The 114,819-nt window shown below is 64.9% G+C and carries 113 protein-coding genes (2 of these 113 only partly in view); 42 read left to right on the top strand and 71 right to left on the bottom strand.

All coding sequences use genetic code 11. The features are described 5' to 3' along the window. The 4 genes from CH281_RS03030 to CH281_RS26735 all read right to left on the bottom strand — a co-directional run. Positions 1-724, bottom strand: the 5' portion of a protein-coding gene (locus CH281_RS03030) for a TIGR00730 family Rossman fold protein (RefSeq protein WP_051365252.1). Its footprint begins 47 nt before the window's first position; only the first 724 of its 771 coding nucleotides appear in the window; its start codon is at positions 722-724; the stop codon falls past the left edge of the window. Between the two features lie 10 nt (positions 725-734). Further along, entirely contained in the window at positions 735-1,820 is a 1,086-nt protein-coding gene (gene dapE, locus CH281_RS03025) for a succinyl-diaminopimelate desuccinylase (RefSeq protein WP_094692827.1), read from the bottom strand. Positions 1,821-1,830: 10 nt separating this feature from the next. Next, the gene (locus tag CH281_RS03020) at positions 1,831-2,751 is read right to left on the bottom strand and encodes an SMP-30/gluconolactonase/LRE family protein (RefSeq protein WP_256983327.1); all 921 of its coding nucleotides are present in this window, start codon (positions 2,749-2,751) and stop codon (positions 1,831-1,833) included. A 69-nt stretch (positions 2,752-2,820) separates the two neighbouring features. Then, positions 2,821-2,964 carry a hypothetical protein gene (locus tag CH281_RS26735; RefSeq protein ID WP_179274088.1) on the bottom strand — a complete coding sequence of 48 codons (144 nt, stop codon included), beginning with the start codon at positions 2,962-2,964 and terminating at the stop codon, positions 2,821-2,823. Positions 2,965-3,168: 204 nt separating this feature from the next. Between CH281_RS26735 and dapD the strand changes: the two genes are divergently transcribed. After that, complete coding sequence (dapD, locus tag CH281_RS03010) at positions 3,169-4,122, top strand: 2,3,4,5-tetrahydropyridine-2,6-dicarboxylate N-succinyltransferase (RefSeq protein WP_032383853.1); 954 nt, start codon at positions 3,169-3,171, stop codon at positions 4,120-4,122. 90 nt (positions 4,123-4,212) lie between these two features. Here the strand turns inward: dapD and CH281_RS03005 are convergent, their stop codons facing one another. From CH281_RS03005 to CH281_RS02985, 5 genes are all read right to left on the bottom strand, one after another. Further along, positions 4,213-5,580, bottom strand: coding sequence for an HNH endonuclease signature motif containing protein (locus CH281_RS03005; protein ID WP_094692821.1), 1,368 nt, complete (start codon positions 5,578-5,580; stop codon positions 4,213-4,215). A gap of 117 nt (positions 5,581-5,697) precedes the next feature. Next, on the bottom strand, positions 5,698-6,066 hold the full coding sequence (locus CH281_RS03000) for a nuclear transport factor 2 family protein (protein ID WP_237606342.1): 369 nt from the start codon (positions 6,064-6,066) through the stop codon (positions 5,698-5,700). 28 nt (positions 6,067-6,094) lie between these two features. Then, on the bottom strand, positions 6,095-6,550 hold the full coding sequence (locus tag CH281_RS02995) for a 6,7-dimethyl-8-ribityllumazine synthase (protein ID WP_032383855.1): 456 nt from the start codon (positions 6,548-6,550) through the stop codon (positions 6,095-6,097). A 10-nt stretch (positions 6,551-6,560) separates the two neighbouring features. Next, on the bottom strand, positions 6,561-6,992 hold the full coding sequence (locus tag CH281_RS02990) for a DUF1810 domain-containing protein (RefSeq protein WP_032369640.1): 432 nt from the start codon (positions 6,990-6,992) through the stop codon (positions 6,561-6,563). Between the two features lie 79 nt (positions 6,993-7,071). Beyond that, positions 7,072-7,656, bottom strand: coding sequence for a TetR/AcrR family transcriptional regulator (locus CH281_RS02985; protein ID WP_032365369.1), 585 nt, complete (start codon positions 7,654-7,656; stop codon positions 7,072-7,074). A 61-nt stretch (positions 7,657-7,717) separates the two neighbouring features. Between CH281_RS02985 and CH281_RS02980 the strand changes: the two genes are divergently transcribed. Then, positions 7,718-8,479 carry an SDR family NAD(P)-dependent oxidoreductase gene (locus CH281_RS02980; RefSeq protein ID WP_256983326.1) on the top strand — a complete coding sequence of 254 codons (762 nt, stop codon included), beginning with the start codon at positions 7,718-7,720 and terminating at the stop codon, positions 8,477-8,479. A gap of 3 nt (positions 8,480-8,482) precedes the next feature. Here CH281_RS02980 and CH281_RS02975 read toward each other — a convergent pair whose 3' ends face one another. The 5 genes from CH281_RS02975 to CH281_RS02950 form a co-directional block, all read right to left on the bottom strand. Continuing rightward, positions 8,483-8,968, bottom strand: coding sequence for a CoA-binding protein (locus tag CH281_RS02975; protein WP_027498072.1), 486 nt, complete (start codon positions 8,966-8,968; stop codon positions 8,483-8,485). After that, positions 8,965-10,263 carry an O-acetylhomoserine aminocarboxypropyltransferase/cysteine synthase family protein gene (locus CH281_RS02970; protein WP_027498073.1) on the bottom strand — a complete coding sequence of 433 codons (1,299 nt, stop codon included), beginning with the start codon at positions 10,261-10,263 and terminating at the stop codon, positions 8,965-8,967. Before CH281_RS02970 ends, CH281_RS02975 begins: the two co-directional genes overlap by 4 nt. 4 nt (positions 10,264-10,267) lie before the next feature. Then, on the bottom strand, positions 10,268-10,780 hold the full coding sequence (locus CH281_RS02965) for an OsmC family protein (RefSeq protein WP_032365366.1): 513 nt from the start codon (positions 10,778-10,780) through the stop codon (positions 10,268-10,270). 190 nt (positions 10,781-10,970) lie between these two features. Continuing rightward, the gene (locus tag CH281_RS02955; RefSeq protein WP_094692817.1) at positions 10,971-11,630 is read right to left on the bottom strand and encodes an SDR family NAD(P)-dependent oxidoreductase; all 660 of its coding nucleotides are present in this window, start codon (positions 11,628-11,630) and stop codon (positions 10,971-10,973) included. A 47-nt stretch (positions 11,631-11,677) separates the two neighbouring features. After that, complete coding sequence (locus tag CH281_RS02950) at positions 11,678-13,078, bottom strand: acyl-CoA synthetase (protein WP_179274087.1); 1,401 nt, start codon at positions 13,076-13,078, stop codon at positions 11,678-11,680. Between the two features lie 17 nt (positions 13,079-13,095). Between CH281_RS02950 and CH281_RS02945 the strand changes: the two genes are divergently transcribed. Then, positions 13,096-13,518, top strand: coding sequence for a hypothetical protein (locus tag CH281_RS02945; RefSeq protein ID WP_032375457.1), 423 nt, complete (start codon positions 13,096-13,098; stop codon positions 13,516-13,518). Between the two features lie 13 nt (positions 13,519-13,531). On the opposite strand, the gene CH281_RS02940 is transcribed toward CH281_RS02945, so the two are convergent. The 5 genes from CH281_RS02940 to CH281_RS02920 form a co-directional block, all read right to left on the bottom strand. Further along, positions 13,532-14,149 (bottom strand): LysE family translocator, encoded by a 618-nt coding sequence (locus CH281_RS02940; protein WP_032390332.1) that lies wholly within the window; start codon positions 14,147-14,149, stop codon positions 13,532-13,534. A 250-nt stretch (positions 14,150-14,399) separates the two neighbouring features. Next, entirely contained in the window at positions 14,400-15,503 is a 1,104-nt protein-coding gene (gene dapC / locus CH281_RS02935; RefSeq protein ID WP_094692815.1) for a succinyldiaminopimelate transaminase, read from the bottom strand. 4 nt (positions 15,504-15,507) lie between these two features. Next, positions 15,508-15,831 (bottom strand): ferredoxin, encoded by a 324-nt coding sequence (fdxA, locus tag CH281_RS02930; protein WP_027498080.1) that lies wholly within the window; start codon positions 15,829-15,831, stop codon positions 15,508-15,510. 114 nt (positions 15,832-15,945) lie between these two features. Beyond that, positions 15,946-16,701, bottom strand: a complete 756-nt coding sequence (locus CH281_RS02925) for a hypothetical protein (protein WP_094692813.1) — start codon at positions 16,699-16,701, stop codon at positions 15,946-15,948. 36 nt (positions 16,702-16,737) lie between these two features. Next, positions 16,738-19,278 (bottom strand): bifunctional FO biosynthesis protein CofGH, encoded by a 2,541-nt coding sequence (locus CH281_RS02920; protein WP_256983324.1) that lies wholly within the window; start codon positions 19,276-19,278, stop codon positions 16,738-16,740. 134 nt (positions 19,279-19,412) lie between these two features. Between CH281_RS02920 and CH281_RS02915 the strand changes: the two genes are divergently transcribed. From CH281_RS02915 to CH281_RS02905, 3 genes are read left to right on the top strand one after another with little or no spacing between them, the layout of a single operon-like run. Then, positions 19,413-19,892 carry a PH domain-containing protein gene (locus CH281_RS02915; protein ID WP_032369653.1) on the top strand — a complete coding sequence of 160 codons (480 nt, stop codon included), beginning with the start codon at positions 19,413-19,415 and terminating at the stop codon, positions 19,890-19,892. Then, positions 19,889-21,406 (top strand): PH domain-containing protein, encoded by a 1,518-nt coding sequence (locus CH281_RS02910; RefSeq protein WP_094692809.1) that lies wholly within the window; start codon positions 19,889-19,891, stop codon positions 21,404-21,406. The genes CH281_RS02915 and CH281_RS02910 overlap by 4 nt, the downstream gene beginning before the upstream one ends. A 26-nt stretch (positions 21,407-21,432) precedes the next feature. Continuing rightward, positions 21,433-22,134 carry a uracil-DNA glycosylase gene (locus CH281_RS02905; RefSeq protein WP_094692807.1) on the top strand — a complete coding sequence of 234 codons (702 nt, stop codon included), beginning with the start codon at positions 21,433-21,435 and terminating at the stop codon, positions 22,132-22,134. Here CH281_RS02905 and CH281_RS02900 read toward each other — a convergent pair. From CH281_RS02900 to typA, 6 genes are all read right to left on the bottom strand, one after another. Continuing rightward, the gene (locus tag CH281_RS02900; RefSeq protein ID WP_027498086.1) at positions 22,061-22,513 is read right to left on the bottom strand and encodes a hypothetical protein; all 453 of its coding nucleotides are present in this window, start codon (positions 22,511-22,513) and stop codon (positions 22,061-22,063) included. The two genes, CH281_RS02905 and CH281_RS02900, sit on opposite strands and share 74 nt — an antisense overlap. Positions 22,514-22,599: 86 nt before the next feature. Continuing rightward, the gene (locus CH281_RS26730) at positions 22,600-22,758 is read right to left on the bottom strand and encodes a hypothetical protein (protein WP_008714214.1); all 159 of its coding nucleotides are present in this window, start codon (positions 22,756-22,758) and stop codon (positions 22,600-22,602) included. 27 nt (positions 22,759-22,785) lie between these two features. After that, positions 22,786-23,679 carry an N-acetyl-1-D-myo-inositol-2-amino-2-deoxy-alpha-D-glucopyranoside deacetylase gene (gene mshB, locus CH281_RS02895; RefSeq protein WP_094692928.1) on the bottom strand — a complete coding sequence of 298 codons (894 nt, stop codon included), beginning with the start codon at positions 23,677-23,679 and terminating at the stop codon, positions 22,786-22,788. Positions 23,680-23,785: 106 nt separating this feature from the next. Then, positions 23,786-24,469: a haloacid dehalogenase type II gene (locus CH281_RS02890; protein ID WP_256983323.1), complete on the bottom strand. Its 684-nt coding sequence runs from the start codon at positions 24,467-24,469 to the stop codon at positions 23,786-23,788. Further along, positions 24,466-26,247 (bottom strand): ABC transporter family substrate-binding protein, encoded by a 1,782-nt coding sequence (locus tag CH281_RS02885; RefSeq protein ID WP_094692805.1) that lies wholly within the window; start codon positions 26,245-26,247, stop codon positions 24,466-24,468. Before CH281_RS02885 ends, CH281_RS02890 begins: the two co-directional genes overlap by 4 nt. Before the next feature lie 103 nt (positions 26,248-26,350). Beyond that, on the bottom strand, positions 26,351-28,288 hold the full coding sequence (typA, locus tag CH281_RS02880; RefSeq protein WP_032365354.1) for a translational GTPase TypA: 1,938 nt from the start codon (positions 28,286-28,288) through the stop codon (positions 26,351-26,353). A 175-nt stretch (positions 28,289-28,463) separates the two neighbouring features. Between typA and CH281_RS26725 the strand changes: the two genes are divergently transcribed. Continuing rightward, positions 28,464-28,640 (top strand): hypothetical protein, encoded by a 177-nt coding sequence (locus CH281_RS26725; protein ID WP_094609726.1) that lies wholly within the window; start codon positions 28,464-28,466, stop codon positions 28,638-28,640. On the opposite strand, the gene CH281_RS02870 is transcribed toward CH281_RS26725, so the two are convergent. Next, positions 28,606-29,031: a (deoxy)nucleoside triphosphate pyrophosphohydrolase gene (locus tag CH281_RS02870; protein WP_032365353.1), complete on the bottom strand. Its 426-nt coding sequence runs from the start codon at positions 29,029-29,031 to the stop codon at positions 28,606-28,608. The genes CH281_RS26725 and CH281_RS02870 overlap by 35 nt on opposite strands. Positions 29,032-29,045: 14 nt before the next feature. Here CH281_RS02870 and CH281_RS02865 point away from each other — a divergent pair, with 14 nt between their 5' ends. Beyond that, positions 29,046-29,327 carry a 4a-hydroxytetrahydrobiopterin dehydratase gene (locus tag CH281_RS02865; protein ID WP_032365352.1) on the top strand — a complete coding sequence of 94 codons (282 nt, stop codon included), beginning with the start codon at positions 29,046-29,048 and terminating at the stop codon, positions 29,325-29,327. Here the strand turns inward: CH281_RS02865 and CH281_RS02860 are convergent. Continuing rightward, the gene (locus tag CH281_RS02860) at positions 29,272-30,489 is read right to left on the bottom strand and encodes a mannosyltransferase (RefSeq protein ID WP_256983322.1); all 1,218 of its coding nucleotides are present in this window, start codon (positions 30,487-30,489) and stop codon (positions 29,272-29,274) included. The genes CH281_RS02865 and CH281_RS02860 overlap by 56 nt on opposite strands. Positions 30,490-30,791: 302 nt before the next feature. Here CH281_RS02860 and CH281_RS02855 point away from each other — a divergent pair, with 302 nt between their 5' ends. Next, positions 30,792-31,652, top strand: coding sequence for an Rv1157c family protein (locus CH281_RS02855; RefSeq protein WP_052060737.1), 861 nt, complete (start codon positions 30,792-30,794; stop codon positions 31,650-31,652). A 105-nt stretch (positions 31,653-31,757) separates the two neighbouring features. Here CH281_RS02855 and CH281_RS02850 read toward each other — a convergent pair whose 3' ends face one another. Beyond that, the gene (locus CH281_RS02850; RefSeq protein WP_094692803.1) at positions 31,758-32,507 is read right to left on the bottom strand and encodes a DUF1906 domain-containing protein; all 750 of its coding nucleotides are present in this window, start codon (positions 32,505-32,507) and stop codon (positions 31,758-31,760) included. A gap of 225 nt (positions 32,508-32,732) precedes the next feature. Here CH281_RS02850 and CH281_RS02845 point away from each other — a divergent pair, with 225 nt between their 5' ends. Next, positions 32,733-33,311 (top strand): TerD family protein, encoded by a 579-nt coding sequence (locus CH281_RS02845; protein WP_032365486.1) that lies wholly within the window; start codon positions 32,733-32,735, stop codon positions 33,309-33,311. A 123-nt stretch (positions 33,312-33,434) separates the two neighbouring features. Then, the gene (locus tag CH281_RS02840) at positions 33,435-34,256 is read left to right on the top strand and encodes a hypothetical protein (RefSeq protein WP_057472829.1); all 822 of its coding nucleotides are present in this window, start codon (positions 33,435-33,437) and stop codon (positions 34,254-34,256) included. A gap of 62 nt (positions 34,257-34,318) precedes the next feature. Here the strand turns inward: CH281_RS02840 and CH281_RS02835 are convergent, their stop codons facing one another. Continuing rightward, positions 34,319-35,689 (bottom strand): sialidase family protein, encoded by a 1,371-nt coding sequence (locus CH281_RS02835; protein WP_094692801.1) that lies wholly within the window; start codon positions 35,687-35,689, stop codon positions 34,319-34,321. Positions 35,690-35,882: 193 nt separating this feature from the next. Here CH281_RS02835 and CH281_RS02830 point away from each other — a divergent pair, with 193 nt between their 5' ends. Further along, positions 35,883-37,262: a WS/DGAT domain-containing protein gene (locus tag CH281_RS02830; RefSeq protein ID WP_057472827.1), complete on the top strand. Its 1,380-nt coding sequence runs from the start codon at positions 35,883-35,885 to the stop codon at positions 37,260-37,262. 73 nt (positions 37,263-37,335) lie between these two features. Continuing rightward, entirely contained in the window at positions 37,336-38,208 is an 873-nt protein-coding gene (locus CH281_RS02825; RefSeq protein ID WP_057472826.1) for a PE-PPE domain-containing protein, read from the top strand. A gap of 6 nt (positions 38,209-38,214) precedes the next feature. On the opposite strand, the gene CH281_RS02820 is transcribed toward CH281_RS02825, so the two are convergent. The 3 genes from CH281_RS02820 to CH281_RS02810 all read right to left on the bottom strand — a co-directional run bounded on the left by CH281_RS02820 (position 38,215) and on the right by CH281_RS02810 (position 41,571). Continuing rightward, a complete protein-coding gene (locus CH281_RS02820) occupies positions 38,215-38,574 on the bottom strand; it encodes a VOC family protein (RefSeq protein ID WP_032365346.1) in 360 nt (119 codons plus the stop codon). Between the two features lie 54 nt (positions 38,575-38,628). After that, complete coding sequence (locus CH281_RS02815) at positions 38,629-39,582, bottom strand: alpha/beta hydrolase (protein WP_032390343.1); 954 nt, start codon at positions 39,580-39,582, stop codon at positions 38,629-38,631. 75 nt (positions 39,583-39,657) lie between these two features. Next, positions 39,658-41,571 (bottom strand): alpha-amylase family protein, encoded by a 1,914-nt coding sequence (locus CH281_RS02810; protein WP_094692799.1) that lies wholly within the window; start codon positions 41,569-41,571, stop codon positions 39,658-39,660. 71 nt (positions 41,572-41,642) lie between these two features. Between CH281_RS02810 and CH281_RS02805 the strand changes: the two genes are divergently transcribed. Next, a complete protein-coding gene (locus CH281_RS02805; protein WP_094692797.1) occupies positions 41,643-42,602 on the top strand; it encodes an SDR family NAD(P)-dependent oxidoreductase in 960 nt (319 codons plus the stop codon). Between the two features lie 6 nt (positions 42,603-42,608). Here the strand turns inward: CH281_RS02805 and CH281_RS02800 are convergent, their stop codons facing one another. Both CH281_RS02800 and CH281_RS02795 read right to left on the bottom strand, forming a co-directional pair. Beyond that, positions 42,609-43,148: a hypothetical protein gene (locus CH281_RS02800; RefSeq protein ID WP_094692795.1), complete on the bottom strand. Its 540-nt coding sequence runs from the start codon at positions 43,146-43,148 to the stop codon at positions 42,609-42,611. 37 nt (positions 43,149-43,185) lie between these two features. Then, positions 43,186-44,925 carry a helix-turn-helix domain-containing protein gene (locus CH281_RS02795; RefSeq protein WP_094692920.1) on the bottom strand — a complete coding sequence of 580 codons (1,740 nt, stop codon included), beginning with the start codon at positions 44,923-44,925 and terminating at the stop codon, positions 43,186-43,188. A 71-nt stretch (positions 44,926-44,996) separates the two neighbouring features. On the opposite strand from CH281_RS02795, the gene CH281_RS02790 reads away from it, so the two are divergent. Then, entirely contained in the window at positions 44,997-46,379 is a 1,383-nt protein-coding gene (locus tag CH281_RS02790) for an FAD-binding oxidoreductase (protein ID WP_094692793.1), read from the top strand. A 4-nt stretch (positions 46,380-46,383) separates the two neighbouring features. Here the strand turns inward: CH281_RS02790 and CH281_RS02785 are convergent, their stop codons facing one another. From CH281_RS02785 to CH281_RS02775, 3 genes are all read right to left on the bottom strand, one after another. After that, positions 46,384-46,707 (bottom strand): hypothetical protein, encoded by a 324-nt coding sequence (locus CH281_RS02785; protein ID WP_032386699.1) that lies wholly within the window; start codon positions 46,705-46,707, stop codon positions 46,384-46,386. A 138-nt stretch (positions 46,708-46,845) separates the two neighbouring features. Then, positions 46,846-47,388 (bottom strand): hypothetical protein, encoded by a 543-nt coding sequence (locus CH281_RS02780; RefSeq protein ID WP_032386283.1) that lies wholly within the window; start codon positions 47,386-47,388, stop codon positions 46,846-46,848. A gap of 143 nt (positions 47,389-47,531) precedes the next feature. Continuing rightward, positions 47,532-48,878, bottom strand: coding sequence for an MFS transporter (locus tag CH281_RS02775; protein WP_094692791.1), 1,347 nt, complete (start codon positions 48,876-48,878; stop codon positions 47,532-47,534). A 170-nt stretch (positions 48,879-49,048) separates the two neighbouring features. On the opposite strand from CH281_RS02775, the gene CH281_RS02770 reads away from it, so the two are divergent. From CH281_RS02770 to CH281_RS02755, 4 genes are all read left to right on the top strand, one after another. Next, positions 49,049-49,816 carry a metallophosphoesterase family protein gene (locus CH281_RS02770; RefSeq protein WP_094692789.1) on the top strand — a complete coding sequence of 256 codons (768 nt, stop codon included), beginning with the start codon at positions 49,049-49,051 and terminating at the stop codon, positions 49,814-49,816. Between the two features lie 4 nt (positions 49,817-49,820). Beyond that, a complete protein-coding gene (locus tag CH281_RS02765) occupies positions 49,821-50,990 on the top strand; it encodes a winged helix DNA-binding domain-containing protein (protein WP_094692787.1) in 1,170 nt (389 codons plus the stop codon). A 137-nt stretch (positions 50,991-51,127) separates the two neighbouring features. Further along, positions 51,128-52,030: a glycosyltransferase family 2 protein gene (locus CH281_RS02760; RefSeq protein WP_094692785.1), complete on the top strand. Its 903-nt coding sequence runs from the start codon at positions 51,128-51,130 to the stop codon at positions 52,028-52,030. After that, complete coding sequence (locus tag CH281_RS02755) at positions 52,027-53,034, top strand: polysaccharide pyruvyl transferase family protein (protein WP_057472816.1); 1,008 nt, start codon at positions 52,027-52,029, stop codon at positions 53,032-53,034. Before CH281_RS02760 ends, CH281_RS02755 begins: the two co-directional genes overlap by 4 nt. Positions 53,035-53,059: 25 nt before the next feature. On the opposite strand, the gene CH281_RS02750 is transcribed toward CH281_RS02755, so the two are convergent. Then, entirely contained in the window at positions 53,060-53,677 is a 618-nt protein-coding gene (locus CH281_RS02750; RefSeq protein WP_027498114.1) for an O-methyltransferase, read from the bottom strand. 315 nt (positions 53,678-53,992) lie between these two features. Between CH281_RS02750 and CH281_RS02745 the strand changes: the two genes are divergently transcribed. Beyond that, positions 53,993-54,283, top strand: coding sequence for a hypothetical protein (locus tag CH281_RS02745; RefSeq protein WP_052073673.1), 291 nt, complete (start codon positions 53,993-53,995; stop codon positions 54,281-54,283). Between the two features lie 22 nt (positions 54,284-54,305). On the opposite strand, the gene ychF is transcribed toward CH281_RS02745, so the two are convergent. From ychF to CH281_RS02730, 3 genes are read right to left on the bottom strand one after another with little or no spacing between them, the layout of a single operon-like run. Further along, on the bottom strand, positions 54,306-55,385 hold the full coding sequence (gene ychF / locus CH281_RS02740; RefSeq protein WP_027498119.1) for a redox-regulated ATPase YchF: 1,080 nt from the start codon (positions 55,383-55,385) through the stop codon (positions 54,306-54,308). Between the two features lie 12 nt (positions 55,386-55,397). Next, positions 55,398-56,192: a TIGR03620 family F420-dependent LLM class oxidoreductase gene (locus tag CH281_RS02735; protein WP_032365336.1), complete on the bottom strand. Its 795-nt coding sequence runs from the start codon at positions 56,190-56,192 to the stop codon at positions 55,398-55,400. A 34-nt stretch (positions 56,193-56,226) separates the two neighbouring features. After that, positions 56,227-57,063 (bottom strand): helix-turn-helix transcriptional regulator, encoded by an 837-nt coding sequence (locus CH281_RS02730; RefSeq protein ID WP_032365480.1) that lies wholly within the window; start codon positions 57,061-57,063, stop codon positions 56,227-56,229. A 102-nt stretch (positions 57,064-57,165) separates the two neighbouring features. Here CH281_RS02730 and CH281_RS02725 point away from each other — a divergent pair, with 102 nt between their 5' ends. Then, a complete protein-coding gene (locus tag CH281_RS02725) occupies positions 57,166-57,936 on the top strand; it encodes an SDR family NAD(P)-dependent oxidoreductase (protein WP_094692783.1) in 771 nt (256 codons plus the stop codon). Positions 57,937-57,955: 19 nt separating this feature from the next. Here CH281_RS02725 and CH281_RS02720 read toward each other — a convergent pair whose 3' ends face one another. After that, positions 57,956-58,258, bottom strand: a complete 303-nt coding sequence (locus CH281_RS02720; protein ID WP_158514267.1) for a CD225/dispanin family protein — start codon at positions 58,256-58,258, stop codon at positions 57,956-57,958. A 194-nt stretch (positions 58,259-58,452) separates the two neighbouring features. On the opposite strand from CH281_RS02720, the gene CH281_RS02715 reads away from it, so the two are divergent. The 5 genes from CH281_RS02715 to CH281_RS02695 all read left to right on the top strand — a co-directional run bounded on the left by CH281_RS02715 (position 58,453) and on the right by CH281_RS02695 (position 64,267). Then, a complete protein-coding gene (locus CH281_RS02715; protein ID WP_094622906.1) occupies positions 58,453-60,726 on the top strand; it encodes a carbon starvation CstA family protein in 2,274 nt (757 codons plus the stop codon). Then, the gene (locus tag CH281_RS02710; protein WP_072692145.1) at positions 60,727-60,897 is read left to right on the top strand and encodes a YbdD/YjiX family protein; all 171 of its coding nucleotides are present in this window, start codon (positions 60,727-60,729) and stop codon (positions 60,895-60,897) included. A 112-nt stretch (positions 60,898-61,009) separates the two neighbouring features. Beyond that, positions 61,010-62,476 carry an AlkA N-terminal domain-containing protein gene (locus CH281_RS02705; RefSeq protein ID WP_027498124.1) on the top strand — a complete coding sequence of 489 codons (1,467 nt, stop codon included), beginning with the start codon at positions 61,010-61,012 and terminating at the stop codon, positions 62,474-62,476. Next, entirely contained in the window at positions 62,476-62,970 is a 495-nt protein-coding gene (locus CH281_RS02700) for a methylated-DNA--[protein]-cysteine S-methyltransferase (RefSeq protein WP_174557298.1), read from the top strand. Before CH281_RS02705 ends, CH281_RS02700 begins: the two co-directional genes overlap by 1 nt. 70 nt (positions 62,971-63,040) lie before the next feature. Next, positions 63,041-64,267: an AI-2E family transporter gene (locus CH281_RS02695; protein ID WP_027498126.1), complete on the top strand. Its 1,227-nt coding sequence runs from the start codon at positions 63,041-63,043 to the stop codon at positions 64,265-64,267. A 6-nt stretch (positions 64,268-64,273) separates the two neighbouring features. Here CH281_RS02695 and CH281_RS02690 read toward each other — a convergent pair whose 3' ends face one another. Together CH281_RS02690 and CH281_RS02685 are read right to left on the bottom strand one after the other, a co-directional pair. Then, positions 64,274-67,294, bottom strand: a complete 3,021-nt coding sequence (locus CH281_RS02690; RefSeq protein WP_094692781.1) for an AAA family ATPase — start codon at positions 67,292-67,294, stop codon at positions 64,274-64,276. Next, complete coding sequence (locus CH281_RS02685; protein WP_094692918.1) at positions 67,291-68,481, bottom strand: exonuclease SbcCD subunit D; 1,191 nt, start codon at positions 68,479-68,481, stop codon at positions 67,291-67,293. Before CH281_RS02685 ends, CH281_RS02690 begins: the two co-directional genes overlap by 4 nt. A 123-nt stretch (positions 68,482-68,604) precedes the next feature. Here CH281_RS02685 and CH281_RS02680 point away from each other — a divergent pair, with 123 nt between their 5' ends. Both CH281_RS02680 and CH281_RS02675 read left to right on the top strand, forming a co-directional pair. Continuing rightward, positions 68,605-69,771: a DNA recombination protein RmuC gene (locus CH281_RS02680; protein WP_094692916.1), complete on the top strand. Its 1,167-nt coding sequence runs from the start codon at positions 68,605-68,607 to the stop codon at positions 69,769-69,771. A gap of 20 nt (positions 69,772-69,791) precedes the next feature. After that, positions 69,792-70,898: a DUF6542 domain-containing protein gene (locus CH281_RS02675; protein WP_179274086.1), complete on the top strand. Its 1,107-nt coding sequence runs from the start codon at positions 69,792-69,794 to the stop codon at positions 70,896-70,898. Positions 70,899-70,928: 30 nt separating this feature from the next. Here the strand turns inward: CH281_RS02675 and CH281_RS02670 are convergent, their stop codons facing one another. Next, complete coding sequence (locus CH281_RS02670; RefSeq protein WP_032375426.1) at positions 70,929-71,936, bottom strand: 4-hydroxy-3-methylbut-2-enyl diphosphate reductase; 1,008 nt, start codon at positions 71,934-71,936, stop codon at positions 70,929-70,931. A 96-nt stretch (positions 71,937-72,032) separates the two neighbouring features. On the opposite strand from CH281_RS02670, the gene CH281_RS02665 reads away from it, so the two are divergent. The 3 genes from CH281_RS02665 to CH281_RS02655 are packed head-to-tail and all read left to right on the top strand — an operon-like array spanning position 72,033 to position 74,148. Further along, positions 72,033-72,650 carry a lipid droplet-associated protein gene (locus tag CH281_RS02665; protein WP_094692779.1) on the top strand — a complete coding sequence of 206 codons (618 nt, stop codon included), beginning with the start codon at positions 72,033-72,035 and terminating at the stop codon, positions 72,648-72,650. After that, positions 72,647-73,909, top strand: a complete 1,263-nt coding sequence (gene xseA / locus CH281_RS02660; RefSeq protein WP_094692777.1) for an exodeoxyribonuclease VII large subunit — start codon at positions 72,647-72,649, stop codon at positions 73,907-73,909. Before CH281_RS02665 ends, xseA begins: the two co-directional genes overlap by 4 nt. A 14-nt stretch (positions 73,910-73,923) precedes the next feature. Continuing rightward, on the top strand, positions 73,924-74,148 hold the full coding sequence (locus CH281_RS02655) for an exodeoxyribonuclease VII small subunit (RefSeq protein WP_027498133.1): 225 nt from the start codon (positions 73,924-73,926) through the stop codon (positions 74,146-74,148). Here the strand turns inward: CH281_RS02655 and CH281_RS02650 are convergent. After that, the gene (locus tag CH281_RS02650; protein ID WP_094692775.1) at positions 74,145-74,714 is read right to left on the bottom strand and encodes a DUF4245 domain-containing protein; all 570 of its coding nucleotides are present in this window, start codon (positions 74,712-74,714) and stop codon (positions 74,145-74,147) included. The two genes, CH281_RS02655 and CH281_RS02650, sit on opposite strands and share 4 nt — an antisense overlap. A gap of 135 nt (positions 74,715-74,849) precedes the next feature. Between CH281_RS02650 and glpX the strand changes: the two genes are divergently transcribed. Together glpX and CH281_RS02640 are read left to right on the top strand one after the other, a co-directional pair. Continuing rightward, positions 74,850-75,890 (top strand): class II fructose-bisphosphatase, encoded by a 1,041-nt coding sequence (gene glpX / locus CH281_RS02645; protein WP_027498135.1) that lies wholly within the window; start codon positions 74,850-74,852, stop codon positions 75,888-75,890. A gap of 32 nt (positions 75,891-75,922) precedes the next feature. Further along, the gene (locus CH281_RS02640) at positions 75,923-77,326 is read left to right on the top strand and encodes a class II fumarate hydratase (protein ID WP_027498136.1); all 1,404 of its coding nucleotides are present in this window, start codon (positions 75,923-75,925) and stop codon (positions 77,324-77,326) included. 169 nt (positions 77,327-77,495) lie between these two features. Here CH281_RS02640 and CH281_RS02635 read toward each other — a convergent pair whose 3' ends face one another. After that, positions 77,496-78,353 carry an acyl-ACP desaturase gene (locus CH281_RS02635; protein ID WP_032381336.1) on the bottom strand — a complete coding sequence of 286 codons (858 nt, stop codon included), beginning with the start codon at positions 78,351-78,353 and terminating at the stop codon, positions 77,496-77,498. A gap of 129 nt (positions 78,354-78,482) precedes the next feature. Here CH281_RS02635 and CH281_RS02630 point away from each other — a divergent pair, with 129 nt between their 5' ends. Both CH281_RS02630 and CH281_RS02625 read left to right on the top strand, forming a co-directional pair. Beyond that, a complete protein-coding gene (locus tag CH281_RS02630) occupies positions 78,483-80,075 on the top strand; it encodes a serine hydrolase (RefSeq protein WP_094692912.1) in 1,593 nt (530 codons plus the stop codon). After that, positions 80,072-80,479 (top strand): limonene-1,2-epoxide hydrolase family protein, encoded by a 408-nt coding sequence (locus tag CH281_RS02625; protein ID WP_032390546.1) that lies wholly within the window; start codon positions 80,072-80,074, stop codon positions 80,477-80,479. The genes CH281_RS02630 and CH281_RS02625 overlap by 4 nt, the downstream gene beginning before the upstream one ends. Positions 80,480-80,532: 53 nt before the next feature. On the opposite strand, the gene CH281_RS02620 is transcribed toward CH281_RS02625, so the two are convergent. The 3 genes from CH281_RS02620 to CH281_RS02610 all read right to left on the bottom strand — a co-directional run bounded on the left by CH281_RS02620 (position 80,533) and on the right by CH281_RS02610 (position 84,831). Further along, positions 80,533-81,858, bottom strand: coding sequence for a PhoH family protein (locus CH281_RS02620; protein ID WP_027498140.1), 1,326 nt, complete (start codon positions 81,856-81,858; stop codon positions 80,533-80,535). Positions 81,859-82,287: 429 nt separating this feature from the next. Next, on the bottom strand, positions 82,288-83,571 hold the full coding sequence (gene glyA / locus CH281_RS02615; RefSeq protein WP_094692773.1) for a serine hydroxymethyltransferase: 1,284 nt from the start codon (positions 83,569-83,571) through the stop codon (positions 82,288-82,290). Positions 83,572-83,634: 63 nt separating this feature from the next. Next, positions 83,635-84,831 carry a hypothetical protein gene (locus CH281_RS02610; RefSeq protein ID WP_057472807.1) on the bottom strand — a complete coding sequence of 399 codons (1,197 nt, stop codon included), beginning with the start codon at positions 84,829-84,831 and terminating at the stop codon, positions 83,635-83,637. Positions 84,832-84,957: 126 nt separating this feature from the next. On the opposite strand from CH281_RS02610, the gene coaA reads away from it, so the two are divergent. Continuing rightward, positions 84,958-85,890, top strand: a complete 933-nt coding sequence (gene coaA, locus CH281_RS02605) for a type I pantothenate kinase (protein ID WP_027498143.1) — start codon at positions 84,958-84,960, stop codon at positions 85,888-85,890. Between the two features lie 83 nt (positions 85,891-85,973). Here coaA and CH281_RS02600 read toward each other — a convergent pair whose 3' ends face one another. Next, entirely contained in the window at positions 85,974-86,756 is a 783-nt protein-coding gene (locus CH281_RS02600) for an isoprenyl transferase (RefSeq protein ID WP_027498144.1), read from the bottom strand. A gap of 133 nt (positions 86,757-86,889) precedes the next feature. On the opposite strand from CH281_RS02600, the gene trhA reads away from it, so the two are divergent. Next, positions 86,890-87,555, top strand: coding sequence for a PAQR family membrane homeostasis protein TrhA (gene trhA / locus CH281_RS02595; RefSeq protein ID WP_032365322.1), 666 nt, complete (start codon positions 86,890-86,892; stop codon positions 87,553-87,555). A gap of 38 nt (positions 87,556-87,593) precedes the next feature. Here the strand turns inward: trhA and CH281_RS02590 are convergent, their stop codons facing one another. The 3 genes from CH281_RS02590 to mca are packed head-to-tail and all read right to left on the bottom strand — an operon-like array spanning position 87,594 to position 90,783. Beyond that, the gene (locus CH281_RS02590) at positions 87,594-89,603 is read right to left on the bottom strand and encodes a thioredoxin domain-containing protein (protein WP_032365321.1); all 2,010 of its coding nucleotides are present in this window, start codon (positions 89,601-89,603) and stop codon (positions 87,594-87,596) included. Continuing rightward, positions 89,603-89,911 carry a hypothetical protein gene (locus CH281_RS02585; protein WP_052057007.1) on the bottom strand — a complete coding sequence of 103 codons (309 nt, stop codon included), beginning with the start codon at positions 89,909-89,911 and terminating at the stop codon, positions 89,603-89,605. Before CH281_RS02585 ends, CH281_RS02590 begins: the two co-directional genes overlap by 1 nt. Then, the gene (gene mca / locus CH281_RS02580) at positions 89,908-90,783 is read right to left on the bottom strand and encodes a mycothiol conjugate amidase Mca (RefSeq protein ID WP_027498148.1); all 876 of its coding nucleotides are present in this window, start codon (positions 90,781-90,783) and stop codon (positions 89,908-89,910) included. The genes CH281_RS02585 and mca overlap by 4 nt, the downstream gene beginning before the upstream one ends. Positions 90,784-90,886: 103 nt before the next feature. Between mca and CH281_RS02575 the strand changes: the two genes are divergently transcribed. Both CH281_RS02575 and greA read left to right on the top strand, forming a co-directional pair. Beyond that, the gene (locus CH281_RS02575; protein ID WP_032365320.1) at positions 90,887-91,327 is read left to right on the top strand and encodes a DUF4307 domain-containing protein; all 441 of its coding nucleotides are present in this window, start codon (positions 90,887-90,889) and stop codon (positions 91,325-91,327) included. A 223-nt stretch (positions 91,328-91,550) separates the two neighbouring features. Then, on the top strand, positions 91,551-92,045 hold the full coding sequence (gene greA / locus CH281_RS02570; RefSeq protein WP_027498150.1) for a transcription elongation factor GreA: 495 nt from the start codon (positions 91,551-91,553) through the stop codon (positions 92,043-92,045). 67 nt (positions 92,046-92,112) lie between these two features. Here greA and CH281_RS02565 read toward each other — a convergent pair whose 3' ends face one another. The 4 genes from CH281_RS02565 to ilvA form a co-directional block, all read right to left on the bottom strand. After that, entirely contained in the window at positions 92,113-92,907 is a 795-nt protein-coding gene (locus tag CH281_RS02565; RefSeq protein ID WP_032365319.1) for an ABC transporter permease, read from the bottom strand. Beyond that, positions 92,904-93,872, bottom strand: coding sequence for a daunorubicin resistance protein DrrA family ABC transporter ATP-binding protein (locus CH281_RS02560; protein ID WP_027498152.1), 969 nt, complete (start codon positions 93,870-93,872; stop codon positions 92,904-92,906). Before CH281_RS02560 ends, CH281_RS02565 begins: the two co-directional genes overlap by 4 nt. Before the next feature lie 55 nt (positions 93,873-93,927). Further along, positions 93,928-97,059 carry an arabinosyltransferase domain-containing protein gene (locus CH281_RS02555; protein ID WP_032365318.1) on the bottom strand — a complete coding sequence of 1,044 codons (3,132 nt, stop codon included), beginning with the start codon at positions 97,057-97,059 and terminating at the stop codon, positions 93,928-93,930. Positions 97,060-97,133: 74 nt separating this feature from the next. Next, the gene (gene ilvA / locus CH281_RS02550) at positions 97,134-98,297 is read right to left on the bottom strand and encodes a threonine ammonia-lyase (RefSeq protein ID WP_218017706.1); all 1,164 of its coding nucleotides are present in this window, start codon (positions 98,295-98,297) and stop codon (positions 97,134-97,136) included. 136 nt (positions 98,298-98,433) lie between these two features. On the opposite strand from ilvA, the gene CH281_RS02545 reads away from it, so the two are divergent. The 3 genes from CH281_RS02545 to CH281_RS02535 are packed head-to-tail and all read left to right on the top strand — an operon-like array spanning position 98,434 to position 100,327. Next, complete coding sequence (locus CH281_RS02545; protein WP_179274085.1) at positions 98,434-99,366, top strand: DUF6286 domain-containing Asp23/Gls24 family envelope stress response protein; 933 nt, start codon at positions 98,434-98,436, stop codon at positions 99,364-99,366. Continuing rightward, complete coding sequence (locus CH281_RS02540; protein WP_094692769.1) at positions 99,366-99,917, top strand: hypothetical protein; 552 nt, start codon at positions 99,366-99,368, stop codon at positions 99,915-99,917. Before CH281_RS02545 ends, CH281_RS02540 begins: the two co-directional genes overlap by 1 nt. A 20-nt stretch (positions 99,918-99,937) precedes the next feature. After that, positions 99,938-100,327, top strand: coding sequence for a hypothetical protein (locus CH281_RS02535; RefSeq protein WP_032390551.1), 390 nt, complete (start codon positions 99,938-99,940; stop codon positions 100,325-100,327). A gap of 70 nt (positions 100,328-100,397) precedes the next feature. On the opposite strand, the gene CH281_RS02530 is transcribed toward CH281_RS02535, so the two are convergent. The 13 genes from CH281_RS02530 to CH281_RS02470 all read right to left on the bottom strand — a co-directional run. After that, entirely contained in the window at positions 100,398-102,923 is a 2,526-nt protein-coding gene (locus CH281_RS02530; protein WP_094692767.1) for a polynucleotide kinase-phosphatase, read from the bottom strand. Further along, a complete protein-coding gene (locus tag CH281_RS02525) occupies positions 102,920-104,215 on the bottom strand; it encodes a 3' terminal RNA ribose 2'-O-methyltransferase Hen1 (protein ID WP_256983319.1) in 1,296 nt (431 codons plus the stop codon). The genes CH281_RS02530 and CH281_RS02525 overlap by 4 nt, the downstream gene beginning before the upstream one ends. Before the next feature lie 262 nt (positions 104,216-104,477). Continuing rightward, positions 104,478-105,668 carry an elongation factor Tu gene (gene tuf, locus CH281_RS02520; protein WP_032365471.1) on the bottom strand — a complete coding sequence of 397 codons (1,191 nt, stop codon included), beginning with the start codon at positions 105,666-105,668 and terminating at the stop codon, positions 104,478-104,480. 102 nt (positions 105,669-105,770) lie between these two features. Then, positions 105,771-107,873: an elongation factor G gene (gene fusA, locus CH281_RS02515; RefSeq protein ID WP_027498159.1), complete on the bottom strand. Its 2,103-nt coding sequence runs from the start codon at positions 107,871-107,873 to the stop codon at positions 105,771-105,773. A gap of 95 nt (positions 107,874-107,968) precedes the next feature. Further along, a complete protein-coding gene (rpsG, locus tag CH281_RS02510) occupies positions 107,969-108,439 on the bottom strand; it encodes a 30S ribosomal protein S7 (protein ID WP_003941856.1) in 471 nt (156 codons plus the stop codon). A 1-nt stretch (position 108,440) separates the two neighbouring features. Beyond that, the gene (gene rpsL / locus CH281_RS02505) at positions 108,441-108,815 is read right to left on the bottom strand and encodes a 30S ribosomal protein S12 (protein ID WP_027498160.1); all 375 of its coding nucleotides are present in this window, start codon (positions 108,813-108,815) and stop codon (positions 108,441-108,443) included. Positions 108,816-109,091: 276 nt separating this feature from the next. Further along, complete coding sequence (locus CH281_RS02500; protein WP_032365312.1) at positions 109,092-109,634, bottom strand: DUF3558 domain-containing protein; 543 nt, start codon at positions 109,632-109,634, stop codon at positions 109,092-109,094. Continuing rightward, on the bottom strand, positions 109,631-110,149 hold the full coding sequence (locus CH281_RS02495) for a DUF3558 domain-containing protein (RefSeq protein WP_048316077.1): 519 nt from the start codon (positions 110,147-110,149) through the stop codon (positions 109,631-109,633). Before CH281_RS02495 ends, CH281_RS02500 begins: the two co-directional genes overlap by 4 nt. Before the next feature lie 71 nt (positions 110,150-110,220). Further along, a complete protein-coding gene (locus CH281_RS02490; protein WP_094692763.1) occupies positions 110,221-111,636 on the bottom strand; it encodes a guanine deaminase in 1,416 nt (471 codons plus the stop codon). A 46-nt stretch (positions 111,637-111,682) separates the two neighbouring features. Beyond that, positions 111,683-112,306 (bottom strand): TetR/AcrR family transcriptional regulator, encoded by a 624-nt coding sequence (locus CH281_RS02485; protein WP_027498164.1) that lies wholly within the window; start codon positions 112,304-112,306, stop codon positions 111,683-111,685. 25 nt (positions 112,307-112,331) lie between these two features. Beyond that, positions 112,332-113,084: an enoyl-CoA hydratase family protein gene (locus tag CH281_RS02480; RefSeq protein WP_027498165.1), complete on the bottom strand. Its 753-nt coding sequence runs from the start codon at positions 113,082-113,084 to the stop codon at positions 112,332-112,334. Beyond that, positions 113,084-114,244: an acyl-CoA dehydrogenase family protein gene (locus tag CH281_RS02475; protein WP_027498166.1), complete on the bottom strand. Its 1,161-nt coding sequence runs from the start codon at positions 114,242-114,244 to the stop codon at positions 113,084-113,086. The genes CH281_RS02480 and CH281_RS02475 overlap by 1 nt, the downstream gene beginning before the upstream one ends. Further along, on the bottom strand, positions 114,241-114,819 hold the end of the coding sequence (locus CH281_RS02470; protein ID WP_094692762.1) for an acetyl/propionyl/methylcrotonyl-CoA carboxylase subunit alpha. It continues 1,398 nt past the right edge of the window; the window shows 579 of its 1,977 coding nt (coding positions 1,399-1,977); the start codon falls outside the window, past its right edge — the gene reads right to left on this strand; the stop codon is at positions 114,241-114,243. The genes CH281_RS02475 and CH281_RS02470 overlap by 4 nt, the downstream gene beginning before the upstream one ends.

The raw sequence follows: 114,819 nt of genomic DNA, 5'->3' as shown, positions 1-114,819 counted from the left end.
CGGTGCAATGGATGAGGTCGAGGTCCTTCTCGGACACCTTGCCTTCTTTCACGAGAGTGGTCTTGATCCAGTCGAGCAATCCCGACCAGAAGTCCTTGCCCAGCAACACGATCGGGAATCGTGTGACCTTCGCGGTCTGCACGAGTGTGAGCGCCTCGAAGAGTTCGTCGAGAGTACCGAAGCCTCCGGGCAGGCACACGAACGCTTGGGAGTACTTGACGAACATGGTCTTGCGTACGAAGAAGTATCGAAAATTGACACCGAGATCGACCCAGTCGTTGAGGCCCTGCTCGAACGGCAGCTCGATGCCCAGTCCGATGGAGTACCCGTCGGCCTCGCTCGCGCCGCGGTTCGCGCCCTCCATCACACCGGGACCGCCGCCGGTGATCACGGCGAAGCCTTCACGCGCCAGAGCAGCTCCGAGTTCACGCGCCCGCTCGTATTCGGGATGGTCGACGGGTGTGCGCGCCGAACCGAACACCGTCACCGCTCGCGGCACCTCGGCCAGAGCACCGAAACCTTCGACGAATTCGCTCTGAATGCGCAGCACGCGCCAGGTGTCCGAGTGGATCCAATTGCCGGATCCGCGTTCGTCGAGCAATCGTTGGTCCGACGTGGACGTCTCGGTGTTTCGACCGCGGCGAAGTACGACGGATCCCTTGTGTTTGGCAGGCTTTTCGCTGCCGATCTGTTCGAAACCACTAGGACCCTCGACGCTGTTCATGGCGTTCAGGCTATCCGGCGGAGAGGTAGCTCCGTAGAACCTGTGTGACGTGGGTGATCTGTTCGACCGGGACGCGCTCGTCGCGCTTGTGGGCGAGGTTGGGATCGCCCGGTCCGTAGTTGACCGCGGGTATGCCGAGGGCCGAGAACCGGGAGACGTCGGTCCAGCCGTACTTGGCCCGGAACTGCCCTCCCGCTGCCTCGATGAGCGCAGCGGCAGCAGGCTGGTTCAGACCGGGCAGCGCACCCGGTGACGAGTCGGTCACCTCGAACCCGAGATCGAGTCCGTCGACCACCTCACGAACATGCTCGACGGCCTCGTCGACACTGCGGTCCGGTGCGAAACGGAAATTGACGTCGAGCTCGGCGGCATCGGGGACCACATTGCCCGCCACCCCGCCGGCGATCCGAACTGCTTGCAGCCCTTCGCGATATACACATCCATCGATATCGACGCTGCGAGCGTGGTAGGCCGCCAGCCGATTGAGCACCGCACCGAACTTGTGAATGGCGTTGTCGCCCAGCCAGGATCGGGCACTGTGCGCTCGGGTTCCCGACGCCGTCAGCCGAACACGCAGTGTGCCTTGGCAACCGGCTTCGATGAACCCGCCGGACGGTTCGCCCAGAATCGCGACGTCGGCGTTCAGCCATTCGGGTAGCTCACGTTCGATGCGACCGAGACCGTTGCGTGAGGCAGCAATCTCCTCGCAGTCGTAGAACACCAGAGTCAGGTCGTGTGCCGGGTTGTCGATCGTTGCGGCGAGGTGAAGAAACACCGCATTGCCCGACTTCATGTCGACGGTCCCGCAGCCGTGCAGGATGTCCCCCTCGGCGCTCTCGTGCTCGCGCCTCGACGGGACGTTGTCGGCTATCGGCACGGTGTCGAGATGACCGGCGAGCATCACCCGTGAACCCAGCCCGCGGTTGGTTCTGGCCAGGACGGCGTTGCCGCTCCGAATTATCTCGAAGCCCGTGGTCTGCTCGCGAAGTGCCTGCTCCACCTCGTCGGCGATACGCGCCTCGTCCTCACTGACACTGGGGATGTCCACCAGCGCTGCGGTGAGGTCTATCGGGTCGGCATGCAAATCGAGCGTCACGGCGACAACCCTAGGCTTTGGGCCCCGGAATCTCGCGGACCACGCCGTCGAAGCCTGCGCCGAACAATCTTCCGCTCGAAAACCCCTGCTCGGAGCGACCGTAGGAGACGACACTGGTCAACCGAGTGCCGGTACCGATCACGCAGGTGACCCCCGGAGCATCGATGCGGACGACGGAACCGCCTGCATTGAGCGGTACCACCGGACGGCCGGCGGCGTCGAGAGTGAGACCGTCCGGGGCAGCCAACGAGTCGAGCCCCTTCAGATCGAGCAGGTCTTCCGGTGCCGACGGATTTGCAATCGGAATTCGACTGACGCCCGCGTTCACGAAAGTCCGAGAGACGTAGAGATATTTCCCAGCGGCATCGAGCACCGCGCCGTTGGCGCTCAGCAAGCGCGCCCAGCTCGGGTCGACAGAACCGTCGGGGCTGATTCGGCCGATGAGCGAACCGAAGTCGTTGGTGGCGTAGACGGTTCCGTCCGCAGCAACGGCGAGTCCATTGGCAGCACTGAGTCCCTTCGCAAAGGGAGTGGCGGCAAGGGTGTCGATGTCGAGTCGAACGATGCCGGCGGCCTTGACGACGTCTCCGACGAATACACGGGGATCGGCACCGTAGCCGACCAGGAGCGTCCCGTCGGGCATCCACGCCAGAGCTCCGCCGCCGCCGCTGGGAACCTTCGCAATGGGATACGCGGGCTGTCCAGGTGCGTCGATGCGGTACACCCGGCCCGAGACGATATCGGTGACATACGCGCGGCCCGACCCATCGACGGCAAGGCCCTCCAGCGCAGCCCCAGGAATTTTCGCGACCTCTGCCGACTTCCCGCCGACGCCGGCGCAGTTGGGTGCGGCGGCTGCGGTACCGGAACCGGCTACCACGCCGGTCACCGCGAGGAGTGATGCAGCGACCACCGAGTTTATCGAACGCATAGCTATTGACCTGCTCGATCTCATGGAATCCCCCGCCTACGGCGACCCCCTGTCAGCCGATGGGCATTTCTACCACGCCTCGGCGACAACCAAGCCGAAAGCGACTCCGAGAATGATGGTCGAAGCGAAGGTTGCCACCAACCCGGTGAACGACATCCCGTCGGCCATCATCGACACTGCTCCTCTTCCGAGCGAACTCCTGCGGGTGGTCATTGTCGTCACTCTGTCAGCCCACGGGCCCCGGGCCGGTCTCCGCGAATCCCGATGTGGTCACGCTCGTCAGCCGAACGGATAACGAACCGCCGTCGTGACCGAACCGGCGACTACCGCCGGTCGGTGTGCCCGGAAATCACCTGGGAACCTGCGGCGCCCAGTCACCGAACCACGCACGACGCACCACCGCGTATTCTTCGAGCCGTGAGTGCACAGGGAGCAACAGCAGTAGGTATTGCCAACATCACGACATCGGGCGTAGTTCTCGACACCTGGTTTCCGAGCCCGGAGCTCGGGTCCGATCTCGAGGCCGGCACGACTCGGCTCGAAGGATCCGACATCCCCGCGGAGCTGGCCGCGCTGGTCGGTGCGGACGAGGCGCGCGGCGTCGAGGTCGTCGCAGTGCGCACCAACATCGCATCTCTGGACGATGCTCCGATCGACGCCCACGACGCGTACCTACGACTGCATCTGCTGTCGCATCGCCTGGTCGAGCCGCACGGTCAGAATCTCGACGGACTGTTCGGACTGCTCGCCAACGTCGTCTGGACCAACTTCGGACCCGCAGCGGTCGAGGGCTTCGAGACTGTGCGTGCGAAGCTACGTGCCCGCGGCCAGGTAACCGTCTACGGCGTGGACAAGTTCCCGCGCCTGGTCGATTACGTCGTTCCCACCGGCGTCCGCATCGCCGACGCCGACCGTGTGCGCCTCGGTGCTCATCTGGCCAGTGGAACGACGGTCATGCACGAGGGCTTCGTCAACTTCAATGCAGGCACGCTCGGTAACTCGATGGTCGAGGGACGCATCTCCGCGGGCGTCGTGGTGGGTGACGGTTCCGACGTGGGCGGCGGTGCGTCGATCATGGGCACGCTGTCCGGTGGCGGCAAGAACGTCATCTCCGTCGGCAAGAGCTGCCTGCTCGGTGCCAACTCCGGACTCGGCATTTCACTCGGTGACGACTGCGTCGTCGAGGCGGGGCTGTACATCACCGCCGGAACGAAGGTCAGTGGACCAGATGGAACCGTGGTGAAGGCGGCGACGCTGAGCGGCAAGTCCAACCTCCTGTTCCGTCGTAACTCGCTCTCGGGTGCGGTCGAGGTTGTGCCGTGGAAGGGCACCGGCGTCGAGCTGAACGCTGCGCTGCACGCCAACGACTGAGAGCCTGATCGACTCCAATCGATCAGACGGACAATCTCTTCCGGCCCCGCACCGTGTTCTCGGTGCGGGGCTGGTGTGCGTTCGAGGGGCCTATGCGATGTGGGGGCCTGCTCGGGCGTGGGATTGTCTCGGTTGTCGGTAGGGGTCGACGGATGCCGGCGGTACGAACCAGGGGTGCTGATCGGTGCCGATGAACACTTCCCAATCGGAGTGGTGGATGAGTCGGTGGTGGAATCCGCAGAGGAGGACGAGGTTGTTCATGTCGGTGGGGCCGCCGTCGGTCCAGTGCCAGATGTGGTGGCCTTCGGTCCAGGCTGCGGGTTTGCCGCAGCCGGGGAATGCGCAGCCGTGATCGCGGGCAGTCAATGCGCGTTTCTGTTTCGCGGTGACGGTGCGGGCGGTGCGGGCGAGGTTGAGTGGGTTGCCGTTCTCGTCCATGACGATGGCGGTGAGAAGGCAATCGCAGGCGACTTGGCGAGAGGTGTTGCGGGAGAGCGGGCCCATCCACGGCAGCCAGCCGACGGTGGTGCCGTCGCCGAACAGGTCCCGATATGCGCCACGATCCGCAGTCACTGAACCGGCCTCGTTGTTGGTTTCTGCTGTGGTGTCGATGTCGACCGGGTCGACCAGGTCTGAGTCGAATTCTGTTGCAGCGCGGGTGGTTTCGTCATCGGTGATGTCGTCGGTGTTCTGACCGCTCAGGCTGTGGAGGTCCTGCAACCGGATGTGGAGGTTGATGTGGGGTCTCTCTCCGCCTTCGGTGGGGCGATCCTTCGAGGCGAGGTAGTGGTCGAGGATGTGTCCGAAGGCGTCGGCGCGTCGCCTCGCAGGACTGCGTTCGTCGGGGGTGCCGTCGGCTGCGGGCCGAGGTTCGGTCAGCGGTGAGAGTGCGGTGAAGAGCTTTTCTGCGGTGACGGCATCGAAGTCGGCCTTGAGGCACAGGCGTTGGTTGAGCATCTTCGATGCGAACAGTTCGTTGCGGTCGGTGTCCTCAGGGGGCGGCTTGTCGCTGCCGTAGGTGTCTTCGAGTTTGGTGATCGCTTCACGGATCTTGTCGGTGCGTGCCCCAGGCCCGGTGGCGGCGGTGATCATCGCGGTGCGGGCGATATCGCGACCCTCTTGCGGGAGGTTCTTCGGTGGTGTTTCAGCGAAGGTGAGGATCAGGGCGGCGTGGTCGACGGACATGACGCCGGTGTTCACAGCGTCGGCGATGTCGGGGAAGTTCTTCAGTCCGCGGGCGAGGGCAACGATCTTGTTCGCTTTGCTGGGGGTGAGGAGGGTGGTGGAGGTGAGCCATCCTGCGGGTCCGGGGAAGCCGAGCTTCTCCCGGCTCACGCGGGTGTCGATGTCGGCGACGAGGGCGATCCGCCGGGCCTCCAACAACTGGATCTTGTGGGAGACATCAGCAGCGTCGGCGAGGAGTTCGCTTTCGCTCAGTTGCCAGATCTCCGTGGTCATGGAGATAAGTGTATCGAACGGGTGTTCGATAAACAATGATGGTGCAATCGAAAACTATTGCTGTGCATAAGGATTCGTGAATCGCAACCTGTCGGTGGCCCATGGTAAGAGAAATGCCTAGAGCACAACGGTCCCTTGGTGATACAGGATTGTCCACTCCCCCGCGCGTCGCTGCCAGAGCGTCGCTCGCCGCGTAAGTCTGTCGACCTGCAGCAAGGTGTACGTCAGCAAGTACGTGTCCGGGGCAACCTCACGGACCTCGAAATCGCTGGTTTCCCAGTCGACGTCGTGGTCTCCTGACGGGTCCTGTCGATAGCGCTTCCCGAGAACGGCCCACACCTCGTCACGGTCGTATCGGGTACCGGACGCACCGACCTCCCAGAAATCGACATCGGTCAGACGATCGAAATCTTCACGCGTGATGCCGTACTCACGGCGGTGGAAAATGGGTTCACGCCGTTCGAGCTCCGCGAGCACGGATCGCACGTCGACCACCGGTCTGCCTGCGGCAGCGTCAGCCGATGGTTCCGAGCGAAGCCAGTGTCTTGACCACGGCGCGCGCGGCCTCAGCGCCCTTGGTTTCGAGGTGCGCGGTGAAGAAGGCGTTGTGATCGGCGTGTTCGTGGAAGTGATGTGGAGTCAGGACCACCGAGAACACGGGGACGTCGGTGTCGAGCTGCACCCGCATCAGCCCGTCGATCACCGCCGTTTCGACGAAGTCGTGTCGGTAGATTCCGCCGTCCACGACGAGCGCTGCAGCGACGATCGCCGCATACTTTCCGGTTCTGGCGAGACGCTGCGCGTGCAGCGGGATCTCGAATGCTCCGGGCACCTCGAAGACGTCGACCGCGGTGTCGGCATGGCCCAACTGCTCGAGTTCGGCGGAGAAACCCACCCGCGCACGATCGACGATGTCCAGGTGCCAGGTGGCATGGACGAAGGCAATGGATCCGGCGAGTGGAGTGGTCATGGATGCGATGCTAGCGGTATCGCTCGTCGAGCAAGTCGAGTGTTGCGCCATCGAATTCGCCGGAGAAATACTTCTGCAACACTTCGACGAAAACGGACTGCCCCTTGGTAGCTTCGGCGAAAAGCGTCATGGACGAGTGCAGCTTCAGATTGTCCGGGTAACCGAAGATCTCGTCGACCGTGCTGCCCTCGACCGCAAGAGTGAGCTGCGCGGCTTTCTTCAGGCGTGGCCCGAGAACTTCGTGGGACAGGTACAGCTCGGCCTCGGTCAGGTCTGCGATGCCGAAGTGCTGAGCGGTGGCACTGCGGCCCAGGCCGGCCAACTGCGGAAACACGAACCACATCCAGTGAGTCTGTTTCCGGCCTGCCTTCAACTCCTTGACCACGACGTTCCAGACGGGATCCTGGGCGTCGACGAAGCGTTGCAGGTCGTATTCGGTCATACCGACAACTTAGCGACACAGGAGTGGAGCCCGCGGAATGACCCGGACGGGCGGGAGTGGAGCCTGCGGAACGACCCGGTCAGGTGAATCCGCGGAGCAGGGTGTCGACCGTGGCGTCGAGCAGGTCATCGGCAGGGATGCCGTCGAGGAGGTCGCCGGCGGCGAGCACGGCGAGTCCGTGGACGCTCGCGAACGCGACGCGGGCGAGGACGGCAGGCGATGCTTCGGTGATGACTCCCGCGTCCATCGCAGCGCGCAACAAGGATTCCGTCGCCGCCATGCTTTCGTGCGCAACGTCTTTGAGTTGTTCGCTGGCCTCGGGGTGATGCTTGGTGCTGTACATGACGTCCAAGAGCTGCGGGTGTTCGACGGCAAAACCCAGGTAGGCGCGGGCGACACCACGAAACTTGGCCAGCAGCTCTCCCGGACCGGTGGCCGCGTCGACCATTCGCCGATTCATTTCCTGAAAGCCGTGCAGCGCCAACGCATCCAGCAGTGCTTGCTTGTCGCGGAAGTGGCGCGCAGGGGCTGCGTGACTGACACCCACGTCTCGGGCCAACTGCCGCAGCGACAGCGCATCTACGCCGTCGCGGGCGATGCTCTGCTCGGCCTCCTCCAGGAGCACCGCGCGCAGATCACCGTGGTGGTAGCGCTCCGTTGCCATGGACTCACCCTAGGCGATGTTGGCGTTGACAACAATGATGACAGTGCCTACATTTGCGCGCATGACATCCACAGCACTCATCACCGGGGCGAGCTCCGGCCTCGGCGAGGAATTCGCACATCGCTTTGCCGCACGCGGCGAGAACGTCGTCCTCGTGGCACGCCGGGCGGACCGACTCGAGACACTTGCCCGCCGCATCGAAGCAGACCATGGCATCACCGCGACCGCCGTCGCCATGGACCTGGGCGTACCGGGCATCGGCGAGTCACTACGAAAGAACCTGGCCGACAAAGGGATAACACCCACGACGCTGATCAACAATGCAGGATTCGGGACCCACGGGCGCTTTCGCGACGAGGATCCGGCGCGGGTGGCGTCGGAAATCGCATTGAACGTCAGCGCGCTGGTGGATCTGACACATGCGTTTCTGCCGAATCTGACCGGCGCGTTGATCAACATCGCGAGTACCGCTGCGTACCAGCCCACTCCGAACATGGCGGTCTACGGGGCGACGAAGGCCTTCGTACTGAACTTCACCGAGGCGCTCGCCTACGAGTACCGCACGTCACCGCTGAAGATCCTCGCTCTCTCCCCCGGCCCGACGCGCACCGAGTTCTTCGACGTCGTCGGATCCGAGGATGCCGCAGTGGGCAACTTCCAGACCTCCGAGCAGGTGGTCTCGACGGCCATGCGCGCCTTGGACTCTCGCCGTACCCCTGCCAGCGTCGTGTCCGGTCTTTCCAACAAGATCAGCGCCGGCAGTGTGCGTCTCGCGCCACGATCGTTGGCCGCGATAATCAGCGGTCGCCTACTGAAGGCCTGACCCCTAACCCCGCGGTCGACGCGAATCGATCACTCCCGTGTCGAATCCGGCCAAGTGCAGCCCGCCGTGGAAGCGGGCGTGTTCGATCTTGAGGCACCGGTCCATGACGACGTTCAGTCCCGCCGCCTCGGCGTCGTGGGCAACCTGCTCGTGCCACAACCCGAGCTGCAACCAGATCGTCTTCGCCTGCGCAGCAATGGTTTCGCTCAACACATCCGGGAGATCGTCGTACTTGCGAAAGACGTCGACCAGGTCCGGACTTTTCGGTAGATCCGCGAGAGTCGGATAGACGGTCGTTCCTTCGATGTCCGAGACCGTCGGATTGACGAGAAATATTTCGTAGTTGCTTGTCGAGGACAGATACCGATTGACGAAATAGCTTGCTCGCGACGGGTTCTTGGACGCACCGACGATCGCGACGGTTTTCGTCTCACGCAGGATCCGCTGACGGTCCTGAGCGGAGGGTCCCTGCCAGGTTCGTTCGCTCATGACCGCGCCTTCCCGGTTGCCAGCGTCAAGGCCTGATCGAGATCCCACAGCAGGTCCTCGCCGTCTTCGAGGCCGACACTGATCCGAATGAGTTCGGGCCCCACCCCCGCGCCGGCCAGTTGATCATCGCTGAGCTGTCGGTGGGTGGTGCTGGCCGGGTGGATGACCAGGGTGCGTACGTCGCCGATGTTCGCGACGTGACTGGCCACCTGGACGCTCTCGACAAACGTTCGGCCGGCGTCGCGACCACCTTCGATGCCGAATGCGAACACCGCGCCCGGACCCGAGGGCAGATATTTCGCGGCGCGGTCGTGGTGCGAATGACTCTGCAATCCAGCCCATCTCACGTACTCGATGCGTGGGTCCGACTCGAGCCACTCGGCGACGACGCGCGCATTGGCCACGTGCGCGTCCATGCGCTGCGGCAACGTCTCGACGCCCTGGATCAGCGTGAAGGCAGAGTGCGGAGCCAGTGCTGCACCGATGTCGCGCAGTTGCTCACTGCGCAATTTGGTGAGAAATCCGTACTCCCCGAAGTTGCCCCACCACGACAGGCCCCCGTACGAGGCCACCGGCTCGGTCATCTGCGGGAACTTGCCTCGGCCCCAATCGAATCGACCGGACTCCACCACGACGCCGCCGAGCGTGGAGCCGTGACCGCCGAGAAACTTCGTTGCCGAGTGAATGACGATGTCGGCTCCGAACTCGATCGGCCGGCTCAACCACGGTGTCGCCATCGTCGCGTCGACCACCAGCGGGATCCCATGATCGTGCGCGACCGCGGCGAGACCCTCGAGATCGGCGATCTCACCGGAGGGGTTACCGATGACCTCCGCGTAAATCAACTTGGTCGAATCTGTTACCGCCGCCGCATAATCGGCCGGGTCCGTGCCGGGAACGAAGGTGGTCTCGACGCCGAAGCGCCGCAGTGTGACGTCGAGTTGCGTCACGGTTCCGCCGTAGAGTCCGGCTGCCGCGACGATGTGATCACCGGTGCCGGCCAGCGCGGCGAACACCGCGAACTCGGCCGCGAGCCCGCTGGCGAACGCGACCGCCCCGATGCCGCCTTCGAGGCTCGCGATGCGCTCCTCGAAGGCGGCGACCGTCGGGTTACCGATGCGGCTGTAGACGTTGCCGTACTTCTGCAGAGCGAACAGATCCCCTGCGTCAGCAGAATCCTCGAACACGTAGCTCGCCGTTTGATAGATCGGCACCGCACGCGAACCGGTTGCCGAGTCGGGCCGCGCGCCGGCGTGAATTGCTCTGGTACGCAGGCCGAATGTTCGCTCGCTCATGACGTCAGGCCGTTTCGAGGACGGTGTGGATCGGCGTGGGGTTACGCGTGAGATCCAGTACCGGGCAGTGATCGTCCACGGCCTGCTGCAATTCCTCGTACCGCTCACGGGTCTCGGGCCCGGTGACCGTCACGACGACGCGCACCTCACCGAATCCCGGCCGCACGTCGTCGTCGAAACCGAAGAAGCCACGTACGTCGAGGTCGCCCTCGGCCTTCGCCTTGATGTCGTCGACGACGATACCGAGCTTCTCGGCCCAGACGCGGTACGTGACCACCTGGCAGGACAGCAGCGACGCGAGGTAGTACTCCACGGGATTGGCGGCCGTGTTCTCTCCGCCGAGGGCCGGCGGCTCGTCGACCTCGACGCTGAACTTGCCGAGTGTGACGGTGCTGGCGACGGCATCGTGCGCGGTGACGGAGGCACGGAATACAGCGTGAGCGTTCTTCGCGTCCGCGCGTACTGCGTCGTCGGTGGCAGCGATGACGCCACCGAGATGGGAGACAGATGTGGTCATGAGTGATCCTGTTCGTCGAAAAAGGTTGCCGGAACGACCCGAGGAGCGTGCGGAGCTCGTCGGGGCTGGGTTCGATCGACAGTTACGAACAGGAAGAAGTGCAGACCAGGCACAGATCGATGGTGCGACGACGCACGAGCCTTCTGCCCGCGTCGGTCACATGTGTCTCGGTCACGGTGCCGACAATAGCCTAAGAGAACTGGTCTGCGCCGACGTCGGTTTCGTCGTCGGTGATCGCGGCGACGATCCGTGCTGCCACTGCCTCCGGCGTCAGGCCCTGCGGCAGTTTCGGTGCCTGCCCTGCGATCGGCCGCGTTGCCAGCCCCGTCTCGGTGTGCGGAGGCCGTACGTCGACGATACGGATCTTCGACTTCCGCGCTTCTGTGCGAACACTGTTCACCAGAGCACTCGCCGCGGCCTTGCTCGCCGAGTAAGCACCCATGTTGGGCATCGGCTTGTCTGCGACCACCGCACTGATGTTCAGTACGAATCCACCCTGATCCAGAGTGGTCAGCGCTTCACGCATGATGCGCAGCGGTGCCAGGTAGTTGAGCAACAGCAGCTCGTCGACGGTGTCGTCGTCCACCTCGGCGACCGAACCGAAGGCCACCACACCCGCCGCGATCACGATCCCGTCGAGACCGCCGTGGTGTTCGACGGCCTCCGCGACTACCGATCGAGCCGAATCCGGCAGCGTCAGATCGGCATTCACCGTGTGATGCTCCGCGGACTCGAGGCTGCGTCCGCTGATGGTAAGCCGCGCGCCGGCCTGGGCGAGTTGCTCGACGATCGGACCGCCGAGCCCGCCACTGGCACCGAATACGAGAATGCGTGCGCCGTCGAGGTTCATGACTCGAAGCTAGCGCGTTGCACCCGACCCGCGCTCACAACGCGGAGTCAGCCGAGGAGCTTCTTCTGCACCTTGCCCATGGCATTGCGCGGCAGCGAGTCGACGACGCGAATCTCCCGGGGGCGCTTGTGGATCGACAATTCGGTGGCCACCAGGTCGATGAGCACTCGGTCCTCGACCTCGGTACCGACGACGAACGCCACGATGCGTTGACCCAGATCGTCGTCGGGCAGGCCGACGACAGCTACTTCGTCCACGCTCGGGTGGCCCAGCAACACCGTCTCGATCTCCCCCGCGCCGACGCGATAGCCGCCGGACTTGATCAGGTCGGTCGAGGCTCGCCCGACGATGCGGTGGAACCCGTCTGGCTCGATGAGCGCGACGTCCCCGGTGTCGAACCACCCGTCCTCGGTGTAGGTCTTCGCCGTCGCCTCGGGGTTGTTCAGGTAGCCGTCGAACAACATAGGGCAGCGGATCTGCAAGGCACCGATGGATTCGCCGTCGTGCGGCAGGATGTCGCCCTGCTCGCCCAGCAGTCGGGTTTCGACGCCTGCGACGGGCAGTCCCACCGATCCTGGTCGACGTTCACCGTCGGCGCGGGTGCTGATGGTGATGAGGGTTTCGCTCATGCCGTACCGCTCGATGGGAGCCTGACCGGTGAACTCACGCAGCTTCTCGAACACCGGAACCGGGAGCGGCGCACTGCCGGACACCAATAGTCGGGCGTGGGCCAGGGCGCGGGCGGACGTCTCATCCGCGGCGACGCGCGACCATACGGTCGGCACCCCGAAATACAGAGAACCCCGCGCTGCCGCATAGAGCTCGGGAGTCGGTTTGCCGGTGTGGATCAGCGGGCTGCCGACTCGCAGTGGGCCGAGCAACCCGAGAATCAGTCCGTGCACGTGAAACAGCGGAAGACCGTGCACCAGAGTGTCTTTCCACGTCCAGCTCCAGGCCTGCGCCAACGCGTCGAGCCCGGCCGCGATGGCGCTGCGAGAAATCAACACACCTTTCGGTGAGCCGGTGGTGCCGGAGGTGTAGAGCACGAACGCGATCGACGACGGCTGCGGCTCGGGGTAGCTGTGCCACGACCGTGCGTGCTGACGCACCGGCAGAACCGTCAGCCCCGCGGTGTCCGGCGGCGCTTCGCCGAGCCACGCCTGCGCACCCGAATCGCGGAGGATGTGCTCACGTTCGGCCGAGCCTGCATCCGGTGGGACGGGAACAACGGTGACGCCGGCAATCAACGCACCGACGACGGCGAGCACCGTTTTCACCGATGGCGTCGCGTGGATGGCGAGCCGATCTGCCCGGCCGATGCGCTCGGCTACGGAAGTCGCCGCTCCCAGGATGTCGGCACGAGAGAGCGAGATGCCGTCGATGGTGACGGCGTCGGGAATATCGTCTCCCCGCGCAACGGCGAGTGGGTTCAGTGAACGAAGCAGCACATGGCTACCGTACAGACATGGACGTGGACGGAATCGACACCGGCGACTACGCCGAGTACATGACGGTCGCCGCCGGTGACCTGCAGGCGGGTGTCTATCTGATCGGAACCGACGCCGAACAGGACGTCGATTCCGAGGACGACCTCGACCTGGACCTCGAGGACGAGGACTCCGACGACGAGGACATCGACCTCGCGCACGTCAGTGACGGAGCGCCGCGACTGGTCTACTCGGTGCAGTCCGACGATTTCTGGACGCGAGTGGAGTTGGCCGACCTCCGAGCGACTCAGCTCTACGAGGAGGCGCACGCGCGCAACCCCGAGGTCAACGCCGAACCGAAGCGGTTCACCACCGTCGAAGCCTTCGGCAGCAACGAATTGGTCTACATCCTGCGCATCAGGCGCGGCGGATGGGACGTCGGCGAGCCGGGTCTCGACTGACGGTCCACCGCAACTAGGCCGAGGACGCCACCGTTCCGATTCCGAGGGCGACGAGGAATCCAGCGCTGATGCGGTCCAGCCAGTCGGTCACGGCCGGTTTACGCAGCAGCGTCACAGCGCGTGAGGCGAGAACGGAGAACACTCCCATCACCACGGCAGCGACAACCACCTCGACCAGACCGAGCGTCATGGCACCGGTGAACGTGACGACGGTGAGGAACTGCGGTACCACCGCGAGGTAGAACAGTCCGACCTTCGGGTTGAGCGCGCACGAGAGAACTCCGGCACCGAACGCCGACCACGCGGACGCAGCGACAGGCAGGAGCGGCTCGCCGTCCACCTTGTTCTTACGTCGCGCCCGGAAAGCCTTCACGCCCAGATACAGCAGGTACAACCCACCGAGAACTTTGACGACGCGGTATGCCGTCGCGGATTGCTCGACGATCGCCGCCAACCCGACGGCCACCAGCACGGCCCAGAACAGTCCGCCGATCGCGACACCCATCGCCGCAGCGACGCCTGGCTTGAGGCCGCCGATGCTGTAGCGGAGCACCAGAAACGAATCCGGCCCGGGCAGAATCGCCAGCAGAAAGCACACACCGGCGAAGCTGAGCAGCAGGCTGAGGGTCATGAGTACATGAGAACACCCGATCCGAGCGGGGGCCAACTGAGCTCGGTGTCCACTATTCGTATCGAGAAGCGGGATCCCGTCAGCGGAGGGGAATAGTGGACACTCAGCGCACCTCGAGCTCACACACGTCAGCGGGGCCGAAGCCAACTGAGGTGAGTGTCCACAATTCGCATCGAGAAGCGGGATCCCGTCGATCAAGCCGAATTGTGGACACTCAGCGCACCAGCACTCAGCGCACCAGGAAGCTCGGCTAACCGCGCAGGCGAGCCGCCGCGGCCTCGATGCGTTCGTCCGTCGCGGTCAGTGCGATGCGGACGTGTTTGCCACCGTTCGGTCCGTAGAACTCTCCCGGTGCGGCGAGGATGCCGCGTTCGGCGAGCCAGTCGACGGTGTCGCGGCACGGCTCGTCGCGGGTGGCCCACAGGTAGAGCCCGGCCTCCGAGTGGTCGACGCGGAAGCCGGCTGCCTCGACGGCCCCCTTCAGTACCGTTCGGCGAGCGCGGTATCGCTCTCGTTGAATGTTCTCGTGCTCGTCGTCGGCCAGAGCCGCCGTCATGGCGGCCTGAATGGGGAGCGGCACCATCATCCCTGCGTGCTTGCGAACCTCGAGCAATTCGGCGATCAGGGAAGCGTCGCCGGTGACGAAACCGGCGCGGTAGCTGGCCAGATTCGAGGTCTTCGAAAGTGAGTGCACAGCAAGCAGATTGGTGTGATCGCCGTCGCAGACGCGCGGGTCGAGCACCGAGACGGCGTCGGCTTCCCAGGTCAGCCCCAGGTAGCACTCGTCGGAGACGACGATGGCGTCGCGCTCGCGGGCCCACTCGACGACCTTGCGCAGGTGCTCGACTCCGAGCACCTTGCCGGTCGGGTTCGACGGCGAGTTGACGAAGATCAGCGAGGCGCGTTCGGGGCCGAGACGATTCAGTCCGTCTGCACGAAGAATTCGTGCACCGGCGAACAGCGCACCCACTTCGTATGTGGGATACGCCAATTCGGGGATGACGACAAGATCATCGGCACCCAGACCCAGCAGACTCGGCAACCAGGCGATCATTTCCTTGGTACCGATGGCCGGAAGCACTGCGTCGGTCGAGATACCGGTGATCGAGTAGCGACGTTCGAGCGACGCCACCGCAGCCTCCCGCAGCGCGGCGGTACCGACGGTCGTCGGGTAACCGGGCTCGTCGGCCACCGAGTTCAACGCGACCCGAATCACCTCGGCGACCGGGTCGACGGGCGTGCCGACCGACAGATTCACGATGCCGTCCGGGTGCGCCGACGCCTTCTCCTTGGCAGCGGTCAGCGAGTCCCACGGAAAGTCGGGCAGCGTCGCTGCCACCGCTCTGCGTGCCAAGGCGTCAGTTCTCGCCCATGGGAGGCAGAGCCTTGATGAACGGCGGGTCGTAGTCGGTCTTGCCGAGTTTCGCTGCGCCACCCGGAGATCCGAGATCGTCGAAGAAATCGACGTTGGCGCTGACGTATGCACTCCACTGCTCGGGCACGTCGTCTTCGTAGAAGATGGCCTCGACGGGGCACACGGGTTCGCAGGCTCCGCAGTCGACGCATTCGTCGGGGTGGATGTACAGCATTCGGTTACCCTCGTAGATGCAATCCACCGGGCACTCTTCGATGCACGCTTTGTCCAGTACATCTACGCACGGTTCTGCAATCGAGTAGGTCACTGCTGCTCTCCCCTCCTTGTATAGATCGTGGGCGCTCTCGCGCCCTCAGCATCCTAGTATCGCGGTCCGAACCTGTGACAATCCGACCAGGGTGACCTCACCTGCTCCGGCCTGCTATCGCCGGAGCTGCTTCGCGGGCGGGGTCACCGAAGCCGACGCCGTCTTGTGGGCGGTGAGCCACTTGCGTCCCTGCTTGGCAGCGCGCGACAGCGCGCCCCGCTCACCGAGATATCCGGCGACGCCACCGACGAGTGGGATGGCTCCGAGTACCCGGTAGAACCCGCGTGGATGCGGGCGCTTCTCCAGCTCGCCTGCCACGTCGCGCAGCACGTTGGCGATCTGCCACATTCCGCGCAGCAGTGCGAACGGGCCGGATTTCGGCGATTCTTCCTTCTTCGCAGGAGCGCTGTCAGCCAAGGACGTCAGGTCACGCTTGCACAGCACCGACCCGAGCAGCGCCACATGCGTCTCGCGGTCGGTCACTCCGGATTCGCGAGCCACGGCGACGAGCACCATCGCCTGGTTGGCGAACCCGAGCAGATCCTGAATCGGCAGACGGTTGACCAGGATGCCGAAGACGCCGGGGAAGGCGACGGCGACAGTGTTGAGAGCTCCGATGCGATTGACCCACCACTGCGAACGAGCATCACTGTCGAGCTTTTCCCAGCCGGCGGTGCCCGGGAAGTCGGTGGTGTCGAACGCCTTGGCCAGGAAGTCGATGACGTTGTCGAGAGTCGAATCGTCCACGGAGGACTCGCGGAACGTCCGTCCTTTCAGTCCGATCGGGTCACGCGTGGCCAGGATGTCGAGCACGGGATGAATGATGGCGACGGCACTGCTCAGTACCGCGGCGACTCGACGGTCGTCCATGTCGGGCAAACTCCGTTTCGGGTAAAGACCTGTAGGTCAGATCAGGCCGGCGACCGACACCGCCGGTGCCGGGCCGTACGTGGTGGTGCGCTGACGAACCGGTCGTCCGATGCCGTCGGCGATCTCGTGCAGTTCCGCGACGGTCTTCTCCGAACCGTTCTGCGAACCCGCCATGCGCGAGATCGTCTCTTCCATCAGGGTCCCGCCCAGATCGTTCGCGCCTCCGTTCAGCATCGCCTGTGTACCCGTGATTCCCAATTTCACCCATGAGGTCTGAATGTTGTCGATACGGCCGTGCAGCATGATCCTGGCCAGAGCATGCACCGCGCGGTTGTCCCGATTGGTCGGGCCGGGCCGCGAGGCACCCGCCAGATACAGCGGCGACGACTGGTGCACGAACGGCAGCGGCACGAACTCGGTGAACCCGCCCGTCTTATCCTGGATCTTCTTGAGCACGTTCAGATGCCCGACCCAGTGCGACGGATTGTCGACGTGGCCGTACATCATCGTCGAGCTCGATCGCAGGCCCACCTCGTGCGCGGTGGTGATCACTTCGATCCACTCGGCTGCGGGCAGCTTGCCCTTGGTGAGCACCCACCGCACCTCGTCGTCGAGAATCTCTGCGGCGGTACCCGGAATCGAGTCCAGGCCGGCGGCCCGCAGCTCGGTGAGCCACTCGCGGATCGACTGGCCGCCGCGGGAGGCCCCGTTGACGATCTCCATCGGCGAGAACGCGTGCACGTGCATCGACGGCACTTTCGCCTTGACCGCACGGACCAGATCGGCGTATCCCGTCACCGGCAGTTCGGGGTCGATGCCGCCCTGCATGCACACCTCGGTGGCCCCGACGACGTGCGCTTCCCACGCACGGTCGGCGACTTCGGCGGTGGACAGCGTGAACGCGTCGGCGTCACCCTTGCGCTGCGCGAACGCACAGAAACGGCATCCGGTGTAGCAGATGTTGGTGAAGTTGATGTTCCGGTTCACCACGTAGGTGACGGTGTCCCCGTTGACCTGCTTACGCAGATCGTCGGCGAGCGCGGCAACGGCGTCCATGCCGGGGCCTTCGGCCGTCGCCAGTGCGAGGTACTGCTCGTCCGACAGACCGGCCGGGTCCTTCTCCGCTGCTGTCAATGCCGACACCAGGTCGCGGTCGACTCGTTCGAGACCGGCCAGATCGCGCACCTGCTCACGAATGGAATCCCAGTCGCCGAACGCATTCGCCAGATCCGAGCGCGTCTCGGTGTTGCGGCCCTGGGTGTCGATCTCGGTGTTCAGATCCACGCGTCCCGAGGACTCCCATTCCTCGTCCGGCTCCTGCCACGGCAGACCGGTCGGGTTGACGCCCTCGCGTGCCATCCCGGTCTCCGGGTCGGCCACTGCCCGCACGTGTGCCGAGATTCGCGGGTCGATCCACGGTGCACCGGCCAACACGTACTGCGGCTGCGCGGCAGTACGTTCCACGAGCGTGTAACCGGCGGCCGCCGACAACTCGGCGAGAGTGTCGAGGTTCGGCCAGGGCCGCTCGGGATTGACGTGGTCGGGAGTCAGCGGCGAGACACCGCCCCAATCGTCGACGCCTGCGCCGAGCAACGCGGCGGTCTCCTCCGCTGCGACGAGGTTCGGCGGGGCCTGAATTCGCATCGACGGACCGACCACCATGCGCGTCACCGCGATGGTCGCCAGGAATTCTTCGAGACCGGCGTCGGGCACCGACCGCATCGCGGTATCGGACTTGGCCAGGAAGTTCTGCACGATGATCTCTTGCACATGACCGAAAGACTTGTGCACCTTACGAATTGCCATGATGGACTCGGCCCTGTCCCGCAACGTCTCACCGATACCGACGAGGATGCCCGTCGTGAAGGGAATGTTGAGCCGGCCCGCGTCGGTCAGTGTGCGCAGCCGAACCTCGGGATCTTTGTCGGGACTGCCGTAATGCGCCTGCCCCTTCTCCTCGAACAGCCGACGCGAGGTGGTCTCGAGCATCATGCCCATCGAGGGGGCCACCGGCTTGAGGCGCGAGAGTTCCTGCCATGACATCACTCCGGGATTGAGATGCGGCAGCAGGCCGGTCTCCTCGAGCACCCGGATCGACATCGCGCGCACGTAGTCCAGAGTCGAGTCGTAGCCGCGTGAGTCCAGCCACGCCTTGGCCTCGGGCCACCGCTCCTCCGGCCTGTCGCCGAGCGTGAACAGCGCCTCCTTGCAGCCCAACTCGGCCCCCTTGCGGGCGACGTCGATGATCTCGTCGGGATCCATGAACATCCCGTGCCCGGCCGCATTGAGCTTGCCCGGCACCGTGACGAACGTGCAGTAGTGGCACTTGTCGCGGCACAACCGCGTGATGGGCACGAACACCTTGCGCGAATACGACACGGTCTTCGGACGGCCCGCCGACTCCAACCCGGCATCCCGTACCCGGGACGCCGACGTCATCAGATCCACGAGGTCGTCACCGCGAGCGTGCAGCAAGACGGTTGCCTCGTCGACGTTCAGCGACACCCCGTCGCGGGCGCGACGCAGAACGCGGCGCATGGCGGAGGCGGCTGGAGCGGTATCAGGCTGCGAAGTCACCAGTCGATCATGCGCCTTCTTGGTACGCACGTGCCACCCGCGGGTGGGCCTGCGGCCCTTGTGCGCGTTTTGCTTACCTGGAAGGGCGCACAACGCGCACGACGGGGCAGCGCTAGGTTTGTACCGTGACAACGATGACAGACCCACAGTGGCAGCCTTCTCCCCGTGCGCGTCTGCTCTGGACCCTGAGCGCCGGACTGCTGTGGCTACCGGTCTTCATCGCTCAGATCGTCTGGTTTTTCGTCGACTCGAACCGGACGTCGTGGCTGCACGTCACCGTCCTCGTCGTATCGGTCGTGCTGACCGCACTGCACCTCGCGATCGTGCCGCAGTGGCGCTACCGGGTGCACCGCTGGGAGATCAGCGATACCGCCGTGTACACCCGCACCGGTTGGCTCAGCCAAGAACGACGCATCGCCCCCATCTCGCGGGTGCAAACCGTCGACACCGAGCGCGGACCACTCGATCGTCTGCTCGGGTTGGCGACGGTCACCGTGACGACGGCATCGTCGGCGGGCGCGGTGAAGATCACCGCACTCGATCAGGCCGTTGCGGACGAGACCGTCACGCGACTGACCGATATCGCCGGCCGCACCGTCGGAGATGCCACATGACCGATCAGGCGGAGTTGCTGGCAGTCGAAGAGGAGCAGCCGTGGTTGCGCCTGGACAAGCGAATGTTGTTGGTGCATCCGGTGAACGAGGGCATCAAGATCCTGCCGGTACTGCTGATCTCGTTCTTCGTCGGCAGTCAGAGCGGTAATCACTACTGGAGTCTGGGCATCCTCGCGGTCGTCGTCGTGTTCGCGATTGCGCGCTGGTTCACCACCAGCTACCGGATCGGGCCGGTGCACGTACAACTGCGCACCGGCGTACTGCAGAAGAAAGTACTGTCCATTCCGCGCAACAGGATTCGGTCGGTCGACGTGGAAGCGAATGTACTGCACCGGGTGCTCGGCCTGTCCATTCTCCGCATCGGGACCGGACAGCAGGCGGGCAAAGGCGAGGCTTTCGAGCTCAACGCCCTCGACACGTCACTGGTGCCGGAGCTTCGCGGCGAACTGCTGCAGCGAGTGTCGGGCCGAACAACGCCGAGCGACGGAATGCCCGTTGCCGCAGCCGATCCCGGGGTCGAGATTGCACACTGGCAATTCTCGTGGGTGCGGTTCGCGCCGTTCTCCATCACCGGCATCGTCACCATCGCCGCGGCAGTGGGCGTGCTGTTCCAGTACGGCATCGGACAAACGTTGGCGGAGACGTCGGTGGTCTCGAACAGCGTCGAATCGGCGCAACGGTTCGGCATCGCCCTGTTCGTCGTCCTCGCACTGATTGTGCTCCTCGTGGTGTCCAGCATCTTCGCCTGCGTTCGATACCTGATCACCTACGGCAACCTGACCGTCACCGACCAGGGTCGCACGTTGCACGTCAGCCACGGGCTGCTCCGCACCCGTCAGTCGACCCTCGACCGCAAGAGACTGCGCGGCACTTCTCTGTCGCTGCCTCTACTACTGAGGTCGGTCGGCGGGGCCCGACTCGACGCCATCATGACCGGAGTGAGCGCCGAGAAGAAGGAATCGTCGCTACTGCTTCCCCAGGCTCCGCGGGCCGAGGCGCTGCGCATGATGACCACGGTGCTCGGCGATGCAGGCATGCACGGCAATGCCGACCGCCCGCTTCTGCAGCACGGACCTGCCGCGCGGCGACGCCGCTACACCCGGGCGGTTCTACCGCTGCTCGTCGTCGCGGCCGGACTGGGAATTGCGCAGTCTCTCGGCGCACCGATCCCGATCCTCGCGTGGATCGCCGTGGCCGTGCTGTTCGTGGCCGCCGTCGGACTCGCTCACGACCGCTACCGCGGCCTCGGGCACGCCGTCCTGCCCGGCTGGCTGATCACCCAGCACGGATCGCTCGACCGCACCCGGCACAGCCTCGAAGCCGGCGGCATCATCGGTTGGACGGTGCGCCAGACGTTCTTCCAACGTCGCGCCGGCGTGGCCACCGTCGTGGCAGCGACACCGGCGGGCGTCGGACGCTACGAGGTGGTCGACATACCCATCGAGAACGCGTGGGCCATGATCGACGCCGTCACACCGGGTGCCGGAGACATCTGGCTTCGACCCAGCACGTGAAAACGTAGCCGATAAAGAAGGAGCCGATGAAGAAGGAGCGCCCGCAGACCATCGCGCAGCTCGACCTGGCGGTGTCCCAGTGTCGCGCCTGTCCACGGCTGGTGCAGTGGCGCGAACAGGTCGCTGCCGAGAAGCGCGCCGCGTTTGCCAACGAAACGTATTGGGGGCGAGCCGTTCCCAGCTTCGGCCCGGCCGATGCGTCGATGTTGATCGTCGGGCTCGCCCCGGCCGCCCACGGCGGCAATCGCACCGGACGGATGTTCACCGGGGACCGCAGCGGAGACGTGCTCTACCGAGCCATGCATGCCGTCGGGCTCGCCAGCCAACCGACCGCGACGCACATCGGCGACGGCCTGACGCTCAACGGAGTTCGTATCGCAGCCCCCGTGCACTGCGCTCCGCCGCAGAACAAGCCGACTCCCGCCGAGCGCGATCGGTGTCGCCCCTGGCTCGACGACGAATTGCGCTTGCTGCGTCCGCGACTGAGATCGATTCTCGTGCTCGGGGCGTTCGGTTGGCAGTCGCTGCTACCGATTCTCGCCGCGAACGGGTGGGAAATACCCAGGCCCGCACCGAAATTCGGGCACGGCGTGCAGCTCGATCTGGGCTCGATCACCGTGTTCGCCAGCTACCACGTCAGTCAGCGAAACACGTTCACCGGACTGCTGACTCCGACGATGATCGAGGACGTGCTCCGGAATGCGGGTCGGCACGCACGCTTGCTGTGATGGCTTTCATTCTGAACATGAACAGCAGCACACCGGCAGGCCCGGCACCGGCCACGATGAGCAGCATCGTGCGCCAGTCGGCCAGCAGCAGAACATCGTTGCCGGGGCCGCCGAACATGCACAGCACTACTGCGACGAACCATCCGAGCAGCGGCGACGCCACCCAGATCGGCCGTTCGGCGACCTTACGCGCGGCCAGAACCAGAGCGACGTTTGCGATGCCCCCGAGCAACGCGCTGATGGGAAACTGCACCGACCCCACGTAGGTCGGGAGAAAGAAGACCGACAGGATTCCGGACAGGAAGCCGTCGAACACCAGTACTGCGACCGTCGCCCACGACACCAGGGCGACAGTATTGGATGCGGCCTTCGAGATCATGCGCCCAATACTGCCTTGGCCCGGGTCGTTTCAGTGCACCGCATTCGAAAACCGGGCATCGCATTCGAAAAACCGGGCACCGGCACTCAGGAAACCGGCGGATAGCCCAGCGAGGTCAGCAAGTTGCTCGCACCCATGGCGATCTGACCCAGAACGTACTGGTACAGATCTGCCTGTGCGCCGAACTGCGGCTTGAGAGAATCGACGAACGCGACGATTGCGTCCTGCACTACCCAGTTGTACATGTGTGTTCCGCCCCTGTTGTCATGAGATCAGTGATTCGGAACACAGCCTAGTACGCCCGCGAACAAGTCGTTCTCCCTGCCCGCCCCGTCGGAGCCGAGCACGCCCCGCACGAGTACGTACTGCTCGTCGAGCAGGATCGGCTGAACGATGTCGTTGGAGAGTGCGTACTCGGCACCCGAGGGCGCAACCGTTACCTGAGTGGCGTGCGCACGCAACGCGTCGGTCTTCGCGTCGAGCACACCGCGGACATCGATGCTGGTGGTGATCATGTCCTCGGCCACACTCGGCAACTCGCCGTCGAGGGGCATGCGCCACCCCTCGGGGATATCGGCGATCGCCCGTAGTCCCGCGTGCAGTTGATCGCGGCCGGTGACGGTCCAGTAGAACTTCGCCACCTCCCACGGAGCTCCGGCCGCGGGATGGGCGTCCGTTCCACAGACCTCGACCGCCTCGGTCACCAGGGAGTGGACCTGCTGATGATCGGGGTGGCCGTAGCCACCCTCGGGGTCGTAACCGACGACGACCTGAGGCCTGAGTTCGCGCATGACCGACACGAGCGCCCCGAGAGCCTCCTGCCGGTCTGCGTTGACGAATGCGCGTGGTTTGAGAGCAGCCGGGGTTCCGGCCATTCCAGAATCTCGCCAGCGGCCGGCACCACCGAGAAAGCGGGGAGGGTTGCAGCCCAACGCCGCGAGTGCGCGATGCAGTTCCAGAATTCGGTAGCCACCGAGCTGATCGGCTCGGTCGACCACGAGATCGGCCCACGTATCGCCGATCACCTCACCCTCTTCACCGAGCGAGCACGTCAGCACGGTGACGTCGACGCCCGCGCGCACGTAATGGGCGATGGTCCCGCCGGTGGTGATGCTCTCGTCGTCTGGGTGCGCATGGACCAGCAGCAACCGCTGCGGCTGCGTCATCGCTTGTTCTGTCACAACCTGCTCTGTCACAACCTGTTCCGTCATGCCTCGTCGCTCGCTACTCGCTGTGTCATCGTTTGTCTCGGTCTCTGGGTCGGGCAGCCGTTCATCGCTCGCCGAGCATTCGCGCCACATCCGGTAACGACTGCGCTGTCACATCGGCAGGCACGAAATGGTCGGGATAGGGACGGTTCTCGCGATCGAGCCACGCCGTCGACAGGCCTGCCCGGTGCGCACCGTCGATATCCCAGGGGTGCACGGCCACCAGCATCGCGTCGCCGGGTTCGATACCGCACTGCTCCAACGCGTAGCAGTAGGCATCGGCGTGCGGCTTCCACCGTCCGGCGTCCTCGACCGAGAGCAGCAACTCGAAAGCACTCCGCACACCGGCTCGTTCGAGCAGAGACTGCGCGAGCGACGCGGACCCGTTACTGAGGGTGATCATCCGAATGCCTTGCGCTGCAAGAGCATTCACTCCGTCTACCACATCGGGATGTACCTCGAGCTCGGCGAAACCGGCCATGATGTGGTCCACTGCATCGTCCAACTGGCGATCGATCGCGGCATCGGACAGCAACGCCTCGAGCACACCGGAACCGACCTCGGCGAACGGCCGAGCGGTACCTGCGACCGCGAGCGCGAACCCGTCCCGCAGCACTCCTGCGAACCACGTCGGGAACAGGTGCTCGGGCGCTCCGACGTCGGCGAATCGCGCCGCCATGGGAGCCATATCGGACAGGGTCTCGTTCACGTCGAAGATGATCACCCGAGGCAAGCGCACGGTGTTCACCGGACCGTCCGGATCCACTTCGCGGCATCGGCGAAGATGCCGACCTCCACCGGCCCGGTCAGCGAGACGCCGGTGATACCCGGCACCGCAGCCACCACGGACTGGTCCTGCATGATCGGCAGCGTCGACGCCAGAGACCACAGCTTGGGTTCGATCTCCTCGGCAATGATCGTCGCGTCGACGCCGGTTATCAGGGCGCGGTCGATCGTCGGCTGCAATTCCGGAACACACAGACCGGACAGATTGCGCGGGGCGTCCACGCTGCCGCTGCTCCCCGGAGCCGGCTCGACAACACAGCCGAAGCGCGAGGCCAGGGCCGTTGCCGGGTCCACGCCCGCACTGGTCCACCCGACCACGGCGTCGACGTCGCCTTCGGTCAGCGCCGTCGAGTACAACTCGTCCGCGGGCAGCGGAGTGACGGTCGCGTCGATACCCGCACTGACGAGCTCGTCCGCGGCGGTGCCGGCCACGGCCAGTGCGATGTCGTCGTTCTCGACGGCGCCGATGACGAATCGCAGCGCGGTACCGCCGGCGTCTGCGAGTCGGGGCACTCCGGGAGCCGGCGCGCTCGTGGTCGGCGCGCTGGTGGTCGGTGGCGCAGCAGAGGTCGTGGATGCACTCGCGCTCGGCGTCGACGTCACGATCGCGTCGGGTGTCGGAACGAAGCCGGCGCGGCGAAGCAGGTCGAGGGCCGCGGTTCTGCCGATCGGGGCGGGTGCGGTCGCGGTGTAACCGGGGTCCGATGGCGACGACAACTGCGCTGCTGCTCGGCGATCCGTCGCCCCTCCTCCGGCCCCGACCGTGGCCAGCAGGTTCGGGTCCAGCAGACCCATGATCCCCTGCCGCACAAGCGACTCCGACATGTTCGGTGCTCGGCCGTTCACGGTCATCGACAACACTCGTGATTGGTGGATCGTGTCGGTGCGGACCCCGGGAATTGCCGAGAGTTGCGCGCGCGTCGCAGACCCACCCCGAACCTGTGCGATCTGCGCATCACTCGACCGCAACGAATCGGCCAACTGTGCGGGGGTGCCTCCGCGCCGAATGAGGATCTGGTCGGGCGAGGCGGGTTGGTCCCAGAATCGATCGTTGCGTTCCAGCAGAATCTCGTCCCGGCCCTGGTCGACGGTCTTGATGTTGAACCGCGAACCGGAGACCGGCACGTTGTCGGTGAGGCCACCCTCGAAGCCGCCGGGCGAATCCTTGAGCAAGTGGGAGGGCACGAGGTCGGCGAACAATCGCTGCCACGCCGGATACGGCGACTCGAGGGTGACGTCGACGGTCTTGCCGCCGCCCGAAGAGGCAACATCGCTGATCAGTGCGTAGCCGGCCGGATCGACGACGCCCGGCTGCGTGATCATCTGCTGCCAGAGGTACCGGAAGTCCTCGGCCGCGATGGGTGCGCTGTCGGACCACTGGGCCTCGTTGCGTAGCTGGTACCGGATGGTGAACGGAGACTGAGATGTCACTTCGGCGGAGATCAACAGCGACAGGTCCGGCTCCCATGTGGTCACGCCGGTGTCGGGGTTCAGGGTGGGGCGGAACGGGCTGGGCAGCACGAGCGAACTGACCGCGGCGGTGGCGGGCGACTGGTCGGCCAGCAGGTGTGGGTTGAACCCGATGCCCACGTCGTCGATCGCCACGACAACGGGGTCGCCGGTCTTCGACGGCACGGTCGTCGTGGTGACCGGAGTTTCGACGCTCTCGATCGGTGGCGGTGGATCCGCGGTGCATGCGGTGAGTACCAGGGCAGTGGCGGAGGCCAGAACCACCGGCATCAGTACGTTACGCAACGAGGATCTCCTTCGTGATCGGCTACAGGTACGGCAGAAGCGACGTCCCACGATGGTGACACGTCGCTTCTGCCGTACAGGATCTGTCTTACAGAGCAGCCTTGTCGCGCGTCTTGCTGCGCGAACGCTCACGGGCGCGCTCGTTGGAATCGAGGTGCACCTTGCGGACGCGGACGACCTCGGGGGTCACCTCGACGCACTCGTCGCCTGCACAGAACTCCATGGCCATTTCCAGGTCCAGCTTCTTCGGCTTGGCCAGGGTCTCCATGACGTCGGCGGAGGACTGACGCATGTTGGTCAGCTTCTTCTCGCGAGTGACGTTGATGTCGAGGTCTTCCTGACGCGGGTTGATGCCCACGACCATGCCCTCGTACGTGTCTGCGCCCGGCTCGACGAAGAACGTGCCGCGGTCGGCCAGCTGGATCATCGCGAACGGGGTCACGGTGCCGTGCCGGTCCGAGACGAGCGAGCCGGTGTGGCGGGCGCGGATCTCGCCGGCCCACGGCGCGTAACCGTGGAAGACAGCGTTGGCGATGCCGGTGCCGCGAGTGTCCGTGAGGAACTCGGTGCGGAAACCGATCAGGCCACGCGAGGGAACGATGAATTCCATGCGAACCCAGCCTGCGCCGTGGTTCGTCATCTGGACCATCTTGCCCTTGCGTGCGGCGAGCAGCTGCGTCACTGCACCGAGGTATTCCTCCGGTGTGTCGACCATCAGCTCTTCGAAGGGCTCGTGCAGCTTGCCGTCGACCTGCTGGGTGACCACCTGGGGCTTGCCGACGGTGAGCTCGAAGCCTTCACGACGCATCTGCTCGACGAGGATGGCGAGCGCGAGCTCTCCACGACCCTGGACCTCCCAGGCATCGGGGCGACCGATGTCGAGGACCTTGAGGGAGACGTTACCGATGAGCTCCTGGTCGAGGCGGCTCTTGACCATGCGCGAGGTGAGCTTGTGTCCGCTGACGCGTCCGACGAGCGGGCTCGTGTTGGTGCCGATGGTGACCGAGATGGCCGGCTGGTCGACGGTGATGCGAGGCAGAGCGACCGGGTTCTCCAGATCGGCGAGGGTGTCGCCGATCATGATGTCCGGGAAGCCAGCGACGGCGACGATGTCTCCTGCGACACCCTTCTCGCCGGGAACGCGCTCGACGCCGATGGTGTTGAGCAGCTCGGTGATCTTGGCCTTCTGGACGACGGGCTCGCCGTCGACCTCACGCATCCAGCTGACGGTCTGGCCCTTGGAGAGCTGGCCGTTGTGGATACGAACCAGGGCGAGGCGGCCGAGGAAGGCCGACGCGTCGAGGTTGGTGACGTGTGCCTGCAGCGGCGCGTCGACGTTGCCCTTGGGCGCGGGGACGTAGCTGAGCAGAACCTCGAACAGCTCGTCGAGGTTCTCGGCGTCGGGAGCGTGTCCGTTCTGGGGCTGGACCTTCGAGGCCTTGCCCTCACGGCCGGAGGCGTAGAGAACGGGGAGGTCGAGGGCGAGCTCGGCTGCCTCGGACGCTTCGTCGTCGAGATCGGACGCGAGGTCGAGCAGCAGATCGTGGCTCTCCGAGACGACCTCTTCGATACGCGCGTCGGGACGGTCGGTCTTGTTGACGACCAGGATCACCGGCAACGACGCGGCGAGCGCCTTGCGCAGCACGAAGCGGGTCTGCGGCAGCGGGCCCTCGGATGCGTCGACGAGAAGGACGACGCCGTCGACCATGGACAGGCCGCGCTCGACCTCTCCGCCGAAGTCGGCGTGGCCGGGGGTGTCGATCACGTTGATGACGGTGATGGTGCCGTCGGCATTGCGCTTGTGAACGGCCGTGTTCTTGGCCAGGATCGTGATGCCTTTTTCTTTTTCGAGGTCACCCGAGTCCATGACGCGGTCGATCGCTTCGGCACGTTCCTCGAACGCGCCGGACTGCCGAAGCATGGCGTCGACCAGGGTGGTCTTGCCATGGTCGACGTGTGCAACGATGGCGACGTTGCGAAAAGTAGTGGTGCTGTCGATGTTGTCTGCACTGCTTGGGGCGCTCACGCGAAAAATTCTCCTGGAGTCGAATGCGGGCTCTTGTTCGCTAGCGGGCTTATGTCGCTAGAGAAGCGCGCTGCACCGCGAGGTTCTCGCGACTGATCGAGTTTACCCGTAGTCCGGCAGTGCCCCGCGCCACCCTCAGGTCTGTGACCTGCGCCACCCATTAGTCTTGGTGCTCATGGGCAAGATAAAGGCCGCAGATGTCTCGGGGATGAAGCCCAAGAAAAAATGCTGCCGCAAGAAAGTTCGCTGCATCAAATGCCCCGTCGTGATCATGCGAATGAAGAAGTTGGAATCCGCGGGCGCGACCAAGAAAGACCTCAAGAAAGGTCTGAAGACCGCTCGGGCGAAGTGAGCAGAATTTCCTGTAGGTCCGGCAGCCACAGTCGGTCCGCATCGACCAGATCCACCGTCGGCAGCGTCGCGGCATCGACCCACCGTAGAGCCGAATGCTCCAGCGGCGCAGGGGTTCCCGAGACGATCGAGGCTCGGTAGGCCCGCAACACCATGCCACCGGGAAGTTCGACGTCTCCACTGAGCGCGGCACCGATCGAACACTCGACCCCCAGTTCCTCGCGTAGTTCGCGAGCCAGTGCGACGTCCTCGGACTCCCCCGGCTCGACCTTGCCGCCGGGCAGCTCCCACCGACCGGCCAACTCCGGCGGACGCGTTCGTTGCGCGAGCAGCAGACGACCGTCGTCGATCAACGCGGCCGCGACAACCACAGCGGTAGGGGTACCGGACATGCCACCATCTTTCTATGACCGAATTGCTGACCGACCGCGATATCGAGGACGCACAGCTCACCCACTGGACGGTGGCGGAGAAATCTCTGACTCGCACCGTCGAGCTGACGTCGTTTCCCGCCGCGATCGAGGTGGTGAACCGCGTGGCCGACGCCGCGGAGGCGGCGGACCATCACCCCGACATCGACATCAGGTGGCGGACGCTCACGTTCACGCTGTCCACGCACAGCGCCGGCGGTCTCACGCAGAAGGACGTGGATCTGGCGCGTCGGATCGATGCACTGATCGCGAATTGATGCGTCCCGCATAGGCGACCCAGCCGAGGAACAGGGCCGATCCGATCACGTCGACGGCACCGGCCCAGGCCTCGAGGCCGGGACGGGGAATGGTCCAGATCGATTCCTGGAAGAAGCTCAGCAACCAGGGCACCCCCACCGTGACCGTCACCAGCCAGTAGCCGGCAACGATCTTGGCTCCGGCGATATCGCGCAACGGCCCGTGCAGCAGCCAGATCACCATCGGAATCACCCAGATCCAGTGGTGCGACCACGAAATCGGCGACACCAACAGGCCCAGGAGTTGGACGATGACCAGGGTTCCCAGGTGGTCGCGGCGATCGAGTGCTCGCCATGCCAGCACAGCGAGGCCCACGGCGATCACTGCGGCGGCGATCCACAGCGGTCCCTGGCCGACGTCCTCGCCCACGATCCGGCTCAGAGCTCCACGCAGAGACTGATTCCAGACCGAGCCGACGGGTCCGATGCGGTCGGCATCGCCGAGCAACGTGGTGAAGTACGTGGCCGCCTGACGCCCCAGCACCGCGTAGCTGACCGCGACACTGAGTGCGAATGCCACCGCCGAGAACGCCGCGGCCTTCCACCGCCGAGTGGCGAGGAAGTACAGGCCCGTGATGGCCGGAGTCAGCTTGATGCCCGCGGCGAAGCCCACGAGTCCGCCCGCCACCCACCAGCGCGAGCTGCGTACCGCGAGTAGCGCGAGCAGCACCAGGAACACGTTGACCTGGCCGTAGTCGAGGGTGGTGCGTACGGGTTCGGACCACAGCCCCAGCGCGGTCCACAGCATGGCGATTCTCACCCAGCGGGAGTCGGCGGCCCGGTCGTCGCCGAGAACCATCGACAGGGCCAGCCGGACCACTGCGAACAGCGCGATCATCGTCGCGGCCTGCCAGACGATGCCGACCACCGTGAACGGCAGATAGTGCAGCGGGAAGAACACCAGGGCGGCGAACGGTGGATACGTGAACGGCAGTGGGAAGTCCGGGGTCTGCACCGAGTACGTGTAGTCGTACAGGTTGTCGCCGAGCAGCGCAGCGGAGCCTTCGACGTAGACGTGCAGGTCGACGAGGTTCATACCGTTGGGGGTGACGAACGCCCACACGAATCGGCTGATCACCGAAACTGCCAGCAGAACGGGGGCCAGCCGAACAAGTCGGTTCACGGTGCGTGGGGGGTCCGTTCGGTATCGATGCCGTTTATCGACAGCCGAGCTTATAGGGCGATCGATACCCACCCTAACCGTGCCGATCCGCTCGTAACATTTACATCACCTTTCACACTGGTCACTCGTGTAACACGCTATTGTTCGATTCTGCGGAGAATTCGCAGCGCGTGGCCCATAGAATCCTCGATAGAGTTCAGCCGGGGAGGACTGGACCTACTACGGCTGTACATCCGGGATCGCTCTACATAGAGTGACCCCTCGGGCACCGGCTGTCGCCGTGGACCTGCGTCATGATCAGAATGGGGAATATCACCGTGCTTCGTACTCGCGGAACGCGTCGCGTCGTCACAGCTCTGGCTGTGGCCGCAGCCGCCGCACTCGTTGTGCCGACCAGCGCATCCGCTCAGCCTCTGGTGCCCATGGCTCCGGCAGATCTGCCGGCTGCTCCGGCCGATCCCGCAGCGCTGATCGCCCAGTTCCTGCCCGCTCCCGGTGAACCCCTGCCCAACCTCTCCGACATCGAGGCACTCGCGTCCTTCGCGCCTGCCATCGTCGGTGCAGCTGCAGGACCGGCCGATGTGGGTGCCGCTCCCGCAGCAGATCTCCTCGGCCAGGCTCGCGCCCTTCTCGAATCCGCGCAGCTTCCGGACCAGGTCAAGTCGCTGCTGGAATCGGTCATCACCTTCCTGGACGGATCCGGCGGCGGCGGGCCCGAGCTGCCCTCCGACGGCCCCGTCATCGCACAGTTCCTGTACCCGACCCTGGGCAAGGGCTGCATCTCCGACACCGCAGATTCCGTCGGAACCGCCTTGGCCGTTCCCGGACCGGCCACGTTGCCGCCCCCCGGACCGGCTGCAGGCCAGGCCGGTTTCGTGTTCACCGCCCTCGGTACCGCGCCTCTCGCCGCGCAGCAGTCCGCTCCGCTCACCGTGACGTGGCTCAACATCGACAACCGCCGATCGGGAACCCAGGACCTGACCGGCGCAGCCAAGATCAACGCCGACGGCCCCGCGACGTTGTCGGCCATCGCTGACACCGGTCCCGGTCGCGTGCTGTCCGTGGTGTCCGGATCGATCACCACTCAGTCCAAGGAAGACGCCGCAGCGCCGCCGCGCAGCTGCAACTTCCTGCCGACGATCGGCACGGTCTACGTTCCGTAGCTCACGAGACCACAGCAATTCGCCCCCGGCTTCCTCGAAGCCGGGGGCGAATTGTTTTCGTGCTTATCGGCCGGGGAAAAGACCACCGAATTACACGGATGGTATTCAGATGATGTCGGCACCGGATTTCGACCACTGGCCGTAATCGGACTTCAAGACATTGTTGATATCCACTTTCACTCCACCCACCGTGTCCTTGTCGAAACGAATCTGGTGAATGTGCGCTTCGGGATGTACGAACCCCTTCGGGGTCCCCCAATTGTGCTGCCAATACCACTGGCCCAGCCCTGCGACGGACGCCAATTCGATGGTCGGAGCATTTGCGTAGATACCGGTGTTCTCCGCTCCGATCACCGACTGCCAGCCCAGGATGTACGGCGCGATGAGGGTGGCGAACTCGACGGCTGTTGGGTTGTCGTCGATCGATGCGTAGATCGGCCGATCGGACGGGCCACCGGCCGCCAGATGGAGCTCGAGTCCACGTTTCGCATGCTTGACGCCCGCAACGTACCCGCCTCGCCAATCCGCGGTGGCACCCTTACCGAACTGGTAGTTGGAGACCACCTCCAAGCCGGCCTCGGTGAGGGACTGCGCCTCCGACGCGGTCATCGGCTTGCCGACCATCCAGGTCGCGTCGGGACGCCGATCCGAGACGTAGCGGACAGCTCCGAGATGGCCTGCGCTCTTGATGGCCGACGCCGACGGCACCCCACCCGCGTAGTCGACGAGCGTTCCCAGCCCCGCGTCGGCGTGAGCGGTGGCCGAACCCCACGCGGCCAGGCCGACGGCGGCTGCGGAGCCGGCCGCGGCGTACTTGAACAGTTCACGTCGCGAAACCTGCACAAAATCTCCCATGCCGTTCGATTGCCACGGCGCGCCTACGTAACGAAACGCGCCGTCACTGCTATTTTCTGATGTTTTGTCGTATCCCATCACAAACACATGTGCACCGCCAGCCCCACTGCTCACACCCCACCCGCGTGGCTCGTCGTTCACACATGCAACTCGAGCACCGCACCCGCAGTCATGAATAGGGTGGGGAGGACGAAGCACGAACGACGCGTGAAGGAGTGGTTGGACATGGGCGTAACACTCGCCAAGGGCGGAAATGTCTCCCTGACGAAGGAAGCACCGAACTTGACCGCGGTCACCGTCGGACTGGGCTGGGACGTTCGCTCCACCACCGGCGGAGACTTCGACCTCGACGCGAGCGCGATCGGCCTCGGTACCGACAAGAAGGCGCTCAACGACAACTACTTCGTCTTCTACAACAACCTGCGCTCCCCTGACGGCGCGATCGAGCACACCGGAGACAACCGCACCGGCGAGGGCGAAGGAGACGACGAGAGCATCGACGTGGACCTTGCAGCGCTGACACCCGAGGTGGATTCCATTGCATTCCCGGTCTCGATTCACAACGCGGACGCGCTGGGACAGAACTTCGGTCAGGTCGTCAACGCTTTCATTCGCGTGGTCGACAAGTCCGACGGCCGCGAACTCGCGCGCTTCGATCTGAGCGAGGACGCGTCGACCGAGACTGCGATGGTCTTCGGCGAGTTGTACCGCCGCGGTGCCGAGTGGAAGTTTCGCGCAATCGGTCAGGGCTACGCGTCCGGCCTGGAGGGCATCGTGCGCGATTTCGGCATCGACGTCGGCTGACGCAGGGTGCGCGAGTCCGTCTCGATTGCACAACGGTCTACAGCTGAGCTTGTGACGCCAAGATGATGTGTGGTGATATCAGCGCACACGCAACATCAGCCACATAAGTCACAGGAGTCACACATGTCTCGTCGCCTCAGCCGTCTGGCGGGCGCGCTCGCGCTCTCCTGCGCGGCATTGCTCGCCGTTCCCGCCACTGCGGCAGCGGATCCGGCTCCCGCCGATCCGCTCGCCCGGGCGATCGCCGCATTGCAGGGGCAAGACGGTGCTTCGCTCGCCGCAGCGAATGCCATCGCCGACTCACGCACCCCGGTCGCCGAGAACACCTCCGCAGACCCCTTCGCGGCCCTCGACGCGGCCAACAAGGCTCTCACCGACTTCGGCATCACGCCGTTCTTCTACCCGACCGCTGCGATCAACTGCGCCGCCACACCGGGCGCGCCGCTCGGAATCGTGCCGGGCGTCGCCGGTGGTGCCGGCGGACCGTGGCCCCGGCTGACCGTGCCGCCGATCGCCACTCTGCCCGGCCTGCCCTCGATCCCTGTTCCCGAACTCAACGCGGTGAACAAGGGCGAGACGATGTTCGCATTCGTTCCGGCCGGCATCGTCAACGACTCGGCCGACAAGTCCGGCATGCAGGTGGCGTGGTTCAACGTCAACACCCTGCAGGGCGGCTTCGCAGACTTCGGCGGCCTGGTCACCACCATGGCCCAGTCGATCCTCGACAACTCCGGAATTCCGGCGGAGTTGAAGGACATGGCCCGGCCCCTCGTGGTCAACGCACTCAATGCGTTGCCCGCTGCCGGTGCACGCGCTGTCCCCGTGCAAACCGGATCGGGAACCGTTCTGGCCGCGGTGTTCGGCACCGTGAACCACAAGGCAATCGACGGCTCGGACAAGAGTTGCTTCTTCTTCCCGACGGTCGGCCTGGTGAACGTCGCCTGACTCAGGTCCAATCGAACGATCGAAAAGCCGTGCAGCTCTGCGCTGCACGGCTTTTCGCTGCATCAGGAGCGATCGATGCGGCCGAGCCGACCCAGAACCGCCTGCATCTCGGTGCGCCGCGCGCGTGCGGCCCAGGGACGCAAGCGGTTCCGCCCGCGCATCTGCATGACCGCTCCGGTCACGAGATCTCCGTTGGGCGCGAACCGGACCCGCACCATCTCGTCGAGAGATCGCCTGAAAACGGAGCCGGGGAAACCTCGACGGAACCCGTACGGAAACAGCGGAGCATCGGGTTCGTTGTACTTTCCACCGACGAAAACCGGTCCTGCAGTGCGGAAGTCGCGACTCTGCGCGATGAACCCGTGGAACGCGCGGCCGGCCTCACGCCCGTAATACGAAATTCCGACGCGCCCCGATCCGGTGGCGGTGATCGCACCGAACCGCGCACCTCGCACTCCAGGAGCGGACACCACGACGGGTCTCGACCAGCTGTTCGCGCCGTCGGAAGACCACGAAGCGTGCAGCAATCCGTCCCGGTCCGGCCACAGGGCGTACAGGGCGCCGTCGCAGTCGACAGCGACCGACTCTGGCAGTAGGTACCGGGAAGCGAGCAGCAGAAGGTGCAACGGGTTGTGATATTTGGCGAGCGCCGATCCGGGGACTATGCGGACATCCCAGGTCAAACCCTCGTCGCGGCTGACCGCGACCGCGAAACGACGGCCGTATCGGCCGCCGATGTAGACCGTGCCGTCCGGGCCGACGATACCGGTGCCGAATGCGACGTAGTCCGTACCGGGAAGTCCCGGAATGTTTTTCGGGTCGATGTCGAACCCGCCGGCTACCTCCCATTTGATCCCGCCGTCGTACGAACGCCAGATCACCTGGCGAGTGGCATTGATCAGCGGTCGCACCCGGAGGGCGAACGGCGTGGGAGCGGACAGGTACGTCACGCGAGCAGACGAGGGAGACGCGTCCGGTTGGGACACCCGAGGTCCGGCGAATACCTTGGCACCTGTCCTCGCCTTGGATGCCACCCTCCGGAAGCGCCACGTTCGACCTCGGTCGTCGCTGATTCCGAGGTCGAAGCCCGATCGAAACATGCGCGTCGGTGTCGAGTCGACGCGACCGGCGGTGAGAAACAGCCGGTCGTCGGCATCGTCGAAGTACATGTGCGCTCGGCGGCCGGTGTTCACCGTGCCGTCCGGCACCGATGCTCGCCAGGATTGTCCGAAATCGGAGGACTGCAGAATTCCGACGCCGTCGACGGTGTATGCCGGGGCGAGAAAGACGGTGTTGTCCGCGGCTGTTCCGAGAGTGCAGGCGGACGACCCGTATTCGGTGTAGGAGATATCGGTGGCGTAGTCGGCCGATGCTGCCGCGTTGGTCGAAAAGCGAAGCCCTGCTCGATATCCCGACGCGACCCGCGGTGTCACGACACCCGCCCGCGGCGGCGCGGGCGTCGTGTTATCGGGGCGCGGTGGTGCATTGGATCAGGCTAGCGTCGATTCACGCCGAAAACGCCGAGGCCGATGCAGAAGTCCTGGGCCGAACGTCGTGACAGCTCACAGAACGAAACCGGTCTGTTTCGAGACCGTCGACCGGCGATGCACGCCCTAAGCTTCTGGTGTGCCCTGTGCGATCGCCGAAACTCTGTTGTCGGGCTCTGCGCGTCTCCACCCGGTCGATGCGCAGGCGTACTGGATGGCGTCGAAGGTCCCCAGTGACCAGTTTCTGCTGTACTGCTTCGAGGGAGCGTGCGAACCTCTGGAGTCCACGGTGCGGCGGCTGCGCGTTCGCAGTGCAGCCATCGAGGTGCTGAGTCTGCGAATCACAGAGGTTCCGTTCGGTCTCGAGCGTCCGCACTGGACTGCGATGGACCCCGCCACGGACACGATCAGCGTTCACCCCGAACCCCGGACGTGGCAGGAGTGTCTCGACGCCGTCGCGTCGTCGTTCGAGCGTCAGGTCGACCCGCGACACACGGTATGGCATCTGCACCTGTATCCGAACGTATCGGGTGCTCCTGCGTGTGACGGGCCGAGTCTTGTTGCTGTTCTGCAACTGTCGCACGCAGCCGCGGACGGAACACTGGCCGCCCGAACTGCTCGCGAGCTGTTCGGTACACATTCCGTGCCCTCTCGGCCCGTTACACCGACTGCGGCACCCGCACCCCTGACCGCCGCCGTCGCCGCTCTGACTCTGCCTGTGCGAGTAGTGCGCATGGCTCGCGCCGGCATTCGGGCGCGACGCGACGCACTGCGATTGGAGGAACACACCGCGTCCGGTTCGGTCCCTCCTCCTGCACGTTCTCGCGCGTTGACGACTCTCGACGTTGCGCCTACGGACCGGACGGATCTGCGAACGATCGTGCTGCCCAAGTCGGCTCTCCAGTTCGCCGACACCTCGATCACCGTCACTGCTCTGACCGCCATTTCCGTTGCACTCCAACGGTTCCTCGGCGATTCGGACGATGCTTCGGCCGATCTCGCAGCCGAGGTCACCGTCGCACGGACGGCTGCAGTGGGCGCACGCAACAACTTCGGCAACGTCGGCGTCGGCTTGTTTTCGGCTGAACCGGACCTGCGGACTCGCAGCCGACTCGTGGCCGCAGACCTGGCCGAGCGCAGAGCGCGAGCAGGTCACCCGGTGTCGTTGACAGCCCGCGCATCTCAGAACGAGACAGAACGCCACGTCCCGGCATTCCTGGCGGCGTGGGGAGTCGCTCAGTTCGATCCGACTGCGGTGCCGCCGACCGTCACGGGCAACACTGTTGTCTCCAGTGTTTCGCGCGGTGCAGCGGACCTCACGCTCGGCGGCGGGCCCGTTCGATTCACGGCAGGGTTCCCTGCCCTCTCCCCTGCCATGAGCCTCACGCACGGCGTGCACGGTATCGGCGACACCGTCGCGATCAGCGTGACGTCCAACCGAGCGGCCGTACCGGATCCGGATCGCTACGAGATACTTCTGCGCGATGGCCTCGACGACGTACGTGCCGCGCTGAGTTGAACGCGTCAATGCCAGACAGTTCTCAGCATTTGTCGGGCGTTCGGCTCAGGTTCGTCGGCCACACTCGGTAACCATGAACCAGGAGCAGGTAACCGTACTCGCGGTCGGCGGCACCGGCGAATCGCGTCCGGCCGACCATCGGACCCGCGTCACCGGTCTCCTGTCGTGTGTCGTCGGCGCACTCGACGACCGTTTCGTCGGCCGCTGGGTGGGCTACCCGGCGTCGTACGGGCCCGTTGCGTTCGGGGGACTGAGCTACCGGCACAGCACCGAACTCGGAGTTCGTCGCCTGCGTCGCGCGATCGAGAACACCACTGGGCCTCTCGCTCTGATCGGATATTCGCAGGGAGCCACGGTCGTTCGCGAAGTACTGGGCCTCGTTCACGACGGAATCGTCGACGGCAGCCGCATCGTCGCGGCCGGTCTGGTCTCGGATCCACAGCAGCCGACCGGTGCGGTGCCCGGCTGCACCGGTCGCGGGGTTGCCGGAACCGGGCCGGCTCTGCCGGAGTCGATTCCCACCCATTGGATAGCTCTCGCGTCGGACATGATCTGCAACGCCAGCGACGACAGCCTCGTTCGCGACATCGCCGACCTGACGCGCTGGATGTCGTTCCGCACGCCCAAGACCTGGTTGCGCGAGCTCTGGCTACTCGTGCGCAGCAACAGCTTTCAGAACGCGACTCGCACTCGCCTACGACCGGCCCAGTGGGCGAAGGATGTTCGACGCCTCCGCACCGCGGCCACCGAGGTGTCCGGGTACCTACCCACCTCGCTCGGCTGGAGACGATGGGTGTGGACCAACTCGGGTGGCGGTCGGCACATCGCCTACGCGTCGGAGCCGTACGCAGACGGCCTCACCGGATGCCAGGTTCTCGCCCGCTGGCTCGGCGAGCAAGAGGATCAGCGGCTCGGCCGAGCTCTGCCCGCCGCGCAGGTCGCGTAACGCAGATCAGTCTCGCTTGCAGAGACAGAAGATGTGGCCGACCGGGTCTCGGTACACCCAGAACGACTCGTGCGCGTCGTCGATCAACGTCGCTCCGGCCTCGACGACGAAGTCGCGGGCCTGTTCCATCTCGTCGACGACGAAATCGAGGTGAATCTTGATGCCGTCGTTCGGCCAGTCGACCGGAGTGAAGTCGGGGGCCTTCTGGAAGGCCAACCGCAGTTCCCCCGGACCGTGGACGACCACCCAATCTCCGTCGTCGCGCACCGGTTCCCAGCCGAGGATCGTGCTGTAGAACCGGGCGAGCGTTGCCGGATCGGGACAGTCGAGAACCGTGTAGTCCACGGCGATGACGGGTGCATTCATGTCGGAATCGTAGCGAGAATCACCCGGGTCGGACTATCGATTACTCGCTGCCGATCAACCGCCGACTGCCGGGGCAATGGTCTCGAACCACGCCTCGTGCAGATGCTGCTGCCAGTGGTTCCACCAGTGCACGCCGGTGCCGGTGATCTTGACGTTGGGTCGACCGCCTGCGGCCTGCAACAACGGAACGAATGCCCGACTGCTCATGCCTGCGGCGGTTTCGAGCGGCACCATCTGCGCGAACTTGACGGGGTCGAAGCGGCTGCTGGCCGGGTTGAACACCGGGTCCGTCGCCGGTGAGCCGCTACCCGAGGAGACGAAGACTGCCGTGTTGCGCAACGCGCCGACATTGAGCGACGGATCGTTGCGGATCCAGTCTGCCGACGGCCAGGTACCCCACATGTTGCGCGCGTTGCCGCCCATCTCGCCGACGGCGACCGAGATGCCCTGAGCGAATCCGGGGCTGCTGGCCGTCGGGTAGCCACTGAACGACGCCACCGCCTTGTAGAAGTCCGGCCGGTGAGCCGCCAGGTTCAGTGCCGAGGTGCCGCTCATCGACAGGCCGGCCACGGCGTTGTTGACGTTGTCGCTACCGAAACGATCGGCCATGAAGGGCGGCAATTCCTGGGTCAGGAACGTTTCCCACTTCACCCGTCCGAGCTTGGGGTCGTCGCGCTGCCAGTCCGAGTAGAAGGTTCCGCCGCCGCCGAACGGAATGACCACGTTGACGTGCTTGTCGGCGAAGAAGCTCTCGACGTCGGTTTCGATGAGCCAACCGCTGTTGTCCTCGGGCGCACGCAGCCCGTCGAGCAGATACAGCGTCGGTGCGGGGCCGCCACCGGCAGCTCGGAGCACCTTGATCGGGATGTTCTTGTCCATCGACGGCGAGTAGACGTAGACCAGCTCGGAGTCGGCTTTCGCCACACCGGTCCCCATCAGCACCGTTGCCATCGTGGCGACCATGACCGCTACCAGAGCGAGCACCGAACTTCGTAACCGACCGCGCATCGAGATTGTCCCCTTGTTCGTATCCAGCCCCACCGTCCCGGGGAGGGTAACAGCTCGGTCACGGTAATGCGTCCTCTAGCGCGACGGGCTGTCGACGATCCACCAGGCCGCGTACGGCGGCAGCCACACCGATCCGTTGTCGTCGACCGCCAGGCCGTGCTGCGAGAGAACCTCGGTGGGGGCCGGGATGCCGAGCTCGATCAACTGCGCATGGGGGAACGGGCGGTGCTGAGGTGTGACGTTGTAGAGCCCCACCAGGGTGCCGCTGGGATGACGTCTGCGCACCACGAGCAGGCCGTCGTCGGATTCGGTCTGGACGTCGACCGGTGCCTCGGCGTGCAACATCGGTAGACCGGAGCGCACCTTCGCGATGCGAGCGATGCCGTCGAACACTCGTTGGGCGTCGCTCCCCTGCTGAAATCGGCCGGCGCGGTCGGCGTCGGTGACGCGGGGTCGATGCACCCACCTGTTGTCCTCGGCATGAGCCGGTTCGTCTGCCCAGTTCGGGTCTCCCGGGGAGCCGAGCTCGTCACCGCTCCACACGACGGGAATGCCGCCCCATCCGGCAATGATGGCGTGCGACAGAAAGATTCGCCCGAACGCGCCGTCGGAATCCAGGCGGGCCGGGCCCAGACCGGTGAGTGCGGCTGCGGTTCCACTGATCCGGCGATCCCCGGTGTCCGGATTGTGCTGGAACACAAGCCCTTCGGCCCAGGAACCGTCGAACTCGCCGGAGTACCAGTCGGCCAGAAAATGCCGATGGCCTGCACCCGACAGTCCGAGCGACGCCGCGTCACCGTCGTCGATGGCCCAGCCGATGTCGTCGTGGCATCGCACATAGGTCACCCAGGTGCCACTCGGTGGCGTGGGCGGTAACGACGCCAGGGCATGACGCGCCAAAGCCGTACTGCCCGTGGCCAACATCGACCAGACCTGCACCATCAGCGAGTTGTGGTAAGCGATGTCCGATACTCGCCCGGTGTGTCTGCCCTGCCCCAGATACGGCAACAGATCGCGTGGGCCGACGATTGCTTCGGCCTTGAAGAGCGTTGCCGGAGCGGCAAGGCGAGCGGTCGCTCGGAGAGCCTGGGTGATCGCATGCACTTCGGGCTGGTTCTGGCAGTTGGTGCCGAGCCGCTTCCACAGAAATGCGATCGCATCGAGGCGGAGCACTTCCACCCCGAGATTGGCCAGGTGCAGCACGATGCTCGCGAACTCCTCCAGCACAGCCGGATTGGCCCAGTTCAGATCCCACTGCCACTCGTTGAACGTGGTCCACACCCACTCGCCGAGTTCGTCGTCGAACGTGAAGCTGCCCGGCGCGAAGTCCGGAAATACCTCGGGGAGGGTGCGCTCGTAGGAATCCGGGGTCGTCCGATCGGGGTAGATCAAGAAATAGTCGCGGTACTTCGGATCGCCGGCTCGCGCCTCGACGGCCCATTCATGTTCGCGAGCAACGTGATTGAGAACCAGGTCGACCACCATGCTGATACCACGTCCGCGCAGAGTCTCGGCGAGAGTACGCAGATCCTCGTTGGTGCCCAGATCTTCTCGCACCGCGCGATAGTCCATCACTGCGTAGCCGCCGTCGTTGTCGCCCGGCCGCGGTCGAAGCAACGGCATCAGATGCAGGTAGGTGACACCCAGATCGGTCAGGTGATCCAGTCGTTCACCGACTCCGCGCAGCGTCTCGCCGTAACGGTCCACATAGCAGGCGTAGCCGAACATGTCCGGCTGCTGAAACCAATCGGGTTCGAGCAGTCGACGCTGATCGAGTCTGTGCAGATCCTCGGACCGTTCCGCGTACGCACGGGCGGCGATCTCCACGAGCGTGGCAGCCACTGCATCAGGGTCGGGGTAGACAGCCGTGACGGCGTCGTGCAGATCGGGAAACCACTGTTCGAGGCGGAGCTCGAACGTCTCGCGTCGATGGGCGGGCAGATCGGCGAGGATGTCGCGGGTGACGTCTGAGACCGTGGTGTGCGCCATGGACTCATCATGGCATCGAGCAGTCGCTGCCGACGCGCATACATCCTGACTCCCCGGGGTACTGGCGCAGCATGTCATTGCTGAGCCGCACGGTGGACACGATTCTCGACAGAGCCGTCGTTCCCGGCTACTCCCGAATCGGTGCCACGGTGCGTCGGCGATTCTGGGCCGCCGATCCGTTACCGTTCGCGTCCCCCATCGACATGGTGGTGACCGGCGCATCCTCGGGGTTGGGAGCAGCTACCGCGAAGCAGCTCGCCCGCCTCGGAGCGCGGGTGCACCTGGTCGGACGATCGGCCGAGCGACTCGACGCCGCCGCTGCTGCCATTCGAACCGAAGTGCCCGACGCCTCGCTCGTGGTGCGTGAGTGCGATGTCAGCGATCTCGATTCGGTGGCGGCCCTGATCGCGGCATTGGCGTCCGAACTGACATCGGTGCATGCACTCGTGCACTGCGCCGGGGTGATGCCGGACGAGCGGCGGTTGTCGGCACAGGGACACGAATCCGCTTTCGCCACCCATGTTCTCGGACCGGTAGCACTGACGGTGGGACTGAGAGAATTGTTCGACGCCGGATCGCGGGTGGTGTTCGTATCGAGCGGCGGCATGTATGCGGTGCCCCTTCAGAACCCGGACTTCGAGTACGAGAACGGCAAGTACTCCGGCATGACGGCGTACGCCAGAACGAAACGAATGCAGGTGGTGGTGGCCGAGCAACTGGCCGAACGCTTTTCACTCGAGGACGATCCGGTGGTGCACAGCATGCACCCGGGCTGGGCGTCCACGCCGGGCGTCACCGGCTCTATGCCGCTGTTCGATTCGGTGATGAAGCCCATTCTGCGCAGCGCCGACGACGGTGCCGACACCATCGTCTGGCTCGTGGCCGCCGATCCCGCGTTGACCAGCACCGGCACATTCTGGCACGACCGAGCGCCGCGGCCGACGCACTATCCCTCCTGGCGCGGAGATTCCGCGCAGGTGCGAGATGCATTGTGGGCGAATGTGGTCGAGGCAACGGGAATCGAGATCTGACGTCAGTTACGGCTCGACTGCCGGCCGCTTTCGCCCACCGACCACGTTCCGAACGAGCATCAGCAGTGTCAAGCTGGTACCCCAGCCCATCATGCACAGGATGACACCCACGCCCGATTGCCCGGTGACATCGGTGCTTGCTGAGATGCAGAACGCCGTCGAGAACCCAGCGGTTGTACCCAGCGCAGCGACGTGTCGGCCGGTATTCGCCCATCGCGACAGATGCGCGGCCAGCAGGCACAGCAACACCACCGTCGCCCCGCACGCGGCCACTTGCCAGGACGGGAACGCGTTCGGGGCCGGGAGACCCGGTCCACGGAACTCGCCCCGATAGTCGGCAGACCAGCTCAGCCACCCTGCACACGCGGCGAAACCCGATGCGCCAGCAATCGATCCGGTGGCCCATAACCCCATAGATCCCTTCCCCGGCCCCTCTCGCAGTCTCGAGAACAGAGCCCACAGAAGGAGCGCCCAGAAGGTGGACGGCACGCCGACGAAAACGAAGACTATCCACAGAAACTGGGACCACGAAAAGTCGACTGCCATCCGCCGACGCTATCCGACGAGCACCGATTCGTTCGCATCACAGACCCAGCAGGTCGGCCGATCTGCGCAGCCGCATCAGGACCTGAAGATCGAGAGCATTGTCCGGGTCGCGCCAGTGCGTTCCGATCAGGCGGTCGATCGCGTCGAGTCGTTGATAGAGCGTGTTGACATGCACCCCGAGAGCCGACGCGGTTGCCGAATGATGGCGTCCACGCGCCAGATAGGTCGAGAGTGTCTCCATCAGCGGAACCCCGCGCTTGTTCTGCTCGGCCAACAGCGGACCCAACTTTTCCTGCGTGAGTTCGTCGAGATGTTCACGCGCCAAGTGGCTGAGCAGAATTCGATAGATTCCCAGCCCCCGCGCCGAACATGCTTCCCCCTCGCGGCCGAGGGTGACCAACACGTCGACGGTCTGCCGAGCTTCCCGATAGCCCTTTGCCAGCGCCTCGGGTCCGGTGCTCGGCTCAGAGATTCCGACGGTGGTGCCGGCGAGGAACATCGGTGTGACCGTCGCCGAATCGCGCGCGGGCACCACCACGATCAGGCTCGAACCTTGCTCCGCGACAACAGATCCTGTCGGGAATCGGCCGAGCTTGGTTCTCGACGCACCCTGCGCGACGGCTACACAGTAGGACGTGTCGGGGGTAAGTCCGGCCAAATGGAGTTGTCGCCGTTCGGCATCCGGAGTGGACGCCGGGTGCGAGAGCAGGTCCACCAGGAACGCATCCTGGGCGCGCCGCGCGGAATCGGCGGCGGCTCGCTCCTCGGCAAGTGACAGGGCAACTGCAGGCGCGGCTCGGTCGAGCAGCAGACGCGTCCTGGCATCGTCCGGTCCGATCGAGATCAGCGCGCCGAGGAATTGACCGGCTGCGGCCACCCGATGAGCCGTCATCGACGGCGTCGACACGGTGTCCTTGCCGTCGCCACACATGCGTAGCAGTTCGTCGACCTCCGCCGAGTGGACCGCCAGTGCCGCGGGAACCGCAGCGGCATCCGGAACGAAGTACGCCGGACGCTCGGTCAATACAGCAATCTCGCGCACCAGTGTTCGTACGCCGCCGCCGCGCAGGACCACCTGGGTCAACGTTCGGTCCCACTGCAGTGTCTGTTCGAGTTCGGCTGTGCGTTCGGATAATTCGGCATTCAGCGTCTCGAGCCGGTCGATGGTCCGTACGTTCTCGATGGCGATGGCCGCGTGCGCCGCCAGCGCCGAGAGCAGGGCGATCTCACTGTCTGCGAAGTCGCGTTCCTGGCGCTTGCATGCAAACAGTGCGCCGATCACTCGATCGCCCACCCGCAACGGCACGCCGAGCAGACCGCGCATGTTCTCCGAGCGGGCCGCGCTGTCCGCACCGGTGATGTGCTGGAACGCCGGCTCGCTCTGGTAGTCGGGGGTCCACGACGGCGACGCACTGCGCACGATGAGTCCGACGAGCCCTGCGTCCTGTTCGAGCCGAAGGCCGACGAGCCGGGGAGTCAGGGCTCCGCTGGTGACGTCGATGACGAACTCGTCTCCCTGTACGGACCCCATGTAGGCGAGGTCCACGCCGAGAAGCCTGCGTGCCTGATCGACGACCTCTTGGAGAAGAGCACGGTTGTCTCGCACCGTCGTCAGTCGCACGGCGATGTCGTTGAGTGCCGCCAACTCCGTGCTGCGTTGACGTCGCTGATCCAACAGGGCGCGTAGCCGCAGAGCTGCGTGCGCCTCGGCACCTGGAAAAGCCTTCCGGTGCTCCTCGAGACGATCGATCGACGCGTCGTCGAGCAGAAGTTCCATCCATGAATTCTCCGCGGACATAGAGAGAACCTACATTGGCCGAGACCCAGCTCACAGCTAGAGTCGAGAACATGACGCTCGTCGAACAACTGTCCGAGGCCTTGCCCACCGATCGCATCGTGGTCGACCCGGACGTCATCGCCTCCTACCAGCACGACGAGGCGGAGTGGGCCCCGTATTCGCTGCCCGTTGCCGTCGTGCGGCCCCGGACCGCCGAGGAGGTGCAGACCGTCGTTCGAGCCTGTCTCGCCCACGGAACGCCGATCGTCACTCGCGGGGCGGGCACCGGTTTGTCCGGCGGAGCCAACGCCACCGAAGGCTGCGTCGTGCTTGCACTCGACGGGATGGACACCATCAAGGAGATCGACGCACTCGAGCGTTATGCCGTCGTCGAACCCGGAGTCGTCAACGATCACCTCAGAGCAGCCGTCGCAGAGCAGGGCCTGTGGTATCCGCCGGATCCAGCCAGTGCGCCGTGGTCGACGATCGGCGGCAACGTGGCCACCAACGCCGGTGGGCTGTGCTGCGTCAAGTACGGCGTCACCCGCGACTACGTCATGGGAATGCAGATCGTCACCGGTACCGGAGAATTGGTACGACTCGGGCGTAAGACCGCGAAAGGCGTTGCTGGATACGATCTTGCGGGTCTGATGGTCGGATCCGAAGGAACTCTCGGAATCATCACCGAGATCACGGTCAAGTTGCGCCCGCTGCAGGATCCACAACGCACCGTCGCCGGCTACTTCGATAGCATCGTCGATGCCGGACGTGCCGTGGCCGCAGTGGCCGCCGCCGGATTGACGCCGTCCGCGCTCGAGCTGATCGACAAGCAGTGCCTCATCGCCGTCGACGCCTGGAAGAACATGGGCCTGTCGGTCGAGGCCAATGTGGTGTTGCTCGGTCGGATCGACGATCCAGGGCTCATCGGAGACCAGCAGGCCGAGAAGATGCTGACGTGCTTCGACGAGGCCGGAGCCACCTGGTCTGCGGTATCGACCGATCAGGAGGAGGCCGACGCCCTGTTCTCTGCTCGGCGGTTGGCGTATCCCGCGATGGAGCGACTCGGACCGGTATTGACCGAGGACGTCTGTGTGCCGAAGAAGCATGTGCCCGACATGCTGTCGCGTATCGAACAGATCGGCCTGCGATACGAGACGACGATCGCCAACATCGCCCATGCGGGCGACGGAAACCTGCATCCGTTGCTCATCACCCCGCACGACGACATCCCGGCGCGCGAGCGCGCGCAGGCCGCCTTCGCCGAGATCATCGACGCTGCACTGGAACTCGGAGGCACTGTCACCGGCGAACACGGCGTGGGACTGCTCAAGATGGACGGACTGGCACAGGAGCTGGACCCAGTTGTGCTGGACATGCACCGCGCAGTGAAAAAAGCACTCGATCCGCACGGAATCCTGAACCCGGGCAAGGTATTCGCGTCCGGAAAGCGCTGAGATCCTACGGTTGAGTGCGCAGATTGCCGTTGTGCAGCGCGGTCACCAGCAGACTCGGCAGGCCGTTGACCAACAAGAGAACGGCCACCACGAGGCTTGTCGCCAGCCACGGCTCGGTCAGCCAGAAATGATTGCCGATCCGTAGCGCACCGACGATACTCAGTATCCATCCAGCAGCCTGGACACGTCGGGCACGCTGGGCAGGTCTGACCGGATACGAGCCGTTCACAGTAGGCAACCTACGGCCGTCGTTCTGACGAGCTGCGATCCGAGCTGCCACGACGTGAAGCAGTACAGCGAACGTGATGGCACACAAAGCAATCGACATGCTGTCCAGCACCCTCTCCCCGGTCGGTTCCTGTCCGCGCAGTCTCGCAAGCCGCGTAGCAGTACGCCAGGGGCCCGCATACCAATGTTCACATAGTCGAAAGAGACCCGTTCACAAACGGTCGAGGGACTAAACCCCTTATCCGACATCCGTCCCGGTTTTGGACCTCTTCCTGAGAAGCGCTGCAGCCGATACAGACACAAAGAAGCCGACGAGCCCACCACACAGCGGCAGAATGAACCACAAATACCCCTGACTGCTGAGCTCGACACGAAATGGTCGCGTATCGGTGAGTACGTAATAGGTAGGCGGCGAAATATGTGCCCAGGCAGCCGCGCAGAGGCCGAGCAGACCGCCGGTCATCATGCCGACAAGTCCAACCAGACCGATAGAAACTCGGGGTTGTACAACACTGCGTGCGCAGACAAACCCGAGCAGGCAGAACGCCATGGCCGAGAACGCCGGGAACACGATCACAGTAGGAATCCACGTTGGTGCCGGCTCGAAATACTCGACCAGATATCCCATCACGACTGCCACCGAGGATTCGGAGGAAGCGGCCAACCGTTCGGAATCGAATCGCGGTGCCACTAAGGTGTGCCACAGGATCGCAATCGCTACCCCCACCAGCAAACCCACTACCCCCGCCGCGAACGCGGCCTTACGTCGCTGACCGGTCATTGCGCCATCCTTGCAGGACAACTGATCCGTCGGAAAGCACCGTGCTCCCCCGAGCCATGTGCACGCCATGAACCCCCAGCTCCTGACCCGTCCACGACTCGTTGTCGCGCATGGATGCCCAGATCTACACATCCACTCGGTCGTCAGTGCGAGACCGGCGCTCCCGCATCACTGCTCGTGCTGTGGTCCACCGTGCGACGGTGCAGCGCCAATACCAACCCGACGGCCAACATCATGACCCCGCCGACGACCCACAAACCGGCCTTCGCGTTCCCGGTTGCGTCGAGTAGCCAGCCCGTCACGTACGGCGCGCCGAAGCCGGACAGGTTGCCCACCGAATTGATGATCGCGATGCCCGCGGCCGCGCCTGCCCCGGTTAGGAATGCACTGGGCAGGTACCAGAACACCGGCAACGCGCAGAACACTCCGACTGCGTTGACCGTCACCGCGATCATCGTGGTGAACGGCGAATCCATGTACAGCGCAACGAGGATGGAGACCGCACCGATCAATGTGGGGATCGCGACATGCCAGGTGCGCTCGCCGGTACGGTCCGAATGCCTGCTCCACAGCACCATGGCAAGGGCACCGACCGCGAACGGAACCGCGACGATCAGCCCGGTTGTCACGAGAGAGAAGTCGGTGTCGAACGTCTTCTTGAAACCGGCGACGATGCTGGGCAGGAAAAAGCTGAGCGAATACAGGCCGTAGGTGATCCCGAAGTACACCAGCCCGAGCATCCATACCCGTGCGTCGGTGAGAGCTCGTTTGACCGAGCCGGTGACGTGAGCGCTCTTCGACGAGCCCTCGGACTCCAATTCCGCTGTCAGCCAACTCTTCTCGTCGTCTTCCAGCCATGTGGCCTGCGACGGCCGATCGGTCAGGTAGAACCAGGTGATCACACCGAGAACGATTGCCGGGAGGCCCTCGAACAAGAACATCACGCGCCAACCGGAGAGTCCGAACAGTCCGTCCCAGTACTGAATGATCGCGCTCGACAGAGGCGCACCCAGCGCCGAGGAGACCGGCAGAGCCAACATGAACAGGGCCATCAGCCGAACTCGAGAGGCCCGCGGGAACCACATCGTCATGTACAGCAGGACACCGGGGAAGAAGCCCGCTTCGGCGATGCCGAGAACGATGCGGAGTCCGTACAGCCAGCCCGCTGTGGGTACGAATGCCATGGCGGCGGCCACGATTCCCCACGAGACCATGATGCGTGCAATCCAGCGGCGCGCGCCGAACTTGTGCAGGGCCAGGTTGCTCGGCACCTCGAACAGCAAATAGCCGATGAAGAACAGCCCGGACGCCAATCCGAACATTGTCTCGGTGAGCCCCAGCTCGTCGCTCATCGTGAGCTTGGCCAGCCCGATGTTGGTGCGATCGAGATAGTTGACGAAGTAGGCCACCCCGAGGAACGGAATGATGCGTCGAGCGACCTTCTTGACCACCCTGGTTTCGATCTCGGGCTTCGTCGTGACTGCAGGCATGGGCTCGGCTTTCCATCGAACGGAAGTGACTTGGACCACACTAGGGACCCATCAGGCAAGGGTCTATGGAGAAATCACCCATCGAAGACGGAGATCCGAGGGCGAAGTCTCCAACGCTCGACGAGGGTTGCCGTGTTGCAGTCGAATGCCCACGCTGCGATCCTGTGCTTGTGCGAGTAGCTCTCATTGCCGATATTCACGGCAACATCGCGGCGCTCGACGCCGTCCTCGAAGACATCGAACGGCAATGCGTCGACTCCGTGGTGAACCTCGGCGATCTGCTCTCCGGCGGACTGCATCCGCGCCGAACTGCGGATCGATTGATGGCACTGGGTTTCCCCACCATCGCCGGCAATCACGATCGCTACCTCCTCGAGCAGGAGCCCGATTCCATGGGCAGTTGGGATCGGCATGCCCACGATCGACTCGACGACGAGCATCGACGTTGGCTGGGTTCGCTCCCGTTCTCGCTGGAGCTGGGTAACGGAATCCTCGCAGTACACGGAACACCCACCGATGATCAGCAGTACTTCCTGCACTCGGTGGACCCTCACGGCTCTCGCGAGGCAACCGAGGTCGAAATCATCGAAAGGGCAGCAGGTTTCACGGACCGATCTGTCATCGCCTGCGGCCACACCCATCTGCAGCGCCAGTGGACACTCCCCAGCGGCACGCTCGTCGTGAATCCGGGCAGCGTCGGCGCGCCCGCGTACGACGACGATCAGCCCTACCCCCACGTCATGGAATCGGGGTCTCCACACGCCCGATACGCAGTGCTGGACGATCACGGCACAGGCAGCTGGACGGTGTCGTTCGAGCGCGTCGAGTACGACCACGTCGGTGCCGCCGACGATGCCCGCGCGCACGGAATGACCGATATCGCCGACGCGCTTCTCACCGGTTTCGTCGGTCCCGCGCCACGCGAGCAGTCACACTGAGCCCGTGAAGATCACCGACGTCCAGCGGCGACAGCGGCTCGTCGCGCAGCACTTGTCCGACGCCCCGAGTGCGGAATCCGTGGTGTCATCGTTGCTCGCGCTGCATGCCACCGATCCCGCGACCGTGTATCTCTCCGTGCTTGCGCGCGCCCGCTCGCTGGGACTGTCGGACGTTCGTGACGCGATGTACGAACGCCGTAGCTTGGTTCGCTTGATGGCGATGCGTCGCACGATGTTCGTCGTCGCGCACGACGACGTTCCGATGATCCACGCTGCCGCCAGCCTCGGGGTTGCCCGCACGATGCGAACCCGGTTGATCAAGCAGGTGTCGACGCTGCCTACCGAACCGGTGATCGACGACGTCGAATCCTGGCTGGCGGCAACCGAAGCCGAGACCGATGCCGTTTTACGCTCGATGGGTACGGCGACCGGGGCGGAGCTGTCCGCAGCAGTCCCTGGACTGAAGACCGCTCTGCTGCCGACCACGGACAAGGTGTACGACGTCAAACGCTATGTGACCTCCGAAGTGTTGGTAATGATGGCTGCGGAGGGAAAGCTGGTGCGGGTCGAGCCGCGCGGCGCGTGGACGTCGCGCCGACATGCCTGGGCACCGATCGATCAGTGGTGGCCCAACGGGATTCCCGAGTTGGACGAGACTTCCGCCCGAGCCGACGTGGCCCGACGCTGGCTCGACGTGTTCGGACCGGCGACCTTGGACGACCTGCAATGGTGGACGGGATGGAACAAGACGCAGACCCGTGGGGCGGTCGCCGAACTCGACACCGTGGCCGTCGAACTGGCCGAGGGTGACGGAATCATGTTGACCGACACAGTGTTCCAGGATTCCCCACCTCGGGCGATACTGCTTCCAGCCCTGGACCCCACTCCAATGGGGTGGAAGCACCGACACTGGTATCTCGGCGAACACAAGGCCCCACTGTTCGATACCTTCGGAAACATCGGTCCGACCATCTGGTGGGAGGGACGCATCGTCGGCGGATGGGCCGTGGATTCCACCGGTTCGGTGGTCACGGAATTACTCGAGGACGTCGGGTCTGCGGTATCGAAAGAGGTTGCAGCAGAGGCCGGTCGGATCACCGCCCTGCTCGACGGTACCGCGGTGGTCCCGTCGTTTCCGACGCCGTTGGAGAAGAGACTGCGCGGAAAGTCATAGCCACATCGGTCCGAGGTGACAGTCGAACTGTGTGTGTAAATGGCGGTGCCACACAACCCTTCGAGTTGTGTGATCCCCACTCCTACGGTTGGGATGCCTAACCAAACACCACCCGGATTTCGTTGTAGGGTCACAACGTGCCTATCAGTCTGGTTTCTATCGTCCTCCCCGTGTACAACGGTTTGCCCGAACTGAACGAGCAGCTCCAAGCGCTTGCTGCGCAGGACTACACAGGCGATGTCGAGCTCATCGTCAGCGACAACGGATCGACCGACGGCCTCCGCTCACATCTCGAAGAATTGTCTCTACCTCTGACGATGCGTATCGTCGACGCCTCCGCCAAGCGTGGCGTCTCCTACGCCCGCAACCTTGGCGTGGAAGCCGCGCGGGGCGACATCATCGCCTTCGTCGACCACGACGACGTCGCTTCTCCGACGTGGCTGACTTCCATGGTGCGCGCACTCGACAGCTACGACGCCGTGGGCGGCGCAATCGAACACGATTCCCTCAATCCGCCCGAGGTGACGGCGTGGCGAGACAACCCGCCGAACGGCACCCTGTTTCCCACCGCCTACCTGCCGTATGCCCCGGGAAGCAATTTCGCGCTGTGGAGGCGCGTCTTCGACGAGGTCGGAGGCTTCGACGAAGACCTCGTGGGCGGTGCCGAAGACGTCGACTACTCGTGGAGGCTTCAGCAAGCAGGATTCACTCTCGGACATGCCGCGGATGCGTCGGTCGCCTACCGCATCAGAACTACGGTTCGTCGATCGTTCTTGCAAGGCCGCGCGTACGGACGCACGTCGTACCAACTGTCGACCAAGCACCGTGCTGCGGGCTGCCCTCATCCGTCGTCACTTGCCCGGATTCCCGCGCACACTGCGGCGATCTTGTATCTCGCGACAATTCGCAATCCGTGGTTGCCGAAGGTACTACGACCGATGCCCAGCGGTCTGTGGGCCCACTACATCGGAATCCACTACGGCGCACTCCGAATTCGGGTGGCCGCGCTCGGCCGCGGCCTGCGACGGAGTCCCCGATGACATACGAGATAGTCGACGCGATACGCGAAGAGACCATGGCCGTCCTGCGGCAGCATGCCAAACCCGGAGATCGGGTGGCTCACTTGGACTTTCCGAATCACTTCAATGCCGGTGACTCGCTCATCTACGCCGGTGAGGTCGAGTACCTGAAGCGGTTGGACGTGCACGTCGACTACGTGTCCGATCCGTTCACCCACAACCACGATCTGCTCGAACAACGAGTCGGTGATGGGACCCTGTTTCTGCAGGGCGGAGGAAATTTCGGTGACCGCTGGCCGATGGACCAGAAATTTCGTGAAGCAATCGTTGCGCGGTTTCCTCGCAACAAGATCGTGTGCCTGCCCCAAAGCATCGACTACTCCGATGCCGACGCCATGCACAGGACCGCGGCCCTCTACGCACAGCACCCGGACCTCACCCTCATGCTGCGTGAACAGCGTTCGTACGAGCTGGCGCTCGCCCATTTCCCGAACAACCGCGTCGAATACTGTCCGGACATGGCTTTCGGTGCCGAGATCGCACACAGCGCCGAAGGCTCTGCAGTGGACGTCGTGAAACTCGTGCGCGACGATTCCGAAAGCCTCGGTCATGCTTCGGTGAACGTCGACGCGTCGTCCGTCCAGTACGACTGGGGTCTGCACGGAAGGGATCTGGCGATCTCGACGGTGGTGACGCTGCCGACCCGAATCGCATACAACTTCCCCAAAGCGAATCGCCTGCTGTACCCCGCTCTCGTTCGCTCGTACGAGCAGACAGCGAAGCTCAACCTCCGTGTGGCGCAGCGCATTCTGAATCTGGCGCCCGTCGTGCTCACCGATAGGCTGCATGCGGCCGTATTGGCCGCGATGATGGGCAAGCGCGTCGTGGCGATGGACAACGCGAACAGGAAGGTATCCGGCATCTACGACGCCTACCTGCACCGGTTCGACAACGTTCAGTTCGCAGCGACACCCGACGCCGCCGCCGACATGGTTCGGCAGGCCGTGTCCGACAGTCGACGATGAACGCTGGTCGACACCCCGTCCGTTTTCAGAAGGGGTAACGGCCCTCGGCCCAGGCACGCGCGGCGGGAGGAGTCACCGCGTCGACGGGTTCGCCGTCGCGAAAGTAGTTGGTGTGCAGGATCCGACCCGCGTCGACTGCCTCTTGCCAGGCCTGCGTCGGACCTTCGCCGAACCAGAGCCACGGCGTGATGTCGTCCATGATGACAACCGATTCCGGGGTGGCGAGCGCACGAAGATCGTCGAGGTCTGCGCGGGCACCTTCCACAGAATGGTCACCGTCGATGAAGATGACATCGAAGCGCGCGTCCGGGTGTTGCTCGGCATAAGCCTTGATGGTGGTGTGCGAATCTCCCTGGATCAGGGTGTGTCGGCCCGGGAAGTGTTCGTCGACATGGGCTTTCGCGGCATCGCTGTACGCGTATGCGGCCAGATCGAAGGATACGACGGTCACGTCGGGAGAAGCCTCGAGGAACGCCCAACTCGAGAAGCCCGCATTGAACCCGACCTCGCAGATCGACTTCGTGCCTGGCCTTGCGGCCAGTGCCGATAGGTATCCGAGTTCCGATTCGTCGGCTCCACGCTCGAAAGGCTCCCCCGCTGTGGCGGTTCGATGCACCAACGACTCGAGGTATTCCAGGCCCATCCATGTCCTCCTGTTCGACTGCTTCGGAGCGTAGCCGACGGTCGATCGTGCGCGCAGACGACAACTGCCACCTGGCCGACACCGATGTCTGTAGCGTTCGCACCAAATGACTTTCCGTTCGTGGAATTGCCATCGCGGGCTTGGCAATCGGAGTGATCGAACTGCTCGCGGTCGCTACTGTCGTATACGGTTTCGGATCTCTCACGCCAAAGCACGCCAGCATCCGTCGAGACAATTTTTCCGTACTCCTTACCGGCTACCGCACTCTTCACGGTTCCTCCCACTACGGAGCCACCGACTCCGGTCGAGACCACTGTGGACGCGACCGAGGCCCCCTCCGCCTCACTGCCCGAGGTGGACGGACCATGCGATCCGGGCGTCGACAATCACGGAACCTCCGCCGATGGCACGTTCCTGAAGTGCACCTATGCAGGGTCGACTCGCGCGCATTGGGTGCAGTCGGCACCGATCATCGACGGCAATGCGGAGCCAGGGTCGGAATGCGACCCCGCAGCGAGAGGGATTGCGGTCTCGCCGGACGGATTCGACATGTTCTGCGTCTCCGACGGCGCGAACGGTGGCGGCTATTGGTCACCCGGACCGTAGGCGATCTGCGGATCGACGGCCGTCAGACGTTGAAGCGGAACTCCACCACGTCGCCGTCGGACATGACGTAGTCCTTGCCCTCGATGCGCACCTTGCCAGCAGCCTTGGCCGAGGCCATCGAACCTGCGGCGACGAGGTCGTCGAAGGACACGATTTCGGCCTTGATGAAGCCGCGCTCGAAGTCGGTGTGAATGACGCCTGCGGCCTGGGGCGCGGTGTCGCCCTGGTGAATTGTCCACGCGCGAGCCTCTTTCGGGCCTGCGGTGAGGTAGGTCTGCAAGCCCAGAGTGTGGAAGCCGGCGCGGGCCAACGCGTCGAGACCGGGCTCGGTCTGACCGACGGATTCGAGCAGCTCGGCTGCCGACTCCTTGTCGAGTTCGAGCAATTCCGACTCGATCTTCGCGTCGAGGAACACCGCGTCGGCGGGCGCGACGAGGCGGGCGAGCTCGCCGATCTTCGCGTCGTCGGTCAGCACCGACTCGTCGGCGTTGAACACGTACAGGAACGGCTTGGTGGTGAGCAGCTGGAATTCACCAAGCAGCTCGAAGTCGAGCTTGGCCTTCGCCGAGAACAGCGTCTTGCCGTCGTTCAGCACAGCCTGCGCGGCCAGAGCCGCATCGAGCGCCGGCTTGCGATCCTTCTTGATCCGCACCTCTTTCTCGAGGCGCGGGATCGCCTTCTCGAGAGTCTGCAGATCGGCGATCGCGAGTTCGGTCTCGATGACCTCGATATCCGCGGTCGGGTCGACGCGACCATCGACGTGCACCACGTCGTCGTCGGCGAAGACGCGCACGACCTGGCAGATGGCGTCGGCCTCACGGATGTTGGCGAGGAACTTGTTGCCCAGGCCTGCGCCCTCCGACGCACCCTTGACGATGCCGGCGATGTCGACGAACGACACCAGCGCGGGCACGAGCTTCTCCGAACCGAACACCTCGGCCAGCTTCTCGAGCCGGGGATCCGGCAGCGCGACCACGCCGACGTTGGGCTCGATAGTCGCGAACGGATAGTTCGCGGCCAGCACATCGTTGTTGGTCAGTGCATTGAAGAGGGTGGACTTGCCGACGTTGGGCAGTCCGACGATTCCGAGGGTGAGGCTCACGGTCTATGGAGTCTACTTTGACGACACGGCCAGCTCGGACAGTGCCCGGCCAGCGTCGATACTCGATGCACCGAGTGGTGCCAGAACTACGTGATCCGCGCCGGCAGCGTGGTGAGCGGCCACCCGCTCGGCGATGTCGTCGACACTCCCCCACACCACCAGGTCGTCGACCAGACGGTCGCTGAGATCCTCGACATCCGCGTCGGTGAACCCCATGCGGAGGAAGTTCTGCCGATAGCCGGGAACGGTTGCGAGGAAGCTCAGCGGCTCCCGAGCTGCAGCGCGTGCTCGATCCGGATCGGACTCGACCACGACGAACTGGTCGACCACCAACGTCGCCCCACCGAGCGCACCGCGCGCCTGCGACGTCCACTCGGGCGTCACGAGCAACCCGATCGCGCCGGCCGCGCGGTCGCGAGCCATCTCCAACTTCTTCGGCCCGAGCGCCGCGAGCAGCGTCTGATCCGCTGGTACGTCGAGTTCGTCAAGGTATCTATGCAACTCAGCGAGAGGTCGAGCACTCTGCGGCCCACCGAGACCGAGGACGAATCGACCGGTGTCCGAAAGCTCGTCGAACAGTGTTCCGGTCTGTGCAGGTGAGTACACATCGACCGGCACGATCCCCGGAACGACGGTGGCGGTCTCGGTCGCGTGGACCAGATCGGACAGCCTGCCGAGCCGATCGATCTGCCCGCCCGGCAGCAAGAACGAGGTGAATCCGAGTGATTCCAACGCGCGTGCCTCATCGAGATACGACGATGACACGTCGATGGAAATGCCGATTGAGCCGAGCCCCAATGTGTCCATGGCTGCGACGCTAGAACCTGAAGCGTTGTTCAGGTCAAGAGGTGATCGCCGAATTTGCGTCCCAGCTCGCCAGGATCGGCATGACTTTCGCGGTGCTCGATTCTTCCTCGACGGTATAGACGATCAGACTTTGATCCTGTGCGCTCGGCGAGGTCAGAAACTCGATTCCGAATTGCAGGGTGCCCGCCGCCGGGTGCTGGATGATCTTGGTTGCACCTGCGAATTCGGCGACCTCGTGATCGCTCCACCATTGCTCGAAACACGGCTCGGACGAACGCAATTCGTCGATCAGCGCGGTCAACTCCGAATCCCCTGGCCTTCGAGCAAGATCGCGGCGCAGCGCGGCAACCGAGGCCGCCGCGAACTGCGACCAATTGACGATTCGCTCCCGCGCGATGGGATTGCGAAACAGATAGTGGAACAGCGAATCCCCGGCGGACGACTGCAGACTCAACACCGCACGAACCAGCGCATTGCTGGCCAAGATGGTTCCCGAGCGCCCGAGCAGTAGCACCGGCACGTGATCGAGCGCACGCATCACCTGCAGCAATCCCGGATCCGGTCGCTCCGGGGCGCTGCCGACCGGCACAGCCGGAGATGCGAGATCGAGCAGATGCGCGGACTCCACCCGGTCGAGTTTCAACGCCCGAGCAATTGCCCGCAGCACCTCGGGTGAGACGTTGGCCTGGCGACCCTGTTCGAGCTTGCTGTAGTAATCCGGGCTCACTCCGGCCAGCGCTGCGAGCTCTTCGCGCCGCAGGCCCGGGACCCGTCGCGCACCGGGATAGATCGGTACTCCCGCCTCGACGGGAGTGATGCGGTCGCGTCGATCACGCAGAAATGCGCTCAGCGCCGACCTGTCGTTGTTCACGAAATCCACAGTAGCCACGCGAGCGATCGCCAACCTGGTCATGACAGACCTAGGTCGAACGACGCCTGGTCCGCCCGATTCCGCGACCGTAGACATGGCGTCATGACATCTTCCAGTTCCACACAACTCCATGGACGCACCGCCGTCGTCACCGGATCGACCAGTGGGATCGGTGCTGCCATCGCGCTCACCCTCGCCGCCCACGGGGCATCGGTGGTCGTCAGCGGCCGCGACGCCGAGCGCGGCAAAGCCCTGGCGGCCCGCATCTCGGAAGCCGGCGGCACAGCGGCATTCGTCGACGTCGATCTCTCGGGCAGCTACGACGAGCTTCGTGAGTTCGCCGCCCGCACTACCGACGCCCTCGGCGGCCGCGTCGACATTCTCGTCAACAACGCCGGTATCTATCCGGCCACCGCGACAGCCGATCTTCCCGACGATCAGCTCGATGCCATGCTCGCCGTCAACGTCCGAGCGCCGCACGTGCTGGTCGGTGAGCTCGCACCGGCCATGGCCGAGCGCGGCAGCGGAGTCATCGTGAACATCGGGTCGTGGATGGCCACGATGGGCAGTCCTTTCGCTGCCATGTACTCCGCCACCAAAGCCGCCGACGAGCAGCTCACCCGCAGTTGGGCCGCCGAGTTCGGCCCCCGCGGTGTGCGAGTGAACGCCCTCGCGCCCGGAGCCACTCTGACTCCGGGCAACGAGGATGCACGCCAGGTACTCGACGCCATGACGGCCGGAACCCCGGCAGGCACAGTGCTGTCGCCGCAGAACATCGCCGACGGTGTGCTGTTCCTGGTCTCGGACGATGCCGCAATGGTGCACGGAACCACGCTCTACGTCGACGGCGGTATTTCGGTCACCCGCGGGTGAGCACACCGCCGTCGATCCGTCACATGTTCGAGACGACCAAGCCGATGAACGCCAGGTAGAGAACGATGAAGACGCCGAAGATGATGAGGGACAGCTTGCCGAAGAACGCCGCGCGCTGCGACGAGTATTGCGCGCCTTGGACATCGCCCATCGACCACAGTGGATGGACTTTCAACGCATGATTGAACGCGGGGATGGCCAGTGGCCAGAAGAAGATGACTGCCACCACTGCCCACCCTGCGTTCGACGCCGGCAGCACCGGCGCGAAGGGCTGCGCCGCGGGAAAGTTCTGCTGATGAGTTTGCTCGTACGGTCCCGACATGTGGTGTTCCCCCCGAATGAATGAAGTGATGACACCCGGTACGACGCAGCCCAGCACCATCCGGTTCCAGGCCGCCGCCACTCGGCGCACACGAGTGACCGCCGGGCGCATCGCGAAGTGTCGATTCGAGGACGTGCAAGTGCGTCACGCATAGGGTGATCGCAGTCACACCTGCGACCATGGAGACCCCACACATGTCACTGAAAGCGGCCGACGATCCACACGTCGAATTGCTGAAGACAGACCCCGACCTACCACCTGTCGGAGTCGTCGATTCCCATCCCATGACGCCGATCAAGCGTCTGATGCTCGTTGTTATCGGCCTGCTCGGCGGCGTCGCCTGGACGATCATCGCCATCGTCCGCGGCGAGAATCCCAACGCAGTCTGGTTCGTCATCGCCGCGGTGTGTACCTACATCTTCGCGTTTCGCTTCTACGCCAGACTGATCGAACGCAAGATCGTCTTTCCTCGCGACGACCGAGCCACGCCCGCCGAGATCTTGGAGAACGGCAAGGACTACATGCCGACGGACCGTCGGGTGCTGTTCGGCCATCACTTCGCCGCAATCGCGGGAGCGGGCCCCCTCGTCGGACCGGTTCTGGCTGCCCAGATGGGCTACCTGCCCGGCACCATGTGGATCATCATCGGCGTCGTGTTCGCCGGGGCCGTCCAGGATTTCCTGGTGCTGTGGATCTCGACGCGCCGCAACGGCCGCAGCCTTGGCCAGATGGCCCGTGACGAACTCGGAGTAGTCGGCGGAACCGCCGCGCTGATCGCGGTGTTCGTCATCATGATCATCCTGATCGCGGTTCTTGCTCTCGTCGTCGTCAACGCGCTCGCCGAAAGTCCGTGGGGCGTGTTCTCCATCGCGCTGACCATCCCCATCGCCCTGTTCATGGGTGTGTACCTGCGCTACCTGCGGCCGGGCAACGTCACCGAGGTCTCGCTCATCGGTGTCGTCCTACTTCTGCTCGCCATCGTCGCCGGCGGCTGGGTCGCCGAAACCGAATGGGGCACAGACTGGTTCACCCTCTCCAAGGTGACGGTCGCCTGGCTGCTCATCGGCTACGGTCTGCTCGCCTGCATCCTGCCGGTGTGGCTGCTGCTCGCCCCGCGCGACTACCTGTCGACATTCATGAAGGTCGGCACCATCGCGCTGCTGGCCGTCGGCATTCTGATCGCGCGCCCCGAGATTCAGATGCCCGCCATGACGAGCTTCGCCACCGAGGGCAATGGACCGGCATTCGCTGGATCGCTGTTCCCGTTCTTGTTCATCACCATCGCCTGCGGCGCGCTTTCGGGTTTCCACGCTCTGATCTCCTCCGGCACCACGCCGAAGTTGCTCGAGAAGGAAAAGCAGATGCGCATGATCGGCTACGGCGGCATGCTCACCGAGTCGTTCGTCGCCATCATGGCGCTCATCACCGCCTGCGTTCTCGATCAGCACATCTACTTCGCGCTGAACGCACCGGCGACGCTGACCGGCGGTACTCCCGAGACCGCGGCGGAGTACGTCAACGGATTACCGCTGAGCGGCGGCGACATCACCCCGGCCGAATTGAGCCAGGCCGCAGCCGATGTGGGCGAGGAGTCGATCATCTCCCGTACCGGCGGCGCTCCGACGCTGGCGTTCGGTATGTCCGAGGTTCTGCATCAGGTGTTCGGCGGAGAATCGCTCAAATCGTTCTGGTACCACTTCGCGATCATGTTCGAGGCACTGTTCATCCTCACCACGGTCGATGCAGGCACCCGCGTCGCCCGCTTCATGCTCTCCGACAGCATCGGCAACCTGCCCGGAGCCTCGGCCAAGAAGTTCAAGGACCCGTCGTGGCGTCCCGGTGCATGGATCTGCTCGCTCATCGTCGTCGCAGCCTGGGGCGCAATCCTTCTCATGGGAGTCACCGACCCGCTCGGCGGCATCAATACCCTGTTCCCGCTGTTCGGTATTGCCAATCAGTTGCTCGCCGCCATCGCCCTGACGGTGGTCATGGTGATCGTCGTCAAACGAGGTCTCTACAAATGGGCCTGGATCCCCGGCATTCCGCTCGCCTGGGACCTCATCGTCACGATGACGGCCTCGTACCAGAAGATCTTCTCCTCCACCCCGGCCATCGGTTACTGGACGCAGCATTCGCAGTTCCGTGACGCAAAGGAGCAGGGCCTGAGCAGCTTCGGCAGCGCAAAGACCCCCGAGGCCATCGACGCGGTCATTCGCAACACGTTCATCCAGGGCACCCTCTCGATCATCTTCGCGGTACTCGTCCTGGTCGTCGTCATCGCCGGAGTCATCGTGTGCGTCAGAGCCGTTCGCGGAGCTGATCTGCCGGACAACGAGGAGCCGGAGGTGCCATCGAAGATCTTCGGTCCTGCCGGATTCGTCCTCACCCCCGCCGAGAAGCAGATCCAGGCCGAGTGGGACGAACTGATCGATGCGGGCACCGTCCGACGCCCCGGGTCGGCGCACTAGATGCGCGGGCTGTGGTGGTGGATCACCTCGGTGATGGGTGATCACGATTACGACCGCTACGTCGCGCATCTGGCCCGGCACCACCCGGGCCAGGAGCCACCGACCGTGCGGCAGTACTGGAAAGACCGGCACGCCGAGGCGGACCGAAACCCAGGGGCTCGATGCTGTTAGGGCTTCGCCCTCGTGCGCGTTTTGCGCCCCTCCCGGTACGCAAAACGCGCACGACCGCAGCCGCGTCCGATTTCCGCTAGCACTGGCGGGATCGCGCTGACACAGTAGGAGCATGAGCAGCGAACGGCAGGTGCAAGAACTGGACTTCGATCGGTGTTATCGCGCGGTCTCCTCGCGTGACGCACGGTTCGACGGCCAGTTCTTCACCGCCGTCTCCACCACTGGCATCTACTGTCGACCTTCCTGCCCGGCGCGCACCCCCAAGCCCGGCAACGTCTCGTTTTTGGCCACGGCAGCAGCGGCCCAACAATCCGGCTACCGCGCCTGCCGCCGTTGCCAGCCCGACGCCACCCCTGGTTCCCCACGATGGAACATCCACTCGGATCTCAGTTCTCGTGCGATGCGGCTGATCTCCGACGGAGCCGTCGAGCGCGGGGGCGTCGACGGCCTCGCCAGCACCCTCGGCTACTCGAGCCGGCAATTGACCCGCGTTCTGACGGCAGAAGTGGGTGCCGGCCCCCTCGCGTTGGCTCGCGCCCATCGCGCGCATACCGCCCGCACGTTGATCCAGACCACCGACATGTCGATGGCCGACATCACCTTCGCCGCCGGCTTCTCGAGCGTCCGCCAGTTCAACGACACCGTCAAAGAGGTCTTCGCGGTCGATCCGACGACCCTGCGGCGAGAAGCGCACCGCTCGGCCGTACCTACTGCGGGTGGCACCGTCACGTTGCGACTGCCGTACCGCGCGCCGCTGGACCGCGGCTGGGTCGAGTGGTTTCTCCGAGGCCATGTGGTCGAGGGCATCGAATCGTTTTCCGACGACGGCGAATACGTGCGTTCCCTGCAGCTCCCGCACGCTGCCGGACTAGTGGCACTGCGCATCCTGGACGGATTCGTCAGCGCCGCACTGACTCTGCAGGACATGCGCGATCTCGCTCCCGCCGTGGCCAGGATTCGACACCTGCTCGATCTCGACGCCGATCCGCTTGCCGTCGACGAGGCCCTGCGCGCCGACCCCCAGCTCGCGCCGAGCGTCGACGCCCATCCGGGTATCAGGGCACTCGGGGTCGTCGACGGGGCGGAGATGTTGCTGCGCACCGTCATCGGGCAACAGATCTCGCTGAAGGCAGCGGCCACCCACACCGCCAGGCTCGTCGACGCGCTCGGGGCACCACTGGATTTCGGCGACGGACGCGTCGGACGGCTGTTCCCCGACGCTGCCGTCATCGCCGAACGCGGCCACGAGGTCCTCACCGGCCCGGCGGCTCGGGTCCAGACCGTCATCCGCGTCGCCGACGCCATCGCGTCGGGAACGGTGACATTGCACCCCGCGCGGGAGGGTCCCGATCTGGAACGAGAACTGCTCGCGCTCAAAGGAATCGGGCCGTGGACGGCCCGCTATGTCGTCATGCGACTGCTGGGCGACCCCGACGTTCTGCTCGACACCGATCTCGTTGTCCGCCAAGGCGCGCAGGCTCTGGACATTTCGTTGAAGAACTCCCAACGCTGGGCACCGTGGCGTTCCTACGTTTCGATGCACCTGTGGATCACCGCACTGGAAAGAAGGCAGGCATGATGGCCACCTCCGCAACGCAGGACACCCCTATCGGTCCGTTCACCACCATCGTCGACGCCGATCAGCGCGTGCTGGCGTCGGGCTGGACCGCCGACGTCGAGGAACTCCGAGTGTTGATCCATCCGACGTTGCGACCCACCGACGTCCGCTCGGCCACCGACCTCGGTGCCGTCACCGCAGCTGTCGACTCCTACCACCGCGGCGACGTCGACCGCATCGACGACATCGACGTCGCACAGCGATCGGGCGAATTCCTGATGCACGCCTGGGACGTGCTGCGCACTGTCGAACCCGGAGCGCCGGTGACGTACTCCGCGTTCGCGGAATTGTCCGGACGGCCGACGGCGATTCGCGGTGCCGCGTCGGCGTGCGCGCGCAATGCCGCCGCCCTGTTCGTACCGTGCCACCGAGTGGTTCGGATCGGCGGTGCACTCGGCGGATTCCGTTGGGGACTGCCGACGAAGAAGTGGCTGTTGGCCCACGAGGCGCTCTGACCGACACCGCGTCGGAGTGGGACGTTAAGGTTCTTCACGAACCGCCACCCGCCGAATGTGAGGACCCACCGTGACCGAATCGGCAGTTCCCGGCAGTACTGCGAAGCCCGCGAAGTCCGGACGAGATCGCGGGGACCTCATCGGAACCGGTGGCCTCTGGCTGGCGAAATGGTCGCTCATCCTGATCTCCATCGCGGCCGGCGCGTGGGTGTTCGGTTGGCTGATCGGTCATCTCTGGGTGATTCTGCTACCGGTTCTACTCGCGGTGATCGTGGCCACGGTTCTGTGGCCACCTGCGAAACTGATGATGCGCCTTGGTTTTCCGCCTGCGCTGGCATCGTCCGTGTCGCTCGTGGTGTTCTTCGTCGTGATCGGCGGGGTCATCACTCTGATCATTCCGTCGGTGGCCGAGCAGGCTCCCGAGTTGGTCGATCAGGCGTCGGGCGGCATCGGTCAGGTGCAGGACTGGCTCAAGGGACCTCCGCTCAACATCGGCGACGACCAGATCGACAATGCGGTATCGGCCATCGTCTCGCGGCTGCAAGACAGCGGCGACGTCATCGCGACCGGCGTGTTCAGCGGCGTCTCGGCAGCCGGTTCCATCCTCGTGACCCTTGCCCTGGTGCTCGTGCTGTCGTTCTTCTTCGTCAAGGACGGCCCGAAGTTCCTGCCGTGGCTGCACGGATTCTCCGGCGGCCGCGCGGGACGCCATCTCGGCGAAGTCCTCTCCCGCATGTGGGTGACGCTGGGCGGTTTCATCCGAACCCAGGCCATCGTCAGCTTCATCGACGCGTTCTTCATCGGGCTCGGATTGGTGATCCTCGGTGTCCCGCTGGCATTGGTGCTCGCCACCCTGACGTTCCTCGGTGGCTTCATCCCCATCGTCGGTGCGTTCGTCGCGGGCGCTCTCGCTGTGCTCGTCGCATTGGTGGCCAACGGTCTGACGACCGCGTTGATCGTGCTCGCGATCATCCTCGCGGTGCAGCAGCTCGAAGGCAACGTGCTGCAGCCGATCCTGCAGAGCCGCAGCATGAATCTGCATCCAGCGATCGTGCTGCTCGCCGTCACCGGAGGCAGCTCGCTGTTCGGGATCATCGGCGCGTTCCTCGCAGTGCCCGCCGCGGCGGTGGCTGCTGTGCTGATTCGCTACGTCTCCGAACAGATCGACGAGCGATCGAACGAGCCCGATCAGGACGAGCTAGAGGATCAGATCCCCGCACCCGAGGGACTGACCGACGAACAGGCCGGCCTCGAGGACGAGGACGAGGACGAGAAGGCTGCGCCGGGGAAGAAGTAGCCCCGATCAGGACGCAACGACCTGCAATGTCGAGCCCGCGCGTCCACGCTTGACGTAGAGGCGGCTCGGAATGCGCTGACGCATTTCGTCGACGTGACTGACGACTCCGACGACGCGGCCGCCCGCACGTAATTCGTCGAGCACGGCCATCACCGATTCCAGCGTGTCCGCATCCAGCGTGCCGAACCCCTCGTCGATGAACATGGTGTCGAGAACGACCCCGCCGGATTCGGCGGCCACGACATCGGCGAGACCCAGCGCGAGCGAGAGCGACGCCAGAAACGCCTCGCCGCCCGAGAGCGTCTTGGCCGAACGCACCACACCGGTGTAGTCGTCGCGAATGTCGAGACCGAGTCCACCCCGCTTTCCGCGAACGCCGGCCTCGTCGGAATGCACGAATTCGTAACGACCCGAGGACATCCGACGCAAGCGTGCCGATGCCGACTCGGCGACGTCCTCGAGACGGGACGCAAGCACGTAGGACCGCAGCGACATCTTGCGTGCATTCTGCCCACGCCCGGCAACCACATCCGCCAAGTTGGCGAGCTCGTCGAACTCGGCGCGTTGCGGCGCGATGGCCGCAGCCGCCACGAACAGTTCGGCGATCAACCGCTCGAGCTCGTCCGCGCGTCGGCGACACTCAGCCACCTCCCCCGCGGCAACCTTCGCCGCGCCGTCCAGTTCGGCGAACCGGGCACGCAGCGGATCCAGGTCGATCGGCGGTTGCCCGCTCTGGGCGACGATGCCGGGTTCGAGCAGCACGTGTTCGGCGTGTGCGCGACGCTCCTCCGCGAGACGGAGCTCGGTCTCGATCTGCTCGACGCGGTCTTCGGTGAGAACGGCATCTGCTGCTGCATCGGCGGAATCGAAGTTCGATGCCGATACCCGTCGATCCAGTTCGCCGCGCAGCGCCGCATGCTGCTCGCTGGCGTCGAGCCAGGCGATTCGCGCTTCCTGCAGTCGGCGGGCACCATCGATCAGCTTCTCGCACTCGGCAATTCGCTCGGTCAAAGATGCGCCTTCGGCAATTTCCTCGGCTACCGACGCTCGCATCTGCGCCACCGATCGCTCGGTGGCTGCGATGCGTTCGTCGAGCGCGCTGCGCCTGGCGACGAGATCCTGCAGCGTGACCGCCAGCGCATCCGACTCGGCGCGCAGCCGGCGCAGCTCGGTCGTTGCCGGGTCGAGGTCGGCGGCCCTCGCTCGGGCGTCTCGGACGGCAGTCGTCGCCGCATCGAGGGTGTGAGCAAGCTCCGCGGCGGAGGCTCCGCCCGTCCGGTCGTGCAGCAGATCGACCGCACGACTGGCGTCGGCGACGGCCGCGATCGACCGTTCCAGCTCGGCAGCGCACTTTCGCTCCGCGGCAGCGGCCTTGTCCTCCTGCGCTTTCGTGACCGTCGACGTCGCGGCAGCGGCCGGATTCGGGTGTTCGGCCGACCCGCACACGACACACGGCGCACCGGGCTCGAGGCGGGCAGCCAACTCTGCGGCCATGCCGTCGATGCGGCGTTCGCGCAGCTTGAGCAAGTGTTCCCAGGCGCTGTTGCGCGCGGTTGCAGCACGGTCCCTGACGCGTTCTGCCTCGACGAGAACAGCTCGGGTCCGCACCAATTCGAGGGCCGACTCAGCGGCCGCCTGAGCGCGGGCACACCGCTCGTCCAGTCCCGGAAGCTCGGCAACGGCCGCGGCTGCGCGGGCCACCCGCGCTTCCACAGCGGAGAGGGTCTCGGGAAGTGTCGCCTGTTTCGTCGTCGTGCGTTCGATGGCAGCAACGGTCTCGGCACGCTGTCTGCGCTGTTCTGCGAGCTCGGCGTCCAGCCGGTCGGCCTCACGGGCTGTTCCGAGCAGCGACTGCAGCCGTGCGACATCGGTGGTCCATGCTCGTACGAACTCGGCAACCACTGCTCGCTCGTCGGCCGGATCGGTTCGTAGCGGCGGCCACTGCAGTGCGTCGTGGAAGCGCCTGCCCTCTGCGGACGTCGGCAGTGCCTGTTCCGCGGCGGTCAGCGCTGTGGTGGCCGCATCTGCGGTGGTGGCGGCAAGGCGCAGATCGGCGACAGCGTCGGCGATGGGACCCGCAGCAGCAGAGTCGGCCAGTTCCGCGCGTCGCGCTGCTCGGGCGGCTTCGCCGTCCCGGTACTGCGCGAGTTGCTCTTCGGCGATGGCGCGTCGGCGCTGCAGGTCCAGGGCGCTGGTGGCCTCGGCCAGCGCGGCGGACGCACGCCCGGCCGCCGCGTCGACCAGCACCGCACGACCCTGGGCGAGAGTTCTGTTCTGCCGTGCACCGTCCAGAACCCGTGCCGCCCATTCGAGGGGATCCTGGGCCTGCTCACCGGGCGCGGCGTCGTCGGTGGACGGCTCGGGTACGCCCGCGGCCTGGGACACTCTGCCCAGCATGATGTCGATGGCCTGGTCGGCGTCGGCAAGACCGGCGGCCAATTCTCGACGCCGCTCGGCAAACCACTCCTCCACGTCGCCGAATCTGCCTGTGTCGAAGAGTCTTTCGAGTAGGTTTCCGCGCTCGTCGCTGTCTGCTCGCAGAAACTTCGCGAACTCGCCCTGCGGCAACAACACCACTTGAAAGAACTGATCGGCACTCATTCCGAGCAACCCGTTGACCGCGTCGCCGATCTCGTTGAGCCGCGTCAGGTTCTGCCCACGCCCATCGAGCCACGTGAGACTCGCCTTGGCATGCTGCTTGGTGGTGCCGGCAGTCCTGAGCTTGGGGCGCAGAAACTCCGGACTGCGCACGATCCTGATTCGTCGCCCACCGAGCGTTGCTTCGAGGGTCACCTGCGGGACGGCACCTCTCGCGGCGTGGTCGGACAGCAGCCTCTTGCCCTCCCGCCGCGCTCCGGGAACGGTGCCGTAGAGCGCAAAGGCAACGGCGTCGAGCACTGTCGTCTTCCCGGCTCCGGTCTGACCGTGCAACAGAAACAACCCGTCGGCCCCCAGCGCGTCGAAATCGACCGTCTCCGTTCCCGCGAAGGGACCGAAGGCGGTGATCTCGAGTGAGTGCAGCCTCATGCAGCGCCGCGGTCGACGGTGCTCGCCGGTGTGCGCGTGGATTCGGCCTCGCGCTGCACGGAAGCAAGTGCGCGCTCGAAGAGTGCGGACTCGGCTGCGGTGGGCGCGCTCCGCATGTCCGTCAGGAACGACGTCGCGATCTCGAGGTCGCTGCGGCCGCGGACACGATCGCGATACCGAAGCCCCCCGTCGTCTTCGGGTCGACGCCACTCGAGATGGATCGCGTGCCGAAAACGCTGTTGCAGCAACCGCATTGCATCGACGGGACGTACCTCGTCGGTCAGCACCGCCGAGACGTAGTGGTCCTCGTATTCGGAAAAGGCTGCGTGAGTGGTCAATTCCTCGACCGTGCCCTCGATGCGGGCGAGACCGCGAACCACCGGTAAGTCCACTCGATCGACGCTGCCGAGCCCGTCGGCGTCGAGTTCGAGAATCCACACGGCCTTACGGTGCGAGCGTTCGCCGAACGAGTAGGGCAACGGGGAGCCGGAGTAGCGGACCCGCTCGGTGAGTGTCTGCGGAGAATGCAGATGACCCAGGGCCACGTAGTCGACGCCGTCGAATGCCGATGCCGGTGCGGTTTCGATTCCCCCGGACGAAATCGATCGCTCCGAACCTGTCGCTTCGCCGCCGACGATGAACGCATGCGCGAGGACGACGGACCGAACATGTTGCCCTGCTTCGTCTCTCGCTGCGAGGTCGGCGCGCACCAGGTCCATGGCAGCATCGAGCACCTCGGCGTGCGTCCGTGCCGCCGGAACGTCGAGTTCGACTCGGGTGGTCTCGGGCTCGAGGTACGGAATGCCGTAGAACGCAACCGATCCGTGCTCGTCGTCGACGACCACCGGGGTCGCGACGTTGCCGACCTTGGTCATCAGATGCAGTCCACCGGCCGAGGCGAACGCAGCTCCGGCACCCAACCGAGCGGGTGAATCGTGGTTACCCGACGTCGCGACGATGACGGCTCCGGCGGCTCTGATCGCTTCGAGTCCGCGATTGCACACCACTACGGCATCCGCGCTCGGCACGGCGCGGTCGTAGATGTCACCCGGGACGACGACCACGTCGATCGACTGTGCGGCAACCAGTTCCGCGATGGACTCGAGCACTGCGCCCTGATCGGCCAACAGGTCGACACCGTGAAAGGTGCGACCTACGTGCCAGTCCGAGGTGTGCAGGATTCTCATGTCCACGACGCTATCGGCAACCACCGACAAACTATTCGAGGCTCGTCGGCCTGTCGGGCGTGAGCATCGACCCACAGCTCGTCTCGCCCGAACTTGTCGGTGGCGTGCTGCATCATCGGCACCATGAACATTCTCACCGCGCTCGGCCTGCTCGTCGCCCTCGCCCTCGGCGGCGTGGTGGGGTGGCTGTTGCATGCCTCTCGGGTGGGTGATCGGGCCGTACGAGCGGAGGCACAGCTGGCGGCTCTACGCCAGAACGAGGCGCTGCTACGCCAGTCGCTGAGCGCGGTGAACGAGGATTCCGCGCGGCGCAATTCGACGGTCATCGGCCAACAGGTGTCCCATCTGGTGGAGCCACTGCACGACGCCGTCGACGCCCTGGCCGAGCACGTGCGAGAAGTCGAGCACCACCGCATCAGGGCGTACGCGGGGCTGTCGGAACAGGTCACCGGAATGCATCGCGCGTCGATGCAGCTCTCCATGCAGACCGGACAACTGGTCACCGCGCTGCGCGCACCGCAGATCCGAGGTCGGTGGGGCGAGATCCAGCTCGAACGGGTCGTCGAACTCGCCGGAATGGTCAAGCACTGCGACTTCGACACTCAGGTGAGCAAGGACGGCTTTCGACCCGACATGATCGTTCGCCTCGCCGGCGATCGGCAGATCGTCGTCGACGCCAAGGTGCCGTTCGCGGCCTACCTCGACGCCGCGCAGGACGAAGAACCCGGTGCTCGCGACAAGCATCTGCGCCGCCACGCCAAGCAGTTGCGCACCCACATCGATCAACTGGCAGACAAGGCCTACTGGGAGGCATTCGAGCCGACGCCGGAGTTCGTCGTCCTGTTCGTTCCCGGCGACCCGTTTCTCGACGCCGCGCTGACGTCGGATACGAGCCTGCTGGAGTACGCCTTCGGCCGGAACGTGATTCTTGCCACCCCGACCACTCTGGTCGCTCTGCTGCGCACCGTCGCGTACACCTGGAAGCAGGAGTCGATCGCCGAGGACGCTGCGCGGATCCACCAGCTGGGCCGCGAACTGTACGGCCGCATCGGAATCGTCTCGACACATCTCGACAAGCTCGGAGCCCACCTCGGCAAGGCCGTGGAGTCCTTCAACTCCACCGTCGGGTCGGTCGACAGCAGGGTGGGTGTCACCGCACGCAAGCTGCACGAGCTCGAGCTGTTCGATGCCGAACCGGTGGAGATTTCACGCGTGGACGAGCGTCCCAAGCTGTCCGATTCGTCCCGCTACCGGCACGACTTCGGTCATGTCAGCGATGCAGTGGGCTGAACTACGGCTAACCTCGAGGGGTGTCTACCTCCCAACGTGCCCGATCCGGGGTACCGCTGGATCACCGATCCATCCTCGCGACCCTGCCCGGCGTACCAGCGTGGGGTGCCGTTGCGATCGCCGCAGGGCTGGCCTTTCTCGGGTTTCTCATCGACGCCGCGCGTGGAACCGAGCTGACCGGTGCGTTCGCGTTCCTCTACATCCTCGGCTGCATCGCGGCGGTATTGCTGGTCCGCTACCGCGGCCTGTTCACCGCGATGGTCCAAGCCCCGTTGATTCTGTTCGTGGCAGTGCCGCTGTCGTACCAGTACTTCACCGACAACGCGGGCACCAGCCTCAAGGACATCATCCTGAACGTGGCGATTCCGCTGGTCAACCGATTTCCATTGATGCTGCTCGGCACCCTCGTGGCCGTCGGCCTCGGTGCCGTACGCATCGTGCTGAAGCGGCAGAACACGCACGCGCCCGCAGTTCGACGCAGCACGAAGACCGCCGACACCGCTCGGCGTCGCACGAAACCGGAAGACGCCCCTCGTCGAAGCACCAAGGCCGGAGACTCCGCTCGCCGGAGCCCGACCTCCGAGGACGACACACTCACCCGGGCACAGCGGCGAGCACAGGAAGATCGTCCGTCACGCGCACGTAGCCGTCGAGCTGCGGCGGACCGTGACGACGTGTCCGCGGTCGAGGCCACCGACATCGTGCCCGAGCCGTACGTGGGCCGCCGAGGAACCTCTCGCGCCGCAACCGACTCCGGTGCCGCGCCACGACGGTCGGCAACAACCCCCGGGGCGACGCCCGGATACGCACGTCAGGCGAGTCCGCAGCCCGAGTACCAGCGGCCCTCCCGCTCCCACGCCCAGTACCCGCAGGATCGCACGCCCCCACCCGGCGTAGCGCGCCCGTCGCGGCCCCAGCCGTCCGAGGCACCGTATTCGACGGAACCTCGCCGGGAGCGTTCACCTCGGGTTCAGCCGCCGCGGGACGCCGTCGATCCGTACTCCAGCAGCGCTCGGCACACAGTCGAACCGGTTGTGAACGACGCGCCGCCGAACGTGCGCCGTGACGACATTCCTCCGCATCCGGTGCCGCAGGTTCGGTACCGCGACCGCCACGCCGACGACTGACCCCACCGACACCGGCCGGTCATGGACCGGTCAGCGTGCGGGGCGCAGCTCGCGGGGCAAGGAGAAGACCAGGGTCTCGTTCGCGGTGGTGACGGGCTGCACGTCCGCGTATCCGTGCTCGGCGAACAGGTCGATGACGCCCTGAACCAGGATCTCCGGCACGGACGCTCCCGACGTGATGCCGATGGTCTCGACGCCGTCGAGCCACGCCAGGTCGATCTCTTTCGCGTAATCCACCAGGTAGCTGGCCCGTGCGCCGGCACCGAGGGCGACCTCGACCAGGCGCACCGAGTTCGACGAGTTCTTCGAGCCGACGACGATCACCAGATCGCACTCCGGTGCCATCGCCTTCACCGCGACCTGACGGTTCTGCGTGGCGTAGCAGATGTCGTCGCTCGGCGGATCCTGCAAGGTCGGGAACCGCTCCCGCAGCTTCGCGACCGTCAACATGGTCTCGTCGACGCTCAGCGTGGTCTGCGAAAGCCAGATGACCTTGTTCTCGTCGCGCACCGTGACGCTGTCCACCGACTCCGGGCCGTCCACGAGCTGGATGTGCTCGGGCGCCTCACCTGCGGTGCCCTCGACCTCCTCGTGGCCCTCGTGGCCGATGAGCAGAATGTCGTAGTCGTCTCGGGCGAACCGCTTGGCTTCCTGGTGCACCTTGGTCACCAGCGGGCAGGTCGCGTCGATCGTCCGCAGGTTCCGCTCAGCGGCAGAAGTGTGCACCGCAGGCGAGACACCGTGCGCCGAGAACACCAGCAGCGAACCCTCGGGCACCTCGTCGGTCTCCTCGACGAACACCGCACCGCGATCGGACAGCGTCTCGACCACGTGCTTGTTGTGCACGATCTCCTTGCGCACGTACACCGGCGCACCGTGCTGTTCAAGTGCCTTCTCGACGGTCTCGACGGCGCGATCCACGCCCGCGCAGTAGCCGCGCGGCTCGGCGAGAAGCACTCGCTTACCCCCGGCATGCGCGGTCGTGTGCGAGCCGGCGGAGTGTGCGATACCAAGATTCAAAGGAACGGCCGAAGACATACCTCCCAGGATACGTGTATCGCAGCAACCGGGTCATTCCGCAGGCCCTGGCCTGTCGGCTACCCAAAGACGACGACTTCGGGCAGTCTGGTGTGCATGACTCGACTCCCCTTTGCGGCGCGGGTGGCTGCAGGCGTCGCCGTGACCGTTGTGGAAGAGGCCCGCAAGCTTCCCGGTTCCGCGTTGATGTTGCCGATGACCGTCGTCAGCGAGGCGTTGGCGCGCGGCATGCGGCTGCAGCAGCAGGTGACAGCCCTCGCCATCAAGGGCGATCTGGTCATTTCGGCTCTGCCGGTGATCGGAACTCCGCGCGAGGAGCAGCCGTCGTGGGCGAGTTTCGACGAGGACGAGGACGACGCGTTCCCGACCAAGTCGAGGTTCGACTCCGCAGCAGTCACCGACGACGTCGATGTTCCCGACGCACCGGTGGCCGAGCCCATCGCCGCGAACGGACGATTCGCTCTGTACTCGACGCCTCCGCTGGACGAACCGGTACAGGACACGTCGGCGAAGCCCGCAGCAGCTGCGACGAAGCCCGAGATCGTCGAGATGATCGACTTCGACACTCTTGCCCTGGCTCAGTTGCGCGCACGGCTGCGCACGCTGTCCATCGAGGATCTGGAAACCCTGCTCGAGTACGAGAACGCGACGTCGGCTCGCGCACCGTTCCAGACCATGCTCGCCAACCGAATCACCACCGCCAAGGCGAAGTGAGCACTCCCCCCACTCAGTCCGGCCCCGCCCCATCCGGTGCGAGCACCGCCGAACAACCATGGCCGGTGCGCACCGTCGCGATGAAGGTCGCCGGGTGGATCGACAAACTCGGCAGCATCTGGGTCGAGGGTCAGCTGACGCAGATCAACGCCCGCCCCGGCACGCGCACGGCATTTCTGACTCTGCGTGATCCGTCGGCGGACATGTCGTTGTCGGTGACCTGCTCGCCGCAGCTGCTGGATCGTTCGCCCGTTCCGCTGACCGAGGGCGCGCGCGTCATCCTCTACGGCAAGCTGTCGTTCTTCACCGGCCGCGGCACCATTTCGCTGCGCGCCACCGATATTCGCGCTGTGGGTGTCGGCGAACTACTGGCCCGCATCGAACGGCTCCGGGCTCTGCTGGCGGCCGAAGGACTGTTCGACCCGCGACTCAAGCGTCCGCTGCCGTTCCTGCCCGGCACCATCGGGCTCATCACCGCTCGCGCCAGCGCAGCCGAGAAGGACGTCCTCACCGTCGCGCAGAGGCGTTGGCCCGCAGTGCGATTCGAGGTACGGAACACTCCGGTCCAGGGTCCACAAGCGGTGCCGGCAATCCTGGACGCGTTGAAGGATCTGAACGACGACCCGCGCGTCGACGTCATCGTTCTCGCCCGCGGCGGCGGTAGCGTCGAGGACCTGTTGCCGTTCTCCGACGAGGCACTGTGCCGGGCCATCTCACGGGCGACGACGCCGATCGTCAGCGCCATCGGACACGAACCCGACAGTCCCCTCAGCGATCACGTCGCCGACCTGCGCGCCGCCACCCCCACCGATGCCGCCAAGCTCGTGGTGCCCGACGCCGTCGCCGAACAAGCGTTGGTCGCGGAGCTGAAGGCCAGAAGCGCTGCAGCGCTCCGCAATTGGGTGGAACGGGAGGCGCGCGGGCTGGATATGCTGCGGCATCGACCCGTGTTGGCCGATCCGTTGGCGGCCCTCGAACAGCGTCGCGAGGAAGTTCGGCGACTCGCCGAGGCAGCTCGACGCGACGTGCAGCGCGAGCTGACCACCCAGGACACGCTCGTCGAACATCTGCGGGCGAGACTGTCGACGCTGGGGCCTGCTGCCACACTTGCCCGGGGCTATGCCGTCGTACAGCGGGTGGTGCCGGGTGCCGATCCCGAGGTACTGCGTTCGGTCGAGGACGCGCCGCCGGGTACACAGATCAGGGTGCGGGTGGCCGACGGTGCCGTCACCGCAGCAGTAATGGGCCGAGTGAAATGACAGAGGGAGATTCGATGAGCGAGAACGAAGACAAGCCGGTGTCCGAACTGGGCTACGAGGAAGCCCGCGACGAGCTGGTCGGCGTGGTGAAGATCCTCGAGCAGGGCGGGCTCGACCTCGACGCTTCCCTGGCCCTGTGGGAGCGCGGCGAACAATTGGCGACGCGCTGCGAAGAACAACTGGCGGGCGCACGCAAGCGCATCGAGACCGCGCTGGCGAGCACCGAGAACGACAGCTAGGGCGCGAGCGGTTCGGTGGCCTCGACCGCAGCCGCGAGAGTGGTGAATTCCTCGGTGTTCGCCGTGCCGCCCAACAGGATTCGCACGTCACTGAAGTCCGAGACCCAGTAGGTGCGCGAGCCTTCCTCGCCGTACACGACCCAGTCTCGACCCGAGACGTTCTGCGCGCCCGACGCGTACACCGTCTCCCCGGCCACGAACGGCACCACCAGTTCCTCGGACGCGGCCGTCTGAGTCAGTTGCAGGTACGCACCCGATCCGGTGATGTATCCGACAGTCGACGCCGCTCCACCGCTGTCACCGGAAATGGTCGCGCGGCTGCCCGAATTTGGCGTCCATTCCTCGGGAACGACCGGATTGCGCACCGGGAACCCTATTTCGGCCGCGTCGTACTGCAGTGCCGAGTTCACGTCGAAGTTGGGAATGGGTCCCTGCTTGGGTCCACCCGGGCTCAACGAGCACTGACTGGCCACGCCTGCGATCAACAAACACGCAATGACCAGCGGAATCAGCGACCAGACCATGTCGCGGTTGTTGTTGAGAATCCGAGGTTTGCTGTTTGCCACATCTCCAGTATCCCCTCTGTGCGGCAGTGCTCAGTCGGCGCGTACCTCACAGTCGACCCGACCCCACCGCGGGCATCACAGAAGTGAGATAATCCTGCCTGGGTAACACCCCACCAACCAGGAGGCTACAAACCGATGACGGCCAGCACCGAGTCCACTCGCGCCATGGCGCCAGATCGCAACCTCGCACTCGAACTCGTCCGCGTCACCGAGGCCGGTGCGCTCGCCTCGGGTCGCTGGGTCGGTCGGGGCGACAAGGAAGGTGGCGACGGAGCAGCCGTCGACGCGATGCGTCAGTTGGTCAGCTCGGTCTCCATGCGCGGCGTCGTCGTCATCGGCGAAGGCGAGAAGGACGAAGCGCCGATGCTCTACAACGGCGAGCAGGTCGGCAACGGAAACGGACCCGAGGTGGACTTCGCCGTCGACCCCGTCGACGGAACCACCCTGATGGCCAAGGGCATGCCCAACGCCATCTCGGTACTCGCCGTTGCCGAACGCGGCGCGATGTTCGACCCCTCGGCCGTGTTCTACATGGAGAAGATCGCCGTCGGACCCGATTACGCCGACGTCATCGACATCACCGTCCCCGTCGCCGAGAACATCGCCCGCATCGCCAAGATCAAGAAGGGTTCCGCCTCCGACGTCACGGTGTGCATCCTCGATCGCCCCCGGCATGCCGAACTGATCCAGCAGGTGCGCGACGCCGGATCACGCATCCGGTTGATCTCCGACGGTGACGTCGCCGGCGCCATCGCCGCCGCTCGTCCCGACTCCGGCACCGACATGCTCATCGGCACCGGCGGAACGCCCGAGGGCATCATCGCGGCCGCCGCGATGCGCTGCATGGACGGCGCGATCCTGGGCCGTCTGGCACCCACGGACGACACCGAGAAGCAGAAGGCCATCGACGCCGGCCACGACCTCGATCGCGTCCTCGACACCAAGGACCTCGTCTCGGGTGAGAACGTCTTCTTCACCGCCACCGGCGTCACCGACGGCGACCTGCTGCGCGGCGTCCGCTACGCGGGCGGCGGAGCACACACCCAGTCCATCGTCATGCGCTCCAAGTCCGGCACCGTGCGCATGATCGACGCCTACCACCGCCTCGAGAAGCTGCGCGAGTACTCCTCGGTGGACTTCGACGCCGACGAATCCGGCCAGGCACCGTCCTTCTGATCCCCGAAACCACGACTGGCAAAGTAAGGCTCATGACGCAGACAGACGAACAGCAGTTCCGGATCGAACACGACACCATGGGAGAGGTTCGCGTCCCCATCGACGCACTCTGGCGTGCCCAGACGCAGCGTGCGGTGGAGAACTTCCCCATCTCGGGCCGCCCGCTCGAGCGCACCCAGATCCGCGCGATGGGCCTGCTCAAGGCAGCCTGCGCGCAGGTCAACAAGGATCTCGGTCTGCTCGACGGCGCATTGGCCGACGCGATCATCGCGGCAGCCAACGAGATCGCCGAGGGCAAGCACGACGATCAGTTCCCGATCGACGTCTTCCAGACCGGCTCGGGCACCAGCTCCAACATGAACGCCAACGAGGTCATCGCGTCGATCGCCAAGGCCAACGGCGTCGAGGTGCACCCCAACGACCACGTGAACATGTCGCAGTCCTCCAACGACACGTTCCCGACGGCCACGCACGTCGCCGCTACCGAAGCAGCCGTCACCTCCCTGGTGCCCGCGCTGCGGCACCTGCACGAGGCTCTGGTGACCAAGGCCACCGAGTGGAAGCACGTCGTGAAGTCCGGACGCACCCACCTGATGGATGCCGTCCCCGTCACTCTCGGTCAGGAATTCGGCGGCTACGCCCGGCAGATCGAGGCCGGCATCGAGCGCGTCGAAGCCACCCTGCCGCGTCTGGGTGAACTGCCCATCGGCGGCACCGCCGTCGGCACCGGCCTCAACGCACCCGACGGCTTCGGCCCGAAAGTTGTTGCTGCTCTGGTGAAGTCGACGGGCATCGACGCCCTCACCGCTGCCAAGGATTCGTTCGAGGCGCAGGCCGCTCGCGACGGACTGGTCGAGGCATCCGGCGCACTGCGCACCATCGCAGTGTCACTGACCAAGATCGCCAACGACATTCGCTGGATGGGATCGGGGCCGCTCACCGGACTCGGCGAGATCGCACTCCCCGACCTGCAGCCCGGCAGCTCGATCATGCCCGGCAAGGTGAATCCCGTTCTGCCCGAGGCTGTCACGCAGGTCGCCGCGCAGGTCATCGGTAACGACGCGGCAGTGGCCTTCGGCGGCGCATCGGGTGCCTTCGAGCTCAACGTCTACATCCCGATGATGGCCCGCAACGTTCTCGAATCCTTCAAGTTGCTCGCCAACGTCTCGGTGCTGTTCGCCGACAAGTGCGTCGTCGGCCTCGAAGCCAATGTCGAGCACCTCAAGACCCTCGCCGAGTCCTCGCCGTCCATCGTGACGCCGCTGAACTCCGCAATCGGCTACGAGGAAGCGGCCGCAGTCGCCAAGCAGGCCCTGAAGGAAAAGAAGACAATCCGTCAGACCGTCATCGACCGCGGACTGATCGGCGACAAGCTCAGCGAAGCAGAACTGGACAAGCGCCTCGACGTCCTGGCCATGGCTAAGGTCAAGGACTAGTTTCGCTGCTCTACCCGCAGGACCCGCAGGACCCGCAGGACCCGCAGGACCCGCTGCACCCCTGAACGCGCCCGCCCCCGGTTGGATCAATGTGGGTTTCAGTCACTCTGACTGCAACAAAGTCGCATTGATCCGACCGGGGGCGGGTCGCTTTCGAAAGGGGCGAACCTCAGGCCAGGTGCGCGAGTTCTTCGCGTGCCTTCAGGCCGTCCTCACCCAGATCGGTGCGGTCGAAGATCTTCCAGCCTGCGAGCAACGGCTTGAACACCTTGTCGCGTTCCTGGTCGGCGTCGTAGATGCCGGCTTCGGCGAGGGCGGCGATGCTGCTGCCGCGGTCCGGAAGCTCGATCTCGGGGATCTTGAAGCCGTTGATACGGTCGGCCACTGCGCGCGCAGCCTGATCGGGTACGACAGCGAATGCCTCGTCGAGGATGCTGGCGAAGAATGCCGACTGCAGCTCGTCGTCGTCGGCGATTCTGCCGAGGATGGTGGCCAGCACCGGATCCTTGCCCAAAGCGATGGTGTTGCGGTTACGCAGGGCGGCGGCAGCTTCTTCGATGGCGAAGTGCGCCAGGATGTCGAGCAGCCGCTGGCTGGGCGCGTCGAATCCGAGGGTCATGTGTTCCATCCGGACTCGCTCGAGGGCGACCGGATCGACAGCGCGGGTGAGCACCAGGAAGTTGCGCAGCACGATCGACTGTCGGTTCTCTTCCGACGTCCAGCGGCCCGTCCACTTCCACCAGGCACCGAGGCCGGTGAGGGCGTGGGCCAGTTCCCGGTGGTAGGCGGGGAGGTTGTCGGCCACCAATACGCCCACCGTGGCGGACAGAATTTCGACGTCGCTCAGGTGCGACTGCTCGGGAGACCAATCCTCGCCGCCGAGGAACGCGAAGTTCTTGCCGTCGTCGAACGGCGCGAGCTCATGGGGGTGCCAATCACTCGCTGCCTCGATATGGCGTCGTAGATTCTCTTCGACCGCGGGCTCCAAACGGACCAGCAGATCACCGTCGGACAGGTTCGTAGACATGCGGTAACCGTAGCGCCTTCCGCCGAGCGTCCGACGTCGCGCCCCTGACCTCTGTGAATTCTCCTAACGCCAGGTCGTTGCGGGTCTATCCTCAGGTGCATCCAGTCATCGACGTGAGGACTCCTCATGATGCGGTCGGGTCGGAATTTTCTGTGTCTTTCTGTTGTGTGCTCTCTGGTTCTGTTGGCCGGGTGCTCCGAAGACGCACCCACCGCAGACAGTCCACCGGCGTCCGAGCCGGTGCCGACCGAGGATCTGTCCCCCGGCCAGGTTGCCGGCGTCGACGTTCCGGCCGGTCGCGTCGACGATGCGGTCGGCCAGCTCGACGGTATCGCCGACGAGCTGATGGCGTCGTCGAACATTCCGGGTATGGCCATTGCCGTCGTGCACGGTTCGGACGTCGTCTACTCGAAAGGCTTCGGCGTGCGCCAAACGGGGAAGGACGACCCGATCGACGGCGACACCGTGTTCCAGCTGGCCTCGCTGTCCAAGTCGGTAGGTGCGACGGTGGTCGCGTCACAGGTGGGAGCGGGTGTGATCGACTGGTCGACGCCGGTGGTCTCCGAGCTGCCGTGGTTTGCGCTGGACGATCCGTGGGTGACTCAGAACATCACGGTCGGCGACTTCTACGCGCATCGAAGCGGACTCCCAGAGCACGAGGGCGATCTACTCGAAGACCTCGGCTACGACCGGAGACAGATCCTCGAGCGCCTTCGGGAGGTGCCCCTCGATCCGTTCCGTTCCACTTATCACTACACCAACTTCGGGATCACAGCCGCGGCCGAGGCCGTCGCTGCCGCGTCGGGCAAGGACTGGGACACCCTCAGCGAGGACACGATTTACGGTCCACTCGGCATGACCTCGACCAGCTCGTCGTTCTCCGACTACATCGGCCGCGCCGACCGAGCGGTACCTCACGTCCTCGTGGACGGCGAGTATCAGGCCCGATACCAACGCGAACCCGATCCGCAGACGCCGGCCGGTGGCGTCAGCTCCTCGGTGAACGATCTCGGCAGGTGGCTGACGATGCTCATCGCCGACGGCACCCACGACGGGAACCAGATCGTCGATCCCGAGGCCCTCCTTCCTGCCATCAGCGCGCAGATCGTCTCGAGCCCGTCGACGACGGCGGATTCGCGCGCGGGCTACTACGGGTACGGATTCAACGTCTCCACCAGTGCAGCCGGCCGCACGACCGTCAGCCATTCCGGAGCGTTCGCGCTCGGGGCGGGCACGAACTTTCTCTGGATCCCGTCGCTCGACGTCGCCATCGTCGTACTGACCAACGCCGCGCCACTCGGCATCGCAGAAACGGTCACGGCCGAATTCGCCGACCTCGTGCAGTTCGGCGAGGTACGCGAGGACTGGCGAACGCTGTACAAGAATGCCTTCGCCGGTATGAGCGAGCCGGAGGGCGAGCTCGCGGGGAAGACCGCTCCGACGAATGCCGCTGCGCCACAACCGCTCACGTCGTACACCGGGTTGTACCAGAACGCCTACTGGGGGCCGGCCACCGTCGCGGAGATCGACGGGAGGCTGGTGTTGACCCTCGGACCGAACTCGACTTCCTACGAGTTGTCGCACTGGGACGGTGATACCTTCGCGTTCGAGCCGACCGGTGAGAACGCACCGGACGGAACGATTTCTCAGGCGACATTCGAGGGGAACACGGTCACACTCGAGTTCTTCGACGGCGATGGATTAGGACGGTTCACCAAGTGACTGATACCCGACAAGCAACCGACAGCGTTCAAAACCTGTTCGACGCGTTGAGGCTTCGCGAGACCGATCGCGCGCTGGCGCTTCTCGACGAGAAGATCGTGTGGCACAACGTCGGGCTTCCCAAGGTGCGCGGAATCTCCAACGTAGGCAGATTTCTGACGCTGCTGGCCAAGCCGGGTTACGGTTTCGACGTCGTCGTGCACAACATCGCGGCCGACGGAGATGTCGTGCTCACCGAGCGCACCGACGTCCTGATCTGGCGTCGGCTCCGCGTCGAGTTCTGGGTGTGCGGAACATTCGAGCTGCGCGACGGCAAAGTAGCTGTGTGGCGCGACTATTTCGACAACGTCGATTTCCTCAAAGGCGTTGTGCGAGGAGTACTACGGGCTGCGGTGGGCCGGTGACCCATGTGAGTGGAACTTCGTAGCAGGCTACGAAGTTCCACTCACGAGGGGCGTCAGGCCCCTGACGGACCGAATTCCTCGAGCATTTCGGTCACCAGTGCAGCGATCGGTGAACGCTCACTGCGAGTGAGGGTGATGTGCGCGAAAAGCGGGTGCCCCTTGAGCTTTTCGATGACGGCAGCGACGCCGTCGTGTCGTCCGACCCGGAGGTTGTCTCGTTGCGCGACGTCGTGAGTGAGCACGACGCGTGAGCCCGACCCCAGTCGTGACAGGACCGTGAGCAGCACATTGCGCTCGAGTGACTGTGCCTCGTCGACGATGACGAACGAATCGTGGAGCGAGCGACCGCGAATGTGCGTCAGCGGCAACACTTCCAGCATTCCGCGGGCGATGACTTCCTCCATGACCTCCGGGCTGGCGAGCCCTTCGAGGGTGTCGAAGACAGCCTGGCCCCACGGGCCCATCTTCTCACTTTCACTGCCGGGGAGGTAGCCGAGTTCCTGCCCACCGACGGCGTAAAGAGGCCGGAAGACAACAACTTTCCGGTGTGAGCGACGTTCGAGGACGGCCTCGAGTCCGGCAGTGAGAGCCAGTGCGGACTTACCGGTGCCGGCCTTGCCGCCGAGCGAGACGATGCCGATGCTCTCGTCGAGCAGAAGATCGAGCGCCACACGTTGTTCCGCCGAACGACCGTGCAGGCCGAACGCCTCACGCTCGCCGCGCACGAGCTGAAGCTGCTTGTCGGGCGTGACGCGCCCCAGCGCACTCTGCCGTCCGGCAAGCAGTCGAACTCCGGTGTGACACGGCAGGTCTCGGGCCTCGACGAGATCGATGACACCGTCGTTGAACAGGGTGTCCACGGCATCGGAGGGCACCTCGAGCTCCGTCATACCGGTCCATCCGGACGGCACGACGTCGTGAGCGTGGTACTCGTCGGCGGGGAGCCCGACAGCACCGGCCTTGACGCGCAGCGGGATATCCTTGCTGACCAACACCACATCTTTACCCTCGGCCGCCAGATTCAGGGCGCAGGCGAGGATTCGAGAATCGTTGGAGTCGGTACGGAATCCGACGGGAAGCACCGACGGATCGGTGTGATTGAGCTCGACTTGCAATGTGCCGCCGGATGTTCCGATGGGGACCGGCTGATCGAGTCGGCCGAATTCTACGCGAAGGTCGTCGAGCATGCGCAAGGATTCCCGCGCGAACCATCCCAGTTCGTGATGGTGGCGTTTGCCCTCCAACTCGCTGATCACGATCAACGGAAGTACCACATTGTGCTCGGCGAACCGGATGACTGCCCACGGATCCGACAGCAGGACCGAGGTATCGAGCACGAATGTCCGAAGAGGGGCGGAAACGGAGCGTGAAGTGGTCACGTGGGGCTCCTACGTTTGCGCGGCACCGCGCAAACTCTGTCGCTCGGCCGGTCGGGTCCGATGTGTCAGGTGACACGAGGACCGGGTACCGGCCCTCTCGCGCTCACTAGCTCAGTCACGTATCAGAACCTCCCGCACAGGCAGCTTCCCCGCTGCCTGTTACTGCCGACGGTACCGCCGAAACTACTTGGGGGCGCGCTGGAAGTCTGGCGTGTCGGTGAACAACGCGTTACGGCCGATTCTCCCCAGGTCGGCGGGACGTTCGGTGCCGAGACCGCCCTCCCCCGTCGGATCAATGTGGCTTTGTTGCACTCAGATCGACTGATAGCCACATTGATCCGACCGGGGGCCAGCGTGAAAGAACCACTGCAGACGTCTGAACGCTGCAATGGTCCATTGACGCGACCGGGGTGGGCAGGAAAGCCAGGGTCAGCCCAGCAATCCCCAGTCTTCGAGGCCCTCGTACAGCGGCTTGCTCTGTGCCAGTTTCGCGACGCGTTCTTTGAGGGCGTCGGTGGCCTGACCGGTGGCCAGGGCGGTTGCGATGATGTCGGCGACCTCGGTGAACTCGGCTTCGCCGAATCCGCGGGTGGCGAGTGCGCCGGTGCCGATGCGCAGGCCGGAGGTGACCATGGGCGGGCGTGGGTCGAAGGGCACGGCATTGCGGTTGACGGTGATGCCGACCTCGTGCAGGAGGTCTTCTGCCTGCTGGCCGTCGAGCTCGGAGTTGCGGAGGTCGACGAGGACGAGGTGCACGTCGGTGCCGCCGGTGAGGACGGAGACGCCCTTGTCGGCGACGTCGGCGCCGGTGAGCCGCTCGGCGAGCAGCGACGCGCCGAGGAGGGTGCGTTCCTGACGTTCCTTGAACTCGGGCGTCGCAGCGATCTTGAAGGCGACGGCCTTCGCGGCGATGGCGTGCATCAGCGGCCCACCCTGCTGGCCGGGGAACACGGCGGAGTTGAGCTTCTTGGCCCATTCCTTCTTGGCGAGGATGATGCCGGAGCGCGGTCCGCCGAGGGTCTTGTGCACCGTCGAGGACACGACGTCTGCGTAAGGCACGGGTGAGGGGTGCACGCCTGCGGCGACGAGTCCGGCGAAGTGCGCCATGTCGACCCAGAGCAGTGCGCCCACTTCGTCGGCGATGGAACGGAACGCAGCGAAGTCCTGGTGGCGCGGGTAGGCCGACCAGCCGGCGATCAGCACCTGGGGCTTGGCGGCGATGGCCTGCTTGCGCACCTCGTCCATGTCGATGCGGTGATCTTCTTTCGACACCCCGTAGGACTCGACCTCGTAGAGCTTGCCCGAGAAGTTGAGCTTCATGCCGTGGGTGAGGTGGCCGCCGTGGGCCAGGTCGAGGCCCATGATCTTGTCGCCCGGGTTGATCAGTGCCATCAGTACCGCGGCGTTGGCCTGCGCACCGGCGTGCGGCTGCACGTTGGCGAACTCTGCACCGAAGAGTTCCTTGGCGCGATTGCGGGCGAGGTCCTCGACGATGTCGACGTGCTCGCAGCCGCCGTAGTAGCGGCGTCCGGGGTAGCCCTCGGCGTACTTGTTGGTCAGGACGCTGCCCTGGGCCTGCAGAACCGCGCGGGGCACGAAGTTCTCCGAGGCGATCATCTCGAGGGTGTCGCGCTGACGTCCCAGTTCACCTGCCATCGCCGCGGCGACCTCGGGATCGAGCTCGGCCAGTGACAGGTTGTTGACGTCAGTCATAACAGGAGTCTCCAAGGGACAGCAGAGTAAGGGGGCATCAATAAACAACGGACCTGGGCCAGTTTACGAGACGCGTACTGCGCCCGGTGTCAGTGGCTCGTCGAGCAGTCTGCCGAACAGCTGTGCCCGCTCACTGGCGGTCTCACCCTGGTCCAACCAGCCGGCGAGAAGCTTGTAGCCCTCGACGTAGGTGCTGATGTACGCCCGCCACAGCGGCGAGGACAGAAAGCGCAGACTGTGCCGTGCGCGCTGCGGCGAGGCAAGCGACCATCGCTCCAGGTAGGCGGCCACATCGTCCTCGCTCTTGTGCTGATCGTGCAGCAACAGCGCGGCGTCCTGGCGAACCCCCAGCAGTTGGCTCGACGCCGCCGAGAGTCGCTCGGCCTTGTCGCCGTCGAATCGCAGTCCGAGGTCGGCGTAGATTTCTTGCGCCCACGCGCCCCAGCCTTCGCCGACGATCGCCCCGAGAGCGTGGTCGGCGAGCCCCTCGGCCATCAGGCACTGCGGGGTGTTGACCACGAACAATGTCTGCTCGAGTTGTCCTGCACCGACGAGCCCCGTCTCCTTGCGGCAGTGCTCGGTGTGGTGGCCGGGGTAGGACTCGTGCGCGATCAGGTGGGGCAGGTTGGCCATCTGCTGTTCGATGTCTGAGTTGATCGCGACGGTGGACTGAAAGTTGCCGAGGTAGTAGTTGAAGCCGGACCACGGCTTGTCGCCGACTACCTCGTACGTCACCTTCTCGTTCTCGGGCAACGAGTATTCGGCGCGGACACGGTCGCGCAGCGCGGACGAGAACGCCTCGACGCAGTCCTGCAGTCGATCCGCTGGAATGACGTCGGCGCGGCGGTGGGCGATCAACCGTTCGCTCAGCGAGCCGGGTCCGGGGAGCACCTCGTCCATCTTGCGATGCGCCTGCAGGTACTGGTCCTGATCCCCCGGTGCGATTCGAACGTCGAAGTAGGCGTGGACCTCGTCGACGAAGCCGATGTTCTCGCCTGCGAACTTGCGCGCGGAGCATTCCAACGCCCGCAGGTGGACGTCGAGAAACGTCCGGCGTTCCGCTGTCAGTTCGACGTTGCCGAGCTCGGCGCGCAGTGTCTGCGCTCGACGGACGAGCTCACGCGGCTCCGGCACCGGGGCGTTCTCGGTGATTCGACGCAGTTCGGGATCACCGGTGTACGCGTCGACGAAACCGTCTTCGAGTCGGTCGAAACTCAGGCCCAGCAACAGGTATTCGCGAACCAGGGAAGCAGCATCCATATCCGAACCCTAGTACGGCGAACGACCCCGCCCGTGCGCGGTGGACAGGCACCGAGCACAATCTGGAACCATGCGACTCGCGCCCGACAGGAGCACCGCCGAATCCTCAGCAGCTCCGATGCTCAGGTGGCGTGCGTGAGCGAGTCCAGTCCGTACGTCGAGTTCGACCGTGTGCAGTGGCGCACGCTGCGTCAATCCACACCGCTGGTACTCACCGAGGAAGAACTGGTCGGCCTGCGCGGTCTCGGTGAGCAGATCGATCTGGACGAGGTGGCCGAGGTCTATCTGCCGCTGGCCCGGCTGATTCATCTCCAGGTGGCCGCGCGCCAGCGGTTGTTCGCGGCAACGGCCACGTTCCTCGGTGAGAAACATCCCGATCGACAGGTTCCGTTCGTCATCGGCGTAGCGGGCAGCGTCGCGGTCGGTAAATCCACCACTGCCCGTGTGCTGCAAGCACTCCTGGCCCGGTGGGATCACCATCCCCGCGTGGACCTCGTCACCACGGACGGTTTCCTGTATCCGACGGCCGAGCTCATGCGCCGAGGGATCCTGCACCGCAAGGGCTTTCCCGAAAGTTACGACCGACGCAAGCTGCTCAGGTTCGTCACCGAGGTCAAGTCCGGAACCGAAGAGGTGGGCGCGCCGGTCTATTCGCACGTGTCGTACGACATCGTCAAAGGCCAGTACCACATGGTTCGCCAGCCCGACATCCTGATCGTGGAGGGGCTCAACGTACTCCAGACCGGACCTCGGCTGATGGTCTCGGATCTGTTCGACTTCTCGATCTACGTCGACGCTCGCATCGAGGACATCGAGAGCTGGTACGTCAAACGATTCCTGGCGCTACGCAAGACCTCGTTCACCGACCCGTCCTCGCATTTCCATCACTACGCAGGACTGTCCGACGATCACGCGCAGATCGCGGCCGAGGACCTGTGGCATTCGATCAACCTGCCGAACCTGGTGGAGAACATTCTTCCGACTCGTCCGCGAGCAACCATGGTGCTGCGCAAGGACAACGACCACGCGATCAACCGGCTGCGCCTGCGAAAGTTGTAGGTCCAGGTCGTGAGTGGAAGTTCGTAGCAGGCTACGAGCAGGAGTGGAGCCCGCGGAATGACCAGACGGTCCAGCCGCGCACGTCAGATACCGAACCGACGGTGTCGTGCGGCGAAATCACGGAGTGCGCGCAAGAAGTCGACGCGGCGAAATTCCGGCCAATAGGCCTCGGTGAACCAGATCTCCGAATATGCGCTCTGCCACAGCAGGAAACCGGACAGGCGTTGCTCTCCCGAGGTGCGGATGACGAGATCCGGATCGGGTTGACCCGAGGTGTACAGGTGACTGTCGATACCGTCGACGTTGATCGAGGCCACCAACTCGTCCCCGGTGATGCCCTCGGCGATTTTCTCGGTGACCAGCGACTGCACGGCGTCGGCGATTTCCTGACGGCCGCCGTATCCGACGGCGACATTGACGTGCGTTCCGGTTCGGCCCTCGGTGCGCGCAGCCGCCTCTTTGAGCCGGCGTGAGGTCGATGCAGGCAGCAGATCGAGAGTGCCGACGAGTTTGACGCCCCAGTTCATCTCGGGTCCGCAGATCTCCTCGACGACGTCGGTGATGATGTCGAGCAGCGAATCGAGTTCGTCGGCGTCCCGTCGAAGGTTTTCGGTCGAGAGCAGATAGATGGTGGCCATCTCGATTCCGGCAGCGTCGCACCAGCCGAGCATCTCGGCGATCTTGAGCGCCCCCATGCGGTGGCCGTGCGCGACGTCGGTGAACCCGTTCTCCCGTGCCCACCGCCGGTTGCCGTCACACATCACCGCGACGTGCCGCGGGTGCTGCACACCCTCGAGCTGACTCAACAAACGCCGCTCGTACACGTTGTAGAGAACGCCGCGCACCTTCTGCGGAATGATCACCACTACTTCGTCACCGCTGCTCTCATCACCACGGAGGATCACCTTACGCCGACGTCTTCGAGCGGGCGGCCGGTACAGTAGCGTCCGAACCTACGGTTGCGTAGGTTCACTACGGCGGAACGGGAGGTCATCTTTCATGACGATGTTCGGACTGGACGAGATACCCGTCAAACCACGCATGCGTGGCTGGATTCACCTGTACGCCTTCGGCGTCGCGGTGGTGTGCGCGATCACCCTCGTCACCATGGCGTTCAGCCTGGTGTCGGTCAGCGCAGGCATCGCGACGGGCATCTATTCGATCACCGTGTGCGGGGTGTTCGGCGTCAGCGCCACCTATCACCGCGTGCACTGGAAGACCACCGCGTCGCAGATCTGGATGAAACGCGCCGACCACTCCATGATCTTCCTGTTCATCGCCGGTAGCTACACCCCGTTCGCCGTACTGGGTCTGCCGGCCGCGACGGGACGAACTCTGTTGATCGTCGTGTGGATCGGAGCGATCTGCGGGGTGGCTCTGAAGATGCTGTGGCCCACCGCTCCCCGCTGGGTCGGGGTACCGCTGTATCTCGTGCTCGGCTGGGCCATCGTGCCGGTCGCTCCCACCCTGATCGAGCACGTCGGCTTCGCACCGTTCCTGCTGCTGTTGGTCGGCGGCATCTTCTACAGCGTCGGGGCGATCCTCTACGCCACCAAGTGGCCGAATCCGTGGCCCACGACATTCGGCCATCACGAATTCTTCCACGCAGCAACGGTGTTGGCGGCAATCTGCCACCTCGTGGCAGTGTGGCTCGTCCTGTTCTGACGACGCGTCGGACGGCTCGGAACACCGCGTCGGCGACGTCACTTCCGCAGTGCCGCCGCCAGATCCTCGACCGACGTCACAGGCCGGTCACACACGAATCCGCGACACACGTACGCCGTTTCCTGCCCGTCGACGGGCGGTCGGCCCGTCAGCAGCGCAGACGAGTCGGCCGAGCCTGCGACCACCACGGAACCTCCGGGTGCCAGCGACCGCGCGGCGGCGAGCAACTCACCGCCCGGTGCGAGCGACACGGCGATCTGAATCGGGCCGCGCACCGACGCCTCGGCCACGGCCAGCCAGTGACCACCCGACCTCGGGGCGCGTTCGAGGATGGCCGCCGCTCGTACGAGCGAGGCAGCGGCCAGTTCGGCGTACCGTGCGGACGATTCGTGATCGACGAGTGCGGCGGCGGTGAGCAGCGCCTCGGCCATCGTCGACGCTCCCGACGGAGTCGCACCGTCGATCGGATCCCGCGGCCGGGTCACCAGGGTCTCGGCATCGTCGGCCGTGTCGAACCAGCTGCCGGCGTCGTCGGGATCGGCGAAGTGTTCGATCGCAGCGTCGAGGATCGTCGTCATCCGCCGGGTCCAGACGGCGTCGCCGGTGGCCTGGAACAGTGTGGCAGCGGCCACGGCGAGGCAGGCGTAGTCCTCGAGCACTCCGGTGGCCTCACCCACTGCGCTACCGAGGGACGCCCGCCGGACACGTCCCGATTCGACGTGAGTGGCGAACAGTTGCTCGCCGCATTCGACGGCCGCGTCGACCCAGGTCGGTTCGTTCGCGCCGGTTCCGGCCTCTGCCAACGCGGTGATGGCCAGTGCGTTCCACGCGGTGACCACCTTGTCGTCTCGACCGGGTTGCGGCCGCGACGCTCGAGCCGCCGACAACGCGTTCCGGATGCGGGCGAACCGGTCGTAGTCCTCGGGCTCGGCGGGCAGTTGCAGCACCGACATACCGGCCTCGAACGTGCCGGCGGAATTCACCGCGAACAGACCCGCAGCCCATACACCGTCTTCGAAACCGAGGGTGTCGACCAGCTGCTCCGGCGTCCACACGTAGGTCAGACCCTCGACTCCTTCGGTGTCGGCATCGAGCGCCGACGCGAAACAGCCGTTGGCCGTGCGCAATTCACCGAGCATGAATCCCGCGGTATCGGACGCCACCCGACGCACCAGCCGATCGTCGTCCACCCGGGCGGCGTGCGCGTAGAACCGCAGCAGCAGCGCATTGTCGTAGAGCATCTTCTCGAAGTGCGGAACGATCCATTCGGCGTCGACCGAATACCGCGCGAAGCCGCCGGCAAGTTGGTCGTACATGCCTCCGCGCGCCATCGCCGACGCGGTACGTCGAACCACGTCGAGCACCTCACCGTTGCCGGTGCGCTCGTAGTGCCGGAGCAGACCCTCCAGCAGTGCACCCGGTGGAAACTTCGGTGCCCGGCCGAAGCCGCCGTACGTGGTGTCCTCGTCGGCGCAGACCGCCGCGACGGACGCGGCCAGAAAATCGGCGTCCATCGGTCGTCCGCCGGCCGGAATACCGGAACTCTGTTTGCGCAGTTCGGTGACGATGGCCGCGGACGCGTCGAACACCTCCTGTCGCCGGGTGGACCAGGTGTCGGCGATTGCGGTCAGTAATTGTTCGAAGGAGGGCATCCCCTGGCGCGGGGCCGGTGGGTAGTACGTCCCGCAGTAGAAAGGTTCGGTCTCGGGTGTGAGGAAACAGGTCATCGGCCAACCGCCCTGACCGGTCATCGCGACAGTGGCGTTCATGTACACCGCATCGAGGTCGGGGCGTTCTTCCCGATCGACCTTGATGCATACGAAGTGCTCGTTCATCAGGGCCGCGGTGGCCTCGTCCTCGAACGATTCGTGTGCCATGACATGACACCAGTGGCACGCCGAGTACCCGATGGACAACAGGATCGGGACGTCGCGATCACGCGCGGACTGCAGTGCCTGCGGTCCCCACTGCTGCCAGTGCACCGGATTGTCGGCGTGCTGACGCAGATACGGACTGGTGGATTCGCCCAGCGTGTTCGCGTCGAGCATCAGGGTTCGTCGGAGACAGCTGGTTTGTCGGAGACAGCGGGTTTGTCGGATACAGCGGGTTTCGGACGGCTGGTGTCCGGTTGTGGGCTCGGCGTGATGCCCCCACGATCGGTGCCCTCGTCGAGCGCCTGATCCAGCGTGGGATCTTCTTTCTCGAACGTCGCGGGCAGACGCTTGATCTTCTTGTTCATGGACCAGATCAGCAGCGCCGTTCCGACCAGCAACGCCACGAGGATCACCAGACCGATCGGCGACGACTTGCCGAACTCGGGCCCCGTGGGCTGCTGGGCGAGGATCGACACGATCATTGTTCGGTCTCTTCTATTCCCGCGAACAGGTCGGTCTCGGGCAGTGACGTGGTCACGCGGGTGCGGGCGAGCTCGAACTCCTCGGTGGGCCACAACTTGCGTTGGACGTCCACCGGCACCGCGAAGAACGCTCCGTTGGGATCGATCTGCGTCGCATGGGCTCGCAGTGCGTCGTCGCGCTGCTCGAACCAGGTGCCCACGTCGACCTGCGTGGTGATGCGCTCCATGATCTCGTCGCGCTGACCGTCCCACCGCTTCAGCCAGTCGACGAACGGGCTTTCCTCGCCGCGGTCGATAAACCAGTCGTGGAAGAGCTGCATGCGCTTACGCAGGAAACCGTGCGAGTAGTAGAGCTTGAGCGGAGTCCACGGCTCACCCGCATCGGGGAAACGCTCGGGATCGCCCGCGGCTTCCCACGCGGCCATCGAGACCTCGTGGCAGCGGATGTGATCGGGATGCGGGTAGCCGCCGCGTTCGTCATAGGTGGTGATGACGTGGGGCTTGAAGTCTCGAACCACCTTCACCAACGCCTCGGTGGACACCTCCAACGGCACCAGCGCGAAACAGCCCTCGGGCAGCGGCGGCAGCGGATCGCCCTCGGGGAGTCCCGAGTCCTCGAATCCGAGCCACGTCTGCTGTACCCCGAGGATGCGCGCCGCCTCGGCCATCTCCTCGCGTCGAACCTCCCGGATGCGTTGGTGGACGCCCGGAATGTCCATCGCCGGATTGAGGATGTCCCCTCGCTCGCCGCCGGTGAGCGTGACGACCAGAACGTCGTGCCCTTCGGCCGCATAGCGGGCCGTGGTCGCAGCACCTTTGCTGGACTCGTCGTCGGGATGGGCATGCACTGCCATGAGCCGCAGTCCGGACACGTTCTTCCTCACCTCGGATTCGCCTTGTTCTTGCCTGCCCTATAGTTCCACCTGACGCCGACATGCCCCCAGCGGCACCCCCGATTTCACTCCGAGAGCTGACATGACCAACGCACTTCCCGCAGGTAGATACCCGTCGGGTTCCGGTCCGAGCGGCATTCGGCAAGCTCCGAAACGTGCGACGAAGATCGCACTGGCGGCACTGGTCCTGCTGGTCGGGCTCGGCGTGGCCTACTACGCGTACACGAAATTCTCGGTCAAGCCCGTCGAAGGCAGCCAGCTTTCGTTCGACATCGTCGACGAGAGCACGATGTCGATCCGATTCAGCGTCACCCGAGAGAACCCGGAGCAGCCGGCGGTGTGCATCGTCCGCGCTCGTTCTCGCGACGGTTCCGAGACGGGACGGCGCGAGGTGTACATCCCACCGGAGTCCTCCTCGACCACGGTGGAGCTCACCACCGACGTGACCACGTCGTCCCCACCCGCCGTCGGAGACGTGTACGGCTGCAGCCTCGATGTTCCCGAGTATTTACGAGCCCGATAGGCGAAGAGCCTGTTCGTGGTAAGCTCGGGTCGTACACGGCTGCCGCACAGGTGCCGTGTATTGCTGCATTGCGGGCAGGGTTACCTGCGTCAACGATGTCGACGGCTCCAGGATGCGGGCCGACCAAGGGGATCCATCCATTGGAGTCCCCTCTTCGTTGCGTGCCCTACCGCCTAGAAACCGGAATCGAACTCGAGATTCCGACTACGAGGGAGTGATCGAGATGACCGAGACCCAGGTGACCTGGCTTACCCAGGAATCACACGACAGGCTCAAGAGCGAACTCGACCAGCTCATTTCCAATCGCCCCGTCATCGCCGCCGAGATCAACGAGCGTCGCGAAGAGGGCGATCTGAAGGAGAACGGCGGCTACCACGCTGCGCGCGAGGAGCAGGGCCAGCAGGAAGCACGCATTCGTCAGCTGCAGGAACTGCTCAACAACGCGAAGGTCGGCGAGGCGCCCACCCAGTCGGGCGTGGCTCTGCCCGGATCCGTCGTCAAGGTCTACTACGACGGCGACGAGTCCGACACCGAGACCTTCCTGATCGCCACCCGCGAAGAGGGTGCCCGCGACAGCAAGCTCGAGGTGTACTCCCCCGCGTCCCCGCTGGGTGGATCGCTCATCGACGCGAAGGTCGGCGACACCCGCGAGTACACCCTGCCCAACGGCAAGACCATGAAGGTCACGCTGGTCAGCGCAGAGCCGTACCACACCTGATTCGAGCCTTTTCTCGAACAACACCCCCGGTCGCTCAGCGTCCGGGGGTGTTGTCGTTTCGGAAATCTCAGGCAGTCATCGTCTTCTGGTACTTACGGACCGACAGCGGCACGAACACCACGAGCATCACCACGACCCAGATCAACGTGTACAGCACCGGGTTCTGCAACGGCCACACCTCGGGCGGTGGGGCCATCGGATTGGTGTTGCCGAACTGCTCACGCACCGCCAGGGTCACCGACGAGATGGGGTTCCATTCCGCGATGGTCTTGAGCACGCTCGGGAAGTTGTCGATCGGCACGAAGGTGTTCGCGATGAACGTGAGCGGGAAGATCACGATGAACGACGCGTTGTTGAAAATCTCCGGGGAGCGCACGATCAGTCCCACCAGCGCCATCACCCACGAAATCGAGTACGCGAACAACAGCAACAGCACGTAACCGAGCAGAGCCTCGAAGAACGACGACGTGATGCGCCAGCCCACGATGAGTCCGGTGATGGACATGATCGTGATGGTGACGACGTTGTTGCCGACGTCGGCGGCCGTCCGCCCGATGACGACGGCAGATCGCGCCATCGGCAGCGACCGGAAGCGATCCATGACGCCCTTCTGCAGATCCTCGGCCAGTGAGGATCCGGTGATGGACGCACCGAAAATCATCGTCTGGACGAAGATGCCGCCCATCAGGAAGCTCTTGTAGTCGATGCCGGGTACGTCGATGGCACTGCCGAAGACATAGGCGAACAACAGCACGAACATGATCGGTGACAGCGTTGCGAAGAACAGCAGATCGGGAACTCGCTTGAGCTTGATCAGGTTTCGCTTGGTGATGATCGCCGAATCCAGGAGAACGTTGCTCATTTCTCTTCCTCCGCAGCCTCGGGCTCGCCGGTGGTCTGACCGGTCAGAGACAGGAACACATCGTCGAGGTTCGGCCGTCGCAGACCGACGTCGACCACCCCGATTCCCGCAGCTTCCAGACGACTCAACGCCGTGGACAGATCCTTCGATCCACCGTTGACCGGCATGACGATCCGTCCCACCTGTTCGTCCAGGGTGGGCGGCTCGACGCCGATCGGGGTCAGGATCTCCTTGGCGCGATCGGCCTGAGATCGGTCCGTGAGTACGAATTCGATTCGCTCGCCGCCCGTTTGGGCCTTCAGCTCGTCGGCGGTGCCGCGCGCGATGATCTTGCCCTTGTTGAGGACGATGATCGAATCGGCGAGCCGGTCCGCCTCCTCGAGGTACTGCGTCGTCAACAGGATCGTCGTTCCGTCACGGACGAGATCTGCGATGAACTCCCACATCGTGATTCGGCTGCGCGGGTCGAGACCGGTGGTGGGTTCGTCGAGGAACACCACCCGTGGCCTGCCGATCAGACTGGCCGCGATGTCGAGTCGGCGACGCATACCTCCGGAGTACTGCTTGGCGGTGCGGTCGCGTGCATATTCGAGGTCGAATCTGCTCAGCAGCTCGTCGGCGCGTTTCCTCGCTTCGGCCTTGCGCAGCCCGAACAGTCTGCCGACCATCTCCAGATTCTCGTACCCGGTCAGATACTCGTCGACAGCCGCGAACTGGCCCGTCAGGCCGATCGTCCCCCGAACCTCGTTGGCTTGCTTCGCTACATCGAGCCCGAACACCCGCGCCGAACCGGACGTTGCCTGCAGCAGAGTGGCCAGGATCCGCACCGCCGTCGTCTTGCCCGCACCGTTGGGGCCGAGCACACCGAGTACCGTGCCCTCGGGCACCGTGAAATCGATCCCGTCGAGCGCGACGTTCTTCCCGTACCGAAGTACCAGGTTCTCTACTTCTATAGCGTTCGCCATGGCCCTCTCCCCGTTTCTTCCACTGTCGGTATAAGGACTTCCGAACGCGTAGAGATTAACCGGTTTTGATGGGACCGGGCGTCCACAGGCCGGAACGCTGGATCTCGGTTGCTGTGATCTTCGCCGGCTCAGCCGATCGGTCGTACGGTGTGTACTGCTCGATCGATCCCCAGTCGCGATCCCAGTCCCCGTCCAGGTACGACGGGATGGTGCGGGCCGAGGCAACGACATCGATCCATCCGAGCGGGCCGCCGCCGAAATGGTCCTGCCATGCGTTGGTGATGACGGCACCGCTGCGGTCCGGCAACACCCGGTACTGCGGAACTTCGGCAACCCCGAGTCGGTGATCGAATGGATGCTGACACGGAAAGTTGAAGCCCACCTCCCAGTCCAACAGCACCGGATTCTCGCGCCCGACCACCTCGTTCAACGTCTGGGTACGCGGCACCCGCGGCGGGGTGACCGCGAGCCACTGGTCGGGGTCGCGGTCGGTGTCACTCAATACCAAACGAATCATGTTGCTGCCGGCGGGAATCAGGTCCATCGGCACCCGCAGGTTGCGCCACGACGGCGTCGGGCCGATGTCGATGGGCGTCACCCGCCCCTGCGCCCGGCCGTCCACTCCGTACTCGAGTTCGAGGTTCTGGCCGTAGGTGACGATGCCGTCGGAGTTAACCGAGCGGATGCGTCCGGCCGCGGCGATCGAGACGAGCTGACCGGGGTCGGCGGGCAGCGCGTACCAGCCGGTGGTCAGGGTGGCGGGAGTGTCCGATCCGAACGACCCCAGTACCGGCACGGTCGCAGGGTCGAGGCCGTACGGCAGTGCACTGCCCCCGGTTCCGGCTCCGGTGGTCGACGTCGGCTGTTGCTGATCCTCGGTGTCGACGGTGTTCGAGGTGCCCGACGCCGAGGATTCCTTGTCTGCGGTGAGGTCCCGCGCAACCCCGTCCAGGGTGAAACCGTCGTTCTCGGCCCCGAGAGCGGCGACGGCGTCGCCGCTGACCGGTTGCAGCACATCGGCATTGGGGTTCGTCTCGAGCAGCACGTCGTTCGCAAGTCCACACGTGTTGCCGGCCAGCGCCGACAGGTTCGATTTCGCGACCGAGTACGACGGCCACTGCGCCACCGCGCCCTTGGCCATCGATGCCACGGCCAGCAGCACCATCAGACCTGCGGCCACGGCGATCGGCGGGACCGACCACCATCGCGCCATCGGCTTGTCGGCGCGGACGTACGGCGCACGCAGATGGAACCACACAGCGGCGAGCAACAGCAGTACCGTCAGGCCGAGGAACATCGTCGAGATGCCGAGACCGGCCACCAGAATCGGCTTGTCCCAGAACGGAACTCCCCACGCCGAGACGTACCAGTAGCCGTTGGTTCCGGTGAAGGCGACCGCCGTCAGGAACGACACGGCCGCTGCGAACAGCAACCGGTTGCGCCGCGAACGGAGCACCGCTGCGCCGGTTGCCACGGCGGCGAGCACCGCAACCGAGGCCGCGAGCCCGGCGAACACGCCGAAGTGATGCGTCCATTTGGTGGGGGTGATCATCATCAATGCCATGGCCCCGACGGTGATGCCGACGATGCGTCGAGCGGGCCCGGTGGCGGTGCCGGGAATCTTGCCGCCCTTGCGCAGCATCGCGATCACCACCGCGATCAGCGAGACGACCATGACGAACACCCCGAACCGACGCGCCAGCGAGCCGTCGATGTCCATGTTCATCAGCCACTGGTAGCGCAGGTACTCCTCGAACCACGCCTGGCTCGGCCCGGCCGCAGTGTGCACCCGCTGCATCTCGAGCATGCCGGCCACGGTCTGATTCCCGAACGCGAAGACGAGTACCACGGTGCCCGACGCCACCAGCGGGGCGAGCAGTGTTACCGCGCCGAGTGTCGTGGTGCCGAACGCGCGGGCGCGGGCGACGACGATCTGAATCACCGGCCGGGCGCCGGCAATCAGTGGCGCGAAACAGATGAAGCCCGACGGTGCGCACGTGACCGTCAACGCGGCGATCAGAATCGCCGCTGCCGCAGGCAGCAGTCGCCGTGTCGCGATGGACCGCTCCACCGAACACCACGTCAACAACACGCCCAGAGCCACGAACGGCTCCGGGCGCAGACCGTTGTTGTACGGCAACCAGAACGCCAGCATCACCAGCCCGCCGGTCCACAAGGCAGTTTTCGACGCGCGGGCAGCGGCACCGAACCGCGGGATCACCTCACGACTGAGGACGAGCCAGACGACGACGCCGCAGATCAGCGTCGGGATCCGCATCCACACACTGGCCGACGAGACGTGCGAGAGGAGGGTGAACATGTCGTACAACGGTGTGCCGAACGGTGTTTCGGGCACCCCGAAGTAACGGAAGTAGTTGGCCATGTACCCGGCGTGATCGGCCGTGCGTGCCATGCCCAGTTGATAGCCGTCGTCGGAGGTGTTCGCGCCGATGACGTGCCACACCAGCAGAGTCCCGATCACCACCGCGTCGGCCGGCCCGAAGCTCCACCAGCGACGCGGCAGGAACCGGCGGGCGCGACGGCCGTCGGACAGATCGAGGCGGTGCAGGGCCACCAGCGATATTCCCGTGGCGAGCACTCCGACGATCATCGCGAACCACTTCAGCGCGCTGGGCGTGGAAGAAAACCTACTGTCCAGCTCGGCCTGCAGCTGCAGACCGGGAACGTTGCCCTGCAGATCACTGAACACTCCGACCAGCTGGGGCCGCACGTCGCCCTCACGGGAGACGGTGTCGTCACCGGTCAGTCCGACAGTGGTCGCGGTGCCGTTCGAGGTGATCGTCAGCAAGCAGTCGCCCGCAGTCGATGGGCTCAGTTCCGCGACCGGCTTCTCGAGCAGGACCGAATCGCGCAGCGTCACCTTCAGTTGCGACGTCTCGCCGCCGGTCACCTCGGCGACGAGACCGTAGCGATAGGCGTCGGGCGATCCCTTGGGCGAGGTGGACAGCAACAGGCCGCCGTCGGAGAGATCAGCCGCGGCCGCACACGGGACGGTCGCGTCGACGCTGATCGGGGTGTAACCGACGAGCGGAGCCTCGACATTGCCGACGGTCTCGCTCTGCGGCCAGGTCAACGACGACTGTTGTTGTTCGATCGGCAACAGCGGTATCGAGATCGTCAGCAGGATTCCCACCAGTGCGGAAACGATCGCGACGAGCCGTGCCATGCAAACTTCTCCCACCGATGTCCTGGTCCAGGTCGCTGATCAAGGTACCAGTGCGACCTGTGTGAACCCGGCCGTCAGTTCTCGACCTGCACCGCATATCCCGCTGCGCCCAGGGCGTCGAGAACCGTGCCGCGGTGATCGGGTCCGCGGGTCTCGACGGTCAACATGACGTCGACTTCCTCGAGACCCAGACGTCCCCCGGTGCGGGAATGCACGACGTCGACGACACTCGCACCGGCGTCGCGCACGACGCCCAGGACGCCGGTGAGTCCGCCGGGCTTGTCCGAAATCGTCACCCGCACGGCCAGATAACGTCCACCGGCCCGAAGCCCGTGGGTGATGACATGAGTGAGCAGCAGCGGATCGATGTTTCCGCCCGACAGCACCGCGCACACCGACCCCGTCAGACCCAATTCCTCGGCCGAGTGCGTCATCAGTGCTGCCACCGCAGCGGCACCCGCCGGTTCGACGATGAGCTTCGCTCGCTCGATGCACAGCACCAAGGCACGGGACAGCGCGTCCTCACTGACGGTGACGACATCGTCGACCCAGCCCTGCACGTGATCGAACGGCACCGACCCGGGGAGACCGACAGCGATGCCGTCGGCCATCGTCGACATCGACGTCAGCGCGATCGGGTGGCCCGCCTCCAACGACGCCGGCCACGCGGCCGCGCCCTCGGCCTGCACGCCGATGACTCTGACGTCCGGTTTCGTCAGCTTCACCGCAGCAGCGACCCCCGCCAACAGTCCCCCGCCGCCGGTGGGGATCACGATGGTGCCGACATCCGGCATCTGCTGCAGCAGTTCGGTTCCGAGCGTCGCCTGCCCGGCCACGATATCGAGATGATCGAACGGGTGGATGAGCGTGGCACCGGTACGGTCGGCGAATTCCCGTGCCGACGTCAGAGCCTCGTCGACGGTATTGCCCACCAGATGAACCGTCGCGCCGTACGCCTTGGTGGCGACGAGTTTGGGCAGCGACACTCCGACCGGCATGAACACCGTCGAGGTGATCCCCACCTGCGACGCGGCCCATGCGACACCTTGAGCGTGGTTGCCTGCGCTGGCCGCCACCACGCCTCGGGCTCGCTGGTCGGCGTCGAGCCTGGCGATGCGGTTGTACGCCCCGCGCGGCTTGAACGATCCGGTGCGCTGCAGGTTCTCGCATTTGAGGCGCACCTCGTGACCGGTCAGGTCGGACAGAATCCGTGACGCGACCACCGGCGTCCGGCGCATGACCGGCTCCAGCAACGCCTCGGCCGAGGCAATATCCGACGTGGTCACCCGAACGATTTCCGACACAACCGCAGTATGCCAGGAAGAATTGCGCCGCCGATCCGGCCGAGGTGCACCGCGTCACTACAGTTGTGGAGTGCAACACCACAGTGCCCACGACGAGTCGCGCGGAAGTCTGGAGATCAAACACCGTGCGCTGTCGAGAACGGCCATCGCGGCGGCATCGAAGGACCCTCGGGTCACCCGCACCACCGGCGGCATGTCGCGTTTGACCGGCCGCGAACTTCCCCGAGCCGACGTCACCCTCGGAGAGGACACAGTCTCCGTCAACCTCTACATCGGAGTGCGCTGGCCCTCGCAGATCACCGACGTGACCGAGTCGGTTCACCGCACCGTCGAGGCCGCACTGGCGACGATGACCGGTGTGCACGTGCATCGGGTGAACGTGCTGGTGTCGGATACCGCGCTGGACCGTTCGGCGCGCGGGCCCGACGTTGCCGCCGATAATGTTGCTGCTGCGTTGGTTTCACCTCGACCACCCACGGCCGGTCCCGCGGCGATGCCGGTGGCGCTGGTGTTCGGGTTCGCCCTCCTCGCCGTGGCGTTCGTAGCCGGCCGCGAATTCTTCATCGCTCAAGGACACATCGTCGGCAGTCCATGGATTGCCGATGCCGTGCACTGGGTTTCGCAACTGCACTGGCAGGGGTGGATGATCGCTCCCGCCGTCGGATCGATCGTCGTCGGTGCACTCTTCGTCTTCGCGGGCGTCAAACCTCGGACGAGAACTCATTCGGGATTGGGCGGTCCGGCGCCCACCGTCTGGGCCACACCGACCGACATCGCTCGATTGTGCAGTGCTGCAGCGCAGTCCACTCGCGGAGTCGTGGACGCGCATACCGTCGTCACACGCAGGAAGATCGAGGTCCGGGTGCAGCGAGATCGAGCTGTTTCTCCGGACAGTGCCGACGCTGCCGTGCGCGCTGCCCTCGGTCCGTTACTGTCCGTCGCCGCGGGTGGGCGGCGTCTGACGGTGCAGCACTCGGTGTCGCAACCGACACGGGTGTCGTAGTGAAAACCTTTGTCGCAGGGGTGGATCGACTCGTTGCCGTCATCGCGGGAGCCACTCTCCTCGCCGGTGGCGGCTTCGCACTGGCGTGGCACTACGACGTTCCGTGGGCACGGGAGACGCTCTCTCGCTTCGAGCGTGCTCGTATTGCCGAACTGCCGCAGCAGGGTTGGTGGGTACCGACTCTGGCAATCGTCGTCGCGGTGGCCGTCGTCGCGGCGCTGGTGTTGTTGATCGGCAACTTCTCACCACGCACGACCGGAACGGCGAGCGTTATCGAGGAGCCACACTTCTCGGCGCATGTGGACCTGAGTGCGATCGCGTCGGGCGTGGCCGCGGAGTTGGCGCAGTTCCCTGGCGTCAGACGGGCCAGGGGAACTGCCATCGACGACCGAGGTATGCCCACCATCACCGTATCGGTCTATGCTGCAGCCGATTTCGACGTAGTCGGCTTCATTGCCGAAGCCGAGTCTCGCGCTGCGTTCGTGGCACGGTCTCTGGGCGGCGCGAATGTGGCGACACGCGTCCAACTGCACATCGACAAACGGACCTGACGTCACGTTACGGTGGATCCATGACGGCATCGACGCGTAGCAGATTCGAGCGATGGTCCGGCGGAATGCCCCTCTCTGTCCCGGTGGCATTCGGAGCGGTACTGGTGATTGCCGCGTTCGCATCGAAACTCGGTGACAGTTCCCTCTACTTCTACGTCCCCCTGGTGTTCGCGACGACCGGGACGATGATCTGGCTCAACGCCCGTCGCACCCCCGATCGAACCGGCCTGCTCCACGCCGCTGTTGGATCAGCACTGCTGATCGGATGCGGCATCGTGGTCGCGGTCTGCGGACTTGCCGGAGGCGTGATGCTGGACTCGACCACCTTCTGGGCATCCATAGCGGTGACCGCCGCAATCGCAGCACCGATCGGTGCCGGAATCACTCCGTTTTCATCGCCGCGGGCCTGAGTGCGGCTTCGCCGCAGTGGTGTGGATATGTGCCCCAGATGGCGCATATCCACACCACTGCCGCAGGCACCTACAATCGCGGGTCCACCGGCTCCGATTCCAGTGCCAGTACCGCGAACACGGCCTGGTGGATGGAAAAGAGCGGCTCACCGCGAATCGATCTGTCCAGTGCCTCCATTCCCAACGCATATTCGCGCAGCGCCATCGACTGCTTGTGTCCTACGTTTCGGTTACGCAGTGCAGTGAGTCGATTCGGGTCGGTGTAATCCGCACCGTAGATCAGCCGCAGGTACTCCCGGCCACGAACCTTCATGCCGGGCTGCATCTTTCCGCGCGGCATGTTGGCCGCCGGTTTGACGACCATTCCCTCACCGCCCTGTGCCGTCAACTCCTCCCACCATCTCTCCCCTGCCGCAACCGAATCCGACGATGCCAGATCGACCTCGATTCGACGTGTCGTCGTGAACAGCTTCGGCGCAGTGGCCACCAGTCGATCGGCCAGTGCAAGGTGCCATTCGTGCGGGCGGTCCGCATACGTGCCTGCGTCGGAGGCCAACAGCTGGAACGGGGCGAGGCTGACGCCTGCCAGTCCATCCGTCGGCCAGCTGTACCGCCGATACGCAGCAGTGAACTCGGCGAGGTTGCGCTGCCGACTCACGTTCCGTTCCTGCAGTTCGGACACGGCCAGGCCGCGCGAGGCCGCCCGAGCGAGCACCGACTCTTCGGCCTCGAGATTCGCCCGGGACACGGCAGCAGGTGCCGCATACTCGGACTTGATCAGGCCCTCCGCCTTGGCAGACCAGGGCATCAGTTCGCAGTCGAGAACCAGCCAGTGCGAGGACAATTCGTCCCACACGCCGGCCCCCTCCAGAGCGTCGGCCACCCCAGCGATCAGCACCCCGGTCACGGTCTCGTCGAACACCGGCCGACCGGTCCGCGTGTACGCGATGCCGAGGACACCGTCGGGAGCGTCGAACTTCGCCCGAGCGGTGTCGGCATCGCGGCACACCACGACGACCACCCGCGAACCCATGTGCTTCTCCTCGCAGATCACCGTCGACGCACCGAGCGCCCGATACGCGTCGAATGCCTCCGTCGGGTACTCGAGATAACCCTCTCGTTCCGAGGTACGACTCGGTGCCATGGTCGGCGGAAGGTAGTGCAGCCACTGCGGAGCCAAGGCGAACCGGCTCATCACTTCCAATGCGCCCGCGGCATTCTCCGGCCGAATCGACACACGCCCACGCAGCGCAGTCTCCACTCCGGTCGGTCCGATGACGTCCGACAGATCCAGCGAGGACGACTCCCGAACGAACCCACCCAGCGGCCGGGTCGGCTCGTACCAGACCTGCTCCGCCGGCACCGAGACAACCTCCCGCTCCGGATACCGCAGTGCCGTCAACTTGCCGCCGAAGACACACCCCGTGTCCAGACACGCAGTGTTGTTCTCCCACTGCACCTCCGGCACCGGAGTGTGCCCGTACAGCACCGTCGCCGACCCGCGATAGTCCTGAGCCCACGGATACCGCACCGGCAGGCCGAATTCGTCGGTCTCTCCGGTGGTGTCGCCGTACAGGGCGAAACTGCGTACTCGGCCCGACGCCCGGTTCTGGTACTTCTCGATCAACCCCGCGTGCGCAACGACGAGTTTTCCGCCGTCGAGCACCAGGTGGGCGACGAGACCATCACAGAATTCGAGCACCTCGCGGCGGAACTCGTCGGTCTCGCCGTCGAGCTGCTCGAGTGTCTCGGCCAAACCGTGTGAGGCAGTGACCTTCCGCCCGCGCAGCGCCTTGACGAGCTTGTTTTCGTGGTTGCCCGGAACTGCCAGTGCTGAACCCTCTGCCACCATCCCCATCACGAGCCGCAGCACGCCGACCGAATCCGGCCCACGATCGACGTAGTCTCCGACGAACACCGCAGTTCGACCCTCCGGCGGCGTTGCACCGACTGCCTTACCGTCTGCGTCGCGCTCGAGCGTGTAACCCAGTGTTGTGAGAAGGCTTTCGAGCTCCGACAGACATCCGTGAATGTCGCCGATCACATCGAACGGCCCGGAAAGCTCCCGTCGGTCGCTCCGCAGCGGGGTACGAACGAACGTCGCCGACGCCACCGCGTCGACGCCGTCGAGGACATGAACCGAGCGAAAGCCTTCTTTGTACAGCCCTCGCATCGAGCGCTGCAACTGGGACTGCTGGCGGCGCAGCACATCTCGGCCGAACGTCCTGTCGGCGCGTTCGGCGTTGCGCTGTGCACAGACCGGTTCCGGCACGTCGAGCACCACGGCAACCGGCAGGACATCGTGCTCACGGGCCAATGCGATCAGGGCCTTGCGAGCCGCCGGTTGGACATTCGTGGCGTCGACGACGGTGAGCAGACCGGCCCGCAGCCTGGTTGCGACGAGAAATTCCAGGAGCGCGAACGCGTCCTTCGTGGCGCTCTGCAGGTTGGGGTCGTTGCTGACCATCCCTCGACAGGCATCACTCGACACGGTTTCGTACGGACCGAACCGGTCTGCAGCGAAGGAGGACTTCCCCGATCCACTGATGCCGACGAGGACGACGAGGGACAGGTCCGGAATCTCGTAGGTACTCACTGGGACTGCTCCTCTCTGGTGAATAGCGCGATCTGGGTAGGGCTGCCGAGCACGTCGTCGACGGGTCCGATGCGGTCGAAGCGAACGGTGTAGGCGTGTGCGTCCGCCACCGACGTTGCCCACTGCTCGAATTGGGCACGGGTGAACTCGAATCGGTGATCGACGTGCCGAAAGGCCCCGGCGTCGAGGCCCGGGTACAGCACGTTGTATTCCGAGTTCGGCGTGGTGACGAGCACCGACCCCGGACGGGCCTCTCGAAAGACCGAGCGCACCAACGCCGGAAGGCGTTCGAGGTCGATGTGCTCGATGACCTCCATGAGCACCATCGCGTCGAATCCCTGCAACCGCACGTCGCGATAGGTCGCCGACGACTGGAGCAGTTCGATGCGTCCACGCTGCCGATCCGACATCTCGTCGAGCCGGAGCCTGCGCTGCGCCTTCGCCAGCGCACGATCACTCACGTCGGCACCGAGTATCCGCTCGATTGTGTTGTGCGCAAGCAACTCACGCAACAGGCGACCCTCGCCGCACCCCATGTCGATGACCGACTTCGCACCGGCATCACCGAGTGCAGCCAGCACCGCATGTACTCGGTGCTCGGCCAATGTCGGATCCCGTGGGATGACAACCTCTTCGGGGGCATCCGGGACCAGACGATCCAGTGCGGACTCGACGAGCTCCCGACGGTGCGCCAGATATCGGGAGGCGATCAGCGCCGACTCCGGATGATCACCGAGCCAATCCCCTGCTGCCCGAACGAGTTTGTCCGCCTCGTCCTCACCGACCCAGTAGTGCTTGGTGTCGTCGAGCACTGGCAGCAGTACGTACAGGTGCCGCAGCGCAGCCGACAGGGTGAAGGTGCCGGTGAGTACCAGATCCACGTATTCGGAGTCGCCCCAGTTCGGCTGCGTCGAATCCAGTGGTATCGGGGTGGCCTCGACATTCCATCCGAGGGGTCCGAACAGTCGAGGCGCAAGATCTGGCGCACCGCGAGACGGCGCGGCCGGCATCGTGACGCTCAGATCGATTGCCGCAGAGACCAATTCGGGTCTTGTGGTACAGACGCCTGCCAGCGTCTGCTTGAACAGGCGAGACAGCGCTACCGCCAATGCGGAGGCGGCGTCGGCATCGGCGAGAACGGCGACGGTGGTGCACTCAGCCGAGACCTCGGGATACAGCACCGTGGTGGCACCCATCGGCAGGTTCCAGCTCTGCACGCGATCGGGGTGCTTGTGCAACAAATACCCGATATCGGAGGCGTCCGGGAAATCGGTTGTGGCATTTGCAGTCACGGTCAGTAGCACCGCAGCGACGTTACGGGACAGCCGCGTCCGATGCGTCCCATTTTTCGGTCGTGTACTCCCCTCTACCCGCCGGATCAATGCGACTTTGTTGCAGTCTGAGCGACTGAAACCCACATTGATCCCAACGGGAGGGCCGTCCAACGGGAGGGCCACACAAGGGAGGCCGCACATTGAGGAGGTCGCGTGCACACGCAAAAGCGGCACCCACCAGAAGGTGGGTGCCGCTGTCGTAGAGCTGGGTGAAGCTAGATCACTTGATGATCTTCGTGACGCGACCGGCTCCGACGGTACGACCGCCCTCACGGATTGCGAAACGCAGGCCGACGTCCATGGCGACCGGCTGGATCAGCGTGACGGACATCTCGGTGTTGTCACCGGGCATGACCATCTCGGTGCCCTCGGGAAGGGTCACGACGCCCGTAACGTCCGTGGTACGGAAGTAGAACTGCGGGCGGTAGTTGTTGAAGAACGGCGTGTGGCGGCCGCCCTCGTCCTTCGAGAGGATGTAGGCGTTGCCCTCGAACTCCGTGTGGGGAGTCGTGGTGCCGGGCTTGATGATGACCTGTCCACGCTCGACGTCTTCGCGCTTGATGCCACGAACGAGGAGGCCGACGTTGTCGCCTGCCTGACCCGAGTCGAGCAGCTTGCGGAACATTTCGATGCCGGTGACGGTGGTCTTGGTCGAGCCGGGGCGGATGCCGACGATCTCGACCTCTTCGTTGACGTTGACCGAGCCGCGCTCGATACGTCCGGTGACCACGGTGCCACGACCGGTGATGGTGAAGACGTCCTCGACGGGCATGAGGAACGGCTTGTCGGTCTCACGGACGGGGTCCGGAACCGAGTCGTCGACGGCCTGCATGAGCTCCAGAACCGACTCGCCCCACTTCTCGTCACCCTCGAGTGCCTTGAGTGCGGAGACCTTGATGACCGGTGCGTCCTCGTCGAACTCCTGCGAAGCGAGGAGCTCGCGGACCTCCATCTCGACGAGCTCGATGATCTCGTCGTCGTCGACCATGTCGGCCTTGTTCAGTGCGACCAGGATGTACGGCACGCCGACCTGGCGGGCCAGGAGCACGTGCTCGCGGGTCTGCGGCATCGGGCCATCGGTAGCTGCCACGACCAGGATTGCGCCGTCCATCTGTGCCGCGCCGGTGATCATGTTCTTGATGTAGTCGGCGTGACCCGGTGCATCGACGTGCGCGTAGTGGCGCTTGTCGGTCTGGTACTCGACGTGGGAGATGTTGATCGTGATACCACGAGCCTTCTCCTCCGGAGCCTTGTCGATCTGATCGAAAGCCGAGGCCTCGTTCAGGTCCGGGAACTTGTCGTGCAGAACCTTGGTGATTGCAGCCGTCAGCGTCGTCTTACCGTGGTCAACGTGACCGATGGTGCCGATGTTGACGTGCGGCTTCGTCCGATCGAACTTCGCCTTCGCCACTGTGTGTCCTCCTGGACTGATCTGTGCGGGCCCCGACGGGGCACGCACGCGTATGTGTTGTTACTTATTACAGGTCGAGCGTGGTCCAGCAAACGAAGAGAATTACTCTCCGTTGACCTTCGCGATGATTTCCTTCGCTACGTTCGCGGGAACTTCTGCGTACGAATCGAAGACCATGGAGTAGTTAGCGCGGCCCTGCGTCTTCGACCGAAGGTCTCCGATGTAGCCGAACATCTCCGACAGCGGAACCAGTGCCTTGACGATACGGGCACCGCTGCGTTCCTCCATGGCCTGGATCTGACCACGGCGGGAGTTCAGGTCGCCGATGACCTCACCCATGTAATCCTCGGGCGTGATGACCTCGACGGCCATGACGGGTTCGAGGATGACGGGGCTGGCCTTACGGGCGGCTTCCTTGAACGCTTGTGAGCCGGCGACCTTGAAGGCCATCTCCGACGAGTCGACGTCGTGGTACGCACCGTCGAGCAGTGTGACCTTGACGTTGACCAGCGGGTATCCGGCGAGAACACCGTACTGCATGGCGTCCTGTGCACCGGCGTCGACCGAGGGGATGTACTCCCTGGGCACACGACCACCGCTGACCTTGTTCTCGAACTCGTACGTCGCGCCGTCTTCGCCCTCGAAAGGCTCGAGCTTGATGATGACCTTCGCGAACTGGCCGGAGCCACCGGTCTGCTTCTTGTGCGTGTAGTCGTGCTTCTCGACTGTCTTGCGGATGGTCTCGCGGTACGCAACCTGCGGCTTGCCGACGTTGGCCTCGACCTTGAACTCGCGACGCATACGGTCGACGAGGATGTCGAGGTGGAGCTCGCCCATGCCGCCGATGACGGTCTGGCCGGTGTCCTCGTCCAGCTTCACCGAGAACGTGGGGTCCTCTTCGGCGAGCTTCTGGATGGCTGTTCCCAGCTTCTCCTGGTCGGACTTGGTCTTGGGCTCGATCGAGACCTGGATGACCGGGTCCGGGAAGCTCATGGACTCGAGGATGATCTGGTTCTGCGGATCGCAGAGCGTGTCACCCGTCGTGGTGTCCTTGAGGCCGATGACGGCGTAGATGTGACCGGCAGACGCGGTGGCGATCGCGTTCTCCTTGTTGGAGTGCATCTGGAACAGCTTGCCCAGACGCTCCTTCTTGCCCTTGGTCGAGTTGATGACCTGGGCGCCGGAGTCGACCTTGCCCGAGTACACCCGGACGTAGGTCAGCTTGCCGAAGAAGGGGTGCGTCGCGATCTTGAACGCGAGAGCCGCGAACGGCTCGTCTGCGGACGGCTTGCGAGTGATCTCCTTCTCCTCGTCGCCGACGGCGTGTCCGATGGTCTCGGCAACGTCGAGGGGAGACGGGAGGTAGTCGATGACCGCGTCGAGCATGGGCTGAACGCCCTTGTTCTTGAACGCGGATCCACACAGGATCGGGTACAGCTCGCTGTTGACCGTCATCTTGCGGATGGCGCCCTTGATCTCGTCGATCGTGAGCTCTTCGCCGCCGAAGTGCTTCTCCAGAAGCGCTTCGTCGGACTCGGCCACGGTCTCGAGCAGCTGCGTGCGGTACTCGTCTGCGCGCTCCTTGAGGTTTTCCGGGATCTCCTGGATCTCGTACTTCTCGCCGAGCTTGGTCTCGCCACTCCACACGAGAGCCTTCATCTGCACGAGGTCGATGACGCCCTCGAACTCGTTCTCTGCACCGATGGGCAGCTGGATGACCAGCGGCTTGGCACCGAGACGATCGATGATGGTCTGCACGGTGTAGTAGAAGTCCGCGCCGAGCTTGTCCATCTTGTTGACGAAGCAGATACGCGGCACGTCGTACTTGTCGGCCTGACGCCACACCTGCTCGGACTGCGGCTCGACACCTTCTTTGCCGTCGAACACTGCGACAGCGCCGTCGAGGACGCGGAGCGAGCGCTCCACCTCGACGGTGAAGTCGACGTGACCGGGGGTGTCGATGATGTTGATCTGGTTGTCGTTCCAGAAGCACGTCGTGGCAGCAGAGGTGATCGTGATGCCACGCTCCTGCTCCTGCTCCATCCAGTCCATGGTGGCTGCGCCATCGTGAACTTCACCGATCTTGTAGGAGATACCGGTGTAGAAGAGGATGCGTTCGGTAGTGGTGGTCTTGCCGGCATCGATGTGGGCCATGATGCCGATGTTGCGGACCTTGTTGAGGTCGGTCAGCACGTCCTGTGCCACGAGTTAACCCGCCTTGGTGTTGGAAGAGGTATTGCCTGAGCTGATCAACGCTCCGGCGGCATCGGAAAGTTCCGAACACCGCCCGAGCGAGGAGATCACCAGCGGTAGTGGGCGAACGCCTTGTTGGCTTCGGCCATCTTGTGAGTGTCTTCGCGGCGCTTCACAGCGGCACCGAGGCCGTTGCTGGCGTCGAGCAACTCGTTCGCCAGACGCTCGACCATGGTCTTCTCACGACGAGCGCGCGAGAACGTGACCAGCCAGCGCAGTGCCAGCGTGGTGGAGCGGCCGGGACGAACCTCGACGGGCACCTGGTAGGTGGCACCGCCGACGCGTCGGCTGCGAACCTCGAGGGCCGGCTTGACGTTGTCGAGTGCACGCTTGAGCGTGACGACGGGGTCGGTGCCGGTCTTCTCGCGAGCCTGCTCGAGCGCCTGGTAGACGATGCGCTCTGCGGTCGACTTCTTGCCGTCGAGAAGGATCTTGTTGACGAGCTGCGTGACCAACGGCGATCCGTAGACCGGGTCGTTGATCAGCGGCCGCTTGGGTGCTGGGCCCTTGCGTGGCATATCAGCTCTTCTCCTTCTTGGCTCCGTAGCGGCTGCGAGCCTGCTTGCGGTTCTTGACACCCTGGGTGTCGAGCGAGCCGCGGATGATCTTGTAACGCACACCCGGGAGGTCCTTCACACGACCGCCGCGAACGAGCACCATCGAGTGCTCCTGCAGGTTGTGGCCCTCACCGGGGATGTACGCGGTGACCTCTACCGAGGTGGTCAGGCGAACGCGCGCGACCTTACGGAGAGCGGAGTTCGGCTTCTTGGGGGTGGTGGTGTACACGCGAGTGCACACACCACGGCGCTGGGGACTGCCCTTGAGGGCAGCGGTCTTCAGTTTCGCGACCTTGTCGGTGCGACCCTTACGGACCAGCTGGTTGATCGTTGGCATAAACCGGCTTTCTTCGTGTCGATAAACAGGGATCTAGCAGTTGGAGCAAGAGAACACTGCTCCTCACCCATGACGTCTCCGCGGGTCTCTTGCACCCCGCGGTCGGGTGTGTCGCATACCCCCACACGTCCAGCCGGTTGCGCGCTCTCGAGACGAACGTGCGCACGGCTGTACCTCGCATAGGCACACAAACGGTCCGGCCAGGCCGGACACGACCCATAACGATACCCGGCGGCGCGGCCTCGGGTCAAAACACCCTTCGCTCTGATACGCAACCTATCTGCTCAGGTTGAGTGTGAGGTCTGCCAGCTTCGCTGCCGCCTGGCAGGGATCGGGGTGTGCGACGCCCGGACGGTACTGCACCCACCACCCGAAGATGCCCGCCTGGTCCGCTCCGGCCGACACTCCGCACGAGTCCGGGTCGTTCGGGCGTTGAGCCTGTATTGCTTTGCGGCCCTGCACTGTTGTGTCGCTGACGGTGTACGTCATCTTCTCGTCGGCCGCCCGCTCGGCGGCCAGGGTGCCGGACTCGAACCAGTTGAACGTCACCTTCACGATGCCAGACGAACCGATCAGATCCCATCGGCAGATCGCTCCGAAGAAGCCGCGAGCGATGTCGTCGGCTCCGGTGGCATCGGCGATCTGGTCGTCGGAGACGGCATCGCACTCGGTCAACAACTTGGTGAATTCTTGGTTGCCCGATCCGGCGAAGCTCGCCGGCCGCGGCGTGCCCTCGACCGACTGAGAGCAACCGGCCGCGAGCAGCAGGGTCGCTGCGGCGGCGAAAACCCGTCTCGAAGTACTTGCTCGAGATCTCATTGCTTACGCTCCACGGTCAGCTTCGCCAGTTCGTTCCCGACGTCGCACGGCGGGCGCGCCGGGATCTGTTCGGAATAGGTGACCGACCAATGGAAGAAGTCGTCTCCGAATTGCACACCGATCTCGCACAACGGGCCCTGTTCGGCTTCGAATCCGGGGTTGCCGTCGATGGCGATGTCCTTGGCCGGACGGCCGATCAGTTCGGAACCGGCGCGTTCGCGGCCGATCGGACTGCCGCGGTACCAGGAGAAGCTGACACTCGGTCCGCTGATGGCCACGGTTTCCCACTGACAGCCGACGGAGTTGCGGGTGACTTGGGCAAACGGTCCGGCACCGAACGCAGCCTGCACCTCGGCGTCGCTGATCGATCCGCATTCGCCGAAGAACGGGCCGGGCTCGTACGCGGCCTTGCTCGTCGACGGCTCGGGCGCGGTATCGGCGGCGTCGGTATCCGAGCCACCGCAGCCTGCGATCAGCGTGGCGACCGCGGTGATCACCAGTGTCACTCGCTTCATGCCGTCCTTCGCGTGCTGGTCCGATGCTGCAGTTCGCGTCGCACCGAACCTACCAACCGAACCGGCATCGGTCATGTGCCGTGCACAGCGCGTCCCTGGACGTACACACCCACGATGGCCGGCTCTCGCATGGCCATCAGCAGGGCGAACAGGGTCTGGTCGCGGGCCAGCTCGGGGTCCTCGGCGCGCACGCCGTGGTCGACGGCCGCGGCCAGCTGCGGCCACGCGTCGGGATCGACGACGACGAAGTCCGCCTCTTTCCCCACGTCGAAGTTGCCGATGCGCTCCTCCATGTCGAGAGCACGCGCCCCGGCGAGCGTTCCGGTGAACAACAGTTCGGCCGGATGCAACGACAGGCCCGCGTCCCCCGGTTCGGAGATGTGCACCTTGAACGCGTCGGCGAGTACCTGCGGTAGTAGCCACTCGTCACCGCCGCCGAAATCGGACCCGATGGCGATGGTGACCCCGGCGGCGACGGTTCTCTTCCACGGCATCGTGCCCGAGCCCAGGAACTGCTGCGAGGTGGGGCAGTGCGCGATGGACGTACCCGTCTCTGCCAACCTCGTCAGTTCCGCGTCGTCGCAGTGCACCGCGTGCGCCAGAATCGACCGTCGACCGAGCAGGCTCTTGCCACCTACCTGCGAGCCCGGCAGGAACTTGCCGTCGTAGGTGTCCAGGTAACTCTCGACCTGGTACGCACCCTTCGTGGCGTCGATCTCGCCGGTGCCCGGTCGGTTGTTCTCGTTGAGGTGCGTGTGGAAGTAGACGCCTCTGCCGCGTACGGAGTCGTAGAGCTCGCCGAGGTTCCTCAGCGTGTCCGTCGTTACCGACAGTGAAAAACGCGGTACGACGGCGACGTGCAGCATCGCCGTGTCGACGTCGCCGGTATCGGCGGCGTGCCACTTCTCTATCTCCTCGGACACCAGGCGGATCGCCTCGTCCTCACTTGTGATCAGTGCGTGCGCCGACGCGGGGCCGGTGGTCTGGATCCCGCGGCCACTGACGATGCGCAGTCCGTGCTCGAGCGTCTCGGAGAACAAAGAATCCTGTGCGTGCGGGAATGCCGACCCGAACACCATGGCCTGCGTCGTCCCGGCGCGAATGCGTGCTGCGCAGAAGTCGCGCGCAGCGGCCGCCGCGAACTCCGGATCGGCGAAGCGCGACTCGGACGGAAAGATGCACGTGTTCAGCCATTCGAGCAACTGCCCGCCGCCGTAGGAGTCACCGGCGTAGGTCTGTGGGAAATGAATGTGCGTGTCGACGAATCCCGGCAGCAAAAAGCCGGGCCGATGATCGAACACATCCGAATGGGCGTAGTGCGTTGGTAGAGAATCGAACTCGCCGCAGTACTCGATCCTGCCGTCACCGCCGACCACGAGGGCACCGTCGGGAATGGACACCAACGCGGTTGCGGCCTCGAGCACCGTGGGCGAGCCCGCGATGTGAAAGATATGGCCACGGTGGACGCGTGCGGAATCGGAAGTCACGAGCCGACTCAAGCACAGGTCGATCGGAACTGCAGATCGTGCGCGTCTAGTGCGCTACCGCTCCTACGGCGGACAGCCGCGCGTTCAGCGAGGCATCGAGCACATCGGCCCAGGCTCGCACGATTTCGACGCGGCGACGCGCGTCGTCGGTCAGGACGTCCGCGAGACCGAGCCCACGCGCCAGGTCGAGCGTCGCCTGGACCAGACGGTGGGTGACGGGATCGTTGTCGTCGACTCCGAGGTTCTCGACGGCCATCGTGTGTGCTCGACGACCGAATCGCTCTTCGAGTGGGACGATCCGATCACGCAGTTCCGGATCGGCCGACGCCGCCGTCCAGACCTGCAGCGCCGCTTTGAACATCGGACCCGTGTAGTACTCGACGAGCCTCTCCACCACCAGTTTCGTTCGGCCGGGTCCGGGCGGAATCTCCTGTGCCTCGCGGCGAGCATGGTCCATCCGAGTGTCGAACATGTACTCGAGTGCCCCGGTGATGAGGTCCTCACGCGTCGGGAAATGGTGTTGGGTGGCACCGCGAGAGACGCCGGCGCGCTCGGCGACGACCCCGACCGTCGTTGCGCTCCAGCCCTGCTCGGCGAGCGAGTCGATCGTCGCCTCGAGCAGTCGCTGACGCGTCACCCTGCTGCGATCCTGCTTGGGTTCGCGCGCCATCACCATCTCCCTGCTCCTTCTCGACCTACTTTTCGGCAGCCCAGGACGGCGGCCTCTTCTCCAGAAAGGACATCATCCCCTCTCGGGCTTCCTCCGATGCAAACAACCTGGCCGATTGCTCGGCGACGGCCGTTCCGCGCTCGTCGATCTCGCGTCGGATCGCGGCGGTGGTGAGCTGTTTGGACTCGGCCAAGCCCTGCGGCGAGCACTTCCTGAACATGATCATGTAGTCGGCCACCGCGGCCGCGGGAACGGCGTCGGCCACGGTGACCAGACCGATCTCCTGGGCCGTGGCACCGTCGAATGTTTCCCCGGTGAGGAAGTATCGACTCGCCGCCCGGGAGGTCAATCGCGGCAGCACGGCGACGGAGATGACCGACGCCGCCAGTCCGAGGCGAACCTCGGTCAGCGCGAACGAGCTTTCCGGTCCGGCAATGGCGACGTCGCACGCCGCCACGAGCCCCATCCCGCCTGCCCGCACATGACCATCGATCTGTACGACGACGGGTTTCGGGGTGTCGATGATCAGCCGCATCAGATCCAGCATCTGCCGAGTCCGGAGCTCCGGCGACGCCCCGGCTTCCCGGAGATCTGCACCGGCGCAGAACGTCGTACCGGTGTGACCGAGCACGATCGTTCTGATGTCGTCGTCGTGCGCCGCAGCGATGAGGCCCGCTGTCAGCTCCTCGACCAACACCGACGACAGCGCGTTTCGGTTCTGCGGCGAATCCAACGTCAAATACGCTGTGTCCTTGCCCGACTCGACGAGAACGGCCATCAGTAGCTTCTCGGCAGGCCGAGCGAGTGCTGGCTCACGAAGTTCAGGATCATCTCCCGGCTCACCGGAGCAACGCGGGCGATACGGGCGGCTCCGAGCATCGCAGCCAATCCGTATTCACTGCTCAACCCGGCACCACCGTGGGTTTGGATCGCCTGATCGAGTGCCTTGATACTGGCCTCGGCAGCAGCGTATTTCGCCATGTTCGCGGCCTCGGCGGCACCGAAATCGTCGCCGGAGTCGTAGAGCACCGCGGCCTTCTGCATCATCAATTTCGCCAACTCCAGCTCGATCTTGCACTGCGCCAACGGGTGCGCCAAGCCCTGGTGAGCGCCGATCGGCGTCTTCCAGACCGTCCGCTCGTTGGCGTATTTGACCGCCGCGTCCAGAGCGTATCGACCCATACCGACAGCCATCGCAGCACCGAGAATGCGCTCGGGGTTCAGTCCGGCGAACAACTGCATCAGGGCAGCGTCGGCCTCACCGACGAGTGCCTCGGCAGGCAACCGGACGTCGTCGAGGAACAGCACGAACTGATGATCGGGCTCGACGATGTCCATCTGCATCTGCGTCTTCTGCAGTCCCGGAGCGTCGGTGGGCACGATGAACAGGGCAGGCTTGAGCTTGCCGGTCTTGCTGTCTTCCGTTCTGGCAACGATCAATACGGCGTCGGCCTGATCCACGCCCGAGATATAGATCTTGTTGCCCTTCAAGATCCATTCATCACCGTCGCGACGCGCCGTGGTGGTGATCTGGTGCGAGTTGGATCCGGCGTCGGGCTCGGTGATGCCGAACACCATGATCTTGGAACCGTCGGCAAGGGCGGTGAGCCACTCCTGCTTCTGGTCCGGCGTGCCGTACTTGCCGATGATGGTGCCGCAGATGGCCGGACTGACGACGACGAGCAGTAGACCGGCACCGTGCGCAGCCAACTCCTCCTGCACGAGCGCAAGTTCGTAGATGCCTGCGCCTCCGCCGCCGTATTCCTCGGGCAGATTGACCCCGAGGAAGCCGAGCTTGCCCGCCTCGTTCCACAGTTCGGTCAGTGGCTCACCTTTACGCGCCTTGGGCAGCACGTAGTCGATGTAGTTGTAGCGCTTGCCCAGTGACGAGACTGCGTTGCGCAGACCCTTCTGCTCTTCGGTTTCGATGAAACTCATGCTTGCTCCACTCCCTGCTCGGTGACTACTGGCGTGTCGGTGACTACTGCCAAGACCTGTCCTACCTCGACTTGCTGACCCTGCTGCACGTTCAGTTCGGTGAGCACACCATCGGCGGGTGCAGTCACGGTGTGCTCCATCTTCATCGCCTCCAGCCACAGAATGGGCTGGCCCGCGGTGACGGTGTCTCCCTGCGCAGCAGCAATTCTGATGACGCTGCCCGGCATCGGCGCAAGCAGTGATCCGGCCGCCACCTCGTCGGTGGGGTCGGTGAACCTCGGTGCTCGAACCAATCGGACGGGGCCCAGGGAAGAATCCACGAACACGTCGGACCCGTAGGTGCTCACTGCGAAGATACGACGAATACCGTTGTCGTCCAACGTCACCGAGGTCGGTGTGTGCCCAACCAGTTCGACACCCTCCACCGAGGAGGTGAGTCCGCTGCGTCCGATCGAGTATTCGACGGTGATGTCGTTGTACGTCTTGCGCTGCGGTTGCGACCGGAGATTGCGCCAGCCGCCGGGTAGACCCCGGTTCACCCGAGCTCGCGAGACGTTGCTCGCCGCGTCGGCCAA

This window comes from Rhodococcus sp. 06-221-2 (genome assembly GCF_002258365.1).
GTDB lineage: Bacteria > Actinomycetota > Actinomycetes > Mycobacteriales > Mycobacteriaceae > Rhodococcoides > Rhodococcoides fascians.
This window is presented reverse-complemented; position numbering and strand designations above follow the sequence as displayed.

Coding starts and splice junctions, on each gene's coding strand:
- CH281_RS03020 (WP_256983327.1), bottom strand. CDS start 2,751: ATGCGTTCGATAAACTCGGTGGTCGCTGCATCACTCCTCGCGGTGACC.
- CH281_RS26735 (WP_179274088.1), bottom strand. CDS start 2,964: ATGACCACCCGCAGGAGTTCGCTCGGAAGAGGAGCAGTGTCGATGATG.
- CH281_RS03005 (WP_094692821.1), bottom strand. CDS start 5,580: ATGACCACGGAGATCTGGCAACTGAGCGAAAGCGAACTCCTCGCCGAC.
- CH281_RS02995 (WP_032383855.1), bottom strand. CDS start 6,550: ATGACCACTCCACTCGCCGGATCCATTGCCTTCGTCCATGCCACCTGG.
- CH281_RS02990 (WP_032369640.1), bottom strand. CDS start 6,992: ATGACCGAATACGACCTGCAACGCTTCGTCGACGCCCAGGATCCCGTC.
- CH281_RS02985 (WP_032365369.1), bottom strand. CDS start 7,656: ATGGCAACGGAGCGCTACCACCACGGTGATCTGCGCGCGGTGCTCCTG.
- CH281_RS02980 (WP_256983326.1), top strand. CDS start 7,718: ATGACATCCACAGCACTCATCACCGGGGCGAGCTCCGGCCTCGGCGAG.
- CH281_RS02975 (WP_027498072.1), bottom strand. CDS start 8,968: ATGAGCGAACGAACCTGGCAGGGACCCTCCGCTCAGGACCGTCAGCGG.
- CH281_RS02970 (WP_027498073.1), bottom strand. CDS start 10,263: ATGAGCGAGCGAACATTCGGCCTGCGTACCAGAGCAATTCACGCCGGC.
- CH281_RS02965 (WP_032365366.1), bottom strand. CDS start 10,780: ATGACCACATCTGTCTCCCATCTCGGTGGCGTCATCGCTGCCACCGAC.
- CH281_RS02955 (WP_094692817.1), bottom strand. CDS start 11,630: ATGAACCTCGACGGCGCACGCATTCTCGTATTCGGTGCCAGTGGCGGG.
- CH281_RS02945 (WP_032375457.1), top strand. CDS start 13,096: ATGGACGTGGACGGAATCGACACCGGCGACTACGCCGAGTACATGACG.
- CH281_RS02940 (WP_032390332.1), bottom strand. CDS start 14,149: ATGACCCTCAGCCTGCTGCTCAGCTTCGCCGGTGTGTGCTTTCTGCTG.
- CH281_RS02925 (WP_094692813.1), bottom strand. CDS start 16,701: ATGGACGACCGTCGAGTCGCCGCGGTACTGAGCAGTGCCGTCGCCATC.
- CH281_RS02915 (WP_032369653.1), top strand. CDS start 19,413: ATGACAGACCCACAGTGGCAGCCTTCTCCCCGTGCGCGTCTGCTCTGG.
- CH281_RS02910 (WP_094692809.1), top strand. CDS start 19,889: ATGACCGATCAGGCGGAGTTGCTGGCAGTCGAAGAGGAGCAGCCGTGG.
- CH281_RS02905 (WP_094692807.1), top strand. CDS start 21,433: ATGAAGAAGGAGCGCCCGCAGACCATCGCGCAGCTCGACCTGGCGGTG.
- CH281_RS02900 (WP_027498086.1), bottom strand. CDS start 22,513: ATGATCTCGAAGGCCGCATCCAATACTGTCGCCCTGGTGTCGTGGGCG.
- CH281_RS26730 (WP_008714214.1), bottom strand. CDS start 22,758: ATGTACAACTGGGTAGTGCAGGACGCAATCGTCGCGTTCGTCGATTCT.
- mshB (WP_094692928.1), bottom strand. CDS start 23,679: ATGACGCAGCCGCAGCGGTTGCTGCTGGTCCATGCGCACCCAGACGAC.
- CH281_RS02885 (WP_094692805.1), bottom strand. CDS start 26,247: ATGCCGGTGGTTCTGGCCTCCGCCACTGCCCTGGTACTCACCGCATGC.
- CH281_RS26725 (WP_094609726.1), top strand. CDS start 28,464: ATGGGCAAGATAAAGGCCGCAGATGTCTCGGGGATGAAGCCCAAGAAA.
- CH281_RS02870 (WP_032365353.1), bottom strand. CDS start 29,031: ATGTCCGGTACCCCTACCGCTGTGGTTGTCGCGGCCGCGTTGATCGAC.
- CH281_RS02865 (WP_032365352.1), top strand. CDS start 29,046: ATGACCGAATTGCTGACCGACCGCGATATCGAGGACGCACAGCTCACC.
- CH281_RS02855 (WP_052060737.1), top strand. CDS start 30,792: ATGGGGAATATCACCGTGCTTCGTACTCGCGGAACGCGTCGCGTCGTC.
- CH281_RS02850 (WP_094692803.1), bottom strand. CDS start 32,507: ATGGGAGATTTTGTGCAGGTTTCGCGACGTGAACTGTTCAAGTACGCC.
- CH281_RS02845 (WP_032365486.1), top strand. CDS start 32,733: ATGGGCGTAACACTCGCCAAGGGCGGAAATGTCTCCCTGACGAAGGAA.
- CH281_RS02840 (WP_057472829.1), top strand. CDS start 33,435: ATGTCTCGTCGCCTCAGCCGTCTGGCGGGCGCGCTCGCGCTCTCCTGC.
- CH281_RS02825 (WP_057472826.1), top strand. CDS start 37,336: ATGAACCAGGAGCAGGTAACCGTACTCGCGGTCGGCGGCACCGGCGAA.
- CH281_RS02820 (WP_032365346.1), bottom strand. CDS start 38,574: ATGAATGCACCCGTCATCGCCGTGGACTACACGGTTCTCGACTGTCCC.
- CH281_RS02815 (WP_032390343.1), bottom strand. CDS start 39,582: ATGCGCGGTCGGTTACGAAGTTCGGTGCTCGCTCTGGTAGCGGTCATG.
- CH281_RS02810 (WP_094692799.1), bottom strand. CDS start 41,571: ATGGCGCACACCACGGTCTCAGACGTCACCCGCGACATCCTCGCCGAT.
- CH281_RS02805 (WP_094692797.1), top strand. CDS start 41,643: ATGTCATTGCTGAGCCGCACGGTGGACACGATTCTCGACAGAGCCGTC.
- CH281_RS02800 (WP_094692795.1), bottom strand. CDS start 43,148: ATGGCAGTCGACTTTTCGTGGTCCCAGTTTCTGTGGATAGTCTTCGTT.
- CH281_RS02795 (WP_094692920.1), bottom strand. CDS start 44,925: ATGGAACTTCTGCTCGACGACGCGTCGATCGATCGTCTCGAGGAGCAC.
- CH281_RS02790 (WP_094692793.1), top strand. CDS start 44,997: ATGACGCTCGTCGAACAACTGTCCGAGGCCTTGCCCACCGATCGCATC.
- CH281_RS02785 (WP_032386699.1), bottom strand. CDS start 46,707: ATGTCGATTGCTTTGTGTGCCATCACGTTCGCTGTACTGCTTCACGTC.
- CH281_RS02780 (WP_032386283.1), bottom strand. CDS start 47,388: ATGACCGGTCAGCGACGTAAGGCCGCGTTCGCGGCGGGGGTAGTGGGT.
- CH281_RS02775 (WP_094692791.1), bottom strand. CDS start 48,878: ATGCCTGCAGTCACGACGAAGCCCGAGATCGAAACCAGGGTGGTCAAG.
- CH281_RS02755 (WP_057472816.1), top strand. CDS start 52,027: ATGACATACGAGATAGTCGACGCGATACGCGAAGAGACCATGGCCGTC.
- CH281_RS02750 (WP_027498114.1), bottom strand. CDS start 53,677: ATGGGCCTGGAATACCTCGAGTCGTTGGTGCATCGAACCGCCACAGCG.
- CH281_RS02735 (WP_032365336.1), bottom strand. CDS start 56,192: ATGGACACATTGGGGCTCGGCTCAATCGGCATTTCCATCGACGTGTCA.
- CH281_RS02725 (WP_094692783.1), top strand. CDS start 57,166: ATGACATCTTCCAGTTCCACACAACTCCATGGACGCACCGCCGTCGTC.
- CH281_RS02720 (WP_158514267.1), bottom strand. CDS start 58,258: ATGTCGGGACCGTACGAGCAAACTCATCAGCAGAACTTTCCCGCGGCG.
- CH281_RS02715 (WP_094622906.1), top strand. CDS start 58,453: ATGTCACTGAAAGCGGCCGACGATCCACACGTCGAATTGCTGAAGACA.
- CH281_RS02710 (WP_072692145.1), top strand. CDS start 60,727: ATGCGCGGGCTGTGGTGGTGGATCACCTCGGTGATGGGTGATCACGAT.
- CH281_RS02705 (WP_027498124.1), top strand. CDS start 61,010: ATGAGCAGCGAACGGCAGGTGCAAGAACTGGACTTCGATCGGTGTTAT.
- CH281_RS02700 (WP_174557298.1), top strand. CDS start 62,476: ATGGCCACCTCCGCAACGCAGGACACCCCTATCGGTCCGTTCACCACC.
- CH281_RS02690 (WP_094692781.1), bottom strand. CDS start 67,294: ATGAGGCTGCACTCACTCGAGATCACCGCCTTCGGTCCCTTCGCGGGA.
- CH281_RS02685 (WP_094692918.1), bottom strand. CDS start 68,481: ATGAGAATCCTGCACACCTCGGACTGGCACGTAGGTCGCACCTTTCAC.
- CH281_RS02680 (WP_094692916.1), top strand. CDS start 68,605: ATGAACATTCTCACCGCGCTCGGCCTGCTCGTCGCCCTCGCCCTCGGC.
- CH281_RS02670 (WP_032375426.1), bottom strand. CDS start 71,936: ATGTCTTCGGCCGTTCCTTTGAATCTTGGTATCGCACACTCCGCCGGC.
- CH281_RS02665 (WP_094692779.1), top strand. CDS start 72,033: ATGACTCGACTCCCCTTTGCGGCGCGGGTGGCTGCAGGCGTCGCCGTG.
- CH281_RS02655 (WP_027498133.1), top strand. CDS start 73,924: ATGAGCGAGAACGAAGACAAGCCGGTGTCCGAACTGGGCTACGAGGAA.
- glpX (WP_027498135.1), top strand. CDS start 74,850: ATGACGGCCAGCACCGAGTCCACTCGCGCCATGGCGCCAGATCGCAAC.
- CH281_RS02640 (WP_027498136.1), top strand. CDS start 75,923: ATGACGCAGACAGACGAACAGCAGTTCCGGATCGAACACGACACCATG.
- CH281_RS02635 (WP_032381336.1), bottom strand. CDS start 78,353: ATGTCTACGAACCTGTCCGACGGTGATCTGCTGGTCCGTTTGGAGCCC.
- CH281_RS02630 (WP_094692912.1), top strand. CDS start 78,483: ATGCGGTCGGGTCGGAATTTTCTGTGTCTTTCTGTTGTGTGCTCTCTG.
- glyA (WP_094692773.1), bottom strand. CDS start 83,571: ATGACTGACGTCAACAACCTGTCACTGGCCGAGCTCGATCCCGAGGTC.
- CH281_RS02610 (WP_057472807.1), bottom strand. CDS start 84,831: ATGGATGCTGCTTCCCTGGTTCGCGAATACCTGTTGCTGGGCCTGAGT.
- trhA (WP_032365322.1), top strand. CDS start 86,890: ATGACGATGTTCGGACTGGACGAGATACCCGTCAAACCACGCATGCGT.
- CH281_RS02590 (WP_032365321.1), bottom strand. CDS start 89,603: ATGCTCGACGCGAACACGCTGGGCGAATCCACCAGTCCGTATCTGCGT.
- CH281_RS02585 (WP_052057007.1), bottom strand. CDS start 89,911: ATGATCGTGTCGATCCTCGCCCAGCAGCCCACGGGGCCCGAGTTCGGC.
- CH281_RS02575 (WP_032365320.1), top strand. CDS start 90,887: ATGACCAACGCACTTCCCGCAGGTAGATACCCGTCGGGTTCCGGTCCG.
- greA (WP_027498150.1), top strand. CDS start 91,551: ATGACCGAGACCCAGGTGACCTGGCTTACCCAGGAATCACACGACAGG.
- CH281_RS02565 (WP_032365319.1), bottom strand. CDS start 92,907: ATGAGCAACGTTCTCCTGGATTCGGCGATCATCACCAAGCGAAACCTG.
- CH281_RS02560 (WP_027498152.1), bottom strand. CDS start 93,872: ATGGCGAACGCTATAGAAGTAGAGAACCTGGTACTTCGGTACGGGAAG.
- CH281_RS02555 (WP_032365318.1), bottom strand. CDS start 97,059: ATGGCACGGCTCGTCGCGATCGTTTCCGCACTGGTGGGAATCCTGCTG.
- ilvA (WP_218017706.1), bottom strand. CDS start 98,297: ATGCGCCGGACGCCGGTGGTCGCGTCACGGATTCTGTCCGACCTGACC.
- CH281_RS02535 (WP_032390551.1), top strand. CDS start 99,938: ATGACGGCATCGACGCGTAGCAGATTCGAGCGATGGTCCGGCGGAATG.
- rpsG (WP_003941856.1), bottom strand. CDS start 108,439: ATGCCACGCAAGGGCCCAGCACCCAAGCGGCCGCTGATCAACGACCCG.
- rpsL (WP_027498160.1), bottom strand. CDS start 108,815: ATGCCAACGATCAACCAGCTGGTCCGTAAGGGTCGCACCGACAAGGTC.
- CH281_RS02500 (WP_032365312.1), bottom strand. CDS start 109,634: ATGAGATCTCGAGCAAGTACTTCGAGACGGGTTTTCGCCGCCGCAGCG.
- CH281_RS02495 (WP_048316077.1), bottom strand. CDS start 110,149: ATGAAGCGAGTGACACTGGTGATCACCGCGGTCGCCACGCTGATCGCA.
- CH281_RS02485 (WP_027498164.1), bottom strand. CDS start 112,306: ATGGCGCGCGAACCCAAGCAGGATCGCAGCAGGGTGACGCGTCAGCGA.
- CH281_RS02480 (WP_027498165.1), bottom strand. CDS start 113,084: ATGGCCGTTCTCGTCGAGTCGGGCAAGGACACAGCGTATTTGACGTTG.
- CH281_RS02475 (WP_027498166.1), bottom strand. CDS start 114,244: ATGAGTTTCATCGAAACCGAAGAGCAGAAGGGTCTGCGCAACGCAGTC.